The 115343-nt window shown below is 40.3% G+C and carries 107 protein-coding genes, 5 tRNA genes, 1 rRNA gene, 2 pseudogenes and 1 riboswitch; of the genes and pseudogenes, 45 read left to right on the top strand and 70 right to left on the bottom strand.

The window, feature by feature from the left end; translation table 11 throughout:
• Positions 1-161 precede the first annotated feature (161 nt).
• The 24 genes from rplA to A7P54_RS17600 all read right to left on the bottom strand — a co-directional run bounded on the left by rplA (position 162) and on the right by A7P54_RS17600 (position 18479).
• Entirely contained in the window at positions 162-857 is a 696-nt protein-coding gene (gene rplA, locus A7P54_RS17715) for a 50S ribosomal protein L1 (RefSeq protein WP_004656290.1), read from the bottom strand.
• A 3-nt stretch (positions 858-860) separates the two neighbouring features.
• The gene (gene rplK / locus A7P54_RS17710; protein ID WP_004637639.1) at positions 861-1289 is read right to left on the bottom strand and encodes a 50S ribosomal protein L11; all 429 of its coding nucleotides are present in this window, start codon (positions 1287-1289) and stop codon (positions 861-863) included.
• A gap of 112 nt (positions 1290-1401) precedes the next feature.
• The gene (gene nusG, locus A7P54_RS17705; protein ID WP_004802226.1) at positions 1402-1935 is read right to left on the bottom strand and encodes a transcription termination/antitermination protein NusG; all 534 of its coding nucleotides are present in this window, start codon (positions 1933-1935) and stop codon (positions 1402-1404) included.
• A gap of 7 nt (positions 1936-1942) precedes the next feature.
• A complete protein-coding gene (gene secE, locus A7P54_RS17700; protein ID WP_004802225.1) occupies positions 1943-2383 on the bottom strand; it encodes a preprotein translocase subunit SecE in 441 nt (146 codons plus the stop codon).
• A 76-nt stretch (positions 2384-2459) separates the two neighbouring features.
• Positions 2460-2535 (bottom strand) — tRNA-Trp (locus A7P54_RS17695).
• A gap of 56 nt (positions 2536-2591) precedes the next feature.
• Positions 2592-3782, bottom strand: coding sequence for an elongation factor Tu (tuf, locus tag A7P54_RS17690; protein ID WP_004802222.1), 1191 nt, complete (start codon positions 3780-3782; stop codon positions 2592-2594).
• 164 nt (positions 3783-3946) lie between these two features.
• A tRNA-Thr gene (locus A7P54_RS17685) sits at positions 3947-4021 on the bottom strand.
• Positions 4022-4032: 11 nt separating this feature from the next.
• Positions 4033-4108: transfer RNA gene (locus A7P54_RS17680), tRNA-Gly, on the bottom strand.
• Positions 4109-4141: 33 nt separating this feature from the next.
• Positions 4142-4225, bottom strand: a tRNA-Tyr gene (locus tag A7P54_RS17675).
• A 54-nt stretch (positions 4226-4279) separates the two neighbouring features.
• Positions 4280-4355: transfer RNA gene (locus tag A7P54_RS17670), tRNA-Thr, on the bottom strand.
• Positions 4356-4454: 99 nt separating this feature from the next.
• The gene (trpE, locus tag A7P54_RS17665) at positions 4455-5948 is read right to left on the bottom strand and encodes an anthranilate synthase component I (protein WP_171550371.1); all 1494 of its coding nucleotides are present in this window, start codon (positions 5946-5948) and stop codon (positions 4455-4457) included.
• Positions 5949-6055: 107 nt separating this feature from the next.
• Positions 6056-6721: a phosphoglycolate phosphatase gene (locus A7P54_RS17660; RefSeq protein WP_004802217.1), complete on the bottom strand. Its 666-nt coding sequence runs from the start codon at positions 6719-6721 to the stop codon at positions 6056-6058.
• A gap of 70 nt (positions 6722-6791) precedes the next feature.
• Positions 6792-7409, bottom strand: coding sequence for an FHA domain-containing protein (locus A7P54_RS17655; RefSeq protein WP_171550370.1), 618 nt, complete (start codon positions 7407-7409; stop codon positions 6792-6794).
• Between the two features lie 63 nt (positions 7410-7472).
• Entirely contained in the window at positions 7473-9746 is a 2274-nt protein-coding gene (gspD, locus tag A7P54_RS17650; RefSeq protein WP_171550369.1) for a type II secretion system secretin GspD, read from the bottom strand.
• A gap of 40 nt (positions 9747-9786) precedes the next feature.
• Positions 9787-10626, bottom strand: a complete 840-nt coding sequence (locus A7P54_RS17645; protein WP_171550368.1) for a type II secretion system protein N — start codon at positions 10624-10626, stop codon at positions 9787-9789.
• Positions 10626-11369: a type II secretion system protein N gene (gene gspN, locus A7P54_RS17640; RefSeq protein WP_005200559.1), complete on the bottom strand. Its 744-nt coding sequence runs from the start codon at positions 11367-11369 to the stop codon at positions 10626-10628. The genes A7P54_RS17645 and gspN overlap by 1 nt, the downstream gene beginning before the upstream one ends.
• 177 nt (positions 11370-11546) lie before the next feature.
• Positions 11547-11873: an H-NS histone family protein gene (locus A7P54_RS17635; protein ID WP_004802206.1), complete on the bottom strand. Its 327-nt coding sequence runs from the start codon at positions 11871-11873 to the stop codon at positions 11547-11549.
• A gap of 390 nt (positions 11874-12263) precedes the next feature.
• Complete coding sequence (locus A7P54_RS17630) at positions 12264-12701, bottom strand: thioesterase family protein (RefSeq protein WP_005314851.1); 438 nt, start codon at positions 12699-12701, stop codon at positions 12264-12266.
• An 8-nt stretch (positions 12702-12709) separates the two neighbouring features.
• On the bottom strand, positions 12710-13903 hold the full coding sequence (locus A7P54_RS17625) for a heme biosynthesis protein HemY (protein WP_171550367.1): 1194 nt from the start codon (positions 13901-13903) through the stop codon (positions 12710-12712).
• A gap of 6 nt (positions 13904-13909) precedes the next feature.
• Complete coding sequence (locus tag A7P54_RS17620) at positions 13910-14737, bottom strand: hypothetical protein (RefSeq protein WP_171550366.1); 828 nt, start codon at positions 14735-14737, stop codon at positions 13910-13912.
• On the bottom strand, positions 14734-15510 hold the full coding sequence (locus tag A7P54_RS17615) for a uroporphyrinogen-III synthase (RefSeq protein WP_171550365.1): 777 nt from the start codon (positions 15508-15510) through the stop codon (positions 14734-14736). The genes A7P54_RS17620 and A7P54_RS17615 overlap by 4 nt, the downstream gene beginning before the upstream one ends.
• Entirely contained in the window at positions 15510-16427 is a 918-nt protein-coding gene (gene hemC, locus A7P54_RS17610) for a hydroxymethylbilane synthase (RefSeq protein WP_004802195.1), read from the bottom strand. Before hemC ends, A7P54_RS17615 begins: the two co-directional genes overlap by 1 nt.
• A 111-nt stretch (positions 16428-16538) precedes the next feature.
• Complete coding sequence (locus tag A7P54_RS17605) at positions 16539-17279, bottom strand: LytTR family DNA-binding domain-containing protein (protein ID WP_004802194.1); 741 nt, start codon at positions 17277-17279, stop codon at positions 16539-16541.
• A 57-nt stretch (positions 17280-17336) separates the two neighbouring features.
• A complete protein-coding gene (locus tag A7P54_RS17600) occupies positions 17337-18479 on the bottom strand; it encodes a histidine kinase (protein WP_005314837.1) in 1143 nt (380 codons plus the stop codon).
• Between A7P54_RS17600 and argH the strand changes: the two genes are divergently transcribed.
• Together argH and A7P54_RS17590 are read left to right on the top strand one after the other, a co-directional pair.
• Positions 18470-19900 carry an argininosuccinate lyase gene (gene argH, locus A7P54_RS17595; RefSeq protein ID WP_171550364.1) on the top strand — a complete coding sequence of 477 codons (1431 nt, stop codon included), beginning with the start codon at positions 18470-18472 and terminating at the stop codon, positions 19898-19900. The two genes, A7P54_RS17600 and argH, sit on opposite strands and share 10 nt — an antisense overlap.
• Positions 19901-19949: 49 nt before the next feature.
• Complete coding sequence (locus A7P54_RS17590) at positions 19950-20222, top strand: oxidative damage protection protein (RefSeq protein ID WP_004773983.1); 273 nt, start codon at positions 19950-19952, stop codon at positions 20220-20222.
• Positions 20223-20517: 295 nt separating this feature from the next.
• Here A7P54_RS17590 and phoU read toward each other — a convergent pair whose 3' ends face one another.
• A complete protein-coding gene (phoU, locus tag A7P54_RS17585; RefSeq protein ID WP_004802187.1) occupies positions 20518-21240 on the bottom strand; it encodes a phosphate signaling complex protein PhoU in 723 nt (240 codons plus the stop codon).
• 414 nt (positions 21241-21654) lie between these two features.
• A riboswitch (TPP riboswitch) is annotated at positions 21655-21775 on the top strand.
• A gap of 89 nt (positions 21776-21864) precedes the next feature.
• Here phoU and thiC point away from each other — a divergent pair.
• The 5 genes from thiC (at position 21865) to gluQRS (ending at position 26934) form a co-directional block, all read left to right on the top strand.
• Complete coding sequence (gene thiC, locus A7P54_RS17580; RefSeq protein WP_171550363.1) at positions 21865-23760, top strand: phosphomethylpyrimidine synthase ThiC; 1896 nt, start codon at positions 21865-21867, stop codon at positions 23758-23760.
• Between the two features lie 75 nt (positions 23761-23835).
• On the top strand, positions 23836-24453 hold the full coding sequence (locus A7P54_RS17575) for an NUDIX domain-containing protein (RefSeq protein WP_171550362.1): 618 nt from the start codon (positions 23836-23838) through the stop codon (positions 24451-24453).
• Positions 24454-24475: 22 nt separating this feature from the next.
• Positions 24476-25291 carry a 3',5'-cyclic-AMP phosphodiesterase gene (cpdA, locus tag A7P54_RS17570; protein ID WP_005200572.1) on the top strand — a complete coding sequence of 272 codons (816 nt, stop codon included), beginning with the start codon at positions 24476-24478 and terminating at the stop codon, positions 25289-25291.
• A 189-nt stretch (positions 25292-25480) separates the two neighbouring features.
• A complete protein-coding gene (gene dksA, locus A7P54_RS17565; protein WP_005191824.1) occupies positions 25481-26014 on the top strand; it encodes an RNA polymerase-binding protein DksA in 534 nt (177 codons plus the stop codon).
• Between the two features lie 11 nt (positions 26015-26025).
• A complete protein-coding gene (gluQRS, locus tag A7P54_RS17560) occupies positions 26026-26934 on the top strand; it encodes a tRNA glutamyl-Q(34) synthetase GluQRS (protein ID WP_171550471.1) in 909 nt (302 codons plus the stop codon).
• A gap of 47 nt (positions 26935-26981) precedes the next feature.
• On the opposite strand, the gene ftsW is transcribed toward gluQRS, so the two are convergent.
• The 6 genes from ftsW to A7P54_RS17530 form a co-directional block, all read right to left on the bottom strand.
• Positions 26982-28175: a putative lipid II flippase FtsW gene (gene ftsW, locus A7P54_RS17555; protein WP_004802173.1), complete on the bottom strand. Its 1194-nt coding sequence runs from the start codon at positions 28173-28175 to the stop codon at positions 26982-26984.
• Between the two features lie 10 nt (positions 28176-28185).
• Complete coding sequence (murD, locus tag A7P54_RS17550; protein WP_171550361.1) at positions 28186-29544, bottom strand: UDP-N-acetylmuramoyl-L-alanine--D-glutamate ligase; 1359 nt, start codon at positions 29542-29544, stop codon at positions 28186-28188.
• A gap of 114 nt (positions 29545-29658) precedes the next feature.
• Positions 29659-29949, bottom strand: coding sequence for a hypothetical protein (locus A7P54_RS17545; protein WP_171550360.1), 291 nt, complete (start codon positions 29947-29949; stop codon positions 29659-29661).
• Positions 29950-30006: 57 nt separating this feature from the next.
• Positions 30007-30258 carry a DUF6587 family protein gene (locus tag A7P54_RS17540; protein ID WP_005200588.1) on the bottom strand — a complete coding sequence of 84 codons (252 nt, stop codon included), beginning with the start codon at positions 30256-30258 and terminating at the stop codon, positions 30007-30009.
• A 54-nt stretch (positions 30259-30312) separates the two neighbouring features.
• The gene (locus tag A7P54_RS17535; RefSeq protein WP_171550359.1) at positions 30313-32169 is read right to left on the bottom strand and encodes a ferrous iron transporter B; all 1857 of its coding nucleotides are present in this window, start codon (positions 32167-32169) and stop codon (positions 30313-30315) included.
• A complete protein-coding gene (locus A7P54_RS17530; protein ID WP_004656347.1) occupies positions 32166-32426 on the bottom strand; it encodes a FeoA family protein in 261 nt (86 codons plus the stop codon). Before A7P54_RS17530 ends, A7P54_RS17535 begins: the two co-directional genes overlap by 4 nt.
• 204 nt (positions 32427-32630) lie before the next feature.
• Here A7P54_RS17530 and xerD point away from each other — a divergent pair, with 204 nt between their 5' ends.
• The 4 genes from xerD (at position 32631) to thrC (ending at position 37411) form a co-directional block, all read left to right on the top strand.
• Complete coding sequence (xerD, locus tag A7P54_RS17525; RefSeq protein WP_171550358.1) at positions 32631-33551, top strand: site-specific tyrosine recombinase XerD; 921 nt, start codon at positions 32631-32633, stop codon at positions 33549-33551.
• A gap of 134 nt (positions 33552-33685) precedes the next feature.
• Positions 33686-34501, top strand: a complete 816-nt coding sequence (locus A7P54_RS17520) for a DsbC family protein (RefSeq protein ID WP_171550357.1) — start codon at positions 33686-33688, stop codon at positions 34499-34501.
• 410 nt (positions 34502-34911) lie between these two features.
• Positions 34912-36213: a homoserine dehydrogenase gene (locus A7P54_RS17515; RefSeq protein WP_004802159.1), complete on the top strand. Its 1302-nt coding sequence runs from the start codon at positions 34912-34914 to the stop codon at positions 36211-36213.
• Between the two features lie 58 nt (positions 36214-36271).
• A complete protein-coding gene (gene thrC, locus A7P54_RS17510) occupies positions 36272-37411 on the top strand; it encodes a threonine synthase (RefSeq protein WP_004802157.1) in 1140 nt (379 codons plus the stop codon).
• 128 nt (positions 37412-37539) lie between these two features.
• Here the strand turns inward: thrC and pbpG are convergent, their stop codons facing one another.
• Positions 37540-38604 (bottom strand): D-alanyl-D-alanine endopeptidase PBP7/8, encoded by a 1065-nt coding sequence (gene pbpG / locus A7P54_RS17505; protein ID WP_157411923.1) that lies wholly within the window; start codon positions 38602-38604, stop codon positions 37540-37542.
• A gap of 210 nt (positions 38605-38814) precedes the next feature.
• On the opposite strand from pbpG, the gene A7P54_RS17500 reads away from it, so the two are divergent.
• Genes A7P54_RS17500 through A7P54_RS17490 form a run of 3 tightly spaced genes read left to right on the top strand, consistent with a single transcriptional unit; the run spans position 38815 to position 42495 of the window.
• Positions 38815-39450, top strand: coding sequence for a response regulator (locus A7P54_RS17500; RefSeq protein ID WP_004802154.1), 636 nt, complete (start codon positions 38815-38817; stop codon positions 39448-39450).
• A 17-nt stretch (positions 39451-39467) separates the two neighbouring features.
• A complete protein-coding gene (locus tag A7P54_RS17495; protein ID WP_004802151.1) occupies positions 39468-41033 on the top strand; it encodes an ATP-binding protein in 1566 nt (521 codons plus the stop codon).
• A gap of 25 nt (positions 41034-41058) precedes the next feature.
• Positions 41059-42495, top strand: coding sequence for a sigma-54 dependent transcriptional regulator (locus A7P54_RS17490; RefSeq protein WP_004802148.1), 1437 nt, complete (start codon positions 41059-41061; stop codon positions 42493-42495).
• Positions 42496-42533: 38 nt separating this feature from the next.
• On the opposite strand, the gene A7P54_RS17485 is transcribed toward A7P54_RS17490, so the two are convergent.
• The 4 genes from A7P54_RS17485 to lptF all read right to left on the bottom strand — a co-directional run bounded on the left by A7P54_RS17485 (position 42534) and on the right by lptF (position 47548).
• A complete protein-coding gene (locus A7P54_RS17485) occupies positions 42534-43709 on the bottom strand; it encodes a S41 family peptidase (RefSeq protein ID WP_171550356.1) in 1176 nt (391 codons plus the stop codon).
• A 9-nt stretch (positions 43710-43718) separates the two neighbouring features.
• Positions 43719-45263 (bottom strand): 2,3-bisphosphoglycerate-independent phosphoglycerate mutase, encoded by a 1545-nt coding sequence (gene gpmI, locus A7P54_RS17480; RefSeq protein ID WP_171550355.1) that lies wholly within the window; start codon positions 45261-45263, stop codon positions 43719-43721.
• 114 nt (positions 45264-45377) lie between these two features.
• A complete protein-coding gene (gene lptG, locus A7P54_RS17475; protein WP_004802141.1) occupies positions 45378-46448 on the bottom strand; it encodes an LPS export ABC transporter permease LptG in 1071 nt (356 codons plus the stop codon).
• A complete protein-coding gene (gene lptF / locus A7P54_RS17470) occupies positions 46448-47548 on the bottom strand; it encodes an LPS export ABC transporter permease LptF (RefSeq protein ID WP_004802139.1) in 1101 nt (366 codons plus the stop codon). The genes lptG and lptF overlap by 1 nt, the downstream gene beginning before the upstream one ends.
• Positions 47549-47702: 154 nt before the next feature.
• Here lptF and A7P54_RS17465 point away from each other — a divergent pair, with 154 nt between their 5' ends.
• From A7P54_RS17465 to A7P54_RS17455, 3 genes are read left to right on the top strand one after another with little or no spacing between them, the layout of a single operon-like run.
• On the top strand, positions 47703-49151 hold the full coding sequence (locus A7P54_RS17465; RefSeq protein ID WP_004802137.1) for a leucyl aminopeptidase: 1449 nt from the start codon (positions 47703-47705) through the stop codon (positions 49149-49151).
• A 3-nt stretch (positions 49152-49154) separates the two neighbouring features.
• Entirely contained in the window at positions 49155-49562 is a 408-nt protein-coding gene (locus tag A7P54_RS17460) for a DNA polymerase III subunit chi (protein ID WP_005314778.1), read from the top strand.
• Between the two features lie 35 nt (positions 49563-49597).
• Entirely contained in the window at positions 49598-50224 is a 627-nt protein-coding gene (locus A7P54_RS17455) for a hypothetical protein (RefSeq protein ID WP_171550354.1), read from the top strand.
• Positions 50225-50267: 43 nt separating this feature from the next.
• On the opposite strand, the gene A7P54_RS17450 is transcribed toward A7P54_RS17455, so the two are convergent.
• The 7 genes from A7P54_RS17450 to glnK all read right to left on the bottom strand — a co-directional run bounded on the left by A7P54_RS17450 (position 50268) and on the right by glnK (position 57126).
• Positions 50268-50927, bottom strand: coding sequence for a riboflavin synthase (locus A7P54_RS17450; protein ID WP_004656373.1), 660 nt, complete (start codon positions 50925-50927; stop codon positions 50268-50270).
• Positions 50928-51082: 155 nt separating this feature from the next.
• Positions 51083-51925 carry an MIP/aquaporin family protein gene (locus tag A7P54_RS17445; protein WP_171550353.1) on the bottom strand — a complete coding sequence of 281 codons (843 nt, stop codon included), beginning with the start codon at positions 51923-51925 and terminating at the stop codon, positions 51083-51085.
• A gap of 395 nt (positions 51926-52320) precedes the next feature.
• Entirely contained in the window at positions 52321-53613 is a 1293-nt protein-coding gene (locus tag A7P54_RS17440) for a DNA adenine methylase (RefSeq protein WP_171550352.1), read from the bottom strand.
• On the bottom strand, positions 53610-54710 hold the full coding sequence (gene ribD / locus A7P54_RS17435; protein ID WP_171550351.1) for a bifunctional diaminohydroxyphosphoribosylaminopyrimidine deaminase/5-amino-6-(5-phosphoribosylamino)uracil reductase RibD: 1101 nt from the start codon (positions 54708-54710) through the stop codon (positions 53610-53612). Before ribD ends, A7P54_RS17440 begins: the two co-directional genes overlap by 4 nt.
• A gap of 12 nt (positions 54711-54722) precedes the next feature.
• Positions 54723-55187, bottom strand: coding sequence for a transcriptional regulator NrdR (gene nrdR, locus A7P54_RS17430; protein WP_004656377.1), 465 nt, complete (start codon positions 55185-55187; stop codon positions 54723-54725).
• Positions 55188-55313: 126 nt separating this feature from the next.
• Positions 55314-56720: an ammonium transporter gene (locus A7P54_RS17425; protein ID WP_005200614.1), complete on the bottom strand. Its 1407-nt coding sequence runs from the start codon at positions 56718-56720 to the stop codon at positions 55314-55316.
• A 67-nt stretch (positions 56721-56787) separates the two neighbouring features.
• Positions 56788-57126, bottom strand: coding sequence for a P-II family nitrogen regulator (gene glnK / locus A7P54_RS17420; RefSeq protein ID WP_004656379.1), 339 nt, complete (start codon positions 57124-57126; stop codon positions 56788-56790).
• A 275-nt stretch (positions 57127-57401) separates the two neighbouring features.
• Between glnK and A7P54_RS17415 the strand changes: the two genes are divergently transcribed.
• The 3 genes and pseudogenes from A7P54_RS17415 (at position 57402) to A7P54_RS17405 (ending at position 60391) form a co-directional block, all read left to right on the top strand.
• Positions 57402-57629, top strand: a complete 228-nt coding sequence (locus tag A7P54_RS17415; RefSeq protein ID WP_004802123.1) for an accessory factor UbiK family protein — start codon at positions 57402-57404, stop codon at positions 57627-57629.
• A gap of 69 nt (positions 57630-57698) precedes the next feature.
• Positions 57699-58538: pseudogene (locus A7P54_RS17410) on the top strand (magnesium chelatase domain-containing protein); the annotation flags it as partial.
• 95 nt (positions 58539-58633) lie between these two features.
• On the top strand, positions 58634-60391 hold the full coding sequence (locus A7P54_RS17405) for a hypothetical protein (RefSeq protein WP_171550349.1): 1758 nt from the start codon (positions 58634-58636) through the stop codon (positions 60389-60391).
• A gap of 93 nt (positions 60392-60484) precedes the next feature.
• Here the strand turns inward: A7P54_RS17405 and A7P54_RS17400 are convergent, their stop codons facing one another.
• Positions 60485-60964 (bottom strand): hypothetical protein, encoded by a 480-nt coding sequence (locus A7P54_RS17400; protein WP_171550348.1) that lies wholly within the window; start codon positions 60962-60964, stop codon positions 60485-60487.
• 385 nt (positions 60965-61349) lie between these two features.
• Here A7P54_RS17400 and A7P54_RS17395 point away from each other — a divergent pair, with 385 nt between their 5' ends.
• Genes A7P54_RS17395 through A7P54_RS17375 form a run of 5 tightly spaced genes read left to right on the top strand, consistent with a single transcriptional unit; the run spans position 61350 to position 67947 of the window.
• Positions 61350-62618 carry an effector-associated domain EAD1-containing protein gene (locus A7P54_RS17395; RefSeq protein ID WP_171550347.1) on the top strand — a complete coding sequence of 423 codons (1269 nt, stop codon included), beginning with the start codon at positions 61350-61352 and terminating at the stop codon, positions 62616-62618.
• 17 nt (positions 62619-62635) lie between these two features.
• On the top strand, positions 62636-63739 hold the full coding sequence (locus tag A7P54_RS17390) for a GTPase-associated system all-helical protein GASH (protein ID WP_171550346.1): 1104 nt from the start codon (positions 62636-62638) through the stop codon (positions 63737-63739).
• A gap of 8 nt (positions 63740-63747) precedes the next feature.
• The gene (locus tag A7P54_RS17385; protein ID WP_171550345.1) at positions 63748-64704 is read left to right on the top strand and encodes a hypothetical protein; all 957 of its coding nucleotides are present in this window, start codon (positions 63748-63750) and stop codon (positions 64702-64704) included.
• Positions 64697-65545 (top strand): hypothetical protein, encoded by an 849-nt coding sequence (locus tag A7P54_RS17380; protein WP_171550344.1) that lies wholly within the window; start codon positions 64697-64699, stop codon positions 65543-65545. The genes A7P54_RS17385 and A7P54_RS17380 overlap by 8 nt, the downstream gene beginning before the upstream one ends.
• Before the next feature lie 5 nt (positions 65546-65550).
• The gene (locus tag A7P54_RS17375) at positions 65551-67947 is read left to right on the top strand and encodes a hypothetical protein (RefSeq protein ID WP_171550343.1); all 2397 of its coding nucleotides are present in this window, start codon (positions 65551-65553) and stop codon (positions 67945-67947) included.
• A gap of 481 nt (positions 67948-68428) precedes the next feature.
• On the opposite strand, the gene A7P54_RS17370 is transcribed toward A7P54_RS17375, so the two are convergent.
• Entirely contained in the window at positions 68429-68674 is a 246-nt protein-coding gene (locus tag A7P54_RS17370) for a type II toxin-antitoxin system RelB/DinJ family antitoxin (protein WP_171550342.1), read from the bottom strand.
• A gap of 595 nt (positions 68675-69269) precedes the next feature.
• On the opposite strand from A7P54_RS17370, the gene A7P54_RS17365 reads away from it, so the two are divergent.
• Complete coding sequence (locus A7P54_RS17365) at positions 69270-69983, top strand: hypothetical protein (protein WP_171550341.1); 714 nt, start codon at positions 69270-69272, stop codon at positions 69981-69983.
• Here the strand turns inward: A7P54_RS17365 and A7P54_RS17360 are convergent.
• Genes A7P54_RS17360 through A7P54_RS17340 form a run of 5 tightly spaced genes read right to left on the bottom strand, consistent with a single transcriptional unit; the run spans position 69955 to position 75963 of the window.
• Complete coding sequence (locus A7P54_RS17360; protein WP_171550340.1) at positions 69955-71376, bottom strand: hypothetical protein; 1422 nt, start codon at positions 71374-71376, stop codon at positions 69955-69957. The two genes, A7P54_RS17365 and A7P54_RS17360, sit on opposite strands and share 29 nt — an antisense overlap.
• The gene (locus tag A7P54_RS17355; RefSeq protein ID WP_171550339.1) at positions 71354-72532 is read right to left on the bottom strand and encodes a TniQ family protein; all 1179 of its coding nucleotides are present in this window, start codon (positions 72530-72532) and stop codon (positions 71354-71356) included. The genes A7P54_RS17360 and A7P54_RS17355 overlap by 23 nt, the downstream gene beginning before the upstream one ends.
• A complete protein-coding gene (locus A7P54_RS17350; protein WP_171550338.1) occupies positions 72490-73383 on the bottom strand; it encodes a TniB family NTP-binding protein in 894 nt (297 codons plus the stop codon). Before A7P54_RS17350 ends, A7P54_RS17355 begins: the two co-directional genes overlap by 43 nt.
• Positions 73383-75308, bottom strand: a complete 1926-nt coding sequence (locus A7P54_RS17345) for a Mu transposase C-terminal domain-containing protein (protein WP_171550337.1) — start codon at positions 75306-75308, stop codon at positions 73383-73385. Before A7P54_RS17345 ends, A7P54_RS17350 begins: the two co-directional genes overlap by 1 nt.
• A complete protein-coding gene (locus A7P54_RS17340) occupies positions 75301-75963 on the bottom strand; it encodes a TnsA endonuclease N-terminal domain-containing protein (RefSeq protein WP_171550336.1) in 663 nt (220 codons plus the stop codon). Before A7P54_RS17340 ends, A7P54_RS17345 begins: the two co-directional genes overlap by 8 nt.
• Before the next feature lie 128 nt (positions 75964-76091).
• On the opposite strand from A7P54_RS17340, the pseudogene A7P54_RS17335 reads away from it, so the two are divergent.
• Positions 76092-76742: pseudogene (locus A7P54_RS17335) on the top strand (ATP-binding protein); the annotation flags it as partial.
• A 41-nt stretch (positions 76743-76783) separates the two neighbouring features.
• Here A7P54_RS17335 and A7P54_RS17330 read toward each other — a convergent pair.
• On the bottom strand, positions 76784-77572 hold the full coding sequence (locus A7P54_RS17330; protein WP_171550335.1) for a TorF family putative porin: 789 nt from the start codon (positions 77570-77572) through the stop codon (positions 76784-76786).
• Between the two features lie 393 nt (positions 77573-77965).
• On the opposite strand from A7P54_RS17330, the gene A7P54_RS17325 reads away from it, so the two are divergent.
• Entirely contained in the window at positions 77966-78730 is a 765-nt protein-coding gene (locus tag A7P54_RS17325; protein ID WP_171550334.1) for a TSUP family transporter, read from the top strand.
• A gap of 78 nt (positions 78731-78808) precedes the next feature.
• On the opposite strand, the gene A7P54_RS17320 is transcribed toward A7P54_RS17325, so the two are convergent.
• Positions 78809-79582, bottom strand: a complete 774-nt coding sequence (locus A7P54_RS17320; RefSeq protein ID WP_171550333.1) for a TorF family putative porin — start codon at positions 79580-79582, stop codon at positions 78809-78811.
• 740 nt (positions 79583-80322) lie between these two features.
• On the opposite strand from A7P54_RS17320, the gene A7P54_RS17315 reads away from it, so the two are divergent.
• Entirely contained in the window at positions 80323-81612 is a 1290-nt protein-coding gene (locus tag A7P54_RS17315) for an OprD family outer membrane porin (protein ID WP_171550332.1), read from the top strand.
• 99 nt (positions 81613-81711) lie between these two features.
• On the opposite strand, the gene ppa is transcribed toward A7P54_RS17315, so the two are convergent.
• Positions 81712-82239 carry an inorganic diphosphatase gene (ppa, locus tag A7P54_RS17310; RefSeq protein WP_004656389.1) on the bottom strand — a complete coding sequence of 176 codons (528 nt, stop codon included), beginning with the start codon at positions 82237-82239 and terminating at the stop codon, positions 81712-81714.
• Between the two features lie 116 nt (positions 82240-82355).
• Entirely contained in the window at positions 82356-82754 is a 399-nt protein-coding gene (locus A7P54_RS17305) for an MAPEG family protein (protein WP_004802081.1), read from the bottom strand.
• 150 nt (positions 82755-82904) lie between these two features.
• Here A7P54_RS17305 and A7P54_RS17300 point away from each other — a divergent pair, with 150 nt between their 5' ends.
• Positions 82905-83297 (top strand): hypothetical protein, encoded by a 393-nt coding sequence (locus A7P54_RS17300; RefSeq protein ID WP_171550331.1) that lies wholly within the window; start codon positions 82905-82907, stop codon positions 83295-83297.
• A gap of 49 nt (positions 83298-83346) precedes the next feature.
• Here A7P54_RS17300 and A7P54_RS17295 read toward each other — a convergent pair whose 3' ends face one another.
• The 6 genes from A7P54_RS17295 to A7P54_RS17270 form a co-directional block, all read right to left on the bottom strand.
• Positions 83347-85026: a long-chain-fatty-acid--CoA ligase gene (locus A7P54_RS17295; RefSeq protein ID WP_005191709.1), complete on the bottom strand. Its 1680-nt coding sequence runs from the start codon at positions 85024-85026 to the stop codon at positions 83347-83349.
• A 156-nt stretch (positions 85027-85182) separates the two neighbouring features.
• The gene (parC, locus tag A7P54_RS17290; RefSeq protein WP_171550330.1) at positions 85183-87402 is read right to left on the bottom strand and encodes a DNA topoisomerase IV subunit A; all 2220 of its coding nucleotides are present in this window, start codon (positions 87400-87402) and stop codon (positions 85183-85185) included.
• Between the two features lie 115 nt (positions 87403-87517).
• The gene (locus A7P54_RS17285) at positions 87518-88156 is read right to left on the bottom strand and encodes a tetratricopeptide repeat protein (RefSeq protein WP_171550329.1); all 639 of its coding nucleotides are present in this window, start codon (positions 88154-88156) and stop codon (positions 87518-87520) included.
• A gap of 100 nt (positions 88157-88256) precedes the next feature.
• Positions 88257-88901 carry a trimeric intracellular cation channel family protein gene (locus tag A7P54_RS17280; RefSeq protein ID WP_171550328.1) on the bottom strand — a complete coding sequence of 215 codons (645 nt, stop codon included), beginning with the start codon at positions 88899-88901 and terminating at the stop codon, positions 88257-88259.
• Positions 88902-88953: 52 nt separating this feature from the next.
• Positions 88954-89424, bottom strand: a complete 471-nt coding sequence (locus A7P54_RS17275; protein WP_171550327.1) for a YchJ family protein — start codon at positions 89422-89424, stop codon at positions 88954-88956.
• Between the two features lie 81 nt (positions 89425-89505).
• Entirely contained in the window at positions 89506-91089 is a 1584-nt protein-coding gene (locus A7P54_RS17270) for a TerC family protein (RefSeq protein ID WP_171550326.1), read from the bottom strand.
• A gap of 326 nt (positions 91090-91415) precedes the next feature.
• Between A7P54_RS17270 and A7P54_RS17265 the strand changes: the two genes are divergently transcribed.
• Positions 91416-92042, top strand: a complete 627-nt coding sequence (locus A7P54_RS17265) for a TIGR00730 family Rossman fold protein (protein WP_171550325.1) — start codon at positions 91416-91418, stop codon at positions 92040-92042.
• Positions 92043-92095: 53 nt separating this feature from the next.
• Here A7P54_RS17265 and A7P54_RS17260 read toward each other — a convergent pair whose 3' ends face one another.
• Entirely contained in the window at positions 92096-93883 is a 1788-nt protein-coding gene (locus A7P54_RS17260) for a choice-of-anchor I family protein (protein WP_171550324.1), read from the bottom strand.
• A 164-nt stretch (positions 93884-94047) separates the two neighbouring features.
• Between A7P54_RS17260 and mdtD the strand changes: the two genes are divergently transcribed.
• The 9 genes from mdtD to A7P54_RS17215 all read left to right on the top strand — a co-directional run bounded on the left by mdtD (position 94048) and on the right by A7P54_RS17215 (position 102942).
• The gene (gene mdtD, locus A7P54_RS17255) at positions 94048-95436 is read left to right on the top strand and encodes a multidrug transporter subunit MdtD (protein ID WP_171550323.1); all 1389 of its coding nucleotides are present in this window, start codon (positions 94048-94050) and stop codon (positions 95434-95436) included.
• Between the two features lie 49 nt (positions 95437-95485).
• The gene (locus tag A7P54_RS17250) at positions 95486-96454 is read left to right on the top strand and encodes a hypothetical protein (protein WP_171550322.1); all 969 of its coding nucleotides are present in this window, start codon (positions 95486-95488) and stop codon (positions 96452-96454) included.
• A 10-nt stretch (positions 96455-96464) separates the two neighbouring features.
• Entirely contained in the window at positions 96465-97226 is a 762-nt protein-coding gene (locus A7P54_RS17245) for a glycoside hydrolase family 25 protein (RefSeq protein WP_171550321.1), read from the top strand.
• On the top strand, positions 97216-98283 hold the full coding sequence (dinB, locus tag A7P54_RS17240) for a DNA polymerase IV (RefSeq protein ID WP_171550320.1): 1068 nt from the start codon (positions 97216-97218) through the stop codon (positions 98281-98283). The genes A7P54_RS17245 and dinB overlap by 11 nt, the downstream gene beginning before the upstream one ends.
• 299 nt (positions 98284-98582) lie before the next feature.
• Entirely contained in the window at positions 98583-99302 is a 720-nt protein-coding gene (gene creB, locus A7P54_RS17235) for a two-component system response regulator CreB (protein WP_171550319.1), read from the top strand.
• Positions 99303-99305: 3 nt separating this feature from the next.
• A complete protein-coding gene (gene creC / locus A7P54_RS17230; RefSeq protein ID WP_171550318.1) occupies positions 99306-100772 on the top strand; it encodes a two-component system sensor histidine kinase CreC in 1467 nt (488 codons plus the stop codon).
• A 75-nt stretch (positions 100773-100847) separates the two neighbouring features.
• Positions 100848-102245 (top strand): cell envelope integrity protein CreD, encoded by a 1398-nt coding sequence (creD, locus tag A7P54_RS17225; RefSeq protein ID WP_171550317.1) that lies wholly within the window; start codon positions 100848-100850, stop codon positions 102243-102245.
• A 62-nt stretch (positions 102246-102307) separates the two neighbouring features.
• Entirely contained in the window at positions 102308-102511 is a 204-nt protein-coding gene (locus A7P54_RS17220) for a hypothetical protein (protein ID WP_005314689.1), read from the top strand.
• 74 nt (positions 102512-102585) lie between these two features.
• The gene (locus A7P54_RS17215) at positions 102586-102942 is read left to right on the top strand and encodes a RidA family protein (protein WP_004802050.1); all 357 of its coding nucleotides are present in this window, start codon (positions 102586-102588) and stop codon (positions 102940-102942) included.
• Here the strand turns inward: A7P54_RS17215 and A7P54_RS17210 are convergent.
• The 6 genes from A7P54_RS17210 to A7P54_RS17185 form a co-directional block, all read right to left on the bottom strand.
• The gene (locus A7P54_RS17210; protein WP_171550316.1) at positions 102939-103481 is read right to left on the bottom strand and encodes a DUF2726 domain-containing protein; all 543 of its coding nucleotides are present in this window, start codon (positions 103479-103481) and stop codon (positions 102939-102941) included. The genes A7P54_RS17215 and A7P54_RS17210 overlap by 4 nt on opposite strands.
• Positions 103482-103784: 303 nt before the next feature.
• Positions 103785-106166, bottom strand: a complete 2382-nt coding sequence (locus A7P54_RS17205; RefSeq protein WP_171550315.1) for a YgiQ family radical SAM protein — start codon at positions 106164-106166, stop codon at positions 103785-103787.
• 204 nt (positions 106167-106370) lie between these two features.
• Positions 106371-106760: a hypothetical protein gene (locus tag A7P54_RS17200; RefSeq protein WP_171550314.1), complete on the bottom strand. Its 390-nt coding sequence runs from the start codon at positions 106758-106760 to the stop codon at positions 106371-106373.
• 63 nt (positions 106761-106823) lie between these two features.
• A complete protein-coding gene (locus A7P54_RS17195) occupies positions 106824-108038 on the bottom strand; it encodes an MFS transporter (RefSeq protein WP_171550313.1) in 1215 nt (404 codons plus the stop codon).
• Positions 108039-108116: 78 nt separating this feature from the next.
• Positions 108117-109373 (bottom strand): esterase-like activity of phytase family protein, encoded by a 1257-nt coding sequence (locus A7P54_RS17190; protein WP_171550312.1) that lies wholly within the window; start codon positions 109371-109373, stop codon positions 108117-108119.
• Between the two features lie 150 nt (positions 109374-109523).
• Positions 109524-109931, bottom strand: coding sequence for a helix-turn-helix domain-containing protein (locus tag A7P54_RS17185; protein WP_171550311.1), 408 nt, complete (start codon positions 109929-109931; stop codon positions 109524-109526).
• An 81-nt stretch (positions 109932-110012) separates the two neighbouring features.
• On the opposite strand from A7P54_RS17185, the gene A7P54_RS17180 reads away from it, so the two are divergent.
• The 5 genes from A7P54_RS17180 (at position 110013) to A7P54_RS17160 (ending at position 113064) form a co-directional block, all read left to right on the top strand.
• Entirely contained in the window at positions 110013-110504 is a 492-nt protein-coding gene (locus A7P54_RS17180) for a DUF2938 domain-containing protein (protein WP_171550310.1), read from the top strand.
• Between the two features lie 11 nt (positions 110505-110515).
• Positions 110516-111091: a flavodoxin family protein gene (locus A7P54_RS17175; RefSeq protein WP_171550309.1), complete on the top strand. Its 576-nt coding sequence runs from the start codon at positions 110516-110518 to the stop codon at positions 111089-111091.
• The gene (locus A7P54_RS17170) at positions 111088-111306 is read left to right on the top strand and encodes a DUF2798 domain-containing protein (RefSeq protein WP_171550308.1); all 219 of its coding nucleotides are present in this window, start codon (positions 111088-111090) and stop codon (positions 111304-111306) included. The genes A7P54_RS17175 and A7P54_RS17170 overlap by 4 nt, the downstream gene beginning before the upstream one ends.
• Positions 111307-111621: 315 nt before the next feature.
• Complete coding sequence (locus A7P54_RS17165; protein WP_171550307.1) at positions 111622-112185, top strand: transglycosylase SLT domain-containing protein; 564 nt, start codon at positions 111622-111624, stop codon at positions 112183-112185.
• A gap of 360 nt (positions 112186-112545) precedes the next feature.
• Positions 112546-113064 (top strand): lytic transglycosylase domain-containing protein, encoded by a 519-nt coding sequence (locus A7P54_RS17160; RefSeq protein WP_354667344.1) that lies wholly within the window; start codon positions 112546-112548, stop codon positions 113062-113064.
• Positions 113065-113120: 56 nt separating this feature from the next.
• On the opposite strand, the gene cysK is transcribed toward A7P54_RS17160, so the two are convergent.
• From cysK to rrf, 3 genes are all read right to left on the bottom strand, one after another.
• Positions 113121-114122, bottom strand: coding sequence for a cysteine synthase A (gene cysK, locus A7P54_RS17155; RefSeq protein WP_216077156.1), 1002 nt, complete (start codon positions 114120-114122; stop codon positions 113121-113123).
• A gap of 190 nt (positions 114123-114312) precedes the next feature.
• Positions 114313-114855 carry a GNAT family N-acetyltransferase gene (locus A7P54_RS17150; protein ID WP_171550306.1) on the bottom strand — a complete coding sequence of 181 codons (543 nt, stop codon included), beginning with the start codon at positions 114853-114855 and terminating at the stop codon, positions 114313-114315.
• Positions 114856-115013: 158 nt separating this feature from the next.
• Positions 115014-115128, bottom strand: a 5S ribosomal RNA gene (gene rrf, locus A7P54_RS17145).
• Between the last annotated feature and the right edge of the window lie 215 nt (positions 115129-115343).

Genomic DNA, 115343 nt, shown 5'->3' with positions numbered 1-115343 from the left:
CAAATCACACCACCGCGTCTACTCAGACTGGATGATTAAGAAAAACATTCGAAAATATTTTTCGCCTGAGGTCTTTGACGCTGATAAACATTCATTTATCAATTCAAAGTTTGCTTAGACTTCCTCAAAGAGAAAATCTAAGGCTTCAAAATTCTTACTAATTACTTAGAAACGTTGCTTACGTCAACGATCAAACCAGGACCCATAGTTGAGCTCAAAGTGATCTTTTTAACGTATACACCTTTAGAAGTTGCAGGCTTTAACTTTTTCAAGTCTGCAATTAAAGTTTCAACGTTTTGACGTACAGCTTCTTCGCTAAAGCCAAGTTGGCCGATCGCAGCGTGGATGATACCCGCTTTGTCTACACGGTAACGTGCTTGACCAGATTTAGCATTCTTAACCGCGTTAGCAACGTCAGGCGTCACAGTACCCACTTTCGGGTTTGGCATTAAGCCACGTGGACCAAGAATCGTACCCAGCTTACCAACAACGCGCATTGCATCAGGAGCAGCAATAACGACGTCGAAATCAAGGTTTCCACCTTGAATGCTTTCAGCAAGGTCATCAAAACCAACGATATCAGCACCAGCAGCTTTCGCAGCTTCAGCAGCAGCACCTTGAGCAAATACTGCAACACGTACAGTTTTACCAGTACCCGCAGGTAAAGTTGTAGCACCACGAACAACCTGATCAGATTTACGTGGATCTACACCAAGGTTTACAGCGATATCTAAAGATTCTTTGAACTTCGCAGCTGGAAGGCTGTTAAGAACTTGTACTGCTTCTTCCAAAGTGTAAACTTTGTTTGCTTCTACAGCAGCAGCAATGGCTTTTTGACGTTTAGTTAACTTTGCCATGTCTTATAGCTCCACTTCCAAGCCCATAGAACGTGCAGAACCAGCAATGGTACGCACACGAGCGTCTAAATCAGCACCAGTTAAATCTGGTTCTTTAGTAGTCGCGATTTCTTCTAACTGAGCACGAGTCAACTTACCAACTTTAGTTTTGTTAGGTACAGAAGAACCCTTTTGAATACCAGCAGCTTTCTTAAGAAGAATAGATGCAGGTGGAGTTTTCATGATGAAAGTGAACGACTTATCGTTGTACACAGTGATCACGACAGGAATTGGCAAACCCACTTCAAGTTTTTGTGTAGCAGCATTGAATTCTTTACAGAATGCCATGATGTTTACACCACGTTGACCTAAAGCAGGACCAATTGGTGGAGATGGATTCGCTTTACCAGCTGGAACTTGCAGCTTGATATAGCCGTCAATCTTCTTAGCCATTGAAAATTACCTCTGGGTACAGACGCCGTTAGGCTCCCCAAAAAATTAAACAACACCGAAGTGTTAGAACAACAATGCCCGATCAGATCGGGCGCTTCTCAACCGACGCAGATTAAATCGTTTTTTCGACTTGGCGAAACTCGAGTTCAACCTGAGTTGGTCGATTAAATACATTAATCGTCAACGTTAAACGTGACTTTTCGTATTGAACTTCCTCCACGACCCCTTTAAAGTCAGTGAACGGACCGTCAACAACGAGCAATTCTTCACCAGGTTCAAACATCGTCTTAGGACGAGGTGCTTCACCTGTATTACGCACACGAGCAAGGATCGCATCAGCTTCACGTTGTGAAATCGGCGCTGGTTTCTCTGGTGTACCACCAATAAAACCAAGAACTTTTGGACACTCTTTTACAATGTGCCAAGTATCATCATTCATTTCCATTTCGACCAATACATAGCCAGGAAAGAATTTACGCTCAGACTTACGCTTCTTACCATCCTTCATTTCCACTACTTCTTCAGTAGGGACAAGGACTTCACCAAAGCTTTCAGCAACAGTACTACGCTGAATTCGATCATTAAGCGAACGCATCACTTGTTTTTCAAAGCCTGAATAGGCATGAATAATATACCAACGTTTCATCGCGTTCTTACCCAATAATTAACTTAATAAACCAACCTAACCCGTAGTCGAAACACCATAAAACCAATGATGCAACAAGTACAACTAAGAGAACTTGCCACGATGTCGTGATCGTCTCTTGTTTTGTTGGCCAGGTCACTCGACGCAGTTCAATTCGCGCATCTTGCAATAAACGCACAAAGCCTTTGCCTTGATGGGTGGCGTATAATAAACCTAAAGCGACTACGACACAAGCCAAAATCACCCCAACACGCACCCAAATATCATTTGCTGGTGCCCAATAGGCAGGTAAATGCTGATTGACCAATGCTGAACCGACTAATAAAGCTATAGCAATCAACCACAAGACAACATCTAGCGGTGAGCCAGAACTTACAACTTCTGCAACATTATTTCTTTGAGGGATTGGCGCGTCGCTTAATGCGTCACGCGATTTATCATTCGACATTTTTTTACTCGTCGTAGAATTCGCGACTTATTATATGACAACTCAGCCAGAATTAAGCTTTTTTATTTAAAAAAAGTGGCAGGCCAGGAGGGACTCGAACCCCCAACATTCGGTTTTGGAGACCGACGCTCTACCAATTGAACTACTGACCTAACGTGCAAATCGAAAGCCGGAGCTTTCGATTTGAGTGTAACACATGGTATTGGGCTTATGCAGTTACTTTAGCAACAACACCAGCGCCTACAGTACGACCACCTTCACGAATCGCAAAACGTAGACCTGGGTCCATTGCGATCGGGTGGATTAACTCTACTGACATCTCAACGTTGTCACCAGGCATTACCATTTCTACGCCATCTTGTAATTTGATCGCGCCAGTTACGTCAGTTGTACGGAAGTAGAACTGTGGACGGTAACCGTTAAGGAATGGAGTATGACGACCACCTTCTTCTTTAGAAAGTACATATACTTCTGCATCGAATTTAGTGTGCGGCTTGATTGTACCTGGCTTAGCAAGTACTTGACCACGTTGTACGTCTTCACGCTTAGTACCACGAAGAAGAACACCACAGTTCTCGCCTGCACGACCTTCGTCAAGCAATTTACGGAACATTTCTACGCCAGTTACTGTAGTTTTAACCGTATCTTTGATACCTACGATTTCAACTTCTTCACCAACTTTTACGATACCAGCTTCTACACGACCAGTTACAACTGTACCACGGCCTGAGATAGAGAATACGTCTTCGATTGGCATCAAGAATGCTTTATCGATAGCACGTTCTGGCTCTGGGATGTAAGAGTCAAGTGCAGCAACTAAGTCGATTACAGCTTTCTCGCCATAAGGACCATCGTTACCATTTAATGCTTGAAGCGCTGAACCACGGATGATTGGAGTGTCATCACCTGGGAAGTCATAAGTAGAAAGAAGTTCACGAACTTCCATTTCTACTAATTCAAGTAATTCTTCATCATCAACAAGGTCACACTTGTTCAAGAATACGATGATGTAAGGTACACCAACCTGACGTGAAAGAAGGATGTGTTCACGAGTTTGTGGCATTGGACCATCAGTCGCAGCACATACAAGGATCGCGCCGTCCATCTGAGCAGCACCAGTAATCATGTTTTTAACATAATCGGCGTGGCCCGGGCAGTCTACGTGAGCGTAGTGACGGATTGGAGAATCGTATTCTACGTGTGAAGTATTAATTGTAATACCACGTGCTTTTTCTTCAGGAGCTGAGTCGATTTGTGAGTAATCTTTCGCTTCACCGCCGTAAGTTTTTGCACAAATAGTTGCAATCGCAGCAGTTAAAGTTGTTTTACCATGGTCAACGTGACCAATTGTACCCACGTTTACGTGTGGTTTATTACGTTCAAACTTAGCCTTAGCCATTTTGATTTTCCTCGTTTACGTCGACACCAGTTTAGAGAAAAACAACCCTGAAAAACCTTCTTTATCGACATTCGCCTAAAAAACTAGACACCTAATACTTGAAAAGCAGACTATAATAGCCTGCTTCTTTAAAAACTTGTGGAATAACCACTAAACTGTATATCTGGAGCTCTTATCGAGATTTGAACTCGAGACCTCTCCCTTACCAAGGGAGTGCTCTACCACTGAGCTATAAGAGCGACATCTTCGATGGAGCGGGAGACGAGGATCGAACTCGCGACATGCAGCTTGGAAGGCTGCCACTCTACCAACTGAGTTACTCCCGCATGTTGGTACTGACCACTTCAATCGAAGTTAGATGGTGGTGAGAGAAGGATTCGAACCTTCGAAACTTTCGTAGCAGAGTTACAGTCTGCCCCCTTTGGCCGCTCGGGAATCTCACCATATCACACTTACACAGTGCTGTTCTTTCACTTCATACTACCACACTTTTAAGATGGTGCCGGCACACGGATTCGAACTGTGGACCTACTGATTACAAGTCAGTTGCTCTACCAACTGAGCTATGCCGGCTCTTTCTTAGTGTTTCGTACGTTTCGTATCGGAACGGTGTGCAGTTTAGCAAAACTCTGAATCGATGCAAGTGCTTTTTTCAAAAAAATCGCTAAAAACTCATAAAATCAATCCGTTTGACGATAATTCAACCGCTTTGATCACTGCGCGAGCTTTTATTTGGGTTTCATTCCATTCAGATTCAGGATTTGAGTCCGCAACCAGCCCTGCTCCTGCTTGCACATAGACCTTTTTATCACGAATGACACAAGTACGAATCGCAATCGACATGTCCATTTCACCATGCCAGCCTAAATATCCAACAGCGCCGCCAAATACACCACGTTTCACAGGCTCAACTTCGTCAATGATTTCCATGGCACGAATTTTTGGCGCACCTGAAAGTGTCCCCGCTGGAAATGTTGCTTTAAACACATCCAAAGCATCTACATCATCACGGACTTCACCCTGTACATTAGAGACAATATGCATAACATGTGAATAACGTTCGATCACCATACGATCCGTGACTTGCACTTTCCCAATTTTAGAAACACGTCCCACATCATTACGACCCAGGTCAATCAACATCAGATGTTCTGCAATTTCTTTTTCATCCGCCAATAGATCTTGCTCCAAAGCAAGATCCTCTTCTTTGGTTTTACCTCGCGGGCGTGTGCCCGCCAAAGGGCGTACGGTTGCGATGCCATTTTCTAAGCGAGAAAGAATTTCCGGTGACGAACCCACAATATGGAACGGCTTTTGATCCGTTAAGGTTTGTCCTTGTACCAAGAATAAATACGGCGATGGATTTAAATGGCGTAATGCACGATACACCTGCAAGGCTTCACCATCAAAATCAGACACCATACGTTGTCCAGGCACTACCTGCATCACATCTCCAGCACGAATATATTCTTTGACCTTTTCAACCGTCTCAAGGAATTTTGCTTTGCCTGTGATCGATTCAAAATGCGGTGCAGTATGTGGTTTTGCCTGCAAGCTGACGGGTATTGCGAGTAACTGCTCAAGCTGATCCAGCTTTTGCTGAGCTTGAGCATAAGCATCAGGCTGATTCACATCGGCATGATGAATTAAAAATAGGGTATCTTTTAAATTATCAAACACAATCACGGTTTGGGAGAGCATCAACCAAAGGTCGGGTAGTGTTACAGGATCAGCAGCAGGTACGTTTTTCAGTTTTGGTTCAATATAACGTACAGCGTCATAGCCTAAATAGCCCACCAATCCTCCAGTAAAGCTTGGTAGATCAGGTAATTCAACTTGAGTCGGAACTTTAAACTGGCTTTGAAACTCACGTATATAGTCAAAGGGATCAGCACAAGCTTGCTGTTTAACCGTACCATCTGCCTGTTGAATGGTGAGTACACCTGCATTGCATGAAAAAACAGTCGACTCACCTAGGCCGATCATCGAATATCGCGCCCAGTTTTCCCCACCTTCGACAGACTCAAATAGATAAGCTTGTTTTTGTTGTTTAAAACGTGCAAAAACAGAAAGTGGCGTTTCAGTATCCGCTAAACGTTGGCGGTAAACAGGAATGGTGTTATAGCCGGCTGCTTTTAATTGTTCAAATTGTACGAATGTGGTCATGAATCTTCTCTATGGTTTTAATTTCTGTGCGTTGTTTCTTTAGTGCTATCTCAAGCCCGCCATCGAAAAACCATAACCATCTTCACCTATCTCCTTATTCAATCTGCTTAAACCAATTCCACCAAACGATCGACCACTTGTTGTGGCTGGCAGTCATAGATACTCTCTCCATGATTATAGCCATAGCTGACCACAATACAATCAATACCTGCACGTCTTGCCGCTTCAACATCATTACTTGAATCACCAATCATCAATGTCGCTGACGTTGTCGTATTCTGAGCTTGCACGCAATGCAACAATGGCAAGGGATGTGGTTTACGTTCAGCTAAACTATCACCACCAACAACCATTTTAAAATAAGGACTCAATTGCAGAATATCCAAAATGCCTTTCGCTAAATGTTCAGGCTTATTGGTGACACATGCCATGGCAATATCATGATTTTGACAATAGTCTAAAAAAGGCAGAACCCCTTCATAGACTTGAGTATTTACACAGAGTTCCTGAGCATAGACGTCAACAAATGTACTGAGGAGTTGTTCTTGCTGTTGCGCACTAACGTGTCCAAACAAATGCTCCAACACAGCCTCACACAGTTTAGCTGCACCCTTTCCGACCCAAACACGAACTTGCGCTTCAGTCACTGTCGCGAAGCCCAGTTTTTCCAAACTCAAATTCATCGCTCGATATAGATCAGCGGCGGAATCTACCAGTGTCCCATCCAGATCAAATAAAACTAAATTACGGCTTTGTAACTGAGCAACAGACATATATTTCGACCCAAGAAATGAAAAAGGCATACCAACGTGGGCATGCCTTGATTGTAAAAGCTTCGCCCGATTATTTAAAGAACAGCCAGGCAATCACCGCCAGAATGATCAATACAATAATAGAAATGAGGCCAACCGAAGCATTCTTCTGTTGCTCTTTTTCTGCAGCGACACGCGAAACAGGCTCTTCAATTGCAACAGCTTGTGGCTCTGGTACTGCCTGCACATTGATTCCTTCAGGAATCGGTGCTGGCTTTGGAATCGCCACTTGCTGCGGCATGCCATCACGCGTGATCGGTGTCTCAACTGCGCGTTCAGCAATGCTTGGCATACCCTGATCCGTAGAATTTGATGCTACAGGCTCAATCTCGATTTCTGGTAATTCAGCTTCAGATCCCGCTGGCGCAAGTACAGAGAATACAAAGCTGGCAAATTGCACGATATCGCCATCATGTAATTCGGTTTCCTGCTCAATACGCACATCGTTGATAAATGTACCATTTGACGAATTGAGATCTTGTACCCAAAGCTGCTTATCTTTTAACACTAAAGCTGCATGACGACGCGAGATATCCGCTGATTGCAACAAAATATCGGCATCTTGGTGTCGCCCCACCAACATGTCACCTTCGATACTCAGTTCTTGCCCCGTAAATTCACCTGTAATGGCTTGTAATTTCCAAGTCATAGATGCATATCCTTATAGAATTTCTTGCAATCATAGCATTGTGACATAAGCGCTTCTGTGCATCTACTGTGAAGACGCTGGTCGAATCGTCGTAGTGGTGACCGTGTTTTTACTTCGCTCTGTTTCCTTGACCGGAAGTTGTACCGTTTTCTGCTGCACTGGAGGTTCTTCAATCGCAACAGGTGTGGTCACCACAACCGTTTTTTTCGCGGGGGTCGCAGTGGGAACTTTCTGATACGAAGAATTCACGACTGGCGCTTGCGGGTTATAAATATCTGCTACATTTTCCGGCAGTTTGGCAAAGTTGCCATTTTTGTCCATTGAAAGTTGCAAACTATAGAGCTGGTTATAACGCTGTTGAGAAATACGGCGTACATCATTGGCATCGCCAACAATCGTCGGATGGATAAACACCAATAGATTACGCTTGATATTACTCCGCGCATCGGCACGGAATAAACGCCCAAGATAAGGAATACTACTCAGTCCAGGAATACCTTGACGCGACAATGACGTATTATCTGCAATCAAGCCTCCCAATACCACTGTTTGTCCATGTTCCGCAAGTACAGCGGTTTTAATGGCGCGCTTATTGGTAACCAAGTCTGTTGCTTGTCCTTTGTTGTTCTGGACATCCGAAACTTCCTGTTCAACCTCAAGGCGAACCGTACCATTGTCACCAATATGTGGAATCACTTTTAGCGTGACACCCACATCCTTACGCTCAACCGTCGTATAAGGATTGACTGTACCCGAAGTACCTGTCGATACCGAACCCGTCACAAACGGAACGTTTTGACCCACAACAATATAAGCTTCTTCGTTATCCATCGTCACAATCGATGGTGTAGACAAGAAATTAGATTTGGTATTGGTTTTCAAGGCCTGGATCAGCGCACCATAGGCTTTACGTGAGTTTTCAAAATTACCAATCCCAAGTGTGGCACCATTGCCTTTATTGGCATCTCCTGCAATCGCTGCAGCTGCGCCACTCGCCCCACCAGTGGCATAACCTGCAGCAATGGATGCCAGACTCGCGCCCACATTACTAAAGCTAATCAGACCAACACCACTGCTTAAATCACCCAAGGCCCACTGAATCCCCAGTTGATCCGCATCATCGCCTGAGACTTCAATAATTGCAGCTTCAATGAGTACTTGTTGACGGCGAATATCCAGCTGTTGAATAGCCGCTTCGACTTCGCGCATTAATTGTGGTTCAGCTTTGACCACCAATGCATTTTGCGTTGGGTCAGCAATAATACTGATACCCGCACCATTAAAGCTGGTGATACTGGAGTTTTGACTACTGTTTGAATTGCCATTTAGATTAATTGAAGGCGTCGAAAAAGAGGAAGACGACGAACCTGTTGTCGAGCTTGAGTTTTGATTGTTCGAGATCAGGTTATTAATCGAGTTAGATCGGTTATTACTATTTGACGAGGACGATGATGATGACGCAGATTGCCCTGTTACCAGACCCTGTAAAATCTCAGCCAAGTTCTTGGCACTGGCATATTTCAAGCGGAAGACTTTAAGCCCACCCAAACGATCTGCCGATGGCACATCCAGCATTTCAACCATTTGACGTAAACGCTTACGTGAGTCTGGATCGCCCTTGATCAAAATACGGTTGGTTCGATTATCAGCAATGATACGTACCCGCGAACCAATAAAATCTTTTGAAGCACCTGTTGCACTCATTGTTTCCAATAGGCCAATAATTTCTTCAGCTTGGCTCGACTGTAAGCTAATCGCTTCAATGTCATTTTGACCCGTGCCATCTAAATTACGCACGATATTTTCAAGCTGATAAATATTGGTTGCACGATCAGAAACAATTAAGGCATTGGTCCCCGCAACCGCTGCCAAATGCGCAAATTGCGGCATTAACGGACGTAGGGCCGGAATCAAGTCATTTGGATTGGTATTTTGCAGCCAAATCACTCGCGTTACAATTTGATCCCCACCCGCACGACTACGTGCATCGTAAGGAATCCCAGAGTTCTTTGCATTACTGTCAGGGACAAGTTTAACCGTATTGCCTGAAGGGAGCGCCACCACACCATTAACGTTGAGTACACCTAAAAATAGGTCATATACTTCATCTTTATTGAGAGGCTTATTGGAAATAACCGTCACATTACCGCGCACACGAGGATCAACAGCAAAGTTCTTCCCTGTAATATCTGCAACTTCATTAATAAATGCGGTTAAGTCTGCATCACGTAGATTAATCTTCCATGTTTGTGCTTGCACATTGGTACTGATTGTCGCGACCAAAGGTGCTGCGGCAAGTAATGCCCAAAGTGGACGTTGATGATTTAAAAAAGCCATAACCTGCACTTATTCCTAACTGATGTGTGACGTGTGATCACTAAAAACTTTGTTGTATGGTCATCACTTGATCACCACGTTTTATTTCTATTTTGGCATGCCCTTCACGACGTACTTGCTCTAATAATTGTACTTCGTTGAGTCCCTGCCCGACGCTTTGACCATTGATCGATAGAATACGATCACCAGAACGCAAACCCAAGGTATTTTTTAAATTCGATGGCGTCTTATCCGATATTTCATAACCATCTGTGCCACCCCCGCTCACTCCCATATTTTTCAGATATTGATCGCGATTGTCCTGCATTTGTTGAATTGCCTGACCTAAAGCGGATTGTGGTGTGTTCTGTGTCGGTGCAACAGTTTGAGGCTGAACATTATTGGCACTATTAAGTACGGGTGCAATGGGTTGATATAAACCTTTATCCAATCCCTTAAATTTAACTTCTCGGGTAGCACCATTGCCTTGTTTCAAGATCACATGATCCCAATACACTTCTGCCAGTTGATATGACGTTGATCCCACCGTTTCACCAACACGATAACGTTCAGCAGTATCATTTAATTTAATCACAGCAGAAGACAAGTAATTGGGTTGACCTAACAATACACCTTGCAATTCCAAATTAACATTATCATCTGCCGAGGTCGCTGCTGGCTCATTAAATAGCGCAAAGGAGCTAATATTAGGGACTTGAGCTTGTTGTGAGCCTAGATCAACCCGATCAAATTGCATCGGTTGTGGCGGCGCAACTACCCACCAAAATAAAGAAGCCAGTTTCCAACATAACCACAAGATGAGTAGTGCTAAAATCAGACCACTGAGCTTGTCCAGCTTTTGCCAACGCAGTTGTTGCATTTTTTGAGTGATTGCTTTCATTAGAAACCACCTTGCAGCAGTGGCTGACGCGAACTGATCACATAAGTATCTAGCCCAGCCTTACCTTGGTAAGATGGAATATTCAACAGCATCCTTTGTGTTAGCTGCACATCCAACATCAAATTTGTATCTAGGCTTAAATTTGCCATTTTCTGCTGACGTTGATCTCGGACATCAATTTTTAACTGCCCATTTTCATCTTTCAGATCAGCCACTAAAGATGGCATATTCATACGGTCCTGACGCTGACCAAAAGTATAGCTCAACGCGCCACCACCCCAATTCAATTGACCTTCTGTCGCACTAAAGCCTTTTTCCTTTTGATAATTCAATTGTACGTCTTTCAGTTGAATTGAATTTTCAGGCCACTGCCAGTTGGCAAAATATTTTAATGTTTCAGGTGAAATTTTACCCTGCAGGTCTTTGATCATCATTTTTTGACCTAAACCATAGGCAAAAATTCCATTGAACTGGGTATTACCACTATGAATATCGAGATCTGCGCCAACGCGTAGTAACAGCAAATCGAGGGGACGGGTTTTCCAATGCACCGATCCACGCAATTGACCGCGCTGCCAATCTGCTTGCCCCTGCCAGATATTGCCACTAACATTGTGTAATAATTGATTATCTTTTGAAAATTTCGCAATTAACCATGTTGCTGGAATTTGTAAAATAATAAAAATTAAAAATGCAAAAATGGCGAAAAGCCACCATCTCCATTGCTTGGTTTTTTTCTTCATTCCACCCTTACCAACATGCAAATATCATCCTTTTTGAGACAATCGCCCCCTGAATGACATTATGCATACTTTTTCAACATCGCCAATTCTCTCATATAAAAAAACCAAGCTTTTTAAGCCTGGCTTTTAATAAAGGATAAAGTCATCGTATGACAGAACGATGACTTTTAAACTTGTTTAGATTAAGAAATCTTCAAGTTTTGCGCCTTTCTCTAACTCAGCAACTAACCAGCGTGGCTGTTTACCACGACCAGTCCAAGTTTCTTCAGCATTGCTTTTATTACGGTAGCGTGGCTCTACTGCTTTACGCGTTGTTTTCTTACGCTTTTGCTCGCCCACTTCCAATAATTCTTCAACACTGAAGCCAATCGCATCTGCAATTGCAATAATTTGATTATATGCATCTTCAATTGCTTGATCTTTTTTACTCGCAATTAAAGCTTCAGCTTCAGCTTGTAAACGTTTTAAATCTTCTACAGATAACTCGCTAATATCTGGTTTCATTAGAACCACTCCGACTTAATAGGGGAAATATATCACTCAAAAAATAAAATGAATTTCAAATTCGATTCAATATTAATTTATAAATGATTAAATAATCAATATAAGATTACCCCACTTAATCATATATCAAGCACTAAATCGCATTTTATTTACAATAAACCCCAAAAAAGCAGCCGTGTTATATAAAAACATATTTTATAAAAGTGAATAGCAGACTAGTAGCAATACGATTTATATTAATTTACTCTTAATTTTATCTAAAAAATTCTAATTTTATTGGGCTTATCAAGGTTCAAATACACCAATTTTTCAGAAGCAGCGTATTTGAACCTTATTATATGAATTTACTATATAATCAAACAAAAATAGACATAATCGTCTTTATAATAATTAATGAGATATTAAAGAGTGATCCACGCTTTGCTCGAGTTGAATTATCTTTTGCCTAATCGTATCTGGGATATTTAATTTTTTTGAAGTTAGCTTATCCACACAGACCATAACCGCCTCACCAGTCGCGACCACTTGATTCTGTGTTTCACTCCATAACACATAATGCATACGAAAAGCGCTATTTCTTAACTCTTCAATCCTCGCACCAATATGTAGCACATCAGGGTAGAATACCGGGCTTAAATATTTACATTGGCTTGATGCAACGACTGTCAATATATCCTGATCAAAGATATTCAACGCCATTAAATAAGCAATGCGTGCACTCTCGATATAACGATAATACTGCACATTATTTACATGACCAAAAGCATCCATATCTCCCCAAGCAACCGTTTGCTTAAGCACAACCGGATAGACAGACAGTTCCTTCATATTTTCACTCATATCTTAAAATTAAGAAAATTCACATCATTTTCAAATATTAAATTTAACTGCCTGATTAAATCAGGATTATCACCCAAAGTTGATTTAATCCTTAAATAGCTCATTAAAATATTATCTGGATATAAAGTTAATAATTGCTCTGCTTCTGCCTGTCGTTGTGTTGCCACATAAATATGCCATTTTGCAAAGCTAAGCATCGGCACACTGGTATAACGCTGTTCAAGCTGCATAATGCGCTGCTCGACATAGGCATAATCTGGAATCTGCTTCAATAATTGTTGCTGGAACCACAGATAAAATACTTCTGGATCAAACTGATCTTGCAATAAATGCAAAGCCAGATCTTCATGCTGCAAACTCATTTCTGGCATACGTGCCAATAATTTCAACCAGAGGACTTTACTACTGTACGGACGAGTTTGAATTTCATCCTGTAAAACCAGATAACGTTGCTGTAAGGCAGCAAGATCATCCACAGAAGCCTGATCAAATCGTATAAGTAACTGCTGTAACCATAAGTCACGATGTTCTGCATCTAACAAACCGTATTGGGTTGTTTGCAAGAATAACCACGGCTCTTGTAAGGCAAGCTTCCCCCATAATGCAGTAATACGTTGCTGATAAGCTGTTTCAATCTCATTCAACCACGGAGAAAGCTGATGTTGAGCAAGAAACTCTAAATGGGTCAGCGCTTTCTGTGTTTCCTGCCGCTCAAGATAAATATCTATGCGTTGTAATTCAGCTAGCTCAAATGCCATCGGTGCAGATTTTTCCAAACTCTGCAAGGCAGTTTCATAATCACCATTCTTATAATCAAATTGCGCATCAATAATATGATTAAGCAATCCTGACTGAGTATAAACCCGCTCAATAAACACTTGCTGATCTTTTGCCGCTTCCAACAGCCAGACAATGCCAAGCTGCTCATAAGGATGCAAATCTTTAAAATGAAGGATCGTTTCTTTTTTTCGCTGCTCGCGGGCAAGATAACGTTTACCGAATAGCCAAGTTAATTGTGCCAATAAACTGATCAGAATAAATAGTCCAATGAGCCCTAAAACACCCGTTTGAAATTGCCAATCTCGCCAATAGATATAGACATAGCCATTTCCATAGCCATAACTCAATACAGAAAACAGTGCGAATAGCACCAAACTTGCAAGCACATAAATCAACAGTAAACGTTTCATAATGCCTTATCCCAACAAACCCAGTGTGGTTAATTTCGGTGTTGGTACTACAGGTAGATTTGAAATTTTCTCTAAGCGTAATTTCATTTGTTGGCTATTTTGATCTGGCAATTCAGCAAGTAATTGCATCACTTCCAGAATAGATTTTCGATATTCTGTTCGTTGCCCTTGTTTTAAGGCTTGAGAAGCGAGTAACAAACGTAATTGTGCTTCTTTCAAGCTAATATTACGATTCATCAAGTCAGGTGAGTTGCGCTGCACTTTTTCTAATTTAAACCACTGCCACCACGATGCCGTTTCATTTTTGGTCATAGACACTTTCGGATTTCGGATTTCATGTTGAATCTTTTGATCTAGTTGCTGCAACAAATTATCCAATTGCTGTTGTTGCTGTGTCTGACTCAATACATATTGTTGAATGGCTTGTTTATCCTGCTCAATCGACTTAACCAAGCTATGTTGTAACGCAGGAGATACTGCATATTGCACAACATGCTGTTGCACTTGATTGAGTTGATCCAACGCATAGATAAACTGTTGTTGATCCAATGCAAATTGAACCAATTGCATTTGCTGCTTAATCAAAATAACTGGTGCAATCCCTGTCACCGTAGTCGGGATGGAGACACTATCTGTAGGCTCTACCGAGCTGGTATTTTGCAACTGGCGTTGTACTGCAACAAATTGATCATTCAATAAAGCATAACGCTGCTCGGTTTGATCTAATTGCTGTTGTAACTGCGGTACAGTTTGAGAATATTGCGCAACATCGTAACTGAGTTTAGCTAACCACAATAAACTCAATCCTAATATTAGATAACCAATTTTTCTCATACATGTCCTTGCCAATCACTCATGCGTTGAATGATCTCTGATGCAGATAAATTTTCAAGCTGAATAATGTTAAATCCTTGAGCCGTCTGATCCCGAACCTGTCTCAGAATCTGGGCCAAACGTGAGCCTAAAACCAAATAAACCCACGCTGCTTCACATGGATGCTGACCACATAGCTGTTGCCAATAGTTCCAACTCGCTTCACTACTGATCAACACTGCAACAGACTGATTTAAACTTATTTTTTTTACAATTTCAGGAAATTTGGTAAAACTTTGTGCTGGGCATTGGCGGCGATAGAGCACAAAATTCAGAATCTCAACACCTTGTTGCTGCAATTGCTGCATCATAAACTGCCGCCCTCCCAAACCACGCCAGAATGCAATTTTCTTTAAATGCATCTGCTGTTTTAGGATGGGAAGCTCCAGCATTCCCTCTGAAGTTTCCACCTCAGGAACAACACTTGCTATTTTAAATTGGGCTAAAGCCTTTGCTGTAGCTTGCCCCACTGCGACCCATTGGATATGTTTAAGCTGATCAAGGTGTAATCCCGCTTGCTGCAAATAGCGCACCCCAATCTCAACAGCAGTCGGACTAACCACCACAATCACTTGAGTCTCAGCCAAGGCGAAGTAAAGTTGTTGCAAAGCTTCAGAAAAAGGCTCTGCAACCAATTCAAGCAAAGGTAATGCTTCAACCTGATAGCCCACCTCGCTCAATGCTTGAGTTAAAACAGAAGCACGGTCATCAGGACGTGTATTAATAAACAGCATTAATACAACGCTTTGAGCAATTCACCCGCACCTTGCGCTAGCAATCGCTGAGCGAGCTGTTCCCCCAGTTGCTCAGCATCGACTGTTGCACCAACCAATTGCTCTTTCAACAAAGTCTTGCCGTCCACACTACCAACACGCCCTTCAATGTGTAATTGATCATTGGCCAAGATTGCATAACCTGCAATCGGCACTTGGCAACCGCCTTCAAGATAGGCATTAAAGGCACGTTCTGCACGCACACAAATCGAGGTTTCTTCATGCTGTAACGGTTGGATCAATTTTAATAATTCCACATCATCCGTGCGACACTCTAAACCAAGTGCACCTTGACCCACCGCAGGCAAACTTACAACAGGGGTTAAGCAATGACGAATTCGATCCGCGAGACCTAAACGTTTTAAACCAGCACTGGCCAAGATGATTGCATCATACAAACCATCATCCAGCTTAGCTAAACGTGTCCCCACATTTCCACGTAAATCAATAATCTCTAAATCAGAGCGGAGCTGTAAAATTTGACACTTACGGCGTAGGCTCGATGTACCTACCTTCGCACCTTGTGGTAACTCATCAAAATGTGAGTATTGGTTTGAGACAAACGCATCTAAAGGATCTTCACGTTCACAGATCACGGCCAAGCTTAAACCTTCTGGTAAATGCATCGGTACATCTTTCATTGAATGTACAGCTAAATCCGCACGACCATCCAGCAATGCTGCTTCCAGCTCTTTTACGAATAAACCTTTACCACCAATTTTAGCTAACGGCGTATCTAAAATCTTGTCGCCTTGGGTGACAAACTTAACCAATTCAACCGTTAAATCCGGATAAAGCGCATTTAAACGAGAACGAATATGTTCAGCCTGCCAAAGTGCAAGAGGGCTTTGTCGAGTCGCAATTTTTAAGGTTTTCATAAATTCAAGTTAAGTATTGATCAAAGCAATTGTTCCAAACTTAACTTGATCACCTGAAATTGCAAGTAAAAATTCATAAAGTGATCAATCATTCAGCTGAAAAGCGGGGTTTTATAATTGATGCATACACTCTCTTAAACTTGGCAAGTGGCGACGGCTGACAGACAATCGTTCCTCCAACTCACGCAAACGCACCTGATATTGCCCAGCGGCCACCAACTCCAGCCCTTCGAGATAGTCGAGCGAAACTAAGGCATTACGATGAATACGGATAAAACGGTCTGCAAATTCTAATTCCAAGTCTTTCAGTGTTTCATCAATCAGCACACTGCCATTTTTATGGCGAACAGTGACATATTTCTGATCTGCTAAAAAATAATAAACATTTTCCAATGGAATCAGTTCTACCCCGCGATAGGTTTTCGCAGCAATTTGATGGCGTTGTGTTTTGGTATCGTACATATCGTCTTGTTGTTTTAAACCAGTCATTTGTGCTTGTGTAAGGTGAGTTAAATGATTAAACACCTGTTGTAAATCTTGTTGTGCAACAGGTTTAAGTAAATATCCTTGTGCTTGAAATTTGAATGCTTCCAATGCATGTTGATCATATGCCGTACAAAAAATAATCGCAGGTCTAGGATTGAGCTGATTGAGTTGTTCAGCACATTCCAAACCATTCATTCCTGGCATTTGAATATCTAATAAAACGACATCAGGTGAGTCGTTTTCAATATGATTTAACACATCCTGACCATGATGCGCCGTCGCAATGACTTCGTGCCCCATCTGGGTCACTAAACGTGACAAACGCTCTACTGCGAGAGGCTCATCATCAGCAATCAGAACTCTCATCCTCTCCTCCTTGTCACCGTTAACTTCATCCATATTTTTTATGGTTAACTTGACTTATTATTTTACTCGATAGTGGTAGCTCACCACCGTCGTATATAACGACGTTCCCCCATAAATCTGAAACTTAACCGTTTGCCCATAATAAGCTTTCAGGCGCTGCTTCACATTGTCTATCGCAATACCATTTCCCTTTCTCGATTTTATTGTATCGTGAGAATAAGGGTTAGTAATGACTATACTGACTTGATTTTGCAATATTTCAACCAATACGCTAACGGTCGAAGGTTGCAAAACTTTCTCCACCCCATGAAAAATACTATTCTCAAGCAAAGGTTGCAACGTTAATAACGGAATCGTCACTCGTTTTAATTCAATGGGTGTCGCCTGTATGTTCCATTCTACATTCAAACGGGCACCTAAACGCATCTTTTCTATACTTAAATATTGCTGACATAAGTCAATTTCCTCAGCCAAGCTCACCAACTTCAGTTCTTGAAAACTCGCTCGAAATAAACGCGACAAATTAATCAACATATTTTCAGCTTTTTCAGGGTCAATCGCAATTAAGCTCACCACACTATTCATACTATTAAATAAGAAATGAGGGTGTATCCGTGCCTGCATCGCCTGAATTCGCGCATTCAATTCACTATATTGCTGATTCATCCATTGCTCACGCATATACAAGTAACGCAAACAGAATGCGCCTAACAAAACCCCATAGCTTAAATGTAAACTGCTCCCATGAAATAAGATCTCCTCTGAAAATGAACCTGAACGTGCAGCCCAATATTGAATAATATTGATCGCACAGGTGGTCAACAGTACAATCAGTTGCAACAGTACAAAGCCCATTATCAAGGCGACTTTCTGACTAAACTTAGCAAAAAAATCCTTAAAATAATCAACTAGTGTTGCGAAAGACAAAATCACCCAATTAATAAAAACCATATATTGCAGTACACGGAAGCCCTCTAAGGCTTGCCATGAGCGTGCTTCAGCCAAAGCCAACACCATTGCCAAGACATTACTTGCAACAATTAATTCTAATAAGTATTGCCATTGCCCAATTTTCGTAAAAAAATAGGAGCCTGATGGATTCCCCTGACGAGTTTGCGATAACTTCTTACGTCGAGTTTCGGCAACTGCGTTTGGATTTGCTATACTCTTTTTTATTTTGCTGAGCCGCCATGACCACATCTTCTCAATCCTCTTCTTCAGCCAGCCCGAATCAAACCTCTGGAATGTGGGGCGGTCGCTTCTCTGAAGCAACAGATGCTTTTGTTGCAGAATTTACCGCATCTGTGCAATTTGACCAACGTTTTTATAAACAAGATATTGCAGGTTCAATTGCGCATGCCACCATGCTTGCCAAAGTAGGTGTCCTCACTGAAGCTGAACGCGATGACATTATTCAAGGTTTAAGCACCATTAAAGCTGAAATTGAAGCTGGTAACTTTGAATGGCGCATTGATTTAGAAGATGTACACATGAACATTGAGTCTCGTTTGACTCAACGTATCGGCATTACAGGAAAAAAATTACATACTGGCCGTAGCCGTAATGACCAAGTTGCAACTGACATCCGCTTATATTTGCGTGATGAAATTGACGACATCTTAGGTTTATTACTGCGCTTACAAAAAGGCTTACTGGGTTTGGCTAGTCAAAACACCAACACCATTATGCCAGGTTTCACTCACCTACAAACGGCTCAACCCGTGACCTTTGGTCATCACCTGTTAGCATGGTTTGAGATGTTAGTCCGTGATACTGAGCGTCTACAAGACTGCCGTAAACGTGTCAATCGCATGCCACTTGGTTCAGCCGCTTTGGCTGGAACAACCTATCCGATTGATCGTGCTTATACCGCAGAACTTCTTGGCTTTGAAGCAGTTTCGGAAAACTCATTAGATGCAGTTTCTGATCGTGACTTTGCCATTGAATTTAATGCAGCCGCATCTTTGATCATGATGCATTTATCACGTATGTCTGAAGAACTTATTTTATGGACTTCGGCACAATTCAAGTTCGTGAATATTCCTGATCGCTTCTGCACAGGCTCATCCATCATGCCACAGAAGAAAAACCCAGATGTGCCTGAGCTGGTTCGTGGTAAGTCAGGTCGTGTTTTTGGTGACTTAATTAGTCTATTAACCTTAATGAAAGGCCAGCCATTGGCCTATAACAAAGACAACCAAGAAGATAAAGAACCATTGTTTGATGCAATTGATACCGTGCGTGGTTCATTGATGGCATTTGCCGATATGGTTCCAGCCTTATTGCCAAATATCGAAATTATGCGTGAAGCCGCTTTACGTGGTTTCTCAACGGCAACCGATCTTGCAGACTACCTCGTCAAAAAAGGTGTTGCTTTCCGTGATGCTCATGAAATTGTTGGTAAAGCCGTAGCTTTAGGCGTTGCAGAAGAAAAAGATTTATCTGAATTGACACTGGAACAACTGCAACAGTTCTCTGATTTGATCACAGCAGATGTATTTGACAAAGCATTGACGCTAGAAGCTTCTGTGAATGCACGTGATCATATTGGTGGAACCTCTCCAAAACAAGTTGAAGCTGCGATTGCCCGTGCGCACACTCGCCTAGAACAGTTATATTAATCTCCCTATATCCCTCTTTTACAAAGAGGGACTTTCACTGGATGCCATAATGACTAGACAAGTATTTTGCCGCAAATATAAACAAGAGCTTGAAGGCTTAGACTTTGCACCATTTCCAGGTGCCAAAGGCCAAGAGTTCTTTGAAACAGTTTCAAAACAGGCATGGCAAGAATGGTTAAAACATCAAACCACGCTGATTAATGAAAAACGTTTGAATGTATTTGAACCCGATGCGAAGAAGTTCCTCGAAGAACAACGTGAGAAGTTCTTTAATAACGATGAAAGCGTAGAAAAAGCGGAAGGTTGGACTGAACAAAAATAAGTCGTTTCGTCCCATCCTGCTGTAAAAAGAGAGCTGTTTTTAGCTCTCTTTTTACATGATATTTACATAAGTAATAAAGCCTTACAGAGTATACACAGTTGTCTACATGACTCTTTCGGGTAGCGTGTTTATAGTTGTATTCAGAAGGACAAAGAGATACGTTGATATCTCACGTAACGCATGATATTTCTCTCCCAGACTTTCCCCCGAAGTCTGGGATTTTTTTTATTACGCCTCTCTCAAAATTAAAAAACCGCTCTAGTTAGAGCGGTCAGTGATTATTTTACTTTTACCATTATTTTTGATGCACTTTCTGTTCAATTTCTTCAATACTGGTATGACGTACATCGGTACCTTTCGCCATATAAATGACTTGTTCTGAAATATTACGTGCGTGATCACCGATGCGCTCTAATGAACGCAATACCCACATCACGTTAATCACACGTGAAATATGACGCGGATCTTCAATCATATAGGTCATTAAAGTACGTGTTGCCGACTGATATTCACGATCAATATCCACATCCGCCATCACCACTTTCAAAGCTTGTTCTACATCTAAACGTGCAAAAGCATCCAATGCATCATGAATCATGACACGTACTTGGTTTCCAATATGACGTGTTTCCATATAACCACGAGGAGACTCACCTTCTTCACACAGGTTTTGCGCAATGCGTGCAATTTTTGCAGCTTCATCACCAATACGCTCTAAATCGGTATTGGCTTTACTCATTGCAATCACCATACGCAAATCAATTGCTGCAGGGTGACGACGTGCGAGAATTAAGGTTAAGCCTTCATCAATATCACGTTCGAATTGGTTCACTGCATTGTCTTTAAACTGCACATCAATGGCTAAGTTCGCATCTGTGTCTAATAAAGCATGAATTGAGTTAGCAACTTGTTGCTCCACTAATCCACCCATGGTCATAAACTTGGTGTGAACATCTTGCAAGTCTTCATTAAATTGTGAAGAAATATGATGACTTAACACAGGATTGCTTGGGCTCACAGTATGCCTCCACTAGACACATGGAAAAAATGATTGGTGATTAAAACATAGAAATGATGAAACTTTTATGACAATAGCACGGATTCGGCCCCAGTTGATTGGTGTGAATTGATACAACAAAAATAAAAAAATCTGTTAGTCTAAGGGTCTGTTAGCACTTTATAGCTAGATTGCGTTGTAGGCAAAAATTTCATCAGACGAGGCATGAAATGCAGGTAATGGCCACTCCCTTACCAAGTTTCATAACGATGTATGAGGGAATTTTCGCCACAACCCTGCGGGACAGGGCGCTTTTTTGACGTTACTGTGTTATGCCTTGTTCATTTAGAATAACTAAGTTTCACAAGTCATGCCTTGTACCGCCTAAAAAAGATCCACTGTCGCAATCATATATAAAATGATAACAGACCCCAATTTAGCTTGACGGAGCGCAGTTAACAAACTGCTGAGATTATCTTAATTACGCAATTTAAAGATAAGTACCGTTGAACCTGATCAGGTTAACACCTGCGTAGGAATCAAGCCCAACAAAAACTTCGCCTGCATTTATCTCATTCACGAGGTGAATCCGCCATGGTTTTTGGTCGTGCTTGATTCGTTAATGCCATACATAAGGATCATGCCATGAACCAATTAACGAATCTTTCCCCTGCTGATATTTCTGCTCAACATGAGCAAGCTGCAAAAGATTTAACCCGAATATTACCTGCATCTCGAAAAGTCTATGTTGAAGGTTCTCGCCCTGATATCCAAGTTCCCTTCCGCGAAATTAGCTTAACCGAAACGCCGACCGGCTTAGGTGGTGAACACAATCCACCCGTCATGGTCTATGACACTTCAGGCGCATATACCGATCCAAATGTACAAATCGACCTAAACAAAGGCTTGCCTTTAGTGCGTCAAACATGGATTGAAGAACGCCAAGATACCGATGTACTTTCTGGTCTTAGCTCTGAGTTTGGTCAAGCACGTTTAAAAGATATTCGTACAGCTGAAATTCGTTTTGCCCACATTCAAAACCCACGTCGCGCACAACTAGGCAAAAATGTCACGCAAATGCATTATGCCAAGCAAGGTGTTATTACCCCTGAAATGGAATATATTGCCATTCGTGAAAACCAGCGCCAACGTGAAAATGTGGATATGCGTCAGCATCCAGGGCAAAATTTTGGTGCACAAAATTTAAGAGAGATCACCCCAGAATTTGTACGTCAGGAAATTGCCGCAGGTCGTGCCATTATTCCAGCCAATATTAATCACCCAGAATGCGAACCGATGATCATTGGTCGTAACTTTTTGGTGAAGATTAATGCCAATATTGGGAACTCTGCACTTGGTTCATCTATTGATGAAGAAGTTGCGAAGATGACGTGGGCAACCCGTTGGGGTGCCGACACTATCATGGATTTATCGACAGGTAAAAATATTCATGAAACTCGTGAATGGATTATCCGCAACTCACCTGTTCCAATCGGAACTGTACCGATCTATCAAGCACTCGAAAAAGTCGATGGTGTAGCTGAAGACCTAACCTGGGAAATCTTTAAAGACACCTTGATTGAACAAGCCGAACAAGGCGTTGACTACTTCACCATTCACGCAGGCGTATTACTGCGTTATGTACCCATGACTGCAAATCGTCTCACGGGCATAGTGTCTCGTGGCGGTTCGATTATGGCACAATGGTGCTTGGCCCATCATGAAGAAAACTTCTTGTACACGCATTTTGATGAAATCTGCGAAATCATGAAGGCCTATGATGTGTCCTTCAGTTTAGGTGATGGTCTACGTCCAGGCTGTATTCAGGATGCCAATGATGAAGCACAGTTTAGTGAACTAAAAACACTGGGTGAATTGACCCATCGTGCTTGGGAACATGATGTACAAGTCATGATCGAAGGGCCTGGTCATGTGCCAATGCATATGATTAAAGAAAATATGGATCTTCAACTCGAAGTCTGTAAAGAAGCGCCTTTCTACACCCTTGGCCCACTCACCACGGATATCGCACCGGGTTATGACCATATTACCTCGGCGATTGGTGCTGCGATGATTGGTTGGTACGGTACGGCGATGCTGTGCTATGTCACACCAAAAGAACACTTAGGTTTACCGAACAAGAAAGATGTCAAAGACGGTATTATCACCTACAAAATTGCAGCACATGCGGCTGACTTGGCCAAAGGCCATCCAGGCGCACAAGTCCGCGATAATGCCTTATCTAAAGCACGCTTTGAATTCCGTTGGGATGACCAATTCAATTTAAGCTTAGATCCAGACACAGCACGCAGCATGCATGATGAAACGCTTCCCAAAGAAGCGCATAAATCTGCACACTTCTGTTCGATGTGTGGACCAAAATTCTGTTCGATGAAAATCACCCAGAATGTGCGAGATTACGCGCAAAATCAACACAATGCCAAGCAGTCAAATGATGCCGAAACAGAAGTTGAAGCAGGTCTCAATGCGATGAAAACCGCTTATCAGGAACATGGTCAAAAATTGTACCACAAGGTGTAAATCAACTAAAAAAAGATTTTCCTGCGAATCATTCTCGGTTAGGATGAGATATGTACAATCTCATCCTGATTGAAGATGACTATTCTTGACCACGCCAGCTATTCAGCAACCGACGTTACGATAGAATCTCGAGAGCCTTTGTTTCGAGGATTCATTCAAGTTGAGAAAGTGAGTTTAAAACATCGGTTATTTCACCGAGAAGATTTTTCACCTTTAATTCAACGTGAATTGGTTCATCGTCCAGAAGCCGCTGGCGTTTTACTATATAATGACCAACAACACCGCTTTGCACTGATTGAACAATTTCGTGTCGGTGCATTGAGTGATCCAGTGTCGCCATGGCAACTCGAAGTCATCGCGGGGGTACTTGATGGAGATGAATCGCCTGAAAGCTGTATCCGCCGTGAAAGCCTAGAGGAATCTGGCTGTGAGATCACCACATTAAAACATTTATTTAGCTTCTACCCTTCTGCTGGCGCATGTTCTGAATTTTTTCATTTATATGTAGCAGAAGTTGATTTGCCAAAGGACGGGGGCATTTTTGGGATGCCAGATGAAGGGGAAAATATTCAACTTCATCTATTTGATTATTCCGCATTAGAAGCATTATTAAATAACGGGCGGTTGAGAAACGCACCTGTAATCATGGCATTGCAGTGGCTGTCTCAACATATACAACTACAACAAAGATAAAAATCTGAAGGGGCTAACGACGGTGACTTTCCAAGTCTCATCATTATCGCAACAAGATTTTGTGATGATACAGATTACTGATACACATTTATTAGAGTATCCACATTTAGAATTTGTCGGGATGCAGCCCGAACAAAGTTTTCATGCTGTAATCGACTTGATGCGCCAGCAACATCCTCATATTGACCTCATTGTGCACACCGGTGATTTGGCACAATCGCCAACACCATTGACATATAAACGCTATGTACAACATATGCAAAGCGTGGGAATCCCCTTTTTCCATACGCCGGGCAACCATGACGATGTGGCGCATTTTCCATTTCATGAAACAGATCCAACTCAGCCAACGGTGATTGAGCTGGGTCAATGGTGCATTATTTTATTAAATAGCGCACAACCAAAACGTATTGATGGAAAAATTGCTGACGCACAATTGCAGCAACTTACCCAATTACTTGCAAAACACCATGATCGTCATGTGCTGATTGCTTGTCATCATCATCCTTTTGCGATGCAATCGGCATGGATTGACCAACATAAGCTCAAAAACTCCTCAGACCTGTTGGAAACAATCCAACCATTCTCCAATGTCAAAGCCATTGTCTGTGGTCATGTGCATCAAGATTCGATCAATACATGGCAAGGTGTTGAATTTTTATCTACCCCTTCAACTTGTATCCAATTCAAACCAAGAAGCGATAAATTTGCACTCGATGAAGAGCATCCTGGTTACCGCTATATCTGCCTTAAAGCGAACGGTGAACTGGAAACTCAGGTCTATCGTTTACCGACATCGCAACGAATGAGTAGTTCTGAAGTTTTAGGATATGATTAAACTTTTGATTACAAATTACATTGTCAATTTCAGACAAAATCTGGACGGGAATGACTACCATCTTGCTCAAAAACTCTATATGATGTCGACCCTTGATGGGAAAAACCATCTCAGGTTTCTATAAAAACACTTGCATATCACCATATTTTTTGCGTATAGATAGTACGTGTAAGATGAGGAATGCCCTATATGGCGAATGACAACCAAAATCAAGTCTTGGACGAACAAACAGACGTGATCGACGATCAAAAATTGGCTGTGAAACGTACACGTAAAACCAAACCTAAAGCTTCAGAAGGTGGTACGACTGCGAGCTTATTTGGAATTGCGCCTTATCAGCCAAAGAAAAATGAAGAATATATGTCTGAAGGACAACTTGAGCATTTCCGCCAAATTTTAAATGCATGGAAAGCAGAGTTAATGTCTGAAGTTGATCGTACTTTAAATACGATGCAAGACGAATCTAGTGCACTTCCTGACGTCAATGACCGCGCGACGCAAGAAGAAGAATTTGCGATTGAATTACGCACACGTGATCGTGAACGCAAACTCATTCGCAAAATCGAACAATCGATTGAAGCGATTCAAAACGAAGACTACGGTTTCTGTGAAACTTGTGGTATCGAGATTGGCTTACGTCGTTTAGAAGCTCGCCCAACTGCGACTTTATGTATCGATTGCAAAACTTTGGCTGAAATCAAAGAAAAGCAAAATAACGGTTAATTTTGAAAACCGTGTTGAGCCATGAAGTTAAGCAAAGTAATGCTTTGCTTGATCTCCGCTCATATGTGGGTCGGTTTGCGCCATCGCCAACCGGCCCATTGCATTTTGGCTCCCTGCTCACCGCAGTTGCCAGTTATTGTGATGCCAAAGCCAATCACGGCCAATGGCTGGTTCGGATTGAAGATACCGACATCCCTCGCATTTATCCCAATAGCGAAGCACACATTCTCTCTTGCATTGATGCCTTTCAATTTGAACCCGATGCAGAAATTATTTTTCAAAAAGATCGTTTCGAGATCTATGAGCAGGTGCTTGAGCAACTCAAGCAATTCAATGCGATTTATGCCTGCCAATGTACCCGTAAAATGCTGGGTTCCAATCATATCTATGCTGGAACCTGCCTCAATCTCAATCTTGATTTTGCTGATCAGGCCATTCGCTTAAAAGTTTCCGGCCAACTGATTTGCTTTCAAGATCGATTACAAGGCCAGCAGTGTTCTAACTTACAGCATGATCTGGGTGACTTTGTCTTAAAACGTCGTGATGGCATTATCAGCTATCAATTGGCAGTGGTGGTCGATGATTATCTGCAAGGCATCACGCATGTTGTACGCGGTGCGGACTTACTCGATAACACTGCCCGACAAATCTGGTTAGGTTCTTTACTGGGTTATCCAAGTTTAAGCTATATGCATTTACCGCTTGCCATGAACGATCAAGGGCAAAAACTGTCTAAACAGAATCTAGCGCAAGCACTGGATATCACTCAAGCCCCCAAACTGTTACAGCAAGCGATCTTGGCTTTAGGCCAACCTGCGGTGGAACTGAATCAACCCCATATTATGTTGCAACAAGCAGTGCAACAATGGGATTTAAACTCGATCCCTCTCGGCATTCATTTAGCAGGAACTTTTCAATAAATCATAAAAAACCCTGAACATTGTCAGGGCTTTTAATTTAAATGTAGTTAGAAGTTCGACTCTTCTTTTACAGGATTCAACTCTTGCGTTGACGCATCAATTTTGAGAATCAAGCTAATCATCGCCGCACACATCATGAGTGACGTACCGCCATAACTAATGAAAGGTAGAGTCAAACCTTTGGTTGGCATCAAGCCCATATTCATGCCTGCATTGACCAAAATCTGCATCAGGAAGATGATACTAATCCCGTAGGCCAGATAACCTGCACGTAAGTAATTATGCTGTAAGGCACGGTGACCAATACGGATACAACACGCCAGCATAGTAAACGACAGCACCATCACGATCGACACGCCAAAGAAACCAAACTCCTCACCTAACACCGCCAACATAAAGTCGGTATGTGCTTCAGGTAGATATGAGAGCTTCTGCACACTGTGCCCTAAGCCCGTACCAAACCACTCACCACGACCAAAGGCCATCAAAGCATTGGAGAGTTGATACCCCACACCCAATGGATCTGCCCAAGGGTTAGTAAACGAAATCAAACGCTGGAAACGGAATGGTTCGAAAATAATTAATGCACTGACACCCGCAAAGATTGCACCCAGCATAATCAAGAACTGTGTTGCAGGTGCACCCGCCAAGAAGAATACACCTACCATCATTAATACGATAACGACTGTTGCACCCAAGTCAGGCTCAGCAACAATAAAACCAACGGTTAAGGCCATCACCCCACTTAAACGCAATAAACCTTTCCAGTGGGTACGGACTTCTTTGGCACGACGCACCACATAGTCTGCGGTGAAAATCGCCATCACAATTTTGGCAATCTCGGTTGGCTGCAAAGTAAAACCACCGACCTTAATCCAGCGATGTGCACCATTCACTTCAGAGCCCACAACCAACACGGCTAACAACAGCACAATGGTGATTAGCCATAAAGGAAAGGCATTTTTAAACCACAGATTTAATGATACCCGATAGGTCAGAAACGCCACCAGCGCAGCCACGACAATCGAAATACCATGACGAATCAAGAAATAAAATGGGCTTTCATGAATATATTCTGCATATGGCATCGAAGCAGATGCCACCATAACCGAACCGAAACACAGTAAAGAAATCACACAAAAAATCAGGATATTCCGCGCTGTCATTTCTGCTGGAAGCTTGGGTAAACGATTCAGCAACTGCGAAATCTTTTGCACCGTATTTTGGGCTAAATCAGCCATAGTCTTGTTCCTAGTTCTTCTTTTCGTTCAAGGCATTTACACATGCCACGAATTGATGCCCACGATCATTGTAGCTTTTAAACATATCAAAGCTTGCACAAGCTGGTGAAAGTAAAACGACATCTTCCGCTTGTGTGGCTTTTTGAGCCAGTTCGACCGCTTCTTTTAAGCTATTTGCATGCTGAATAACTGTTGTACCTTGAATCGCCTGTTCAATCACCGCAGCATCTTCACCAATGAGAATCACTGATTTCACATATTTTTGAATCGCATCACGGAGAGGCTTGAAATCCTGCCCCTTGCCTTGCCCACCTAAGATCAAGGCTAACTTCCCTTTGTTCACTTCAATTGCAGCACCAAGGCCATCAATTGCAGCTAGCGTCGCACCGACATTGGTGCCTTTAGAATCATTGTAATAGCGTACACCATCAATCGTTTCGACATACTCACAACGATGTTCCAAGCCCTTAAAATGCTTAAGCGTTTCAAACATCGAATCTGTAGGCAAACCAATCGCCTCACCCAATGCCAAACACGCCAACGCATTAGCAACGTTGTGCATGCCTTGAATGTACATCTCAGAGGTTCTCAGCAAACGCTCTCTTCCACGTGCTAACCACATGCTGCCATCGGCATCACGCAACACACCATATTGATTTAAATCAGGTGCATTCAGACCAAAACTTTGCATTGGGGTAACATCTGGAACCAATGGACGGCTTAGATTGTCATCACGGTTATAAACGACCTTTTTCACACCCTGAAAAATGCGATGTTTGGCTTTGTGATAACCCAACATATCACCATGACGATCTAGGTGATCTTCACTCATATTCAACACCACAGCAACTTCTGCATTTAAATGTGATGTGGTTTCAAGTTGAAAGCTCGATAACTCTAAAATAATCAAATCAGGTTTATCTTTTAATAAATCTAATGCAGGGCGACCTAAATTGCCACCGACAGCCACCTTTTTACCAGCATCTTGTGCCATCAAGCCGATTAATGTGGTCACGGTACTTTTTGCGTTTGATCCTGTAATTGCAATAATCGGCGCCTCAGTCGCACGGCGTAATAATTGAATATCACCAACCACTGGAATACCTTTTTCAATGGCCTGTTGAATTTCTGGAAGTTGAGGTGCAAGCCCTGGACTCAGAATAATTTCTTCTGCTTGCAATAAAAGCTCGGTATCGAGTTGACCAAAACTGGTACGAACACCTGCTGGAATCTGATCATGTCCAGGTGGGGTTGCGCGTGAATCTGTTACTGCAACTTGGTAGCCCTGTTCATGTAGAAAGTTAACTGCTGAAACACCGGAAATACCCAAGCCAGCCACAACTTTTAATCCACCACGTTGTATTAACATTTTCGCCCCATTTTTTGCAGATTACAGAATGGCAAAAATGTTAGCACTTTACTGTTTTAAATGCTTTTTCAGTTTTGGTTTTATTCAATCTTTTTTGTGTCAGTGCGTAAAAGCTTAGGCAGGTATGAAAAAGCCAATCCCCAATAAAACTAGGATCACAGCACCCAGCCAATCTACAGATTTAAATGTATAGTGCTTGAATTTAAGTTCAATCAATTCGGGTCTTAACCATAGATACGTCAAGATGGAACATGAAAATAACCATGAAACTGTTTCTTTATAAATATTTAGACCTTTAGACAAAGCAGAAAGATAAAGCAGTGTCATCAATAGCACAAAACCCAATAAAATCCATTTATGTTTTAAGCTTAACGATGTCTTCTCACTCATATCCGTATGATTCATTTTTTTCTTTTCCAAAAAAAATTGCCCATCTTAAGATGGGCAATTTTAAGATTGCGCTTAACGCCATTTCACTGTTTGAACAGGCTCTGCTTTTTTGTTCTCCGCTTCATCCGTAGAACAACCACAATTTCCGCCACAACCAGCTGCCATTTTCGGTTTTAACCATGTCGCCAAACGTTGCCAACCTAGTCGCTGACAAAGATTTGACAGACTCAGAAATGCTGAACTTGCTGTTTGAGGAAGCACCTTCTTAAACACTACAACAGCACTCCACAGCACCAATACAGCAACAATCAAGTACTCAAACATAAGCGTCTCTCCAATGATTCCCTCCCTTTTTAAAGGGAGGCGAGGTGGGATTTCTTAACCCCAAATGCGTGATGCAATTTGGTAGGTGAAGAACGACATTAAATAAGCCAAACCAAATAGATAAACCGTCATGACCGCGACATGTTTCCATGAGCCTGTTTCACGGCGTACTGTTGCTAAAGTGGCTAAACAATGTGGTGCATAGATAAACCAGACCAATAATGACAAGCCAGTTGCCAATGACCAACCCGAACCATCAGCACTGATCAGATGAGTCAAACCTTGTGCAACTGCATCATCATCTGCCCCTGATAAGGCATACACGGTACCCAAAGCAGCAACCACAACTTCACGTGCAGCCATAGCTGGAATAAGTGCAACGACAATCTGCCAGTTAAAACCTAAAGGCGCGAAAATTGGATGTAATAAATGCCCAAGCATACCCGCCAAGCTATAATCAATCGCAGGTTGTGTCGCACCTTCAGGAGCTTGTGGGAAAGTACACAAGAACCAAAGAATTACGGTCAAGGCAACAATGATTCCACCAACACGACGCAAGAAGATTTTTGCACGCTCTAGTAAACCGATTGCCACACTTCTCATATCAGGAAAACGATAGCTTGGTAATTCCATCAACAAAGCATGCTGGGTTTTGTCCTTTTGCAAAAATTTCATCACAAATGCAACACAGAGCGCACTTACAATGCCCCCCATATATAAACCGAACAGCACGAGACCTTGCAAATTAAAGATCCCCAATACCGTTTCACTTGGAATAAATGCACCAATCAACAAGGCATAAACAGGCAAGCGTGCAGAACAGGTCATTAACGGCGCAACCATGATCGTGGTAAAACGATCACGTGGATCACTAATACTGCGGGTTGCCATAATGCCCGGAATTGCACAAGCAAAACTCGATAACAACGGGATAAAAGAGCGCCCACTCAAACCCGCTTTGAACATCAATTTGTCAAGCAAAAATGCGGCACGTGGTAGATAACCCGACTCTTCCAGTACAAGAATGAAGAAGAATAGGATTAAAATTTGCGGTAAGAATGCAACCACAGTCCCCGCACCAGCAAGCACACCATCAACCAACAAGCTTTGCAGCACAGGATGACTAATTGTTTCCGTCAACCACTCTCCCAACCATGGCACTACACCATCTTCGATTGCGCCCTTAAATGGTTCTGCCCATGAAAAAACAGCTTGGAAGACGATGAACATCATGATTGCAAGGCTAAGTAGGCCAAGCACTGGATGTAGGAAAATCTTATCTAGAAAATCAGTACGCTTATCTTCCTGATCAACAAAGTTCACCACATCTTTGAAAATTACTTCAATTTTTTGATGTGGAGTGCCTGCCAGACCACTGAGCTCAGTCTGAGGAACAGAGTACTTTCCTTGATCCAATGCGTGCAATAAGTTTTCAATGCCCGAACTACGTACTGCAACCGTTTCAACCACAGGTACACCGAGACGCTCAGAAAGTTTTTGTGTATTGATCTGGATACCGCGACGACGCGCTTCATCCATCATATTCAACACCACAAGGATAGGACGACCCAACTCAATAATTTCTAACACCAAACCAAGATGTAGCTTTAAGTTGGTTGCATCCACCACACACAAGAAGGCATCTTGTTGCCCTTCTTCCACAATTTTACCTTGGCAGACATCACGGGTAATTTCTTCATCTGGGCTGGTCGCCTGTAAACTATAGGTTCCTGGCAAATCCAGAACACGCACCGCTTTCCCCGAAGGAAGCTGAAAGTGCCCGACTTTACGTTCAACCGTCACACCCGCATAGTTGGCAACTTTTTGGCGTGTACCAGTCAAATGGTTAAATAAAGATGTCTTACCACAGTTTGGATTTCCCACAAGGGCAACACGTAACGCATCACTCATGCAGGTGCTCCTTCAAGTTGAATTTCAATTTTATCCGCTTCCGCTTTTCGTAACGCAAAACGCGTAAAACCGAGCTGGATTAGAATCGGATCTCCACCAAAGATGCCTTTGGTAATCACCTGTACTTGTGTACCTGGCACAAAGCCTAAACTTTCTAAACGAACTGCAACTAAATCTGGCTGTTCTGTCTCATCGACCACGCGATTTACTTTCGTAATCATCGCTGTTTGCTTGACTTTTAATGCTGACAATCGCACCGCTTCTAACCCTTAACCCTTTTTTGCTAGTATACAAGCAAATGAGAATAATTACCAAAACCAATCTCAGTGGCATTTGCTTCTGTGACAGATCGACAACAATTCATTTTTCTTTTACAGTGCAATTCAACCAAAAATAAATCAGGGCAGTGTTCTCTCTAAAATACCCGGCCCTCTTTCACTGAGAAATATCTTCAACGCCTTATGTTAAATAAAAAGCCTCGTATTCCCGCTGCGGTTAACATCCCCGAAAATTTGAGTTTTTTACAGGGTTTCCGGGATTATCTAGTGGCTCAAACCGTGAGCCCACATACCCGTAACGCCTATTTATCCGACCTGATTCAATGTGCTGAATTACATCAAACCGCCGCATTACCGCAATGGTCTAGTGATGACATTGCGGATGTTCTTATCGCCCTCACCAAAGCAGGAAAAAGCCCTCGTTCGATTGCACGTTGTCTCTCTGCTTTAAGGCAGTTTTATAAGTTTTTAAGAGAACAAAAATTACGGGACGATAATCCTGTTGCCACCCACCATTCCCCTAAAATTGGTCGTGCCTTGCCCAAGGATTTATCTGAACAAAATGTAGAAGCATTAATCAATGCACCTGACATCAATACAGCATTAGGCCTACGTGATCGTGCCATGTTCGAAGTCCTGTACGCCTGTGGTCTACGTGTTTCAGAATTACTAAATTTACGTTTAGAACTGATCAACTTAAAACAGGGCTTTGTTCGAATCACAGGTAAGGGCAATAAAGAACGTCTCGTTCCGCTGGGTCAATTTGCCTGTGATTGGATCGAAAGATATTTGGCTGAGTCACGTCCACAGCTGTATAAAAGCAGCACGGACTATCTGTTTCTCACTCAACATGGCGGTATCATGAGTCGACAGAATTTTTGGTATGCGATTAAGCGTTATGCCCTACAAGCTAATATTCAAGCGGAATTGTCTCCCCATACCTTACGCCATGCTTTCGCAACTCATCTACTCAATCACGGCGCAGATTTACGTGTGGTGCAAATGCTACTTGGACATAGTGACCTATCTACTACGCAAATTTACACCCATGTCGCGCAACAGCGGATGCAGGAATTGCATGGTAAATACCATCCACGGGGCTAAAACCACCTTTTATCTAGGATTCAGGCAAAACTTGATGCTGTTCACAGAGCCTATGCAAGATTTAACGAAGTGATTCATTTTTTTTGTTATGCTAGGCCCCTTATACAAATGAATTCGTACAAAAAAGGTTCTATATGTTGTTTACTCGGTCTCAGCTTGTAATTGCTTGTACATTAGCATCAACATTATTAGTCAGTGCTTGCTCAAAAGAAAACTCAGCACAAAAACAAGATGCGCTCACAGCAAGTGCACCAGCGACAGGTGAAGCATCAACATTAAACGAACGCAATGCACAACAGCGTTTGGTCTCGACCTTAGAAAAAAACTTTAAAACAGCCAATATCAACGCGAAAATCCTGAACATCAAAAAAACTGAAGTTCCAAACCTTTATTGGGTGAGTCTGGAAGGGATGGGTTCAGTCTATGCCACTGCTGATGGTCAATACATTATTCAAGGTGATGTAGTGCGTTTAGGTGATAAACAACTGCACAATGTCAGCGATGCCTTACAAGCAACCGAAAATAAAAAACATTTAGCCTCACTCAAAACTGAAGACTTAATCGTTTATCCTGCGCAAGGTGGCAAAGCTAAACATGTGATTTATGTGTTTACAGATTCAAGCTGCCCTTATTGCCATAAACTGCATGAACACTTATCAGAGATTAATGCCAAAGGAATCGAAGTTCGTTACATCGCCTGGCCACGTGGCGAACAATTCATGCCAACCATGCAAGCGATTTGGTGTAGTGAAGACCGTAAGGCTGCCTTCGATCAAGCTGCCAAAGGCTTACCAGTTTCGGCTGCTGAATGTAAGAACCCTGTTCGTGACCAGTATCAACTGGGTTTAAATATGGGCGTGAACGGTACGCCTGCTATTTATAACGTCGATGGCGAATATTTAGGGGGTTATATGACGCCTGAAGAAATCGTACAACGCTTAAACAAATAAGTTCAAACTACACCACACATTCGCAAAGACTCGGGCGACAGATTAAAGATGATCGGGATAGGGTCTGTTACAACTTTATCTATGATTGCGACAGAGGAGATTTTTAGGCGATACAAGGCATGGATTGTGAAATTTAGTCACTCTAAATAATGAGCAACGGCTAAAGTTGCGCAAGATAACGCAGAAGCGCCAAAAATCTCCCTGTCCCACAGGGTTGTGGCTAAAACTCCCTCATACGTCGTTATGAAACTTGGCAAGGGAATGCCATTCCCTACGTTTCATGCCTAGTCTGAAGGATTTTCAGCCGTCAACGCAATTCATTTATAAAGTGACAACAGACCCTAGTGTCTGCGCATTTTTTTAGCTATGATCAAGCTTCATTAAAATGATTGAATATAATGGAGTGTAACGTGAAACCAGTTCGTCTGGCGATACTCGGTCTTGGTACTGTAGGTGGTGGAGCCCTTAAATTACTACAAGAAAATGCTGCGGAAATTAAACGCCGTACCGGTCGAGAAATTCAAATTACACACGTAGGCACACGCCGTCCACGTCCAGATTTACAACTCGAAGGCATTAAACAAAGCGATGACTTGATGGAGATCGTCCGTCAACCAGATGTTGATATGGTGGTCGAAGTCATGGGTGGCATTCATCCTGCTTATGAAGTCATCATGGAAGCCATTAAACATGGCAAACAGGTTGTGACTGCAAACAAAGCTTTACTGGCTGAACATGGTAATGAACTGTTTAAAGCAGCAGAAGACAATGCTGTTCAGATTGCCTATGAAGCAGCTGTTGCGGGTGGTATCCCAATCATTAAAGTGATCCGCGAAGGTCTTGCTGCGAACCATATCGAATGGCTTGCAGGCATCATTAATGGTACAGGCAACTTCATTCTGACTGAAATGCGTGAAAAAGGCCGTGCCTTTGAAGACGTTTTAAAAGAAGCGCAAGAACTTGGCTACGCTGAAGCTGACCCAACCTTTGATGTTGAAGGCATTGATGCTGCACATAAGCTCACGATTTTGGCGTCATGTGCTTTTGGTATCCCATTGCAATTTAATAAGGTCTATACCGAAGGCATCAGCAAAATCACTGCGCAAGATGTGAAATATGCAGAAGAACTTGGTTTCCGTATCAAGCACTTAGGTATCGCACGTCGCGCAGATAAAGGCATTGAGTTACGTGTACATCCAACTTTAATTCCTGCTGAAGAATTGATTGCTAACGTCAATGGCGTTAAAAATGCAGTCTTGGTACAGGCCAATGCAGTTGGTCCTACTTTGTATTACGGTGCTGGTGCAGGCGCAGGTCCAACCGCTTCTGCTGTTGTTGCTGACGTGATTGATATCGTTCGTGATATTTCATATACCGAAGACGGTGCAGGAACAATTCCTCAGCTTGCTTTTGAAGCATTGACTAACGTGCCAATCTTGAGCCGTGAAGAAATGACCACTGGTTATTACATCCGTCTCAATGCTGAAGACCAAACTGGCGTATTGGCTGATGTCACGACGATTCTCAGCCGTGCAGGCATTAGTATTGATGCCATCATGCAGCAATCACGCTTAAAAGACTTGATTCCTATTGTGATTTTAACGGATCCGATCGTTGAATCAAAAATGGATGAAGCACTAGCACAAATTCAAGCATTACCTGCAATTCGTGGCGAAATCGTAAGAATTCGTTTAGAATCGCTCGATAGTTAATCAGGTTGAGGGAAAATGACTTCCCTCACCCCGCTCTACCTCATATTGGAACACCATCATGTCGAATGCCAATCGTTATACTGGTCTTGTAGATCGTTATCGTGACCGTTTACCCGTGTCTGCAACTACACGCGCAATTTCTTTAGGTGAAGGGAATACCCCACTGATTAAACTAGAGAACATTCCACGTATTATTGGCAAAAACGTAGAAATCTATGTGAAATACGAAGGTCTGAACCCGACCGGTTCATTTAAAGACCGTGGTATGACCATGGCGGTGACCAAAGCAGTTGAAGAAGGCTCTAAAGCGATTATCTGTGCATCTACAGGCAATACTTCAGCAGCCGCAGCGGCATATGCAGCGCGTGCAGGCATCAAAGCATTCGTATTAATCCCAGAAGGCAAAATTGCCATGGGTAAAATGGCGCAGGCAATGATGTACGGCGCGATCACTATGCAAATCCGTGGTAACTTCGATGACGGCATGCGTCTGGTCAAAGAAGTTGCAGATCAAGCACCTGTAACGATTGTAAACTCAATCAACCCATACCGTCTGCAAGGTCAAAAAACTATTGCTTATGAAATCGTAGAAGCATTGGGCCGTGCTCCTGATTATCACTGCTTACCAGTCGGTAATGCAGGTAACATCACAGCACACTGGATGGGTTATACCGAAGCGGTTGCAAACCAACCTGCAGATCAGTTTGAGCAAGTGATTTACGATGCTGCAACAGATCAATTCACTGGTCCTAAACCAGAAGGCTTACCAACAATGGTCGGTTATCAAGCTTCTGGTGCTGCTCCATTCTTACGTGGTGCACCTGTAGAAAACCCAGAAACGGTTGCAACAGCAATTCGTATCGGTAATCCACAAAGCTGGAACCATGCTAAAGCAGTGGTACGTGATTCTAAAGGTTGGTTTGATGAACTGACTGATGCTGAAATTCTAGAAGCACAACGTTTGCTTTCAATGTATGAAGGTGTGTTTGTTGAACCTGCTTCAGCAGCATCTATCGGTGGTGCGATCCGTGACCTTAAAGCAGGTAAAATTGCTGAAGGTTCTGTGATTGTATGTACTGTTACAGGCAATGGCTTAAAAGATCCTGACACTGCAATCAAACAATGTGCTGATGCCGTGATGTTGTCAATTGACGCGACGATGGATCAAGTGAAAGATTCAATTCTTTCAAATATGTAAGCATACATACCGAAATAAAAAAACCAGTTGCCTGCAACTGGTTTTTTTATGGTCTGAATATAGAAATTGCTCTTTGCAGCAACCATAAAAAAACTCCCCATAAAGAGGAGTTTTTTGACTTAAGAGAACTAAACGCGTTTTGGCAAAGTGCTTAACCAGCTTAATAAATTCGTTGCATCACTATTACGTGCTTGCGAACTTGGCGCACCTAATAACACCACAACCGCTGGGCGTGAATTCACAGTGGTATGCATCACTACACAACGACCTGCTTCATTGATATAGCCTGTTTTTGACAAATTAATGTTCCAACCGCCATTACGTACCAACGCATTGGTATTATTGGATTTCAGCACACGATAACCTAAATTAAAGTCGTAGGTCGGTGTGGTAGAGAATTGACGAATCAAGCCGTATTGTGAAGCGGTACTCACCAGAATACCCAAATCACGTGCTGAAGAAACATTATGTGGATCTAAACCTGTAGATTCAGCATAACGCGTAGATGTCATACCCAATTGCCTCGCTTTTGCATTCATTGCCGCAATAAATGCAGAACGGCCACCTGGATAGGTACGTGCTAATGCAGCTGCAGCTGGATTCTCAGACTTCATTAATGCAAACAAAAGTGCTTCTGCGCGATTCATGGTATCGCCTGCGCGTAGGGTTGAACTTGAGTTCTTACCGCCTGCACCTGCAAAGTCGATTGACTCTAGCGTAATTTCTTCTGACATATTTAAACGTGCATCTGCCGTGACGACAGCCGTCATCAACTTAGTAATCGATGCAATAGGTACCGACATATTACTGTTTTTACTGTACAGTACTTCACCCGTTTGCGCGTCCATCACCAAAGCAGCGCGTGCATTGACTGAAGGCTGACTGCTATACCCAAAGGTATCGCGAATCTGTGTCGACGACTGTGGCGCCGTTGAAGATGTAATTGTTGCTGAACCGCCATTACGCAATGTCGTGGTAACAGAGGTTGAACCTTGTGGGCTAATTTCTACTGGATCATCATCTTCCATAAACTGACTTGCATCAGTTGCAGACCAATTCATCGAAGCTGAACCGCTCACACGCGAAGAAGCTGGATTGTTATTCACAACCAGTTCAGCAAAACTTGTTGAACTCCAGGCCAACAAGATAGACATGCTTAAAACATGCATGATAGATTTTTTAGAATTTTTCACGACACAATACTCAACTCAGGACGCTGCACATTTGCGCTTAATACCATTATGCCTTACATTTAAACAAATCGGGTAAAGCTTTTATAGACACAATTGTGTACAACTATTCGCTAAAAACGAAGAATAGGATTGCTAATTTTGTCGTTTCATTGCAAGCTAATTTTGCTTTATGTAACAAAAAACCAGTTTTTTTGAAAAAAGGAGGTCTTCTTGATCACTGTTCTCGTTGTTGATGATCATGAACTCGTACGCACAGGAATTTGTCGTATGTTGGAAGACCACCCCGATGTAGAGGTCATTGGGCAAGCTGAATCAGGTGAAGAAGCCATTGCGTTAGTCCGTCAGAAACACCCGCAAGTGGTGTTACTAGATGTGAATATGCCAGGTATTGGTGGGGTGGAAACTACTCGCCGCTTATTACAAAGTGCACCTGAAACCAAAGTGATTGCCGTCAGCGGTCTTGCTGAAGAACCCTATCCATCCCTGTTATTAAAAGCAGGAGCGAAAGGCTATATCACCAAAGGTGCACCGATTTCTGAAATGGTTCGTGCTATCAACAAAGTCATGCAAGGCGGAAAATACTTTAGTGCAGATATTGCTGAACAATTGGCCAGCTCCTATCTTTCAGATACACAACAATCTCCTTTTGATGCACTATCAGAACGTGAGATGCAAGTTGCCATGATGGTGGTGAATTGTATTAGTGCTCAAGAAATCGCTGACAAATTATTCGTAAGCGTCAAAACTGTAAATACCTATCGTTATCGTATTTTTGAAAAATTGAGCATTGATAGTGATGTCAAACTCACCCATCTTGCGATTCGTTATGGACTCATTAAACCTTAAAATAACAGTAAGCGCCTATGTTAGGGAAAATTGCGTCGTCAGTCTCACAAACTGTCTATCGGCTTGGGGTTTGGTATAGCGGCTATCGGCTAATCATTTCGATTAGCCTGCTGTTAATTTATTTACTGACTGCTGAACAACTTTCCAGCAACTATGTTTATCCCTTCTTATATTTTTATACCTTGATTTGCTATATCGCATTCAACATTTTTCAACTGTTTTTACTACATCTTGTCCCGATACAGACCTCAAAGCAGTTGATTTTTATCTTTCTGATTGATGTCATTTGCCTAAGCTTAATCACCTTTTCTGCAGGTGGTCCAAATCTGCAACTCAGCTTGCTTTACGTCATTATTATTTTTTCTTCTGCGATATTATTAAACGCTCACCTGTCGCTGATTATTACTTTATTTGCCGTCATTATGGTGGTTTACCAACGTTTTTTAGGTGACTTTTTTGAGGCCAATAATTTAAATCACCTCGGAAATAGCGTTTTTCTGGCGTTTTTATTTTTTGTAGTTCATGCCATTGGTCGTATTGCAGTACAGCGTTTTAAAATTCTAGAAACTTTAACTTTTCATCAATCCATTGAAATCCATCAACTACAGAATATTAACCGTTATATCTTAGAACAAATCGAAGATGGCTATTTAGTACTGGATGAAAGTAACCATATCGTATTAACCAATCCTGCAGCCAATGCGCTATTAGGTATCCATTTACCGATTTCCTTAGAAAAAACGCCACTGATCAAATTACAACCCGACTTATTTGAACTGGTTCAGTTTAGTGACTTAGAAGATGGCGAAGAATTCAGTTTTGAATCACAGCAAAGTTCATACACCATCAACGTTCGGGTTAAGCATCTAATTGTTCCTGAACAAGCCTTAGTGTTATTGATCTTAAAAGATGCACAGAAACTGACTCAGCAAGTTCAGCAATTGAAACTCGCCGCACTTGGTCAGCTGTCAGCCAGTATTGCCCATGAAATACGCAATCCTTTGGCTGCTATTGTGCAAGCCAATGAATTATTCAAAGACAGTGATACCCACCAACAAGAAATGCTGTCGCGCATGATTAGCAAACAAGCCAAGCGGATTGATAGCATCGTGCAAGACACCTTAGCAATGGCACGAAATAAACCGACAGAAGCACAAGAAATTGATCTGAGCTCCTTCTTTGAAAGTTTACTCAATGAAGATCTTGCAGATGCTAAACAACAAATTCAAATTAAACTCACAGAGCAAACCAACATCTTATTTGATGAAAAACAATTACGCCAAGTGCTGATTAATTTAATTAGAAATGCATTAAGACACAATGCAACTGATGCACCTTATATTGAAGTCGAGGTGCACGAAAAAGACGGACGAACTTGCATTGATGTCATCGATTTTGGGACGGGTGTCTCAAAACGGGATATTTCTCAACTGTTCAAACCATTTTTTAGTACCGAAATTAAAGGAACTGGTTTAGGATTGTATTTGTCTCATACTTTTTGTGAGGCAAATCATGCAAAGCTCACTTATATAGAGCGACAACAAGGAGCATGCTTCAGGATTGAATGCTCAAAAACTCATTGATTTATAGATTAGGTTTCTCGGGGAAATGGCAACAAAACAACCACTCGTCTTATTGGTAGACGACGAAGAAGATTTATGTCTTTTAATGCAGATGACGCTGGCGCGTATGGGCATCAAGACACATCTGGCCTATCGGGTCGAACAGGCAAAAAAGTTCTTTACTGAATTCCAGTACGATGCTTGCTTAACAGATTTAAATCTTCCAGATGGCAATGGTTTGGATCTGGTCAAACACGTGACACAGAACTATCCCAATACGCCTATTGCGGTACTGACTGCCTACGGCAATATGGATATTGCCATTTCAGCCTTAAAAGCAGGCGCATTTGATTTCGTCAGTAAACCTGTCAACCAGATGCATTTGGATCAATTGATTCAGAAAGCATTGAACCGTCCACAGCCTGAACAAGAGGCTGCCGAAACAGCCTTAGAGAACAAGCTGTTAATTGGACGTTCTGCACCTATTCAACAGCTCCGCATCGCCTTAAAGAAAATTGCACGTTCCCAGGCCCCAGTATTCATTACAGGTGAATCAGGAACAGGCAAAGAAGTGGTTGCGAATCTGGTCCACCGTTTAAGTAATCGCAGCGAAGGCCCTTTTATTGCGATTAACTGTGGGGCGATTCCAACTGAATTGATGGAAAGTGAACTATTCGGGCATAAAAAAGGCAGTTTTACTGGCGCGACTCAGGACAAGCAAGGCTTAATTCTGTCTGCACACGGCGGGAGTTTGTTCTTGGATGAAATTGCCGAACTACCTTTAAATATGCAGGTCAAATTGCTGCGTGCCGTACAGGAAAAGAAAATTCGTCCCGTTGGTTCAGATCAAGAGATTGATGTAGATTTCCGTGTGATTAGTGCCAGTCACCAAGATTTGGAACTGTTGGTACAGCAAGGTCGTTTCCGTCAGGATTTGTTCTTCCGTATTCATGTGATGGATATCGTACTGCCACCTTTACGTGAACGTGGACAGGATATTTTGTTATTGGCCAATCACTTTATTCAAAAGATTAGTCAAGAATGGGACCTCACTGCAAAATCGTTATCTTCACGTGCAGAGCAGTTCTTATTACAGCAATATTTCCCAGGTAATGTGCGTGAATTGCGCAATATTATTGAACGTGCGATTACGCTGAGTGACGATGACAATATTGATTTGGCACATCTCCAAACTGCACCTTTACGTAGTTCATTGGCAAACCCAGCACCTTCATTTTCCAATACGACAACTGAAGAAGTTGAAACACCGCAATATTCTGCAAGCCCAAACATGAGTTCAAAGAAGCTTCCTCCGGAAGGTTTGGAGCGCTATTTGGAGAATATTGAAAAAGAAATTCTTCTGAATGCATTGAATCTTACCCATTGGAATCGAACCTTAGCCGCGAAGAAGTTGGGAATGACCTTCCGTTCGTTACGCTACCGTTTGAAAAAATTCGGTTTAGATACGGAAGATGATGAATAATCAATATTAAAAAAAGCCCCTCAACTGAGGGGCTTTTTTTAATATCTACTTTTTAAAACCAGATCTGTGACATGCTCAAGATAATTATCTTCTTTCATCTCGGCAGACAAAGCATAGGTCTGATTTGGCTGAATGCCTTGACCTTCAATCATATTGCCATTGGGAGTGTAATAGTGTGATACCGTCATCTGCAATGCAGCGCCACTTGGTAAGGGAAATAACTTTTGTACCACACCTTTGCCATAACTATTTTCACCGACCACCCATGCACGCTTATGCTCTTTTAATGCTGCTGTAAAGACTTCAGCAGCAGAAGCAGAACGACGGTTGATTAAAATGCCTAATTTCATATTTTGAAATTCATTAGAAGGAAGTGCTTGGAATTGCTGATCACCTTCAGAACGGCTTTTAGTCGTGACAATTAAACCCTGATTTAAAAATAGATCAGCCGCTTCGACTGAGGCTGAAAGCAAGCCCCCTGGGTTATTACGTAAATCGAATACCACGGCCTTAAGTTTGGTCGAACTATATTCTTCAATCAAACGTTTAATCTCATTCGCCGTATCTTGCTGAAAAACACGTATTTTCAGCACCAATACCTGATTGTGCAATAAAACGGGTTCAATATCAGTTTCGACTTTCTTGTTTCTCACCAAAATGGTCGTACTATTATTCTCTGTTTGTATCTGGACAGTACTTCCAATCGAGCCATAGAGCAGGCCTTGTACTTGGTCTTGATTTAAGCTTTTCAGTTCTTGGTTATCCACTTTTAGGATAACTTGTCCATTGCGTAAACCGAGCTTACTCGAATCCGAACCAGACTTCAGATCCTGAATTTGCCACATTTTCGAATGTGCATCATAATTTAAATTGAAATCGACAGAAGCTAAATCGCCCTCTGTATACTGAATCAGTTGACGGTATTCTTCTGCAGATAAATAACGGGAATAACGATCTAGACCACTGACCAAGCCCTTAATCGATTGTTGGAATAAAGCATCATCCGACTTTTTATCGACATAGTTATCTTTGACGATGCCGTAAATCTGTACAAATTGTTGAATAGATTCAATCGGGACTTCAGCATTACCAGACTTGGAGTCTTCATTCGACCACCCAGAAGAATGGGTGATTGGTGCGGCTGAGAGACTGTGTCCCCAACACATCAACACACTTGCACATAACGCTCGGTAAATGTTGTTGTGTTGGGTCATTGATTCACCTTATTTTAAAGTAATTAAGTTCTTGCCTTGCATTTCAGGCGGCACAGGAATGTTCATTAAATGCAAGAGTGTTGGTGCCACATCCGCTAATACGCCATCTTCAGCAATCGTTGCTTGTGTTGGACCAACATAAATAAATGGAACCAACTCTGTGGTATGTTGGGTATGAACCTGTCCACTATCATAGTCTTGCATTTGCTCTACATTACCATGATCCGCTGTAATTAACATATGCCCTTTGTTTGCCATCACAGCATCGTAAACACGGCCTAGACAGCTATCGACGGTTTCAACGGCTTTCACCGCAGCATCAAACACACCCGTATGCCCAACCATATCACCATTGGCATAGTTCACGACTAAAAGGTCAAACTCACCAGAATTGATTGCATTGACTAACTCATCAGTTACTTCATAAGCACTCATTTCTGGTTTTAAATCGTAGGTTGCAACATTCGGCGAAGGAATGAGAATACGTTTTTCACCTTCATATTCATCTTCACGACCACCACTGAAGAAGAAAGTGACGTGTGCATACTTCTCAGTTTCAGCAATACGCAATTGGGTCTTACCCAAACTTGACAGATATTCACCAATCGAGTTTTTAAGTCCTTCTGGCATATACGCCACAGGTGCATCAATACTCGCTTGATAACGGGTCAACATGACAAACTTAGACAGGTTTGGAACGACTTTACGGGTAAATCCAGCAAAATCTTTTTCAACAAAAGCACGCGTAATCTCACGCGCACGATCGGCACGGAAGTTCATAAAAACAACACTGTCACCATCTTGCACTTTAGCAATTTCGCCAATACGTGTTGCTTTAACAAACTCATCATTTTCATTCGCAGCGTAAGCAAGCTCTAAACCTTCAACTGCTGAGTTGGCGACACGTACTGCCTCACCTTCAGTCATGAGGCGATAGGCTTGTTCAACACGATCCCAACGATTATCACGGTCCATCGCAAAGTAACGACCAATCATCGAAACGATACGACCCTGATTTGGATATTGTGCAAATAAAGCATCTAGTTTTTCTAATGACGGCTTTGCACTTCGTGGTGGAGTGTCACGTCCATCTAGGAAGGCATGTAGATATACTGTCGCACCACGTTTTAATGCCAGCTCACACATTGCCACAATATGGTCTTCATGTGAATGAACACCACCTTGAGACAACAGGCCCATCACATGCACAGCACCCTTTGCTAGTTTGGCTTTTTCTACAGCATCAACTAAAACTTCATGCTCAAAAAAAGCACCAGTGCGGATATCTTTAGTAATTCGAGTGAAATCTTGGTACAGCACACGACCTGCACCTAAATTCATATGACCGACTTCAGAGTTGCCCATTTGACCATCAGGCAAGCCGACATCTTCACCTGAACCTGAGATTAAACTATTTGGATGCTTGGCCTTCATCGCAGTGAGGTTTGGCGTTTTTGCCGCTAAAAAAGCATTATCTTCAACTGCTTCACGATGTCCTACGCCATCCATAATCACCAGAACGTGAGGAATTTTGCCAGCATTTGCATCCGTCATAATGGACTCTCTGTTTGTCATTTGATCGGTCTATTTTACCGAAATTTAATCGAATTCTCCATGACCTGACTGATGGCTTTCATCAATCCTGATCATAGAACCTCTCCATCAAGCTTAGCGTGCTCGATAGAGCAGATAGCTTCCCACCATAAAGATCAGCACCACTGGCATCAGCACAAACCATGCAGGTGAAGGTGCATACACTAAGCTTGCATAGCCCAAGAAATCTTGAAGATAGAAGAAGCCTAAACCTGTGAACAGTGAAATCACCAAACGGAAACCCATTGACTGTTGACGTAATGGCCCAAAAATGAAGGAGCAAGCAATCAACACCAAGGTAATTAAAGAAAATGGTGAGGTCACTTTCTGCCAGAAGGCCAATTCATAGGTCTTCGGAACCTGGCTATATTCATCCATATAGCGCATGAAACTAATCAATTGGCTTGGAGATAAATCTTCAGGGTCCAAGGTCACCATATGTACATATTTCGGCTGTAATGCTAAACCAAGCGATTGCTGCTCATGATCCGTTTTAATGGCATTGCCTTGCGCCAGTAAATCCACTTGATGTGATTGGGACAACTGCCATTCACCATCTTTAATAAACTGTCCTTTTTCAGCGGTCACAAAAGACTGCAAGCGATGGTCCTGATCAAAATCAATGGTTTGAATATTGCGTAACTGACCTTGTGAGTTGGCATAATCAATATAGATAAAGCGCTGCCCTTCACGTGACCAATAGCCTTTGACTTCGCCCAAAGCTGCTACACTGCGTTGTTTTTTAATACTTTGAGCTTGTTCGTTGGTATAAGGAATCACCCATTCACTCAACACAAAAGACAGTACGATCAATAACAGCGCTGAACGCATGACCCAGCCAACAATTCGCCATAAACTGATACCAACAGAACGCATTACGATCAGTTCACTATTCGAAGCAAGTGCGCCCAGTCCTAAAACAGAGCCAATCAATGCAGCAACAGGCAGGATTTCATATAAATAACGCGGCGCACCCCACATCACAAACAGAAAAGCCTGCCACGCATTATAGTTAGGTTTCAGCGAACCCAATTCACCAAGGTACGTAAATAATACTTGTAGGAAAGATAACACCAGCGTTGTTCCGAGCATGGCTAGAACCGTGGTTTTTGTCACATGTTTGGCGACTATTCGACGTGCTAACATCACAACCCCACTCGCTGCATACTTTTCTTAATTTTAGGCGCTAATTTTTGTTTACGTGCAAAAATTGCGGCTGCAATGGCATAAACCAAAATCACAGCTGGATAAGCCCAAATGTCCAACTCATCTTTACTGATTCGAGTCTTAATCGCGATCAATACCACAATTAAGCTGGCAAAAATAAAGATCGCAGGAATCAAACGATAATAACGCCCTTGACGCGGACTCACTTCAGACAATGCGACAGCAAGCATCAAACCCACAATAATGATAAATGGTCCAAAGATCCGCCATCCCAGTTCACTGCGAACCACGGAGTCATCCCGTTTCTGCCAAAGCTTGGACATTGACAATGCTTCTACATCATCACTTTCAAATTTCACATCTTTATCATTTTCTAAACGTAAGCGATAAGATTGAAATTCTGCCTGAAGATAACGTGGCTGATTAGGATAAATCTCGTAACGGCGGCCTTGAACCAAGTCCACAACATTAGCCGTATCATTAGCAACTTCAACACGAGTGGCTTCTTTCGCCAAAATCATGATGTCTGGTTTATCTTCTTGGTTGGATTTTTGATAGAAGAAAATCTCTTTTAAATTCTTACGATCTTCAGACAATGAGTCTGCATAAATCGTAAAAGGTCCTGAAGAAATAAACTCCTTGGGACGAACCAAGTCAAAGCCCGTGCGTACCGCTTGTGTGCTGGTCAGTTTTTCAAACTCACGTAAGCCCCATGGTCCCATCCAAATCATTAAACAGGTTTGCACCACCAGATAGACCAACGTCATCGGTAACAACATGCGTGCCAACTGGTTACGACTCACACCACTGCCATTTAACACCGCCATTTCATGGTCAACATAAAGACGACCAAACACCAGCATCAAGGCAATGAAGAAACCCAAAGGAAGAATCAGCGTTAAAAATTCGGGCAAACGATAGCCGATGATGCTAAATAAAATGCCTGCATCTAAACGACCTTGAGCTGCCACGCCAAAATATTTGATTAAACGACCACCCATCATAATCAGGGTTAATAAACCTATGACGACGAGAGATGTCGAAACCACTTGTTTGACGAGATAACGCCGAATAATCAAAGTAATACTTCCAAAAAGCCCAATTGAAGGTAACGCTAGTTTACCCGAATGTTAAAAATATAAAACCTATCGCTTGTTGCGGATTGCAACCTCATATCTGAAAGTGTTTAATGGACTTATCTTTATTTTTCACTCATCAGGTTCCATACAAACAATGAAATTTACCCTTCATAACGCATTCCCAACTCAGGCGTCTAGCGAATCTTTGTGGATTTTGGTTGATTCAGAACAATTACAACAGAACTTAAATACATATCAAATCAATCACCTAGAAGAAGTGCTTAACGCAACACAATTCAAAGCAGGTTTTAACGAAAGCTTAGCCTTAATTGCCAATATTTCCGCACAAGCCAATGCTCACCTGCTAGGACTCGGAAAAAGTGCCGAGTTAAAAGCCACAAAATTAGCAAAACTCGCACAAACTATTATCAAATCATCACAAAATAAATTTAAACAAATTAGTGTCGATCTTTCAGCACTCCCAACCGATTTACATTCACTGTTTGTCTTAAGCCTGACTCAAGCAGCCTATGGTTATGATGAATTTAAATCGAAAAAAAATGAATTTGTATTAGAAACAATCCATCTTGTTGCCAATCAAACCACTTTAGATGATGCACAACTGAATCTAATTCATGCAGTGCAATCAGGCCAAAACTACGCACGTGATCTCGGCAACCGTCCAGGTAATATTTGCTTCCCTGAATATTTGGCAGATCAAGCAATTGCACTTGCAGCACAATATCCAGCGCTTTTAAAAGTCACAGTGCTTGATGAGCAGCAAATGGCGGACTTGGGGATGTATGCATTCCTTGCAGTCAGCAAAGGCTCTGACCGCCCGGGTCGCATTATTACACTCGAATACAATGCCAAAGTAGATCAAGCACCTGTCGTGCTTGTCGGTAAAGGTGTGACCTTTGATACAGGTGGTATTTCATTGAAACCCGGCTTAGGCATGGATGAAATGAAATTTGATATGTGCGGCGCAGCTTCTGTTCTTGGAACCATTCAAGCACTATGCGAAGCACAATTGCCAATTCATGTGGTCGGTGCGATTGCAGCTGCTGAGAATATGCCTTCTGGCCATGCCACTCGTCCGGGTGATATTGTGACCAGCATGAGCGGTCAGACTATTGAAATCCTGAATACCGATGCAGAAGGCCGTCTGGTTCTCTGTGATACCTTAACGTATATCAAGCGCTTTAACCCTGCGCTGGTGATTGATATTGCAACGTTGACTGGTGCTTGTGTGGTTGCGCTAGGTAAAGTGGTGAGTGGCTTATTTACGCCAGATGATGAACTTGCCCAAGACCTACAACAAGCAGGTGAACAGTCACTAGACCGCGTATGGCGTATGCCAGTGATGGAAGAGTATCAAGAATTACTCGACTCTCCTTTTGCCGATATTGCCAACATTGGCGGTCCATATGGTGGCGCAATTACTGCTGCTTGTTTCCTCGAACGTTTCACCCGTGATTATCGTTGGGCACACCTCGATGTCGCAGGTACAGCGTGGTTATCGGGTGCAGCTAAAGGTGCTACAGGTCGTCCAGTGCCATTACTGATGCAGTTTTTAGCAAATCGTGTTGCAACGAAAAACTAAAACATGCCACAAATCAGCTTTTATCTATTTGAAAATAGTAAAGAACGGCAAGTCGAAAGTGCTTGCCGTTTATGCCGTAAGATTCTGAATCAGCATCCACACATCTGGTGGTATTGCGCTGATTCAGGGCAGCAAACGGAGTTAGATGAGAAACTTTGGAACTTTGATCCACTCAGTTTTATTCCACATGGCATTGATCAACCGCATAGTCCTGTGTGTATTTCAGCGGAATTACCCCCTTCGAATGATTGGATCGTGTTTAATTTTAACAATCATGCACTTGAACAAACTCAAGATTTTCGCCACATTATCGAAATTATTGAAAATAATGAAACGGCAAAACAGATCGGGCGGGAAAAATTTAAAATGTATCGTCGTTTAGGTATTGAACCGCGAACCTTTAAATTATAAATCGGCAATAAACAGCATCATTTGAGGAGTGTCTTGTGGCATTAAATGTAGGTCAGGACTTTAAAAAACGTTGGTTAAATGCACCTGAGGCTGTCCGTCAGACCTATCAGGATGATTTAGCACGTATTTGTGATCTACTGTTACCACAAACACTGACTCAGACATGGACACAACATGAGGAAAATGCGCAGCAACTTTCTCAGCAGCGCATTGATCAAGCCTATGCCGACTTAAAAGCGGACTTGATTGAACAAGCACGTATTCGTAAACAACTGGCTTTGGAAAAGGCATTGGAAGAAAAGCGTGCAGCTGAAGCCGCCTATGCAGCACAACTGCAAGCCGATGAAGCCCGTCAATTTGAACAACAGACTGAAAACCTGCTTGCCTTACGTGGTCATATTGATCAGGAAATTGCACAGCAAACTGAACGCTATCAAAATAATCCTGAACAGCCAAGTATCGATTATTCAAAGGCTCAACGTGTTGTGATCGATGATCAGCAAATTCTTTCAGAGTTAGAAAGTGTTCGTGTACGACTTGAATTAGAAGCCGAAGGTTTAATTGAGCAAGCGGTAACTGTATTCCGCGCCAAGTTACATGCCCTCGCGCAAGATGAAATTGACTATATCTTGAAAAATAGTGAATTTTCAGACGAAAAATAATAAAAAGGCCCAGTTCGAACTGGGCTTTTTTATACTTCATCTTTTATTTTAAAAAACCATTTTCAGCCAAGAATGCCATACTGATATTCGATTCAGTTTTCTGTTCCGCAGCCTTATCACCTAGCAATAAACGCTCGATATAACGTGCCAAGACATCCACTTCCAAGTTGACTTTACTGCCGACCTGCCACGTGCCGATATTGGTACGTTCTGCAGTATGTGGAATCAAATTCAAACTTAAAATATTACCGCGTAAATGGTTAATGGTTAGACTGATCCCATCGACAGTAACTGAACCTTTTTCAGCTAAATATTTAGCCAACTCAACAGGCGCTGTCACTTCAAAATACAGTGAACGTGCATCATGTCGCACTAAGGTAATTTCACCTAAACCATCCACGTGTCCACTGACAATATGCCCACCAAAACGTGTGGTTGGTAGCATCGCTTTTTCGACATTGACGGCTTGACCGACTTTCCATTGCCCTAATGTGGTACGGTTTAAACTCTCACGCGAAACATCAGCTGCATACCAGTTTTCACCCCATTCAATCACGGTCAGGCAGATCCCGTTGGTGGCAATCGAATCCCCCAAATGTACATCAGACATATCCAAATCAGTTTGAATACGCAAACGAACATCACCACCTACACTCTGTAGGCTCTCAACCTTACCTAAACTTTCAATAATGCCTGTAAACATGGGAGTTTCAACCTATCTTTATTGCAGTATGTACCACTGTAAAGAAGATACCTTAAAGCAAAGAACTAGAGATAACAAGGCATGTACAGTCCAAATACAGGCAAATAAAAAGGGCAATCCGTTGACTGCCCTTCAGATTCTTGATCTGGTCTTTATTACATTTCAGACACTGGCTTTTCAGCAATTTCTTTTTCTTTTACTACAACAGGATTGTTGACTAAAAAATGACTAAAAAACAGCTTATAACCAAGTACGCCCAAACAAGCACCCACGATTGGTGCAATAATCGGGACGATGAAATATGGAATATCGCGTCCACCGGTAAATGCAACAGGTCCCCAGCCAGAGAAATAAGCCACAATTTTCGGGCCAAAATCACGGGCAGGATTCATAGCAAAGCCAGTCAATGGGCCAAAAGATGCACCAATCACTGCAACCAATAAACCGACCAAGATCGGTGCCAAAGCACCACGCGGTAAACCATTGCTATCATCCCCAATCGCCATAATCAACCACAGCAATAACATGGTGATAAACATTTCCACCATAAAGGCCTGACCAAGCGAGAGCAGATGATGGGGATAGGTTGAGAAAATTCCCGCCAATTCTAAACTTTCAACACTGCCCCGCACCATATGATGGGTTTGCTCATAGTCCACAAATAAATTGCTATACAGACCATAAACCAGAAGTGCACCTACAGCAGCACCAGCAACTTGTGAAACGATATAGAAAGGCACTTTACGTTTTTCAAAACCAGCAAACAGTGCCAAAGCGATGGTCACTGCGGGATTAAGATGTGCCCCAGAAATGCCAGCAGATAAATACACTGCCAATGCAACAGCCAAACCCCATACAATACTAATTTCCCACAAACCTAAACTCGCTCCCGCAAGCTTAAGTGCAGCCACCACACCAATACCGAATGATAAAAAAATTGCGGTAGCAAAAAATTCAGCTACACATTGCCCCAATAAGGTGGGTTCCGAGCGACTCATAACAACCTCTCTTGGTCATCGCTGCAAATAGGCAAGACCCTAAATTAAGCTCGGCAAACTATAGTTATTTTTAGATATGGTCAATATCATTTGGTAAAAATTTGAACGATTGGTTAAAGTATTCCTAGCCTTATATTAAGTGAACATGACGATAAAATCTAAAGACAAAAAATTCTATATATTTGTTTTAAATCATTATTTCTTAATTGTAATTTTCTAAGCTCTAATTTAAATGTATGACTTCGCATGTATAAACCAACTCAAAATTGGTAGATATTTACTATAAAAACATAGGCTTATCTTACAAATCGATCACAACAATCTAATTAACCGATACTCAGCAAATATTGGATACAAAAACACCACTTTGTTGCCAAAATGGTGTCTTTTTTCTTTTACCAAAGTGCCAGTTGAGTACTGTTACCCGTGGTATCTACACCACCCAATTCAGCGAAATGGTACAACTGCCCCAAGAGCTGCCGTAATGGTGGTCCAGACTTGGCATGGGTGTCCGTGATCACAATAAACTCAAGAACGCGAGCACGTTCAGACTGGCGTTGTTTACTGACCCGATAACGTGGAACATCTTGGGTCAATAAGGTCACTTTACCGCGCTTCAAATTGGCAGTCAGTAAGTCCTTCGGCTCAATATTTCCATCAGTCGAATAACTGGTCAAAATATAACGTGCATTAATCGTTTCCAATAACTTTTCATAGGCCTCTTTGGCATATTTAGAAGAGTTATAAGGACTTGGACGTTCTTTACGCCAAGCTCGATCAATACCACTTTTAAAACCTTTGGTGTCTGGGGATGGCAAGTCAACTTGGTCCCATAAAGTCAGTGCATTTAGAACATGATAGTTACTGCTATAGGCATGCTGATTATAGGGTGGATCAAGATAGGCGACATCAACCTCAAAACTACTCATTTGATTGGCCAGATGCTGTGCATCAACACACCACATTTCAGCAGCAGGACGCTTAGCATCTCCAATCTCACAGAAACGACTTGGTGTCAGCCACAATAAAGATTCAATCCGCTCCAAGGCAGTTTGGGTACGTCCGCCCCAGCCCTGATGGAAACTTTTAAAGACACCACTGGTATTACTGACGAAACTTGCGGAATACAGTAGCGGTGCCAATAAAGCACTCATCTCTATATCATTAATTGCACCTTGTGCTTGCCACGTTGCAATCTGCTGGCGAATCGCATCAATCCGCATACCGTTACGGCGTTTGAAGAACAAACGATCACGGGCAGGATCATACACATCATCATTACGCGGACATAAATTATGCGTGACCCAGCCTTTAACTTCAGGTAAGCGATTCAGATAATCAATGGCTTTCTGATAGCCACCTAACTCTTTAAAAGCAGGTGCATCAACACAAGCTAAAATGGCATTGTTCAACGCATGACTATACGGTTCCCAGTCATTGGCAATCACGCGATAACCATTCTGGCGTGCTAACCGCGAAACAACCCCACTCCCCGCAAAGAAATCAGCAAAAATCGGTGGATTCTTTTTCTTGCTATTCAATGTACCTGTAATCTCAAGCGCTTCTAAAATAAGGTGAAGTAGCCGACGCTTATTACCAAGATAAGGCACTAACTGATGAAAAAGATATTCGTCAGTCGTACGGGCAGCATGACGACGTTTGTGATAAACCGATGGTTCTGGATTCATATCATCTCTTGGATAGGGAGCAATCTTAGGCGTATGTCTTGCCCAAGTTGGGTTACATCGACCAACTCAAAACGGAGCTGCTCTGCCATTTTGCTAAATTCAGCATTAAACATAGCCCGAGCAGATTGACCAAGTAAAGTTGGCGCAACATAACTAATCATTTCATCAACCAATCCTTGTTGTAAAAAGGCCGTTGATAAAGTCGCACCTGCCTCAACCAAAACATCATAAATTTGATGTTGTTGAGACAAAGTCTGCAATAACTGGTTTAAAGGTTGCGGTGGCAATTGTATCACGCCTAAATCAGCAAGTTCTTGACGAAATGGTGTCATCACCATCACCGTTTCTGGATTTTGTAAAATCTTTGCAGAAAGTGGTAATTGCCCTTGTCGATCTAAAACAATCCGTTTTGGTTGCATCACTGTTGTCAGATCAACGCCTTCTAAAACACGCACATTCAGTTCGCAATCATCAGCTAAAACCGTTTGAATACCAGTGATCACCGCACCCGAAATTGCCCGCCAATGTTGTACGTCTTGTCGAGCTGCTGTGCCAGTAATCCACTTTGATTCACCCGAAGCCATCGCAGTACGGCCATCCAGACTTGATGCTATCTTTAAACGTACATAAGGCAGGCCAGTGGACATGGCCTTCAAAAAACCCAAGTTAAGCGTTTTTGCACTTTCCGTACAAATCCCTGTTTCGACCTCAATACCCGCATCTTGTAAAATTTTAACGCCTTTACCTGCGACCAGTGGATTTGGATCTGAACAGGCAATGACAACTTTTTTCACCTGAGCTTTGACTAATGCTTCCGCACAAGGTGGTGTTCGACCGTAATGTGCACAAGGCTCTAAAGTGACATATGCCGTTGCATCTTTGGCATTCTCAGCTGCCTGACGTAATGCAAATACTTCCGCATGCGGCTGCCCTGCCTTTGGATGGTAACCTTCCCCAATCAGTTGACCGTCTTTGACAATCACACAACCGACATTTGGATTCGGCTTCGTCGAATATTGACCACGTCGAGCCAAGGCAATGGCTTGTTGCATCCAGTGCTGATGTTCAGATAAATGATCTTGGGTTAACTCAGACATGATCTCTCGAATTTAAGCTTCATTTTCACGTTGTTGCATTTGCTCAATTTGATGGCGAAATGCTTCTACATCTTGGAAATCTTGGTACACAGAAGCAAATCGAACATAGGCAACGTGATCCAATGCAAATAATGCCTGCATCACGATTTCACCAATGGTTCTGGATTTGACATCACGCTCGCCTAGACGACGAATCTGCGATTGAATATCACTGAGTACAGTTTCAATTTGTTCCTGAGTGACAGGACGTTTTTGTAAGGCATGCATTAAAGAACGGCGTAGTTTGGCCTCATCAAAAGGTTCATTTTTACCGTCTGATTTGATCACGCGAGGCATGACCACATCATAACTTTCAAAGGTGGTAAAACGCTCCCCACAAATGACACACTCACGACGACGACGAATCTGGCAGCCTTCGGCAGCCAAACGGGAGTCTATGACTTTACTATCAGCAGCGTTACAAAATGGACAATGCATAGTTGCGCGATTATTTACTCACTTTGCTTAAGTGTAGCAAAGTTTCTTCAATTGCAGAACTAGCACCCTAAAGCCATAAAAAAACAGCCCCATAAGGCTGTTTTTTTTAATCACATCTTGCACTGATTATTCGATACGTTCGCCATGTTGGCTAAGGTCAAGCCCCATACGCTCATCGTCAGCACTTACACGGATACCAATCACCAGATCAATTACTTTCAGGATAATGAAGGTCACAATTGCGCTATACGCGATTGTCGCTAACACACCTTCAATTTGTACCCACAATTGACCTATAAAGGTCGGTGCAAGTGCGACATTTGCCGCTTTGATGATTTCATCACTGTAGAACACACCAGTAAGAATCGCACCAACGATACCACCAACAGCATGTAAACCAAACGCATCCAGAGCATCATCCGCTTTAAGCAGGCGTTTCAGTGCAGTAATCCCCCAGAAGCACACCACACCACCAATTAAGCCCATGATTAATGCGCCACCTACACCAACGAAACCAGCAGCAGGCGTAATCACCACTAAACCAGCAACCGCACCTGATGCACCACCAAGAACTGATGCTTTACCACGAACAAGACGTTCAACAATGAGCCATGAGAATGCAGCAGCGGCAGCAGCTACTTGAGTTACAAGAATCGCCATACTTGCACGCGCACCAGCACCTAAAGCACTACCACCGTTAAAGCCGAACCAACCTACCCAAATCAAGCTTGCGCCAATCACAGTTAAAGTTAAGTTATGCGGTGCCATAGATTCACGGCCAAGGCCTGTACGTTTCCCTAACATGTATGCTGCAACCAAACCTGCAACACCTGCGTTAATATGAACAACCGTACCACCAGCAAAATCTAATGCGCCTGCTTTGAATAACCAGCCATCAGCCGCCCATACCCAGTGAGTGATTGGTGCATAAACCAAGATTACCCATACTGCGATAAAAGCCATAAATGCTGAATATTTCATACGATCAGCAATCGAACCACTGATAATCGCAACAGTGATGATCGCAAAGGTCATTTGGAAAATAACAAATAAGCTTTCAGGAATTGTTCCACTTAAGGCATCAAAAGCAACGCCATTCAACATCGCCTTGCCCAAGTCGCCCACATAAGCACCTGAACCAGAGAAAGCCAATGAGTAACCGGCAATTACCCAGATTAAGCTCACTAAGATCGCCGCAGAAAGGCTGAACATCATGGTACTGAGTACGTTTTTCTTACGCACCATACCACCATAGAACAGAGCCAAACCAGGAATAGTCATCAACAGAACCAATGCTGTTGAAACAAGAACCCAAGCTGTATCACCCGTATCCACTGTTGCTACAGCAGCAGGAGCAGCCTCTTCAGGAGCTGGAGCTTCAACGGCTACAATTTCAGTTGTTGCAGCACCCGTATCAGCAACGGCTACAGTTTGTTCAGTTACTGGTGTTGATGCAGCATCTTCTGCCCAAACCACCGCTGAACCACCTAAGAGTGCGCCAGATAGACTGAGCGCCATAAGCATTTTTTTCATTCGTGTCCCCCAACCTTATTTTGTGAGCTATTTCTCTTATTTCTAACTCAGCAAAGTTTGTGCCAATTTAGACAGCATCTGGCCCAGTTTCACCCGTACGGATACGGATTACTTGCTCTAAATTCGTGACAAAAATTTTGCCGTCACCAATTTTGCCTGTGCTTGCGACACGAGTGATTGATTCAATGACTGCGTCCACCATTTCATCACTAATTGCAATTTCAATCTTCACTTTCGGTAAGAAATCAACCACATACTCTGCACCACGATACAGTTCTGTATGACCTTTTTGACGTCCGAAACCTTTGACTTCAGTTACGGTAATCCCTTGAACACCAATCTCAGAGAGTGCTTCACGCACATCATCTAATTTAAATGGTTTTACAATTGCAGTTACAAGCTTCATGTTTGTTTTCCTTCGGCTTATTTTCACCAGTAAGGTTTTATGTTCAATTTTCATGCCAATATTTAAAGGTTGGGGGTTTTTAAATATTGGGCACAAGCTTTCTTTATAACCTATTTAGGCTTGAAGATGTAGATAGTGCATCGAAAATAAGTTTCATTTCGCTATATTGAATGAAATCAACCAGTCACTCATCCTTCTGTCCCGAAGTGTGCTAGAGGAATATAGCCAGCAGTGATACACTGAGCAGCAAATATACATAACCTATTGAGCACTTTATGATTGAGACTCTTTTACAGGCAATTTTGCAACAAGTTGACCAACCTAAAAAAGACCTAGAAAAAAACTTACGTGCGTTACTCAGTGAAAGCATCGAAAAGTTAGACCTTGTCTCTAAGCAAGAGCTTGATCGCCAACGAACTGCTCTCAATACGGCCAATCAACGCCTCACTGAGCTGCAACAGCAAATGAAAATACTTGAAGAAATCGTTCAGAATAAAAAATAAGCACCAATTCGGTGCGAATAGCACCGAAAAATGATTAAAAATAAAGCACCACAATGGAACAATAATAAGATGTCTTTTGCAAAAATTTATACGAGAGGCTTATTAGGTCTACACGCCCCACAAATTGAAGTTGAAGTTCATATCAGTTCAGGCTTGCCTTCACTCACAATTGTAGGTCTACCTGAAGCTGCAGTACGTGAAAGTAAAGATCGTGTCCGCTCAGCCATTATTAATAGCGGTTTTCAGTTTCCAACCAAGCGCTTAACCATCAATTTAGCCCCAGCAGATCTCCCTAAAGATGGTTCTAGACTTGATTTACCCATTGCTCTTGGCATCTTGATTGCTTCAGGACAATTACCAGAAAATAGCACTGAAGGCTTTGAATTTATTGGTGAACTGGCATTAGATGGACATTTACGCCCGATTTCAGGCGCATTGACCATCGCGATGGCCTGCCAACAAGCGCAGCACCGTCTGTTACTGCCTAATGGCAATTTAGAAGAGGCCAACCAACTCCCCAATTTTGAGGTATATGCGGCCAATCACCTACAGGATGTCTGTGCACATTTTTCGGGCAATTCTCAAATTACGGCTGCACCACAAAGATCAATTCATGGTTTAACCTCTTATCAACTCGACCTCGCAGATGTTAAAGGACAATTACGACCACGTCGTGCCTTAGAGATTGCAGCAGCTGGTGGGCATTCGCTCTTATTTAAAGGTCCTCCTGGTACAGGTAAAACCTTACTCGCCTCTCGCCTTCCTTCCATTTTACCGCCACTCAATGCACAGGAAAATTTAGAGGTCGCCAGTATTTATTCAGTTGCCAATGCACAACATAGCTTTGGACAACGGCCCTTTCGCGCACCACACCATACTGCATCTGCGATTGCCTTGGTCGGTGGTGGCTGTGAAATACCTAAATAGACTTCATATTCCCTAAATAAATTTCAAAATTCATGATATAAGACTTTATCTAATAATTATTTTAAGTAATTTTACTCATGAACTTTATAGATGCCTTTGGCAAGGAAAGAATTTCTTACCGCAACTCATTAAGTTTGAAAAAAATTTTTGAAGCAAACTCTGATAAACTTTTCAAAAATCATGAATACGTAGTGGTATGGTATAAAAAAATATCAAACAAAAGTAATGATGGTAAAAAGCAAGTAGAAATATTGTTTGTCAATATTTCTACAAAAAAACCATCAAATTTCCAAATTTCTATTAATATATCAATAAATTACTTACATAAAATAAAGATTGGAAGTATTTGGATTAATGGCTCCTCAAAAGAAATTTTTAAAAATGATGTATTTAATATTTCAATGACAGAAGATAATTATTCGATTACATCATTTTATGGAATTAGAAACAGTAGCTTGGTGCATCCATTCCCTGAATCTGCATACCCTATTAATGATTTATTAAATGACAAAAACAAATTAATACTAATTGATTGGAAAAATAAAATTTATATTTTACACCCTCTCACATTCTTTATTGTCCATTATGGTTACTCAATGGAAATTAAAAGAGTTCTGTTATCTTATTTATGGCAAAGCCTAGATAAAAACCACGACTCAGTCCTTAACTTATTTAATATATCAGACCCAAATAGTAGTACTTCTGATAATGTCGTCGTATTACCCAAAAAACTGACTATACGAGATGCAATTTTCTTATACCATTTAAAGAATGATTTATACACTCAAAATAGAGTAAAACATGTCACAAATAGTGCAAGGCATGCTTTAGTGAACACAAACCCACCCTATGATTTTTATCCAGTAATTAGACCATGGCATGATCAGCAAATTGATTTAGAAATAACTGGGATTAAACTTAATGAGTCAACTATATTTTGCACAGGCATCAGTGGTATATCTGAGCCAATTGGACCTGATATCACGCTGATAATGCCGCCTGTATATAAAAAAAATATCCAAGAAATTGAAATTACAACTAAAGATGCAGAAGAGATAGCGATTAAATTACGACGAAAAAAGGAATTAGAAAAAGTACTAATAGACGACTCAAAAAAAGTCAATAATTTACATGTCGCAACAATTAAAGAAAAACTAGGTATTTTAGGAAATTCACGAACCATCCATAAAAATTATGAAATTATAGAAAATGGTGTAGTTAAAAAATATAAATTAATAGAATCTGATGAACCAAAAGAATTTTCCGTCGGAGCTGGTGAAGGTGGTAATGGTAAAACAGGTCTAGCTGATTGTTTCTATGATACTAGGAATGCCATAGGTGATACCTATTCAAATGATGAAAGATTACAAAAGTTATGGGATCATGCCCAAAATCTTAAAGCAGATGAAAATGCTAAAGTTCATTGGTTCACTTTTACTAATGGTTTTAACGATAGTTTAAAGTTTAAAACAATGTCTATGTCTAGTTGCCATCTAAATGATACAACCTCTTATCCTAATGAAGTGCTGATAATCAGAGTCATAATGAACGAATATGTTTATATAGTTATAGATTTTGCACCTGAAAAAAACATAAGTACTGACAAAGAAATGTCTAAACAAGGCGTTGTTATTAAATTACAAGAAAGCATCGAATCTTTTCTCAATGTCCATAATGATACTGGTCTTTCTTCTATTTTAATTCATATAGCTACCATGAACGGAAATATTTCATTTGATTATATAGATAGCTTTAAAGGGAAAATGGTTGGTTTCAGACATCGTGATGGAAAAAATAACAACTGGATTTTAAATTCGATTGGAAGAATAAGCTAAGTTAACATGATTAAACTGCAAATAACAGCAACAAGATAAATCATTAAAATTCATATGACTAGGCTCAAATTAATATTTTAGCTAATAAAATACTCACTTTAAAATTATATATTCCGTAATTATTAGAAAAAAAACTATAATACCTAAAGCACCAACCCCTCCTGAAATAATAAAAATAGATCTAAACAGAGTCCCATAGGTAACAATTTTATTTAAGAAAAATCTTTTTTCATTACTTTTTTCTAAATTAGCTTCTTCATTACAAAAAATCCCTATATCAATTGCAGAGTTTCTTTCTAATTTTTTAAAAACTGCCTCTGACTGTTTAATTAGAAATGATGTCCGTTGATCTAACTTCCAAAAAACCATAGAAGCAATAACTGCAATGATACTAAGCAAGATTCCAACATACGCAAAATTTTTAGATGTCTGTAAAGTTACACCTATAGCTGTGGCTAATCCAGTCATAATAAAAAGATAATAATTGAACATCATTATTCTTTGGTTTGAATGCAATTCAAAATATTTCCACGCATGCTCAACAGCTTGCTCAGAAGCAATCCTATTAGTCATATTATTTATACCAGATAAAAAATATTTAATTGTCTAAAGCGATTGAAGTCATCTAGCTTGACGCAGATCATCTTTTAAAACTCTGTAAGAAGTGATGCACACTGACTAAATTAAACTTTAACATGTTCCGCTAGGAGTTTTTCTAGATAAAAGATCAAATACAACTATGATATATACTTAATCCAATTAGAGATCAACTACATTTAAAAACAAGAATTGTTAAGTGAAAAAACAAGCCCAGAAATCCCTACTATTATAGTACATTTTTTATAAAAAAAATCAAAAAGTTAATTAAATATTTTCATCTAGAAAAACTCCAAATATTGTTTTAAGAAAACAAATTTTGATATATGATTTAGAATTTAACGCAATACAACTATTAAATATGACTGATGTACTTATTATTTGTGCTTTACGAGATGAGTACAATGCCCTACTACAAACACTAGATGGTGAAACCTCTTGGAAAGAAGAAATTGTTGACGGCTGGACTATTGCTAAAACAGAAATAGAGAGTCCATCAGGAATATTGTCAATAATGGCTACTTGGCAAAACTTTATGGGACGAGAGCAAGCGATTGCTGCAACTACCTCTCTACTACAACAAGAAAAGAATATAGTAAAGTGTATTTGTATGACTGGTATTTGTGCAGGAAGACGCGGGAAGGTTCATCTTGGTGATGTTATATTCGCTGACCGACTATGGTCATACGATGCTGGAAAATCTGTTGTAATTGATGGTGTAGAGAGTTTTCAAGGCGATCAACTTCAATTTAGACCTAATCCTAAAATTTTACAAAGAATGCAAAGTTTCAGCTTTAACGAAGCAAGTTGGCTTAACTTAAGACCTGTATACTCATTAGACTATCAAGAAAAATGGTTAATATTACAATTACTTGAAGGCAGCAAGCCTATTGATAATGAAATATTTAAAACCTACTGTCCAAATTTCTCAGATGTAATCAAGCGTTTGCGAAAGCGTAACTGGATCACAGCTCAAGGATTTGAATTAACAGAAAGTGGTTTAAAAGAGGCAACTACGCTAAAAGAAGAAAATCTCTTTGGCTTACCTAATGATCCAGATTTTTCACTTCATATAGCTCCTATAGCTACAGGAAATACTGTTAAAGAAGATGAACAGATATTCGATCATTTAGCTAGTCGTGATATGCGTAAAGTCTTAGGTATAGATATGGAAGCAAGTGGATTAGCTGCATTAGGTGAAATACTAGATATTCCTATAATAATCTCTAAAGCTGTATCTGATTACGCTGATACTTTTAAGGATGATACATATAGACATTTTGCTTCTCGAGCTTCAGCTGAATGCTTGATTAAACTTTTAGTTAATTGTTCTGATTTAATTCTAGATAGAAAAGATAGTAATGAGCTTATTATTGAAGATTCCACATTATCTCATACAAGTCTAATCAATGAGTTATCAAATTTATATTATGATGTAAATAGTATAAGAAGTATTTGGGTTAGATCAGGAGGTAAACCTTCAGATATTTCAAATATCTCAAATGTTTCCGACCTCTGGTTTGAATTAATACATAAAGCGACTAATGGTGCAAATGTTACTGTTAATGATTTAATTCAAAACATTCTGACAGATTTCCCAAAAAATCAATCACTTAAAAAATATTTATAGTCTAGTGGAATTATATAATGAGTATGACTTTTTTAGAAGCTTTAAAAAAAGCAGGTTCTCTTGATAAGCAAATTACCGAAAATGATGAGCGCTTTGATAAAGCAAACGCTGCAGCTGAAGAATTTGCAGAGAAAATGGATCCAAAATTATTAATTGATGGGTGTAATGCTCTAATTAAAGAGTCTTTTTTTGAATCTAATTTAGCAATGCAATCAGCGTACTCTACTTTAGAAAACAATTGGTCAAATGTTGGCTTGGTTTATCAAGAAGATAAGCCTAATAGGCTACTTACGGCCATGGTTCTCTATGCGTGTGAGAAACTCACCAATCAAGATATTGATAATGCTAGTAAATTAGCATTAAATTTAATTGATATTTGGCCATACTTATCCATTAATAATAATCATCTAATTCTTACGAAAGAACAAGTTGATGAATGGAACAAAAAACTTAATATACAGTCATTTTCTGTTTACAAAGAAACTATAGATATTAAAACATTAAGAAACAAAACATTTAAGAATGACGGCTTTCAAAATGAAGGTGAAAACGAAGCCTCGGCTGAAAAAATTGCAAAAAATTTCACAGATACTTTTAAAGAATTAAATGAACAAATAAATTTGGTGTCTTCCTCATTAAAAAGTCCTTTTGAATATCAAAATGAGCAATTAGCAATACTATGGTGGTATGAAGCAAAATACTCGCAAAGTTTTTTTAGAAGTTACCGAGAAATCGACGTCCTACTTAGACCCTTAATAATGGCAATAGATTTATTAACTCTCATTAAAGAATATCCAGCTCCTGTTAGTTCTACTTATATCTTGGCCGAATCCGTTAACCAAACAGAAAATGCAAATTATGATAAAAAGTATCCATTAATTGATATCCTAACAAAAATTAGGGAAAGCAAAGCTGAGCTATTGGCTAAAGATATATTTAATGCTCTTGAGCTTTCTCCAAATAAGAATTGCCTCAATATTAGGGATCTTGTCGTTTCAGCATTTAAAACGGATATCGACATAGAAACTTTAAAGAATCAATGTATTGTGCAAATTGAAGAGATATCTTTACCAGATTTAGCTAAAGCTATTTATAGACAAGAGCAAGCTTACAGGTTATAGGAATCAAAATGTATAAATGTACTAATTCTGAATGTGGCCTAGAAGAAGGCATGAGTTGCGATAAAGGTCATATTTCTCTAAATGATTGTGAATTTATCACTATAACTGAAGAAGCTGATGGGCAATTAATAGATGATCCTGCTAGCTCTATTTATAAAGTTTTTTGGAATGGAACACATCTAGGATTTAAAGGTCTCCAAAAGTTATCAGATGTTCGAAAACCTTTAATTATTGGTATAATAGGTCCAGCAGAAGCTGGAAAGTCTACTATTTTACTCTCGTTATACTTACAAATTTTAAGTGGTAAAAAGCTTAGTTTTGGTGATTTTTGGGCAAGCTATACCCTTGAATCATGGGAAGCTCTAGCAAAAAACTCTAGATTTTCATCCCCATTATCTACACCAGACTTTCCTCTACGCACGCCAAGAGGAGATGCAAGAACACCTGGTTTTTTACATTTATCTTTTCGAGATGAAAACGATGTAATTCGAGATGTTATATTTATAGATGCACCAGGAGAATGGTTCAATCAATGGGCAACTAATCCTAATTTAGCCCAAGGTGCTGATTGGGTGATAACCCATTCAGACTTACTCATTATAACCTCTGATTCAGAAAAGCTTTCAAACAAAGATACTAAAATCCGTGGAGGTACTAGAAATGATATCTCCAGTATTTTTGATCGATTAAAAGACTATCCTTATGCAAAGCATATTGCTTTAATTTGGACTAAAGCTGAAGAAAACAATAATGTCCCAGCAACTATTCATGATTTGATTACACGCAATCTTAACTCGGTTAATTTCTGTCCGAGGTCTAGTCATTCTTGTTCAATAACAAAACCAGATGAAATGTTTAACATAATTAACGAATTAATTTCAAATATTTCAGTAGAACCAACTGAAATCACTGACCATATTCTTGGTAATTCTATATTTGAGTCTTTTAGAGGAAATCATGGATAAAACTAATTCTATTATGGTATTAGGAAAGCCAAATAGCGGTAAAACTGTTTATTCAGCTCAACTATATGGAAGATTAACTCGTGGAGTAGAACAACAAATTACTATACGTAACACTCCAGAAAATCTCGATATTTTTCAAGAGGCCCTAGAGAAGTTAGCTGAAGGTAATAATCCACAAAGAACAACGTCTTCTCAATTTGCAAATGTATCGCTACCTTTGCTAATTAAAAATGAAAAAGAAGTGGATCTCACTTGGTTTGATTATGCTGGTGAACAGTTAACACACATTTTTGAAACTAGATCAGTAAATGAAAAATGGGCCGAGACCCTAATCAATGCAAATGGCTGGATGGTATTTATTCGTCTGAATGATGAAACTAAATATAAACACAAAATTGAAGATTTATTAAAAAATCGAGATTTAAAAAAGAAAGATACGAAAAAAAAAGAAGAACTAGATGCTATAGATGCCAATATCTGGTGGATTGAGCTTTTTCAAATAATACTTCATGTTTGTAATTTAAAAAGAAGCCAAAGAGTTATTAAACCCAAACTTGCAATTATATTATCTTGCTATGATCAGGTATCTAATTCAACAACTACTACACCCAAAGAAATTTTTGAAAAAGAATTACCATTATTAAATCAATTCTTACATTCTAACTGGGGAAAAGATAACATTTCTATATGGGGATTATCTTCATTAGGCACGGCTTTAGATGAAAGCACACAAAATACTTTTGTAGATAATGGCCCTGAAAATCAGGGATGGATTATTGCACCAAATAATCATGAAAAAGAATCTGACCTAACCTCACCTATAGTTTGGATTTATGGTTGATAATAATGGATAAAGTGATTTGGCCACAATATTTAGAATTTGGATATACTTCTCGAGGCCATAAATTAATATCCGAAACTGATATTCAAGTTCCTATCGAGTTAGTTAGTCTAACAGATATTCCTCCCAGCCAGCCTTCAAACTGGGAATATATTCTTAATTGTAGCCCTATAGATACCTATTTTGCTATTTGGTATACAACACCAGATTTAACTCAAAAAAGAGCTGGCTCAGTAAAAAGTAAAGTCGCAATCTGGCCCATCACTCACATATTTGAACAAGAAGAGATTGATACTGTACTCAATAAATTATTAGGTAAAAATGTTATAAGTTTTTCTTTACCTGATGATGAGCGTTTGACTATTTTAAATTCACTGATAGACTCAAACTCTGTATGTTTAACAAACAATTTGGAGCAGTGGCCTAATATTATTAGTTTTTTATGGAAATCTTTATGGCCAAAGTCACGAAAAAATTTATCTCTACATTGTGTTTTTAAAGAGCAAGATACAACATCTTTGTTAAATCCAACATTATATTGTGTATTAGGAAACTATGAACTTTCTTGGACAGATAAGTTTCATAAAATTAAAAATCATGACAAACAAAATAGAAAAAATATTTCAGAGTTTTTATTAGACAAAGAAAGTGAAGGCTTTATATACTTTAAAGACTTAATTTATGATTATAGCAATTTAAATGAATTAAGAATTGTAGACAGGATAATAAATATTTACCAAGAGTACAAAAAAAATCCAAACATATCAAACTCTATTAAGCTATTAAGAGCAAGCTTATCTACAGAAAAGGATAAAAACCCACTAATTTTAAAATTAGTAAAGGAAACTACAGACTTTATAAATGCAAATATAAATAATCTAGATTGTGATCAATTGTTTTCACTCGCCAATATTCCTTTACCTCCAGAATATAACATTGACATATACAATTGGATGATCTCAAATATAAAAAATGATTTCAACATTAAAAAAATTGAAAACATCCTAAAAACAGCGAATGAAAAAAAGTCTTACAAATGGTGGAGTGAAATAGTTTTAGCTGGGTTTAGCTACAATATCAATAAAACCAATGAGTTATTAGCAGAATATTTATCACTATTATCCAATCCCGTAATTTCACAAATTATAGAAAATATTCTTATCGATAATGAATCCTTTGAAACCAAGTTATGTGATGAAACTAAATTTTCAGCAGAAAATATTACCAAAAACTTTTTAGATTTTTGCAAGAAAAATAATTGGCATCATGCACATTCATTAGCCGTAGGATATTTTTATGATGCTAAAGAATCTCTTACACATCAATTGACTTTCAATAATCCGCAGAGCTTACAAAGTTTAGTAGATAATTACCCTAATTCAAAGATAATTTACGCTATCATTGAATATAAAGATACAAGCATTTTAAAATTTGTATCAAATAGAATTTTATTAGATAAAAAGATATTAAATCATATTGACCTTGGAGATTATATTTGGCTTAAAGTATGGCTTAATTGTCTTAACATCGACAATAGAATTATTCCAACTAAAGAAACAAAAGAACATTATATTCACTATATTTTAAATAAAATCATTAGCAATGATAATCCAGAAAAAATTTTCAATAAAATAATCCAAATCATGCATATAGATGACGAAATCTCTAATATTTTTTTAAACTACGAGAATAGACCATTAATATGGTCACATATTGGAAACCCTCAAAAAAACTTAATAGTTAATTCTGTAGCTGAAAAATTATTAACTCTACTAGCAGTTAAAAATATTAGCCAACCTGAACCATTTCTTAGTCAAAAAATTATTCAACTTGCTCAACAAAAAAACTCTTTACCATTAAATACGATTATACAATTAATCCAATGGCACTCTATAAATGAGGAAATTGCAAAATATCTACTTAGTCATGGAAGTTGGCAAAGTCAATCAAATAGGATTGGTATCATTATTAGACAAAAAAGATGGAAAAGTATTGCAAAAGATATCTATTCTTCTTATAAAAATGGGAATAAACAATTTAAAGAAATTATCCCACACATAAAAACTTTACTATCAAGGCCAGAAAGACTGAGGTTGAAACTATTAGAGGCTAGAAGTTTTCCCACACGAAATACAATCGTATCCTCCTCTGAAATTAATGAAATAATTATAGAGCTTTGTGCGGAACTTTTTGCAGATAGGTTACAAACAATATGGCTTAGAGCAGGTGGAAAAGCTAGTGATCTAGTAAATAATGGTACTATTTATGATCAATGGGTTCATGCTATTAATACCGCCTCTCAAGGTAAAATTAATAAATATCCTAAAAGTATAGTTGATATTTTAGCCCATGAATTTCCACGTAATGAAGATGTAAGCAATCTTATTCAACTTCTGGGCTAGGCTTTTTACTTTGTATAAATATAATCTTAGTTTTACTGAGCCTAAATATTTATTTTATTTAAAAGCTTATTTACACTATGAATCATCAAGAAATGCATAATATCCCTTTTCGAATACTACAACATCTTGAGCTATCAGCTCAATACATGAGCTTAGGTATCAAAAACTTATAAAGTATTTAATCAGAATACGTGATTAAAAAAATATGACTAAAGTTGAATTGGCTTCGTCTTTGAAAAAAATCAATCTTATGTCTCAAAAATTGAGAATTTTGATATAATTGAACTGCATGATTGGTTGAATATTTGAAAAATATTGCTTACTCGCCCCCATTTTCAAAGGCACTAACCACTTAGTGGCATGGTAGATGATCTACGGTTGAGTTTTAAACCTAAGTTGCTCACAATCAAGGCCTGGTGTAAGACACATTGCTAGGGGTAAATCATTTCATTCATCTGTAAAGTCCTTATGACGCAAAATCTTATAGGTCATTTAGGGTGATTTCCTCAAATTGATCTTTAGGGTCATTAAGTCGTTTGAGAACAACCTCAAGTAAATCAGCATCTTCGTCAGATACAATAATTTTCTGAATAGGTAATCGTCCAGTCGTAGCAATATATTCTAAGACACTGGTAAAAAAATCATTTGGTGCAATGCCCTGTTCTTTTAGCACTGCATAAGATTTCGCTTTAAGGCTGTCATTAACTCTAAAATATACAGTTGCCATCGTAACTCTCCAAAGCCATGTAATACATACAGTAATGCAAATTGCTTTACAGAGCTATAAACTATAAGAACAGTATGTCAAATACTTGTAAGAATGGGTGTGCAACTCAATGAGAATATGCAAAATATTTCTTTAATTGGTTTTTTAGAAGAAAACTACAATCTTGATTAAAATGTATTGACCAATGAAAATTAAATATGAAAAAATGACAGGCAAAGAGTTGGAAGGCACGAACAAAACCTACTTGCTCAATGGAGTCCCAAAATGGCATTCGAAGTACAGATTAGCAGATTGGGTTCTAGAAAAGCTAAACTTTTAGAAATCTTCAATAAATTTAAGTACCTTTCATCTTCGAAAATGTAAATTAGTCAATTCTATGAGCTCCCTTTAATAGGAGATGTATTGGATGATCTTATGCAAAATCAGGCCTCTAATAATTCATGAACAGTAGTTTTGAGATTTATTTTTAAACTACAGAAGAATTTTATATTAGAACTATTGAAAGTTCTTTTAATAAAAACTCAGAATTATCAGCAATTAAGCAGCATTAACTACTGATAATTTTAATAGCATTAGTTTAATAAAGGTGTAATTTTTGTTGAATACAAATCATAAAGAAATTAAAAAAGTCTTACTTCAATCAGAGAAATATGAAACAGCGTTAAGAAAAAGGTTTAATAAAAAAAATAATCGAGCTTATTATGGAAGTGTAGCAATATGTTTTACATTGATAGGTTTTTCTTTATTTTCAATTGGAATTGGCTTCATATTTAAGAACCAATTTATGATGCTTGTTGCACTTATATTTATTATATTTGCAGAATTATCTTTATTTCTAAGTACCGCTATAGATATGTATAATTCTCGTAAAGGTATTATTTCATTTTTTAAAAACCCTTTAGAACTCCTATTACAAAATACAGAATTCAGCACAAGATCTAAAATTAAATTTTCACCCCAATTGACTGATTTTGAGCTTAAAGATTTAAAATTCACAAAAAGAGAAATAACTTTAGAGAGAGATAATTTTGATAAAAGAACTTCAATTATAACAGGAAGCATTGATAAAATTGGAATTTTCCCTACAATATTAGCAACATTTATACTCATTCTAACACAACTTAGCAATACTAATGTTCAATTTTTTTTAAATCAAAATCCAAATTTCAAGTTCTATTTCTTTGCAACAATATTTATTGTATTTATCTTTCAAATCCTTTCTTTAAAAAATTGTTTTACTATACTGAGACTAAATACAATTATTGATACATTAGACTATATCATTGAAATAAAAAAGGAAAAGGTATAATGTAACTTTCAAAATTGTAATTAACAACTAAAAAATCGCCTTCAAATTCATAATAATATTTCTTATTTTTCAATATTATATTATGAAAATATTCTGTAGCCAACAGTATCCATTTCACTTTATTTTTAGTAGATAGTTCTGAAAGTTTATTTAATTCAAACAATTCTTTTTCCAAGTATTTTTTTCTTCTTAAATTGGATTTCCTATTATCCTTAATTAAGCATTTTAGCTCCAAACTATATGACTCATTGATAAAGGAGATAAATCCTGAAATTGTATTTTTTTGACCATTTTTTATTGCCAAAAAATTATTTATCTGTTTTTGATTAATTACCTCATCATTTTTTAAATTATTTTTGAGCATAATCTCAACGGCAGGTTGTAATGCTAACCGCACTGTTCGCAAAATAATCTTTTTATTTTCTAATTTTTCTTGCAAGTATAAATAATATTTATTTAAGCAAATCGGAATATGATTATCAAATTTATTAAGTAAGTTATTAATTCTACTTAATTCTGAAACCTCTAGTTTAACTTTTTCATTAATATGAATTTTCCCTGAATTACACAACCACTTTATAACCACAAAATTTTTTCTAAGCCCGTAAGGCTTAAAGATGTTAATAAGTTTTTCATATTCAGGAATTCTCCCCCAGAAATCATCACATTTAATGAAAAAATCTAAATACTTATTTGCTCTCATACTAGCAACATTATTTTCGTAATTTAAAGCCAACCATCTATTAAAATCTAAATATTCTTCTTTTACTTTTTTAGAATTAAACAAACAAGAGCAAAGTTTTACATCATGCTCAGATTTGTTTAACCAATAACAACTCCAACAGTACTTTCCACAACTAGGTGACATAAGAACATTACATCTTATACAGTTGATTTTATTGTCTAATGCACATTTTTTGCATAGCTCTCCCATGTCAGTAGTCATTAGTTTTCTATATTTTCTACATTCTGGGCATGTTTTATATGCAGTGTGTCTGTAACAAACAATACATATAATTTTATTAGGATCTTGCTTGTCTTTTATGAATTTTCTGTTGAATTGCAAACATATATCACATTGCTTTTTTTCTTTAAAATAATTTTGATAGCAACTTTTACAAACCCGACCATAGGTTGTGTTAGAACCATCCTTTAATGCTGGTTTATCACAACGAATACATTGCTGTTTCCTCTTACATTTTTCACATATCGGGTTTTGTTCTTTTTTATGTAGCCTAGACTTTTCACTACACAGTGAGCATGTTTTTAAAGTAAACCATGTTTTATAACAATTAACACAATAACCTTCGTCATGATATCTACGATGAATTTTTGTTGGTGATTTTCCACACCAATCACATTTTTGATAATTATGAGAATTTTTTCTTTTCATAGTAGCTTAAACGTATGAACTTCTTTTTCAATGCTTGCCATTCTTTTTCTATAGTTGTCTTACTTTTTATTCTATTAGAATCGCGTTTTATAGTTCTTTTTGTTTTTGAGACTGGAAGATATTGATAAATAGGATAGAACCCTTTGGGAATTACACTATTTTTTGACCAATGGAAGCTATTTTGTGTGACTTTACATTTTATCAATATATCAACCCATTCTTCTTTTGTTACATTTATCATCAATTCTAGAACGGAGAATAGTTCAAATCTTATAACAGTTGATAAATAGTTTATGCTCAGTGGTTCAATTAAAGATAATTTTTCTTTAAATGAAATATTAAATTCCTTAAGTATTAATCCAAACATATGAGTTTGATTTTCACATCCTTTTCTGATTATATTTAAAAAAAATAATATAGTATCCAACCAATCTTTAAATTTTAAATCTTGCCCTAATAGTTGTCCTGACCCATTCATATAAACATTATGAGCTCGCAACTGAAAATTTAATGCTCGGTCATTATTAATACTATTACCTATCACTTGTTGAGTCATATCTAGATAAAGAATAGATTTACAATGATAGCAATGATCAATGTACCTGCTCATTGCATCTAAGAGCTGTGGTTGATAAACCTCTCCACATGAAGGACACTTGTTCTGTAATAAAACTTTATGAGAAGTACAAAAAATATTCCATGTAAGCCTCCAATGTATTCTTAAATATGGTTGCTTATTTACATCCATTAAACATAAAGGGCAATATTGATAACCAAGAAACCGGACTCGATTTCTCTTTGCCAAAGGAATTATCCAAGATGTATTTTTTTTATAAAAATCACTTCCACACTCTAATTGCTTATAAATTAAAGAAAAAGTATTAAATTGAATAAGATTTTCAGTGTCAATTTTTGCTAATTTAGAAATATCTAAAGTTATATTTGGATCAAAATGTTCAAAACCTTTATCTAAATCATATGTCCATAGTCTATGTTGCCTCCAATAATATTGAGTAAACGTAAGAGGTGTGCACCCTTGATTTAATGCTGCTCTGATCATCCATGAACTAATACTTTCATCTTCATAAAACTTTGTTTTGATCGGCAATTGATTTATTTTATGATTTTTCTTAAACCTTGGGTCGGCCTTAACCATGATTTATCCTTAATATTATTAAGTGTAATAAATTCTTCGCCCTGATTTATAGCATCGCTAGTGCATTCGACTAACAACCTATGGATATTGCCCAAATTACCCTCACTAATATGGTGAATTTGTGTGGCTAATTCTGAGTTTTGTAAATTTGATGCCTTCTTTAAGGGCAAAATTTTTTCAAAACTGCCTAATAATTTTTTGAAATCGTTGTTATTAGACCAAATCGGAATTTCAGCTACATCAAAACGACTAGCATGTTGCGGATCAGTATGTAAAACCCTTATAGCATCTTTGGTACCAACACCAACAATTGGAATTTGAAGCTCGTTACAGATCAATTTTATAGTATTCATTATTTGACGCTGTTGTCTTGGGGTACCAGTTAATAATGAATGTATTTCATCAATAATTAGCATTTTTACATTCAATTCACGAAATGCGTGTAAGACCTGATATCTTAAATCTACAGATGATTTTGTTGATCTATAGGGCAAACCAAAAAATTCAATCAACGTAATATATAGTTCTTTTTCATTTGCAGAAGGAGGAGCTTGAATCGTGACTATTGGTATCACAGCATCTTGATTATCATTTAGATATGTAACTCCAAATTTTTTATTAAAATGATTTATTAAAGTTGTTTTACCGTTATTCGAGTCCCCAATAATTAATAAATTAGGCATTCTCGGCCGTTTAGTTTTATTCATCAAACCTTGTAAATTATCAATAATTGTATTAGCAGTTGAATATCCTATCCAACGTGGTTCATCTAAAAATGCAAGTCTTTCTTTTTCTGAAAGAAATAAGATATGTCTAAATTTTTCATGTACATGCTGATATTCATCTAACATTATTCAATATCCTCATAATAACCAATATTTTGAGAAAATTGCTCCTCATCAATATTCAATTTCTTTCTCTCTACACTCGATTCAATTGCTTGACTTTCATATATATCTTGTGATTTTTTATGAATTTTCTTTCGTTGCTGCTGTCTACGAATTCTTTGCGTATTTGCTTCAGCATTTGAAACCAAAGATTGCATCTCATCCCAAGCTTGATAAATAAGCTGTTGATTTATAGTATTATGTTTTTCTAAGACAATTTTGGACAGTTGTTTAAACTCCCATACACTCATTTGTGGTAATACTTGGTTTGCAAATGGAACTTTAAAGTATTTTTTAATGATTGGATCATAAAACCAAATCTTACTGATATCTCGAGGATCACGTCGGAATACATATTTTTTAGCCTTACCATTATCATCTTTTGTATTAATAAATGGATTCAAACAAGTATCATAATAATCAAGTTTATCGATACAAACCCCAGTATGTTGGACTGTACGTTTCCAATAAGGCATAAAATCTAAAATAAGAGTCTGTTCGTCTGCTGGAATTGTTGGTATCCCAATCCCTTCATTCATTGAATCCCCGAATATACCGATTCTCCACTTTTGAATTGGTGCTATTTCCAAAGAAGAATGATTAGTCAAGTGATATACTTTAGAAATATGAAGTGCTATGTATTTTTCAAACTCATCAAAGGTAAAAATTGCATTTTTTTCAGAATCATACTCTATTCTTTGAGATAGATTAGAAAATGTTGTTCCTGGAATTTCATGAATTTTCTTCATGAAGCTTCCAATCAATCGTTCAATGTGTCCACCAAATTCAGGTCTAGCTAAGGGTCTAAATTCAATATTGATGCCATGAAGGGCACAAGATTTCTTTAAGTTCAAAGATTGAAAATCTGGTCCATTATCAACATGTATTTTATGAGGATATCCATAAACTGGCCATTCGATATCTGTTATTCCTAAATCATGAAGTAACTTATCTTTAGTTAAAATACTTCTACTCAAACACATCGCGACTGATGTAACTGAAGGTGCATCTAATGATACATAGAACCCAGTTATCATTCTGCTATAGACATCTATAGCTAAAGTAACCCATGGTCGACCAATAGGTTTCCTATATTTGTCATCAACTAAAATAACGTCAGCAAGTGTATGGTCAATTTGAACCACACTTAGTGGATGATCAGCGTCAGGGAAATGACCTGGTTTTGCTGTGAACTTATTTCGTGCCTTTTCTCGAAAACCTCTCCCTTTTAAATATTCTTTTTCAGGTATTTGGCTAATTCTCAAACGAATTGCATTCTTGCTTGGTTCCTTCATTTTTAGCTTATTGCAACGTCTATATACTTCTCTGATCGTAGCTTCGACTGATGGTCGTTGTTTTGTTAAAAAATAGTCCTTTATTACGTCCCTTATTAATTGATCGCTATCTCTTTCTAAGCGGACTTTTCCCGTTGACCAACCTCTTTTTTGCTCTAATAGTGAAACAATTGAGCCAGTAGTTTCAAAAGCTGCCATCCAATTTCTAATTGTTCTAGTACTTACATTGCACTCATTTGCTCTTTTTTCTAATCCCTTAGTTCCGATATAATCACCACTTAATGATATAAGTGGTTGAATAGCTTCATATTTAAATTGAGCTTTCTCCCAATCTTCATCACAAATTAAATTAGAATCAATGCTGATATTTGCCCCATCATGTTTAATTACATTTCTAAACTCATTAATTGACATCAATTTATTTTCATTAGTCTGTAAGTTTCTGAATAAACACTGATTAATATCAATTACTTCAATTAATTGATATTCCACATTATCAATTGTATTTAAATAAATACTTCCTTTATTTATCCTTATATGTGAGCGTTCAATACTAAATCCTACCGAACAATTAAGATTTTCTATATTATTCACACCACACCTCGCTCAACTCTGTAAGTTCATCCCAATAATCAAATTCCAGATGCTTGTTTGCTAATAAGTGGAAAATTAAGTTTCTACCATTTGTGCGATATAGTGACCCCTTAAAGAACCTTTCCAATAGATAACCTATGGTGGTTCCTCCCATTAATTGTACTTGTTCAATAACACACTTTTTTTCTGAATCATCAAAATATGAGTTCTTAAATTTATTAATATAATTTATATTTATCAGTGCTTTATGTCTTATTCTATTTTCATCATAAATTTTAAATCTAAAATCTTGTTCCTTACAATATTGAATAGCTGCTTTCCACTTATCAGACCAATCTCTCCAATTTTCTTTCCATTCAGAGAACGGCTTTACTTCAACTATCATAGGCTTTGTTTCATGGCTCTCATAATCCCCTCCAGTATAAAATTGAACAAAATAATCTGGAGTATATTCATATTCAACTCCATTTTTAATAAAAGGGATCGAAATGGGTTGTGCTACAAGATCAATGACATCTTTTCTGAATGTATGAAAAATTAGAAAATCTCTTTCTAATGTCGATTCAAAAGGAATATATGAGCCTTCAAAGCAAATTTGACCTGATACACTTCTTCTTGTTGGCTTTATAGTTCGTACTTGTTTGAGTTTTTGCACATTATTTCCTGTAACTTATAAAGTTTTGAAACTTATTTAAGGTAAGTTGAGAAATCTATTTAGATATTTTTGCCATAAAATTATCTTTAAATTGCCATTCTTTGAATTCTATTTGAGTATACTACAGTGGCTCACAACCCAAACCTGGTGAAATTACCTTGGCACATTTGGGTGTATTATTTCTGGATGAATTACCCGAATTTGACCGCAAAGTCCTCGAAGTCTTGCGTCAACCGCTAGAGTCCAAAGAAATTGTGATTTCTCGTGCAGCAAGGCAAATGACTTTTCCTGCAAATTTTCAATTTATTGCAGCAATGAACCCCTGCCCATGTGGTTATGCCTTTAATCAGGATAGTCGTTGCCAATGTTCTCTGGATAGTATCCAACGCTATCAAAATCGAATTTCAGGCCCGCTATTAGATCGGATTGATTTACATATTGATGTTCCACCTTTACAGGCACAAGAATTACAGGATCGTACCCCAACCGAAAACTCTGACACGGTACGACAGCGCGTCATCAATGCTTATGAAAAACAGATCCAAAGACAACATTGTTTAAATCAAGCGCTCTCTCCAAAATTATTGGAACAGCATGCCTTATTAGATGACAGCTCAATAAAAATTATTGAAATGGCACAACAGCGGCTCAACCTTTCTGCTCGTGCCTATCATCGGGTGTTAAGAGTGGCTCGAACCATTGCAGATCTAGCAGAAAGTGAATTCATCAGTAGTGGCCATATCACTGAAGCCTTGTCCTACCGCGGTCAGCAAAGCTAAAAAAGCGACCTTGAGGTCGCTTTTTTATGGATCAGACTCAATTAGAAGGCATAACCTAAAGCTAATACCACTTTATTCTTTTGTTTGGTTTCATCACGGGTATAGCCGCCAAAAATATAATCCAGACTCCACGTTGCGCCGGTATTGCCCAAAGGATGTGATAAACCCAGTGTTGCATGACGGAAAGCAAAATCCGTTTTAGTTACATCGCCAGCTTTGGCTTGATAAGCCAGATACTCGTCGTCATCACCATAATAATAGGCTGCAACTTGCGCTTTACCTGTAAATCCACCTGCAAGTTTTGGCGCATAGGTCGCTAAGAAATAAGTATCGCCTTTGTTTCCGAAGGTGACATTATTCAACAAAGTCTGCGCGGTAATGCTGAAATCTTTATAGCTCAAACCCAAGATGGTTTCATAACCTGTCGATTCCCAACCCGGATAATAGTAATAAACCGTGCCCCCGATCTGATAGCCCAAATCTTCAGTAATTTTGCCTTTATAGCCCGCGTAAAAATCGTTTTCGAAGGATTTTTTCTCTTCCTTCACATCAGTAGGTGAAGTATTAAAATCAGCATAGGCAGCTGTTAAAGTCGAAAACCAATAGCCCAAATAGAAGCCACTGTTATGGCTATAATCCAGCCCCCCTTGCACTGCGGGTGTATCACTTTCTGGCGAGTTGGTCATGCCGCGTAAATTGTAGCTCGATACTACATTCACATTTCCTGTAACAGTGCCTGGAAATGGTAGTTTTGTTTCTTCTGCTAAACTCAAAGTTGATGTAGCAGTCATCATTCCCAGTACAGCAGCCTTGCATGCAAACTTCATCATATTGATCTCCCCCTATTTTTAGATACTCAATTGATTTTTAAGCTTTAAATTGCATCACAAGCTAATTAGCAATTGCTGTGCCAAATCACAAAAATAAAAAAAAGACAAATAAAATCAAATACTAACAAAGATTAACTCAATATTTTCTAAGTTTTAAGGCAAAGTATTTCTAATCATGCAACTGAAATGAGCGACACCTATCCTTCATAGCGCATAAAAAGCACCTTTTTAGCCAAGCAAATAATTTTTATACATTCAAAACTTTAGTTCCTGAACAGCATAAAAAAACAGCAAGTTCAAAAGAAACGATGTTTAATAATGATCTAACAAGATTCGCATGCTGTTCCTTCAAAAGTGCTAACAACATAAAAAATTCTCAGACTGGCTAATATGATGATTAATGAAACCGTCCTACTGACTTTAGGGTTCTTTGCTTTCTGTGGCGGTCTGATTGATGCAGCAGTTGGCGGTGGTGGTTTAGTACAAATACCTGCCTTATTACATGCTTTGCCACAACACAGTATCGCGACCGTTTTTGGTACAAATAAGTTAGCTGTTTGGGCTGGAACTGCCTCTTCTATTTTTAAATTTGTTCATAAAATCAATTTTGTGTGGAAACTTCTGATTCCTACAATGCTTGCAGCATTTATATTTGCATTTATTGGTGCAATGACCACTGCCTATATCCCAAAACAATTGATGACGTATGTCATTTTCTTTTTACTCATCCTGATGGCTGTCTATACATTTCTGAAGAAGGATTTAGGCGCACGAAGTACTTATCTCAAATGTGGCTATAAAGAAATCTTGCTTGGAATCATTTTTGGCGGATTGATTGGCTTTTATGATGGTGTTTTTGGGCCTGGTAGCGGAAGTTTTCTGCTTTTCCTGTTTGTCAAAGTTTTCGGTTTTGATTTCCTCAATGCTTCTGCATCGGCAAAGGTTGTTAACCTTGGGACATTTAGCGCAGCACTTTTATTTTTTATACCAACAGGCCATGTCTTGTGGGAAATCGGATTAACGATCGCCATCTGTAATATTATGGGTTCTTTAGTGGGTGTTTTTTTAGCACTACGCTATGGCAGCCAATTTATCAGATTATTTTTTCTTGTCCTTTTAGTTTTTCTGATTATCAGAATGGGACTATCTATATTTTAATCAGACTTAATAAGTCTAAGTAATAAAAAAGCCAGCAACAATGCTGGCTTTTTTTATTTATTCTTCACTCAAAGAAACTTAGAACGCTTTGGTTAAAGTAAACACTGCACCAGTTTCTGTACCACGTTTATACGGTTGAGCATCTGCATCAATATTAGTACCCACCGCTGCTAACTCAGCCGTTAAACCAGATACCGATTTCACGCTATAAGTCACCCCGACTTTCCAGTCCACATAGTTATCATCTTCAGCGCCTGTGTCGCTAAAGTCATAGTTATCTACTTTGGTATAACCCACACTTGCGACACCACCGAAACCAGTATCAGCGAATGGAATGTTATAGGTTGCATTCACATACCAGCCATTCTCATCTGTACCTGCAAAATCATTGGTATAGTTCAAAGCACCTAGCAAACTATCGCCAGAAGCGAGTACATTTTTAAAACCTAACTTAGCGTATAGCTCTAACCAATTAATATCCGATGAACTTGGATAACCGTAGTACCATAAACCCACATCTAAAGTTGGCTTACTAGCAAATGGAAGTTCAGTTGCATAACCGACATATGGGTCAAGCTCTAAATGAGTTGGGTTGTCTGCACTAAAATGTACATTTGAAGCCCAAACACCCGCATATAAGCCAGATGAATGCGTTAATGCAAAGCCACCTTGTACCGCAGGATCGCCTTCAGTTTGAGTAATACCACGATAACGATAATCAGTCGTTAAAGCAGCGGTTCCAGAAAAGCTAAGGCCGTATTGAGATAATGTATTTGTTTCTTCCGCCATAGCAAAAGTCGAAGTCACTGCACAAATACTCAACGCGATTGCTTTACATGCAAATTTCATCATATTGATCTCCCCCATGATGGATATTCGACTGATTTATGTTTTAAATTGCATCGCAAAGTAATTAGCAATTGCTGTGCCAACTTTATAAAAACTAGGTTAAATCTCGATTTTGTCCCATAAAAGTGCCGAGCGTCAGTCATCTGTGCATTGGAATTGATCTTTATCAAAAAAAGATCTGTTTTTTTGAACTATTTAGAAGCGCAACTAAAATAAAGAACATTTATTGCACAAAAAAGAGGCATATCTACGTAGTAAAAAAACAACAAAGTGCTTAAAAGATAAGCATCGTGCAGAAAACGTAAGCAGTGTTCCATAAAAGTGCATCGGCAAAAAACTTAAATTCGCCTGAACATCTGTAACTTTTGGATTGATGAGTCACTGTCATTCGTCGGGATGGTATTTTTTGCAAACCGATGCGCTTATTTTTTAAACAAAGAAAAAATAACTCATTAAATAAAAAGAAAAAATAATGCAATAAATCACATATTTTTATAAAAATAAATCAAAAAATATACAGCTTATTTTACAACTAAATTAAATTATTTTACATATAAAAATCATTAGCTTAAATTGAGTTTGACTGTTTTTTAAACGAGAAACAAATCATAAAATTATATAAGTATTTTATTTAATATTAATTAAATTATTTTAATAAAAATCTATCTTTTTTATGCATAACTTATACAATTGGTCAAAATTTCGGTTCTATCCCAAATTTATTTTTTTTAATGAGGCGAGCTATGCCAAAGGCAAATAAACTTACTTTAGCGGTTTTGATTAATGCCGCGTTAATTACCTCAACATATGCAAGCGAACAAAGCGAAGCAAAAGGACTTGTTGAAGATGCCAAAGGGGATATTTTATTCCGTACTGGTTATTTAAATCGTGACAAAAAGAATGGTGTCAAAGACACAAGCTCATATGCTCAAACGGCAATGGTAAAACTTGAAACCGGTTTTACTCAAGGTTTAGTTGGCTTTGGTGCAGGTATCATTGGTGATGGCTCTTTTAAATTAGGCTCGAACAATAATGCTGGTAACGGCATGATCCCTCGCGAACGCTTAAATGGTAAAGACAATACTGGCGATACCTATGACCACTGGGCACGTGGTGGCGGTTTTGTTAAAGCACGTATCTCAAATACAACTGTGACTTACGGTACACAAATCTTAGATATCCCTGTTCTAGCAAGTAATACAGCACGTTTAGTACCTGAATACTTTGAAGGTGTTTTGGCAACAAGCCGTGAAATTGATGGCTTAGAGTTAACTGCCGGTAAATTCACTAAAGATCAGTACTCTGACCAAATCAATACTGATGGCCGCAAACTTGATCGTGCTGTGGTTTGGGGCGCAAAATACAAATTTGATGACAACTTAAATGCGGCGTACTTTGGCTTGGATAGCAAAGATAAGCTAGATCGTCATTATATCAATATGAATTATAAGCAAGCGTTAGATAAAGACAGTGGTTTGACGTATGACTTAAGTGCTTACCACACTAAATGGGATGAAAAGGCAAATACGTATTCAAGTACGACTGATGACTTGTCTAATCGCAAAAATACCATCTGGGCGCTTTCTACGACTTATAACACAGGCCCACATAGTGTGATGCTGGCTTACCAACAAAATAATGGTAATACAGGTTATGACTACGGCGAGAACGCTGATGGCGCTCAAAGTATCTATTTGCCAAACTCTTACCTGTCTGACTTCATTGGTAACCAAGAAAAGTCTGCACAGTTACAATATAACGTAGACTTCGGTGGCTATGGTGTTCCTGGTTTAAGCTGGACGACTGCATTCGTTTATGGTTGGGACATTAAAATTAAAGATGTAGCCGATACTGCACAAGAACGTGAGTTCTTTAACCAAGTGAAATACACGGTTCAATCTGGTTTTGCCAAAGATGCGAGCTTACGTTTACGTCACTCATATTACCGTGCAAGCGATGCTTACGATAAGCTTTATATCGGTGATACCAACGAATGGCGTATCTGGCTTGATATTCCTGTGAAATTATTCTAATTCGCAGTTGATCAAGCAATAAAAAAACTCCATTCAAATGAATGGAGTTTTTTTATGACCAGATTTTAAATTTTTAAAATCTGGTCGAGCATCTCAAAGTTACTTTTTAGCAGCTTCGATTGCTTTAAGTACTTCAGCTTTCGCAACGTCAGCACCTTCCCAACCACTGATTTTTACCCATTTACCAGGCTCTAAATCTTTGTAGTGAGCAAAGAAATGCTCAACTTGGCTGATCAATAACGGCGGAAGATCCGTATATTCTTGAACATCTTTATACAATGGAGATAATTTTTCGTGTGGAACAGCGATCAGTTTCGCATCGATACCACCATCATCTTCCATTTTTAATTTGCCTACTGGGCGGCAACGAATCACAGAACCAGCAGCAACAGGATGTGGAGTTACAACAAGTACGTCTAATGGGTCACCATCTTCAGACAATGTATTTGGTACATAACCGTAGTTTGCTGGGTAGAACATTGCTGTACCCATGAAACGGTCTACAAATAACGCATCTGAATCTTTATCGATTTCATATTTGATTGGCGCTGCATTTGCAGGAATTTCGATGATGACATAGATGTCATTAGGTGCGTCTTTACCCGCAGGAATATTGCTATAACTCATATCAACACTCGTTTAATATTGTGAAGTCAGATGTAAATCGGACAGATTATAACGTGAATACAATGAAAATGATGCTAGATATGCAAACAGCTGGAGAATTTTCTATCCAGCTGCGCTTAAGTCATTTTAATAGTAATCACGAACAGTAAAATTGGACAAAGCAGAGAGAAAAACCAAATAATTGAACGCAAAGTTGCCAAATTGGCTAGATAACAGATGCCATAAATCACACGGAATACGATATAAGCCCAACCCAGCGTAAGAATAAAACGTTCTGGCACGACCATATATTCTGCCATCAAAATCGCAGCAATAAACAAAGGTAAACTTTCAAAGCTATTCTGTTGCACGGCATTGGCGCGTGCGGACAAGCCAGTGGTTTTGGCTAAAAACTCACGCGGATTTTGATTATCCTTTGCTTGAAAACCACCTTTCGATTTTGCAATCAAGGTAAATACATACGGCAACAAACATGCGACTATAATCATCAATATAATGCCGCTAATACCTTGCATGCTGAGATCCATCATTTGAAGTTCTTCTGATCATGCTATCATAATCTATAATTTATTGAACTTTCATTTGTGCTTGTTCTACAAGCGTTTCTTTTACACCACGTTTTTGTGTAAAAGTTGTGTTTTTTCATACAGTTTTAAGGTCAAACTATGCAGCAGCAAGATCAAAAAGAAATGTTTGATGTTTTGGCACAGCAACGACAACATCAACTCTTGGTTGATCGTGTGTTGAAAGTTGTGCTCCCAATCATGGCATTTCTACTCAGTGTGATTTGTGCCAATCTAAATTGGCAGTCCACCTTGGGCACATTTGTCATTCTAACAGTTGCCTTTTATGCGGTTGGCATTTACCGTTTGACTCTATGGCACTGGCTAGCAGTGATTGTGCTGTATGCTATTACTGATAATTATTTTAGTTTTAATGGTATCGATCCAACCCGTTTACGTTTCCAACTGGCAACGATGGTGGTGTTTGTCGGTATTGTAGGCATAGGCCGTCCTTATATCGATCGCTGGCTCATGAAATCAAATCGTACTAAATAAATCCAAATAAAAAAAACGCCGCGATTGCGGCGTTTTTTTAGCGATGTACTTAAGCTGGTTTACGTAAGTCTTTACGTAAGATTTTACCTACGTTTGATTTCGGTAACTCTTCCATAAACTCAACATAACGTGGGCACTTATAACCTGTTAGGTTTTGTTTTGCATAAGCAATAATTTCTTCAGTCGTTAAAGAAGGATCTTTTTTCACGATGAATAACTTTGGTACTTCACCTGATTTTTCATCAGGAACACCAATCGCAGCCACTTCCAATACTTTAGGATGTTTCGCAATCACTTCTTCAATTTCACTTGGATAAACGTTGAAGCCAGAGACCAAGATCATGTCTTTTTTACGGTCAACAATCTTCACATAACCACGTGAATCCATCACACCGATATCACCAGTACGGAAGAAATTGTCAGCGGTCATCACTTTGGCAGTTTCATCTGCACGGTTCCAATAGCCTTTCATGACTTGAGGGCCGCGAATTGAAATTTCACCTTGTTCACCCAGTGCAACTTCTTTACCGTCATCATCCAAAATTGCAACTTCTGTTAATGGCAATGGAATACCAATGGTGCCACTAAATTCAGTTGTTGCAGGTGGGTTCGCCGTTGCAACAGGTGAAGTCTCAGATAAACCATAACCTTCAATAATGGTTGTACCTGTGATCTTTTTCCATGCTGCCGCAGTTGAAGGCAATACCGCCATACCACCACCCATTGCCATCTTCAAATTGCTATGGTCAAGTTGTTTGAACTCTTCATTGTTCACTAAAGCATTAAACAATGTGTTTACTGCTGGGAAGAATGATGGCTGGTATTTACGTAATTCACCAACCACTGCTGGCAAGTCACGCGGATTTGGAATTAAGATATTAGCTTGGCCTTTGTACATACCGTAAAGCGCGCATACCATGAACGCAAAGATATGATAAAGCGGCAATGCACAAACAATGCGATCACCTTTCGCGCTGTCAGAAGCACCAAACTTGCTTGAGAAAATTGCTTCACACTGAAGTAAGTTTGCAACAAGGTTACGATGCGTCAATTCAGCACCTTTAGACACACCTGTTGTACCACCCGTGTATTGGAGTACCGCAGTATCACTTAAGGTTAAGCTTGGACGCTTATAGTTGCTTGGATTGGCTTTGCTTAATGCCGCATTGAATTTGGTATGCCCAGGGATATTCCACGCTGGAATCTGCTTACGTACTTTACGTAAAACAAAGTTGACCAAGGTACCTTTTAATGTACCCAACATGTCACCTACTGAAGCCACCACAACATGCTTCACAGGTGTTTTACCAATAATGCTTTGATAAACGCTGGCAAAGTTTTCAATGATGACCAACACTTCAGCACCAGAGTCATTCAATTGATGCTCAAGCTCACGTGCTGTGTACAGTGGATTCACGTTTACAAGCACTAAACCTGCACGGAATACACCTAAAGCAACCACAGGGTATTGGAAAACGTTCGGCATCATGACCGCAACACGCGATCCTTTAGCTAAACCTAAGCTCTGTAAATAAGCAGCGAATTTACGGCTAGCGACTTCTAATTCATTAAACGTTAAAACTTTATCCATGAAGATAAAGGCATCACGTGAACCAAATTTTTGGAAATTGCGTTCAAAAATATCAACAAGTGAGGTGTTTTCAGCAGGCAGTTCAACTGTTTCTGGAATTCCTGTCTTTTGGTATTCAGCAAACCAAATCTTTTCCATAATGCCATTATCTCCGAGTGGTAATCCTTAAAAATGTAACAACGTTACGTCCATGACAAAACATTTTTTTTAACTTTTTGAATTGCCCTGTCAATCTATTCAAACAATATGAATACATTGTCATATATAACGTATTTGTATCACAGAATACTAGCCTTATCTCTGAATGAAGAGTCTATTTGCTTTTTGATATCCGCGTGGTAAAAGTTGCCCCTTTGTTGCTCTTTTTCCTAGATATTTTTGGAGATCGTCCCCTTTCAGTTTTAGATGCTGTTGTCCTGCAGCGACTTGGATTATTTCATCTAAACTCAGGGTTGTCATGGATAAAATTTGCTCTTTTTCATCAAGTTGTATCAACTTGTTACCTTTACCTTTATTCAGAACTGGAAGTTCAGCTAAATCAATAATCAATAAACGCCCTGAAGAACTGAGAATCGCGACATGGCTTGCTTGCTGAATTGGAAGCAATGGTAAAGCCGTTCCCTTATCTGCAACTGTCAAGAATGCCTTACCAGCTTTGGCATTGGTATCCAATTGCGCAGCTTGGGTTTTAAAGCCATAACCTTTAGAACTGACCGCAAGTAATTCACTATTATCGTCATCAATAAAGACTTGGATAAATGAAACCCCACTGGCTGGAGATAGTTTTGAACTGAGCGGTTCTCCTAAGCCACGCGCCGACGGTAAGCTGCTAATTGGCAAGGCATAACTACGCCCTGTTTGATCCAAGAAGTACACCCGCTGATTAGTTTTACCCACAGCATGACTTAAATACTGGTCCCCTGCTCGGAAGTTAAGATTAGCAGCATCCACTTCCGCACCTTTGGCAGCACGTACCCATCCAGCTTCTGACAACACCACGGTCACCGCTTCGGCTGGCATTAAATCTTGCTCTTTGATCTGTACCGCATCTGCACGGGCAACAATTGGTGAACGGCGATCATCACCAAATTTTTTCGCGTCTTCTTTTAATTCACTGATAATAAGATTTTTCAATGATTCTGGATTTGCCAATTGCTCACGAATAATGGCGGCCTTGGCTTCGAGTTCTTCTTGCTCACGGCGAATTTCCATTTCTTCAAGCTTGGCTAAATGGCGAAGCTTGAGTTCTAAAATTGCTTCAGCTTGAATCTCATCAATACCAAAATGCTGCATTAATACAGGTTTTGGCTGGTCTTCTTCACGAATAATCCGAATCACGGTATCAATATCTAAGTAGGCAATTAAAAGACCTGCCAAAATATGTAAACGCTTTTCAATTTTGGTTAAATGATATTGCAAACGACGGGTCACGGTTTGCTTACGAATCTCAATCCACTCTAACAAGATTCGGCGAATCGATTTTACCTGTGGACGACCATCCGCCCCAATCATGTTCAGGTTGACACGATAGCTTGATTCTAAATCCGTTGTTGCAAACAAGTGACTCATCACCGTTTCTGCATCGACACGATTAGAACGCAGCACGATCACCAAACGGGTTGGATTGCGATGATCAGACTCATCTCGAATATCGGCAACCAGTGGCAACTTCTTGGCAATCATTTGATCGGCAATTTGAGTCACAACCTTTGAGCCAGAAACCTGATAGGGCAATTCGCTAATCACGATTTCATTTTTTTCGACCGTATACACTGCTCGAACACGATAACTACCACGACCTGTGGTTTGAATTTTGAGTAATTCTTCAGGCGGAGTAATAATCTCCGCTTTGGTCGGTAAATCTGGTGCAGGAATATATTCTGCTAATTTTTCATCAGTGGTTTCAGGGTTACGAATCAGCGCAATGGTGCCTTTCACCACTTCACGTAAGTTATGTGGCGGGATATCGGTTGCCATCCCTACCGCAATACCCGTGGTACCATTCAATAAAATATTGGGAATACGTGCAGGTAAGGTGATTGGCTCTTTCATCGAACCGTCAAAGTTATCCTGCCATTCGCTAGTACCCTGCCCAAGCTCACTCAGCAATAATTCACTATAAGCCGAAAGTTTGGCTTCGGTATAACGCATGGCCGCAAATGATTTTGGGTCATCAGGTGAACCCCAGTTGCCCTGACCTTCAACCAATGGATAGCGATAGCTAAATGGCTGCGCCATCAATACCATCGCTTCATAACAGGCGGAGTCACCATGTGGATGGTATTTACCGAGTACGTCACCCACAGTACGTGCCGATTTTTTCGGTTTGCCTGTCGACTTTAAGCCCAGCTCACTCATCGCATAGACAATACGGCGCTGTACAGGCTTTAAACCATCACTGATATGGGGCAATGCACGATCCATAATCACGTACATGGCATAGTTCAAGTAAGCCTGTTCAGTGAATTCGGCTACGGAACGGTTTTCTGTTGCATGATGTGCAAGGCTGGTCATTTCAGCGAGTCATCCAAAATCATTTATTATCGTCAATGTTTTGTATGCTATGTGGATGCAGGCGTTGTGACAAGCCCTTGTTGTTGTTTAAACGTCAAATGGTGTCTTGTTAAGCTTAATGCAGCATATTCAATAGAATTTCCGATGCTGGAAACCAGCCATTTTTCTCCGCCTTTTTTAACCACTCTCTAGCGACTTCGTCATCTTTCTCAACATAAAGTTCCTTTAAATAAAAAAGACCCAAGCTAAACTGAGATGCTGCAATTGCGTGATTGGCTGCGGCAGAATAAAACTCAAAGGCTATTTTTAAATTTTTTGCAACGCCAGTGCCATTTTCATATTTATCTGCAAGATTATTAATCGCAGGCGGAAACTGCTGCTGTACGGCTTTCTCATAATATTTTAATGCAAGATCAATATCCAAATGTTCATCTTCATTCGAACCTGAATAGTAAACACCTAACAGATATAAAGCCGCAACATTACCTTGTTCAGCAAGTGCCTCAAGCTCTTCAGTATAAATCATGTCATTTTCATTATAGATGGGTTGCGCCATCCAAGTTGAAGCCCAATTATATTCAGCAACAAGTGATTGATTATAGGTAGCAGCAATCCATAACCAATTTCTACCCAACAAGAGATTTTGAACGACTCCATTACGCCCTAGACAATAATTAAGTCCTGTTTTTATTTGCTCACTTACATCTAACTCCATCACTTCAGGAGCCATTTCTTGCACAGATAAAAGATTCATTTTTAATTTAATAATCGTATAAAAGTGATCATATTTAAGATCAATAATTCTAAGTAGGCATTAAACCTGCAATAAACTAAATTGCAGGCATGCTTTCCAATCAATGCTCATCGGTTGAGGACGCAGATTCCGCATCATTTTCTTTATAAATAAATTTCGGCATTTCCAAACCAAAATAGATCGCAATCAAACGTAAGGTAAAGCCAAAAACCAAAGTAAAAATCACGGTAAGATCGTGTGGCAAACCAACTTCCAAGCACACCCAATAACAAATTACCGCCACAAAGGAAATACTGGCATAGAGCTCACGACGGAACACCAAAGGTACGTCATTACACAAAATATCGCGCAGAATACCGCCTGATACTCCCGTTAACACCCCAGCGACCGCTGACACTACGAAGCCATGTCCCATCGATAAGGCAATCTGACAACCAATGATGGTAAAACCAATTAAACCCAAGGCATCCAGTACCAAGAAGATGTTGCGCAGATGGCGCATCCACTTGGCAATAATAATAGTGACAAAGGCTGCAATACAGGTCAGCACCAAATATTCAGGATGCTTGACCCAGGTTAAAGGATAATGTCCTAACAGCACATCACGTACCGAACCACCGCCTAAGGCCGTGACACAGGCAATCAGCACCACACCAAACCAGTCCATACTACGTCGGCCCGCTGACAATGCACCAGTCATCGCTTCCGCAGTAATGGCAATAATATAAATTACGGTGAGTAACATCTGCCTACATCCCTAAATCAGGCGTAAAAGTGTGCGCTATTCTAAGACAAACTTAGATGAATTGCGCACAACATTGCTTAAATTTTTTCCCCGAGCCACAAATGCAGGGTTGTTTCATGGTGATTTGCATATCCAGAGTCGGGTCCAGGAAATACCACTGCTGTTGATGCAATACAAAATGTGAAATTTCATGATGAACATGGGCTTGCGTACCATCATGATAATGCGCCTTAAATTCAACCAACGCATGGGTTTTATCCAGCTTGGGTTGATGCTGCACTACTTCCAATTTGAGCCATTGGTTCGATTGACTCCAGTCGGCAATCGCTGCCCGATCTAAAGCACTTTGCTGCCCCAAGGCAGTCGTTTGCAAAATATAGTCAATCTGCTGCAAGGCAAAAGCACTATAACGCGAGCGCATCAATTGCTCTGCAGTTTGAGCAACTTGCTGTTTTAAGTGCAAAGGCTGACAGCACGCAGCATATTGCCCCTGCCCACACGGGCAATTTTGTGATGATGTCATTTCCGATTCTCAAATAAAAATAGCCCTGAGAAAAGCCTTGTACCACAAGGCCAAACTCAAAGGCTATTTGCTCAAACTTAATTATTTCTCGGTCGTCTTCTCTTTCGCAATAATGCGCACTTTTTCAATCTTGTGCCCATCCATTGTCACCACCTCAAAACGATATCCATCCACTTCAACCATGTCACCATTTTCAGGTAAACGACCCAGATGGAATAAGATATAGCCCGACAAAGTAGAATATTCTTCGCTTTCATCGACCAAATCTTTGCTCAATAACAAAGAAACATGACGAATATCGGTTGAACCTTCTAACAACATCGAACCATCATCTAGACTTTCTGCAGTTGCTTCCAATTCATCTTCATCAGGGAATTCACCCGCAATCGCTTCCAACATATCAATCGGTGTTGCAATCCCTTCAATCGAACCATATTCGTTCAGAACAATCGCCATTTGCAACGGTGCTTGACGTAACTGTTCCATCACCATCAGGACTTGTGCATTTTCATGTACAATCACAGGTTCGCGTAAGTGTTTACTGAAATCAATCGCACCTGTTTCAATGTATTCATTCAATACTTTATGAGTGAGAACAATCCCTTCGATATTGTCTAACTCGCCACGCGCAATGATCAAACGCGAATGGGTCATTGCCATTAAACGTTCTTTTAACTCAGCAGGATCGTCATCCAAGTCTAACCATTCCAACTCTGGACGTGGTGTCATCACCGACTTGACTGGACGCTCAGATAAACCCAATACCCCTTGAACCAAGACACTATGATATACCCCATTGTCTTCATCAAAGACTTCTTTGGCATAGGCCTGTGTCGCTAATACATCTTCCGTTTCTTTGTTCTGACTTTCATTACCATTGCCTTTACTACCCAACATACGCAGTACGGCAGAGGCGGTGCGATAACGTAAATCAGTGGTGGTGACCAATTTCTCTTGGTTACGACGCATGGTTTGGTTGACCATTTCCACCAACACCGAGAAACCAATCGCAGCGTATAAATAACCTTTTGGAATATGGAAACCGAAACCTTCGACCACCAATGAGAAACCAATCATCATCAGGAAGCCAAGACACAGGATCACCACGGTTGGATGCTTATTGACGAAATCCATCAATGGGCGTGAAGCCAGTAGCATGATACCAATCGCAATCGTTACCGCGATCATCATCACCGAAAGCTCTTTCACCATCCCCACTGCGGTGATCACACTATCAAGCGAGAAGACAGCATCAAGAACCACGATCTGTACCACTACCATCCAGAACACAGCATGCACCGGATTTTCTTCTTTATGTGCTTGTGTGCCTTCAATGCGTTCATGTAGTTCCATGGTGCCCTTAAACAATAAGAACACACCACCAAACAGCAAAATCAAATCACGTCCGGAAAAGGGATGATCAAAAATATGGAACAGCGGTGTGGTTAAAGTCACCACCCATGCGATCGAGGCAAGCAAGATCAAACGCATTAACAGGGCGAGAATTAAACCAATTTTACGCGCAGCATTACGTTGTTCTGGTGGTAATTTTTCTGCCAAAATTGCAATAAAAACAAGGTTATCAATACCTAGTACAATTTCAAGCACCACCAATGTGGCTAAGCCAACCCAAGCAGCAGGATCTGACATCCATTCCAGAATCATTGAGGTGACTCCTCTGCAAAATCAGCAATATTGTTATGAAGTTGAGATTTTAAAAGATCGGCACAAACAGCCAAAACATTTTTTTTAGGAAATAAGAACAATGCGGAGCGACAACAACCACTACTCATAGAGGTACATAAATTAATAAAAGGATTTTTAGTATAGGCAAGATTGCAGTGAAATTCATCTTTTTTTGTGTTGAGGATGTTTTCAAATTCTTTCGAGACACGACAAAAGTACATTGTATGTAAAATGTGCATAAAACTGTCACAAACCTGATTTAGCCTAGACAAGCACAGCGAAAATGATAAGGTGAAAATAAACGAATGAATAGTGTTCTGATAATGACTGAAAAGAAAACCATAAGCTCTCCCCCTATAAAAACCACTCAATCTCTTATTGCCTTATATTGCGGTTCGCGTACAGGCAACAAGCCTATTTATCGAGACAAAGCCATTGAACTTGCCCAGCATATTGCCAATCAAGGTTTTGGGATTGTCTATGGCGGTGCCAGTATTGGTCTGATGGGACAAGTGGCAGATACTGTACTAGAACATAGTGGCGAAGTAGTCGGTGTGATTCCCGAATTTATGCTGGATTATGAAATTGCCCACCATAAACTGACCGAACTCCATATCGTCAACAGCATGCATGAACGTAAGGCGCTGATGGCCGAGCGTGCCAGCGCCTTTATTGCCCTGCCTGGTGGTCTAGGAACTTTTGAAGAAATTCTGGAAATTGCCACCTGGGGACAGCTCAATCAGCATCAGAAACCCATGATTATTTATAACGTCAATCGCTTTTATGATGCATTAATTGCACAGCTTGATCATGCGGTAGAAGAAGGCTTTTTACCACCACAGCATCGCGCCAAAGTGATTATTTGTGAAACACTGGAACAGATCTCAAGTGTGATTAAAAACTTAAACACACCCAGCCATATCGAAGTCTAAAACATACCCATAAAAAAAGCGGATCAAGGAGATCCGCTTTTTTTATTGAGAACTTATTGCACATTCACTTGATATAGCGCAGTTGAACCACTGACTTCATTCCCCACCACCAATAAAGGCTTGCCGTTTGGTGAGTCTTTTGCAGCAATAAAGATCAAGCCTTCAGGTCCTAAATCACCCTGTTTTGCAGCATCGGTTTCAACAAAATTACGTGTGCTAAAATATTCAATAAATTTCGGTTTATTCGGTGTGGTGATGTCATACACCATCACCCCACTCATTCGCTCCAAACCAATAAAAGCAAAAGTTTTCTGACCAATCGTGCCGATAGCAATACCCTCAGGCTCAGGGCCTTTATTATCACTACGGTCATCAAAAGCCACTGCTTCATGGTCACTATTAAAATAGTTCGGGAACAATTCAGCAGTTTTCTTTTCAAACTCACTGCCAGAGTCCCAAACCAACTGACCTTGAGTATTCCAGATACTGAATGAACGCGCGCCATAAGCGTAGAGCTTGTCATAAGTGAGCAAGCCATTGGCATCGAGTTTGGCTGAACCATCGGCATTGGTTTGATAACCCATGTTCCATGCAATATTGAGACGCCCCAATGCTGCATCATCACGGCATGCACCCGCAGTTGTCGCAGTAGCGCCACAATATGCAAAGGTCACTGGATTGAGTTTTGCCCCTTTCACCCCTGCAGCCAGTTGCTGTAAATGTGCTGGATAATCACCATCCTTATTAAAGCCTTTACTGTTAAACAAATGCTTCATTCGGATATTTTCAACAAAGCCTTTACTGGCATCGCCCGCATAATAGGCTTTGGAATCCTTCAACCATTCACGGCTATCACCTTCATTGGCAGTGACCAGATAGGTTTGACCATTGGCTTGGTAATTGGCAATCGAGTCAGGTTGATACATCCCGACCAAGCCAGCCCATGTTTTGATATCAATCTTTTTGTCTTTATCACTAACATCCAGTTCATTGCCTATTTGCCCATGAGCTTTATAGCCCAATGGATAAATATCAGTGACTTTCTGCTGAGCAATATCAATTCGTGCAATCGCATTATTCTCCTGCAATGTCACCCAAGCAGTTTTGCTGTCTGCAGCAATGGTTATATATTCAGGTTCTAAATCCTGAGCCACACTCGCATTGGGCCCAAAAATACGCACCCCTTTGGCGATTAAATCCGCCTTTTGTGAATTCCACGCCTTAAAGTCCGCGACACTGGCTTTGGGTTGTTGAATATTGCTGATATCAATAATGCTAACTGAACCTTCAGGATCAACCGAATAGTCATCGTTTGGCTCGCCTTCATTGGCCACCAAAACAGTTTTACCATCGGGGCTAAAAGTCAACATATCGGGCAATGAACCCACAGCAACTTTGCTGATAAAACTTAAGTCCTTGGCATTAAAAAACACCACGATCCCAGCATCAGTTTTTTTCTCAGCTTGAACCGCAATCGCAACAATGCCATTTTTAACCGCAACGCTGTTCACTTCCGAATTGGCTAAATAGGTACGGGCAGAAAGTTCTGCAACATGGACGGGCTTTTCAGGTTTAGATGCATCTAAAACATCGACTAAACCCTTCTGGGCATTGACCACAAAGAGACGTTGGCTTGCAGCATCATAAGCAGGAATTTCAGCAGCACTTTTGGCGAAAACATTGGTTTCATAACGCCCTAATAAACTTAACTTAATCGTTTCAGGGGTTGTTTCCACCACTTCTGCTGGCGTGTTTGTTTTGTGATTGTCGTTGTCATCATTACACGCCACCAACCCCACCGACAGTAACGCTGTCAGTAATACTGAAATCTTAAATTTCATGATCAAATTCCATACAATTCATTCCGTATGGCTAATCTAGTGGGTTGAGATTCAAGTTCGATGACACTTTAATGTCAGTTCCATGACCACTCTTTGACAATTTTAGGCTTTATTTCACGCACAGTTGCATTAAACTAAAACTGCCTTTTTATGCATCATGGCTCATGACAACGACAACACATCAAGCGGTACAGCCTGAATTCCGAATGTTAGTGCTCTTGGTCTCGATTGGCTTTTTTATGCAAGCCTTAGACACCACCATCGTCAACACGGCAATTCCTGCCATGGCAGTACAACTCAATGAAAATCCCCTGCAAATGCATGGTGTCATTGTGGCCTATGTGCTGTCAGTTGCGGCCTGTATTCCGCTCAGTGGATGGTTGGCTGATCGTTTTGGCATTCGCAATATTTATCTGAGTTCCATGGTGATTTTCAGCTTGGCCTCGCTAGGCTGTGGCTTGTCGCAGAACCTAGAACAACTCTTATTTTTCCGCGTCATTCAAGGGGTTGGTGGTGCCTTGCTGATGCCCGTGGGCCGCTTGGCACTGTTAAAACTGATCCCACGCTCCCAATTTCTGTCTGCGATGAGTCTGATGAGCCTTGCGGGTCTGATTGGCCCGTTGATGGGACCAACTTTAGGGGGTTGGCTCGTCGAAGTGACAACTTGGCACTGGATCTTTTTAATTAATATTCCGATGGGTCTACTCGGCATGATCATGACTTTCAAAGTCATGCCAAACCAGAAAGAGCCAAGCGTCAAATCCTTCGATTTAAGTGGCTTTATCCTGTTAATGGTCGCAATGGTGGGCTTGTCTTTAGGCATTGAGAATATTGCGGCATCACAATATTCCCGTTGGATCAGCGTGGTTTTATTGATTTCAGGACTATTGGCAGCCACCGCTTATGCCTACCATGCGCATACACATCAAAATGCCCTGTTTCATGGTCGCCTATTTCGGTACAAAATCTTTTCGATCGGTGTACTGGGTAATTTCTTTGCCCGCCTCGGCAGTAATGCGATTCCCTTCATTTTACCGCTGATGCTGCAAGTCGCCTTTGGCTTTGAACCTTTCTATACCGGTTTAATGATGATTCCAATGGTGCTCGGCTCATTATTTTCCAAACCGATTATTCGCCCCTTGATTCAACGGGTTGGTTATCGTCGTTTCTTACTCACCAATACTGTTTTAGTCGGTTTATGTATCGCCAGTTTTTCTCTGATGACCGCAACAACGCCATTGTGGTTAAAAGTCCTGCACCTGTTTATCTTTGGTACGCTCAATTCACTGCAATTCGTGGGCATGAATACTCTGACTTTGAAAGACTTAGCACAACAGGATGCCAGTAGCGGCAATAGCTTCTTGTCCATGATCATGATGCTTTCCATGAGTATCGGGGTCGCCTTGGCAGGAACGTTAATTAATCTGTTTGGGCAACACTTCGCCACTGCGTCGCTGAGTACTGCCTTCCACGCCACTTTGATCACTCTCGGCTGTATTAATATCATTACCGCCTTGGTGTTTTGGCAAATCCCCAAAGAAACTACAGATTAAAGCGAAAAAGCTAGAATTCGCACCAAGAAACAGAATAAGGAAAAATAAAATGATCGTTCCACAGCATTGGGCAGAGGCCAAAACAAAAACCAAGATTGCAGGGCGACAATACACCATTAAACGCTTTGGTTGGTCAGATCAAAGCCTTGAAGCAGCACAATCACATGCCGAGCAACGTGTTGCCGAGGCAATTGAAAGGATCAAGGCTGGTGACAATATTCGAAGAATCGACCATAAAGTTCCCTACAATGGTGCCGAAGGTGTACCAATCAGAGAACAGATTATTGCTCAGCATGATGATGTCATTATCACGCGAAACTCCTACGGCGCATTATGCTTAAATACCCCAGATGTGTTATTTGCAGATATCGATTTCAAATATGCACCTCGTTTTAGACTATATCTATTGGCTTTTTTATTGTTGATATTAGTTACAAGTATTGGGGCTATCTATTTAAGCTCATGGATGGTCTTGGGAATCGGAGTGATTGTTTCCCTCATCTTGACAGGGCTGCTTGGCAAAGGACTGTTCTATTTACAAAGCAAGTTATTTGGAACACCAGAACAGCGTGCATTTGCATCAATTCAAGATTTCTCTCAACGACACCCTACATGGCATTTACGTGTTTATCTCACGCCAAAAGGTTATCGTGTCTTGGTAATGCATCAGATCTTTGAACCTAAAAGTGATGAAGCTCAATTATTATTCAACGCCATTCATGCAGATCCTAACTACGTCCGAATGTGTAAAAATCAGAATTGTTTCCGAGCCAGAATCAGCCCAAAACCTTGGCGAATTGGTGTGAATCGCTTAGCGCTAGGCGTTTGGCCAGTGAGTGAAGCGCGTTTAGCGACCCGTGAAAACTGGGTTCGAGACTATCAGAAACAAGCCGAGAGCTATGCATCATGCAAATTTGTGGCACAATTAGGCAGTCAGATGACGCACATGAAGGCGAAGCGAGTACAATCGCTACATGACCAATACTGTAAATCTGACACTCGCTTAGACATCGCATAACATAAACGATATGGCAAAAAAATCTGCAAAATTTCCATCGACACCACATTATCCGACTTATGCCAGCATCGGTTTAGCGGTCATGCTGGGTGTGGTCAGTTACTTTGGTTTGTTCTATCAGCAGAAAGCATCAGCACAGGATTACTCCATTCGCGGCTTTGATGTGTCCCATCATCAAGGTGAGATTAACTGGAAAAAAATCTCGCCGATGCAATATCAATTCGTTTATTTAAAAGCCACAGAAGGTGGCGATTTTAAAGATCGTAACTTTCAAGAAAACTGGCTCAAAGCACGTGAACGTGGCCTGCATGTCGGTGCTTATCATTTTTATCGGCTGTGTCGTGATGGGGCTATACAAGCGGAAAACTTTATTGCGACCGTTCCGAAAAAGGCCGATGCCCTGCCGCCTGTAATTGATTTGGAATATGACAGTAACTGCATCAACACCTATACCAAAGAGCAATTACTGAAAGAAATTCAGGTCATGCATGACCAACTGCAACAGCATTATGGCAAACAACCGATTTTTTATATTTCAAAAAGCTTTTACCATATTGTCCTGATGGGAAACTTTAACAACACTCCGTTATGGGTCAGAGATTATGAGGGTAAACCTGAGCTCAAAGATGGTCGACAATGGCTGTTTTGGCAGCATAGCAGTCAAGGCAAAATCGACGGCGTTCCCAAAGCCGTGGATTTAAATGTGTATGCCGAATCGCCAAAACAATGGCGGATTTTTCTGAAAGCACAAGGCATTGAAGATGCCAAATGAGTTACGCAAAATCATCCATATCGACATGGATGCCTTTTATGCCTCAGTCGAGCTCAAAGACCGCCCAGAGCTAAAAGATTTGCCTGTGGTGATTTCCTCTCATCATCCGAGAGCCGTCATTGCTGCAGCGTCTTACCCTGCCCGTGTCTTTGGACTCCGCTCTGCCATGTCGATGGGGCAAGCCAAAAAACTCTGTCCACAGGTCATCGTGATCGAACCCAATTTTGAAAAATACCGCGAAGTTTCAGCGCAAATTCATCAGATTTTCCAGCAATACACCCCCTTGATTGAGCCGCTTTCTTTAGATGAAGCCTATCTGGATGTGACTGAAAACTTAAAGAATATTGCCAGTGCTACCGAAGTCGCTGCACAGATCCGTGCTGATATTTTTGCAGTCACAGGACTGACCGCCTCTGCAGGCGTGGCTCCAAATAAGTTCTTGGCAAAAATTGCCTCGGATTGGAACAAGCCCAATGGTTTATTTGTGATTAAACCGAATCAGGTGCTACGTTTTATTCAAGATTTAGCCTTGAATAAAATTCCTGGGGTGGGCAAAGTCACCCAAGAACGCTTGCAGCAACTAAATTTACATACCTTGGGCGATCTGCAAAAAATCGACGAAAATGTGCTGATCCATCATTTTGGGAAGTACGGCAAACAGCTGTATTTATATGCGCAAGGCATTGATCACCGACCTGTCAAAGCAGAACGGGAACGTCAGCAAATCTCCAAGGAAATTACTTTTGATGATGATTACACCCTTGCTCAATGCAGCCATGCATGGCAGCCATTGACCGAGCAAGTCTGGCGCAGCCTGAATAAAAAACAATTAACCGCTCGTGGTGTGACCGTCAAACTCAAGCTTAAAAATTTTCAAGTCTTACAGCACAGTAAAAGCTTTAAGCAGGCGCTGCAATCGCAACAAGACTTGGGGCAAGTGGTACTACAACTGCTGGATGAAATGCATATTGACCCAGAATTCCAATTCCGTCTGGTCGGCGTCGGGGTATATCAATTACAGGCGCTAGAAGAAGAATCACAACTTTCTTTGTGGTAGTGCTGATTTTTTACACAAAAGCACAATCCATGCTGAAAATTATGTTTGCTTTTTATCCAGTTTTCAGTACTCTAAGCAACGCAGTAACATTATCCTTGTTATTTGCTTTGCTAAAGAAAACCTCACTTTTAGCATCTGCTCCTGTGGTTGGCGTGACGATCAAATCCGAAGATTACAGGGCACTTCAGGTCTTCTTTCGCTATCCTCTTGTTCCTATAAAAATTCTATATTCCCACTACACTCATAACTTCAGTTAAACTCAGCAGATAAAACTAGAAAATTCTGTATGTACATGCCTTATGAAGCAAAAACAAATTCTCTGTGTCGAAGATGAAGCCGCCATTGTCCTGCCGCTACGTTATGCGCTTGAGCGTGAAGGCTGGCAAGTCAGTTGGGCCAATACAGGAACACAGGCACTGCAATTACTGACGCAACAATCCTTTGATTTTATTATTTTAGATGTCGGACTCCCTGATCTGAATGGTTTCGAAGTCTGCAAACAATTACGTCAAAAAGATCAAACCCCTTTACTGTTTTTAACAGCCCGTGATGATGAAATTGACCGAGTGGTTGGTCTCGAAATTGGGGCGGATGATTATTGCAGCAAGCCCTTTAGCGCACGAGAAATTGTGGCAAGAATCAAAGCGATTTGGCGCAGAATGGAAGCGCAAGCTCAGCCTGTTACAGCCTCTGTAGCAGCGACGAAAACTGACGTTATTGTGCAATCGGCAACTTGGTCATGCAATCCACAAGCTTTACAGATTCATTATCATCAACAAGTACTACAACTGACTCGCTATGAATACCGCTTGTTATTTTTACTGATTCAGCATCCAGAACAGGTGTTTAGCCGCCAACAATTGATGGATCATATTTGGGAACATCCTGAACATAGCTTAGAACGTACCGTCGATACACATATCAAGAGTTTAAGACAGAAGCTCAAACTGATTACCCCAGATGATGACCCGATTCGTACTCATCGTGGCTTTGGCTATAGTTTGATGAAGTTGAGCTAAAGCATGTCGATCTTTGTCCGTATCTGGTTTTTCTTTAGCTTGGTGGTGGTACTGAGTCTAGGTTTTATCGCCTATACCCTGACCCAACAAGTGAAACCCAATGTACGGCAAGTGGTTGAAGATACCCTCGCCGAAAACGCCAATATCATTGCCCAACTGATTGCGGAAGATGTCTATCAACATCAGGTTGATACACCAGAATTTGATCAAAAAATTCAGGCAGCGTTATCCCGTCAACTGAATGCCACCATTTGGCAGCATCGCAAAGAACAGATTAACCAGCAACTGTACATTACCGATCCCAAAGGCATCGTGATTTATGATTCTGAAGGGCAAGCCGTAGGACAAGACTATTCCAGATGGAATGATGTCTACTTAACGCTACGCGGTAAATACGGTGCACGTTCAACGGCAACCAATCCCTATGACCGCAACAGTAGTGTCATGCATATTGCGGCACCGATTATTTACCAACAACAATTGCTCGGTGTGGTCAGTATTGGTAAACCCAATCAGTCAGTGCAACCTTATATTGAGCGCGCTGAACAGCAACTGATTTATCAAGCCTTATGGATTGCAGCACTCAGCCTACTCTTGGCCAGTATGGTGGCATATTGGCTAAGACATAGCATTGATCGGGTCCGACGCTATGCACAGGCATTGGCACCCGTGAATCAGGCACCTTTCTTTTATTCCGCCAAAGAACTCAACCAAGTGACTCAGGCACTGAGCGAAATGCGCGAAAAACTTGAAGATCGTGGCTATGTGGAGAACTATGTCAACACACTCACCCATGAACTCAAAAGCCCGCTCACCGCAATTCAAGCCAGTGCTGAATTACTCCAGGATGACTTACCACTGGCTGATCAGCAACAATTTTCCCATCATATTGTCCAGCAAAGCCAGCGGTTGCAATCCTTGATTGAACGGATGTTGTTATTAACACGACTCGAAAAAAATCAGCATGTTTTAGAGTTTCAAAACTTAGACCTAAACGAGCTCATTCAACAATGCTTTCAGCAACAACATAGTGCTTTGCAACTTAAGCAGATCCAAACACGGCTTGATCTCCCCCAACACTGCTTGATCCATGCCGATCCATTTTGGCTGAAACAAGCGCTGAATAACCTCTTAGATAACGCCAGAGACTTCTGCCCACCACAGGGGAAAATCGCCGTTCAACTTCAGCAAGATCCAACCCATCAAAGCATCACTTTGTTGTTTTTTAATGAGGGCGATGCAATTCCTGAATATGCCTTAAACCGTGTATTTGAGACTTATTTTTCATTGCCACGTCCGCATAATCAGCAACGCAGTACGGGTATTGGGCTCAGTATCGTCAAACAGATTATTCAGCAGCACCACGGTCAGATTAGTATCCAAAACGTTGAAGCAAATAATCTCGACTTCTTAGCCACACATCAATCTGGTGTGCTCTTGACCCTCACACTTCACACAAACTTCACTTAAGTTTCAAACCGAACTCATCCGAAGCGCATATCGCATATAGATACTGGTCATATCCTAATGACCATGGAATTTCATATGCGTCGCAATTTTATCAACCTTAAAATCGGAGCCATTCTGTTCCTGATTTTGATTTTTTATATTGGTTTATTTTTTATTTCGAGCTTGGTCTCAGAACGCCAAAGCTATCAACAACAAGTCATTCGCGACATTGCCAATGAGCAAATTCGTCCACAACAAATCGTTGCACCTTATTTAAAACTGCCCTACCAAGTGCAAACCACCTGCACCGATGAGCAGAAGAAGAGTTATCCCTGTACACAAACCCTATTTGTCGCTATCGGGGCTGAAACGACCGACTGGAATGCACAATTTAAGGTTTCGGACAGTACTTATAGACGTAATATTTATAAAGCGATCAGCTATCAAAACTCGATGTCAGGCAAAGGTACATTCAAGGCCATCGATAACGAAACAAAACGTGATTATCTATGGGAACAGGCTGAAATTATTTTCCCAATCCAAGATGCGCGTGGGCTGAATGCCAAACCAATCTTCAATATTGATGGCCAAGCCTATAAGTTCGACTTTTCCGAGCAAAGCCAAGGACAACGCGGTTTTGACCTGATGCATCTGACAGCGAAGCAATACCCTGAACTAGTGCAAAAGTTCCAACAGGGTTTTAAGTTTGGCCTGCAGTTCGAGCTTGAAGGGCTCAGTGAGTTCAGCTTCATTCCAACCAGTTATGAAATGACCTATCAAGCCACAGGTAACTGGGGCGATGTTAAATATGATGGGCAAAACCTACCCTTTAAAAAATCCAGTGAAAAACGCCAATTTCAGGCAGACTGGAAAAATATCGCACTGGGTAAACGTAATTTAGAAAATGTGTCATTGTGCGAAAATAGCCAGTGCTTTTATAAAATTTTAAATGCTCAAGATCCTATACCAACAGCAGCGGTAGAAACATACGATACAGGCACCCCAGCAAATATCTCTGGTATTTCCACTCAATTCCTAGAACCCGTCAATATCTATACCCAAACCGATCGTGCCATTAAATACGGTGTGATGGTGATCATCATTACCTTTGGTTGCTTCTTCCTGTTTGAAGTCTTAAAACAACTCAAAATCCATCCTGTGCAATATGCCTTGGTTGCGATGGCACAAGGTGTGTTCTTCGTGTTGTTACTTTCGATCAGTGAATATTACGCCTTTGTACTCGCCTATCTAGCGGCAGCAATCGCTTGTGTCGGTCTCATCACATGGTATTTATATTTTGTGGTCAAAGGGATTAAGCCTGCGCTGTTATTCGGGATTTTATTGGGTGTGCTCTACGGCATGATGTATCTGTTGCTGCAATCTAGTGGCAAGACTTTCTTATTTGGCTCCATCCTGTCCTTTATTCTGATTGCCTGTGTCATGTTCATCACCCGTCATGTCAATTGGTACCAATCCGAACAACCAAGCCAATAAAAATATATAAGGGCGAAGTAATGTCTTCGCCCCTTTTCACGGTATTGATAAGGAATAAAACCATGTACCAAACAACTTATTTAGCGTTAAAGCAACTTAAACAGCTATGTCCTTTACACAGCTCGATTGCAAGCTGTCTGAATCAATTACGGCAAGCCAAAATTCAGTTTTTAAATCTGGGAAATATTATTATTTGCCCACAACAACGCTGCATTTTGGTTTTCAAACATCGTAACTTAATGGAAATAGAAAGTTTTTTAGCCTGATTTATAGAAAATTACATTGCAGCTGAATGGCATCAAGTACAATCCCCACTATACTTTTCGATTTGGGAATCACTATGTCTGTGCAACGTCTTCATGTCACATCACGTTATTGCGAAGTTGCAATTTCAGGAAATCTTGTTCATTTAGCAGGTCAATTGGCTGATGATACCAGCGTTGATGTAACCGCACAGACACAGCAGACCTTAGATAATATTGATCGTTTATTGGCAGAAGCAGGTACAGATAAAACCCATATTTTATCTGTACTAATCTTTTTAAAAGACATCGAAAAAGATTATGCAGCCATGAATGCAGTATGGGATGCATGGATTGCTGAGGGACATCCCCCAGCACGTACCTGTGTCGAATCTAAACTCTACACACCTGATGTTTTGGTTGAAATGACAGTCACTGCGGTTCGCCCAGATTAATAAGATTTAAATGCGAATTCATTATATTTCATTATTCGATCTGCTTTAGGCAGCGACATTGATGCTGAGGTACCTGCCGCTGAAATAGCGGTAGGCTCAAACAAATCAGGTACTAAATCTTCTCTGAGCTCCTGTTCAGTCGGAATGCTGCTATAACGCAGTACACGATAGCCTGCCAATTCAAGTAAGCTATCTTGATAATGCTTTTGATGCAGACGGTTCACATAAGACTCGTCTGCAATCTCAATAATCGCAAGCACTTGATGCTGCTGATCTAAAATGACGAAATCTGCGACTAAACCTTGATACTTACGACGTGTGTGCGCAAATTTAGTGGTCAGTAAAGCATCAAAAGATACATGTGCCAACACGGTATGACGTGGTAATACAGCTTGTAAACGCATCAAGGTAATTTGCTCCGCAATATTTAAAATACCACGGCGTTTTAATGGACTGTCCTGACGCCTATTTTGTTGTAAGCGACGAAGTGCAAGTGCTGTGATTAACAGCAACCCAACTGTTGTTATAAAATAATACATTTCTAACTAATCCCTTTAGATTTTTTATAATCATTTGGCTTTATGCCAATTTTTTTAATCAAGAACATCGATAGCAAAGTCATTTTGCAGTGCAAACTTAAGTTTTTTAATCGTGTTTTCCTAGACGACCAAAGTCGTAATAGCCCTCTGCACTTTATTTATAATCATTCGTTTGCCAAGATTCAAGTCGTTATTGTCAGTTTATGTTTCTATGGGCGATAGTTTTACGATCAAATTGTGATCACATAATAATTTAGGCATAAAAAAGAAGGCATGAACTCTCATGCCTTCTTCAATACCCAATTAACGAGGTGCTTTGGTTTTAGACTTTGGTTTTCCTGAAAATGGTCTTTTCTCACCCGTTTCACGTGGCGGTAAACCATTATGTTGCGTCAATAGCTGCCCTTTTTGCGGACGCTGTTGTCCTGACGGTGAACGAGACTGGCCTTGACCACGTTTTGCAGAATCCCCTGCGACAGATGAATTCTTCTTACGTGCCGATTTATATTCACCTTCAGCAGTACCTTGTGGCTGATACGTTGGAATCAAATGCTGCTTTGAATTTCCGATTAAATCTACACGCCCCATCTCTTTCAAGGCTTCACGCAATAATGGCCAGTTGTTTGGATCGTGATAGCGTAAGAATGCCTTATGCAAACGACGACGCTTTTCGCCTTTCACGATATCCACGTTTTCCGTATAACGTGCCACTTTAGACAATGGATTTTTGCCTGAGTAATACATTGTGGTTGCTGTTGCCATTGGTGATGGATAGAATGTCTGTACCTGATCGGCACGGAAGCCATTTTTCTTCAACCAAATCGCCAGATTCATCATGTCGTAATCGGTGGTACCCGGATGTGCGGCAATAAAGTATGGAATTAAATACTGTTCCTTACCTGCTTCCTTACTGAAACGCTCAAACATTTGCTTAAAACGATCATAAGTCCCAATACCTGGTTTCATCATCTTGGATAATGGGCCATTTTCGGTATGCTCAGGCGCAATTTTCAGATAACCACCGACATGGTGCTGAACCAATTCTTTCACATATTCAGGGTTTAGGACTGCAAGATCATAACGTAGACCTGAACCAATCAGAATCTTCTTCACCCCTTTGATTTCACGGGCTTTACGATAAAGCTGAACCAAAGGTGCATGGTCGGTATGCAAGTTCTGACAAACGCCTGGATAAACACACGATGGTTTACGGCAATTCTTTTCAATTTCAGGGTCTTGGCAATGCAAACGGTACATGTTTGCCGTTGGTCCACCTAAGTCCGAAATAATCCCAGTGAAGTTAGGTGCAGTATCACGGATCTTTTCAATTTCACGTAAAATTGAATCTTCCGAACGGTTTTGGATAATACGACCTTCATGCTCGGTAATCGAACAGAAAGTACAACCACCAAAACAACCACGCATGATATTCACAGAGAATTTGATCATATCAAATGCTGGGAAACGCGCATTGCCATAAGCGGGATGCGGTAAGCGTGCATAAGGCAAATCAAACACATAGTCCATTTCCTCTGTGGTCAGAGGAATTGGCGGTGGATTGATCCAAACATCACGCTCACCATGACGTTGCACCAATGCACGTGCATTACCTGGGTTGGTTTCCAGATGCAAAATACGGTTGGCATGTGCATAGAGTACCTGATCCTCAGCCACTTCTTCATAAGAAGGTAAACGGATTACCGCCAATTCACGTGGTGGTAATTTATGTTTAATTGCTTTTGATGGTGCAGGTTTCAGCTGTACGATCTGCGTATCTGGATCTAGATTGTCGCCTTCACGTACGATCGGATTTGCCACAAATTCTTTTTGGAAGTTTTGATACTGCGCCAGTGAGTTGCCTTTTTCTTTTTCAACTTCACAGCCATCAATGTCTTCAGTCATGACATAGGGGTTGATAATTTGATCAACACGACCAATGGTATCAACATCGTTACTGGCGATTTCAACGAATTTTGCTTTCGATTTTTTATTATGTTTATTGATAATAAATGCAGTACCACGAACATCGGTAATCTCGTGGACTTTTTCGCCTTTGGCTAAACGATGCATCACGTCGATAATGGCACGCTCACCATTGCCATACATCAGCAAATCAGCTTTAGAATCCATCAAAATCGAACGACGGACTTTGTCTGACCAATAGTCATAATGTGCGATACGACGTAAGCTGCCTTCAATCCCACCAAGTAAGACTGGAACGTCTGGAAAAGCTTCACGGCAACGCTGACAGTAAACCGTAGCAGCACGGTCTGGGCGTTTATTCGCTTCATTATTTGGTGAATAGGCATCATCAGAGCGGATTTTACGATCAGCCGTATAACGGTTGATCATTGAATCCATGTTCCCTGCGGTCACACCCCATGCAATAGTTGGCTTGCCTAGAACGCGGAAGCTCTCTGCATTGGTCCAATCAGGTTGTGCAATGATTCCAACACGGAAGCCTTGTGCTTCAAGTACACGCCCAATCACACCTGATACAAAAGATGGATGGTCAATATAAGCATCGCCACAAACTAAAATAAAGTCACATGCATCCCAGCCGAGTAGATCCATTTCTTCTCGTGACATCGGCAAAAATGGTGCGGGTTCAAAACACGACGCCCAATATTTGTCGTAATCAAACAGCGCTTTAGGCGCAGTCTGCATGGTATAGGCAGTAGACATAGCTTGCGAATCTCGGCTAGCAGATGAAGGAGAGACATTTATCGGGGTTGGTGGTATTTTAACCCCTAAAATGAAAGCCGATCATTTTAACATGAATTTCATTCATTTTCCCTGTTTATAAAACATTCAGGAACAAGGGGATAACAAATTATTTGTATAAAGTTTAAGCAAAATATAAATATGAGCATCAAACTGAAGTTTTAACTAATAGGAAGCAGTAGTGGTTATTCCATTTGATCGAACCACCTCTTTGACCGTATAACCCGATTCTATATAACCTTGACCTTCAGAAATGGCCTGACCATTCGCCAAAGTTGCTTCTAAACGATATCCACCCTCACCCTGTACAAAGAATTGCGTTTCTATTGTCTTGTTATTTTCTAAGGGCTGGAAAAAGATCTCATGTTGCACCCCTGCTGTTTTCACATGTAGCTTCAGCTGACTAATCCTTTGCCCGCTGTGATTTGAGATTTGCATGTGGACTAAGGGCTGAAACCAATAATTAAAGCCTGCAGTTAAAGCACCAGCAAAAAAACTGATCATTAACGAAATAATGATTAGAAACACAATCCAGATCTGTTTAACCCTTGTCATTCTAATACTTTCATTTTTGATTTATTAAGGAAAACTCTAAGGTATAAATCATAAAAAGCAAAGTCAATCCGATTGCCGCATCGACAAAAATCTCAACCGCAACGCTAAAAATAGCCCAAGTGCTAAAACCACAGCCACCACGAGGTTTATCCCCATCCAACCATAATTCTCCCAGACTAATCCGCCACTACTGCCCAATAAGCTCGACCCCATGTAATAGCAGAATAAATACAGTGAAGAAGCGACTGCCCGATACTGAACCGCTTGAACCGAAACCCAACTGCTGGCTGTCGAATGTGCCGCAAAAAATGAAAAGGTAAAAATGGTGAGACCCAGTAAGATGGTCCAAAGCGCTGGAATCAAAGTAATTAATAAACCGATGATCATCATCACCAGTAAAACTGGCAATACTTTATCCCGTCCAAATTTAAAGCCCCATTGTGCTGCTTTAGGTGAGCTATAAATCCCTGCCAGATAGGCAATTGAAATCAGACCAATCCATGTTTGTGATAAATGAAACGGGGCTTCTAATAAGTGGTAGCTGATATAGTTAAAGACCGTCACCAGACAGCCCATTAGAATGAAACCTTGGGCAAATAAAATACGTAGTTTCGGGTCTTTTAGATTTTGCTCAAAGGCTGCTTTAAAACGTGAAAATCGGAATGGAAATGGTTTGAAATGCTGTGATTTGGGTAATAACAGATAGAATAAACAGGCAATCACAAAATTCAGAAAACCAATAATATAGGTTGCCGATTGCCAAGAAATAAAATCAACCAAAACGCCTGCAATCAAACGCCCCCCCATACCACCAATCGCTGTGCCTGAGATATACAGCCCCATGGCAAAACCGATATCCTGCTGTGCAATCTCCTCTCCGATATAGGTCATTGCCACAGCGGCAACCCCACTGACCGCCAGACCAATCAAAACACGGGTACTTAGAAAGATTTCCCAGATTGGAAAAGAAGCACTAATCAGTAATAAAATCGAGACCAAAAATAAGGCAAACACCATGATGGGTTTACGCCCAAAACGATCGGAAATAAAGCCAGTAAATAGCAGACCAATAGCCAGTGCAATGGTGGAAAAAGAGAGCGGAAAACTACTGTGGGTCGGAGTGACATGAAAGAATTCTGCAAAGATCGGCATCATCGGCTGTACACAGTACAACGAGGAAAATGACGCAAAACCAGCAAAGAACAATGACCATAAAATCGCAGTAAACGATTTCGAACCATATTCAATATGGGTTGGGCGCAGCACTGATTCAGACATGAGGACTCCTTATGCCCGATCAGTATACGCCTTCGACCGAAATGCGGAATGATCATTTCGGCCATTTTTATCAAATGTTTAAAATAATGCTTTAGGCAAACGGATCTGAATGATCTCATTATCATCGGCGAGTTTGGCATTGCGTCCTGATGAACCCGGGAAATTATTGTCATTCAATACTGTCAAAGTCATGCCATTTTCAATAATCACATCTTCAATGGTTTCAAATGGGAAGGCAAACAGCTTGCCTGTACCAATATCTCCCTCACGCGCTGTGCCATACAGCCCATTTGGATTGGCAATTTTCATTAAGTCGACCAAGTCTTCGCGTGCCACCACCTGCTTCGGTTCATTGAATTTAATCCGAATCAGTTTCTTATGGCCACCGAGATTATTTTGACTCACATCGCGCTCAATAATGATGCCCTCTTTGTCATTAAACAGCTGGAAGTCACCAATATTGGTGGCTTTACTATCCAGTACAAACCAATAATAAACACCCGTATAGGCTTTCTTCTGCAGATCAAATTGGGAGATCAGCAGTCTACCTGTTGAGTCATTCAGCAATGGTTTTTCCAGTAGTGGATACAGATATTTGCCATCAGGTGAAATCGCCATGCCTTCAAAACCACTACTGCGCCCCACCAATGGCTCCACATAATTGATATTGGCTTTATTCAGCTGGTTTTGCGGTGAACGTAGCTCTTGGCTCGGATTAAATGGATTGGGCAAAGCAATTGGTGCATCGAGTAACACACCATCAGCAGAGAAATGCAACAAGAATGGGCCAAATTCATCACCAATCCAATAGGTACCATCAGGTGCACGTTGCATTGATTCAGGATCAAAGTCTGCCCCTGTCAATAAACGTTCTGCCGTATTGCCATTCACAATCTCAAAAGGAATTCGCTTATTGGGATCACGTAGCTGAATGAAGCTTTGTACGGATACTTGTCCTGTACCTTTACTTTTGGTTTTAAAATCGGCTTTGATTTTATAAATGCGTAATAAAAAATCAGCGGAATTATCCTGTGTGCCAAAACCATTATCGGCCATGGCCATATAACTGCCATCCTCATTTTTTAAGGCAGCAGAAAAGCCCTGTACTGGTTGTCCCTTAAAGGGTGGATAGATGCCATTGGCCCCACTCACCGCTTTACCTGAATCTGGTCCAGCGGCATACGTTGCGACAGGAAGCTTGGCGAAAGAAATCAGCGTGGGTTCTGTGACTTTGTCTGTCGATGTATTCTGATCTTGATTATTGTCATCATTATTACAAGCCGTTAAACCCAAAGCACTACAGCAGAATAAGGCCAATAAAGTTTTCTTGTTCATGGTTTTATACATTTGGTAAAAAATTAGCCAAATTAAAACAAGTTTTTATGACGCTTTTACTGCAATAAAATGAAGTCTTTATGGCGAAAACATGACAATGTAACGCAACCTTTTGTTTTATGAATCGCGCTTACTATGGTCTATCCAATCTTAGGCAAGCTTGATCGGATGATATTCACCAGCAATCGCAGCTTTTAAAAAGTTTTGAAAGGTTGGGCATTGCATATGATTTTCTGCGGGACATACCGCAGCATGTCTCAGTCCTTGGCTGATAAAGTGCAGACGTCGGGTCATTTGTTCTAGCTGCTCTGCTTTCTGATTGAGCATGGCTCGGTCCAATTCGGGCTGACCACTCTCCCCAAACATATGCGCAATTTCATTGAGGGAAAAACCTGCCGCCCGCCCCAAAGCAATCAATGCCAATTGATCCAAGACATGCTTGCCATATTGTCGGCGTAAGCCATGACGGCCTATTGATTTGATTAAGCCTTTTTCTTCGTAAAAGCGTAAGGTTGAGGTGCTCACATTGGCCCGTTTAGCCACTTCTCCAATATCCATAAATACCCCTTGACTTCAAGTTGACTTGAACTTGCACACTATCTTTATCACGTTTTATGCAAAAAAGATCAAGGTGAAAAAATGAAAACTGCGGAACTGTTATTTCAAATCCTGTGTTTAGGTGTTGGCGCCACGCTAATCTTGGATCTGTGGCTATTGTTGTTAAAAAAACTCAATCAGCCCAGCTTAAATTTTGTTTTGCTGGGTCGTTGGATCGGTTGGATGTTTCGGGGCAAGTTCATCCATGCATCGATTGCGCAAAGCCCTGCCATTCAAAGGGAATATGCCTTGGGTTGGTTGGCACATTACAGTGTCGGCATTCTCTTTGCATTCAGCTTTGTCCTGATTGTAGGCGAAGCATGGTTATTGCAACCACAATTCATCTCTGCCTTTATTTTCGGGGTGATTACGGTGCTCATTCCTTTTTTCATCATGCAACCAGCTATGGGCGCAGGTATTGCCTCATCTAAGACAGCACAACCTTTGTACAACTGCCTACGAAGTCTGATTAACCACGCTATTTTCGGCTGCGGTTTATATCTCAGCGCTCAATTACTTTCATTATTTCTCTGAGGAATCAAACCATGAAAGCGATTGCCATTGTTTATCATAGTCGTCAGGGGCATACCCAGTTTATTGCCCAACAAATTCAACTCGGTGCCGCACAAGTTGAGCAGATTAAAATTGATTTATTCACCGCGGAGCAGTTAATGTCGCAACCCGAGCAACTCTGTCTCTATGATGGCGTGATTTGGGGTTCACCAACCTATTTGGGTGGTGTCTCAGGTTCATTCAAACAACTGATGGATGCCACAGGTTCATTATGGAAGAAGCAGGCATTTAGAGGAAAGTTAGCCGCAGGATTTACTGTTTCCTCACTACCCGCAGGCGATAAGCAATCTACCCTGATTTCACTTTTCACCTTTTCGATGCAACACGGTATGATATGGGTCGGTAATCCTATTTTACCCGAGCAACATCAAGGTGTTCCTTACACGCAAGCGGCCAATCGTCTCGGGTCATGGTCAGGCCTTATGGCACAAGCTGAACATGCCAGTGCGGCAAATGCTTTTGATTTTGGCGATATCAAAACCGCTCAGTTGTTTGGACAAAATTTTGCATTCAGCTTAAGTGCATATCAAGGAGTGATAATCAAGTGAAAGCAGCAAGTCTTTTATTTCCATTGATTTTATCCTGCATGATGTCTTTTTTAATCTCTGGCATCACCACATTAAAAGCAGTGGGTTTTATCGATCATTTCTTTGCCATGTGGATGTCAGCATGGATCGTGGCGTGGATGTTTGCCTTTCCTAGCGTATTGGTCTGCGCGCCAATTGCACAAAAGTTGGTCGGCTGGATTCTAAAGAAACGCTAATTTGCACTTTGTAAGTAAAAACCTACAGTGACTGTGGAGATTGGCGAATATACCGAATGAGATAGATTCACTAATATATTAAGCATAGAGAGACAGGATGTCTCATTCAGAATAATAACAAGCACAGGATGTGGTCGTTGACAGGAGTTAGCGGCAAGAAACCAAATATGAGAAAGCCTCGACAGGATGTCGGGGCTTTTTTATTCGGCTTAATATCTAAAACTAAACGATTTACCCCTATAGATTGCATTGACTGTCATCGACTTGCTCCCTACCATCCGCATGTTTTATTGATGACGGTCAAATTTTTCTACGATGATAATTTACAACAAATTTTCTTTTTCTCGCTTTCACATTACTTTTGCTAAATTGAGTCTCATTTTTTTAAGTACTTACTTCACTGTCGCGTGTACGACAACCAAGGCACCTACTGTAAATCATTCCCAGAAATTGTCTTCTGGTATTCAAAATGCTTTTTCAGTAGCACCCACAACAGCAAATCGGGTTGCTCCAATCATTCTGCAAACAGCTGAGCGTCACAATATTTCACCACATTTATTAGCCGCGCTGATTCGTCAAGAGTCTAGCTATAGAACCCGTGCACGATCTTCAGCAGATGCAGTGGGCTTAACCCAAGTACGCCCAAAATTTTGGCAACAGTTCTGCCCTGGTGATTTATATGATGAACACGTCAATATCAATTGTGGTGCTTATATCTTAGCGAATTACTATCAATCTACAGGCGATTGGTCAAAAGCCCTCGGCTATTACAATGTTGGCCCCACAGGTTACAGAAGAAGTCCCTATATGCGTCAGCAAGCTGAACGTTATGCCAGCTCAGTTAAACGCCATGAACAAAGTTTAAAAGAAGCCCTTTAAAACGCTATTGTAGACAAAACCTAAATCAACTGCGGTGATTGCCGAATATACCGAATGAGCTAAATTCACTAATCTATCAAGTATAGAGAGACAGGATGTCTCATTCAGAACAACAAGAAACACAGGACGTGGTCGTTGACAGGAGTTGGCGGCAAGAAACCAAATATGAGAAAGCCTCGACAGGATGTCGGGGCTTTTTTATAGCCACTCTGATTCATTCATTACCGTAAAATAACTCCTATTGACTCCCCTAAACTGAGTGCATACCATCCTTATACTTCTGTTTGGTATCGGGTTCTGGTTTTGCACATCACATCGACTTCTTCTGATCAACTTACGGCCTTTAAACCGTTTGCCACAATCATTTTAAAGATCAGCCTTGTTGTGCTAGCAATCAGTCTATCTGCATGTAGCAGTTTAAGCGGATCCTTTGCCAATCGCTCGAATCAACTTTCCTCAGGTTTGCAAAATGCGTATTCGGTTTCTCCGACTACAGCCAATCGCTTATCGCCAATGATCATTCAAAGTGCTGAGCGTTATGATCTATCCCCGACTTTACTGGCCGCGCTCATTCGCCAAGAATCGAATTACAACAGTTCAGCACGCTCGCCAACAGGGGCAATCGGTTTAACCCAGATTATTTCCAGCCATTGGCGTCAGTCTTGCCCTGGTAATCTCTATGATGAGAATGTCAATATTAACTGTGGTGCACATGTGCTCTCGACCTACTATCGATCTGCTGGCAGTTGGTCTAAAGCGGTCGCCTATTACAATGTTGGGCCAACAGGCTACGAACGTAGTTTCTGGACACGGCATAAAGCCAAGAAATATGCTCGTTCGGTCAAACGCCACGAAAAAACCCTAAAAAAAGCGCTTTAAAATCAATAAAAAACCATGCCTCAAGCATGGTTTTTTTTATGGGCTGAATCACGAAATTACGCTTCGTCAAACAAGCCCTCAAATAAGACTGAAGATAAATAACGTTCACCGCTATCCGGTAAAATCACCACAATGGTTTTGCCTGCATTTTCAGGACGTTCTGCAATTTGAGCTGCCGCGGACAATGCTGCACCACTTGAAATACCGACTAAAATCCCTTCTTCAGTTGCGCACTTTCTTGCCCACTCAATTGCATCTGCGCTATTCACTGGCAGTACTTCATCAACTAGATCCAAGTCTAAGTTCTTAGGAATAAAATTCGCACCAATCCCTTGAATTTTGTGTGGCGCAGGTGTGATGCTCTCACCACATTTAGTTTGCGTGATGATTGGTGATTCTGCAGGTTCAACTGCAACTGAATACAATGGTTTATTTTGAACTTGCTCAAAATAACGTGAAATCCCCGTAATGGTACCACCTGTACCTACACCAGCAACCAAGATATCCACTTGACCATTGGTTGCCTGCCAAATTTCAGGGCCAGTGGTGTCGGTATGAATTTGTGGATTGGCTGGATTCTCAAACTGTTGTGGTAAGAAGTACTGTTCTGGATTTTCAGTGGCCAAACGAACGGCTTCATCTACCGCGCCTTTCATACCTTTGGCTGGATCAGTCAGAACCAGATTCGCGCCTAAAGCTTTCAGTACTTTTCTACGCTCTAAACTCATACTAGCTGGCATGGTTAAGGTAATTGGATAACCTTTTGCTGCTGCGACAAATGCCAAAGCAATCCCTGTATTGCCACTGGTTGGCTCAACAATATGCATACCTGTTTTAAGTACACCACGTTTTTCCGCATCTGCAATCAACGCTGCACCAATACGACATTTCACTGAGAATGCAGGGTTACGGCTTTCCACTTTTGCCAGTACCGTTGCACCTGTTTTGATGAGGCGATTAATACGGACTAAAGGTGTGTTACCAATCGCTTCGGCATTATTTGAATATACTGCGATACCGAGGTTGGCAGGTGTTGGAAATTGCTGATCGGTCGACATGTTATTTCCTTATTAGATTTGGAATGATTCTCAATCATTATAGGCTTGTCAGCCAAGGAGGAAAGCAGAAAACGTTAAGATTTATGAAAAGTTATAAATTATCGAAGTGAAATACCAACCGATTCTTATCTTTATACAGTCTTTAAATTAAAATAATTTTTTCAATATTAATACGCTTATACAATTATTACTACCAAAGCTCACCCTCTCGCCAATCCGCGCAAATAGCATCATCAGCTGTATGATGTGATAGTAATTCTTTCAGCTTAGCGCTCAATGGATGCAACAGAATTTCATGCTCATCTGTCAGATAAGTAGAGCTATTTTGTTTGATATATAAATTCCCCAACCAAGAAATCCAGCCAAGTTTTTTATAAAATGCATCATCTTCGGGCTGGAGTGCAGCAAGTTCATAACCCAAAGTAGTTAAAGCATCGATTAAATATCTCAATAATTGTGATGCTAGCCCCTTCCCCCGCATCATTTCATCAGTCGTCACATATTCAACATAGGCAGTTTTTACACTGATATTGTCATTAACAATGAACAATCGATCCGTCCATAGAGCGTGCGATACAATCTTTTCATCCAATATACAGATTAGATGAGAAGCTGTTTGCATGAAGTCATACTGACCCCAAGGATCTTCATCAAAAGCTGTAAAACATAACTTAGCAATCTGTTGTCGCTGTAGTCTATCCAGATCTTGAGCGGCGATAATTTTAAACTGCATTAACTGATGCTCGATTCAAATTGTTTATATCTTAAGCAAGAGATGGAGGAGTATGAAGTATTTTTAGTCAAATCTAATTAAAATAAGTTGAGATATAAAGTTCTGCGCAATAAAAAACACCCCAACCTCTCTCGAGATTGGGGTGTTTCTAATTTAAAAGCTGGCGATGACTTACTCTCACATGGCAAGTGCCACACTACCATCAGCGCTAAGAGGTTTCACTTCTGAGTTCGGGAAGGGATCAGGTGGTTCACTCTTGCTATTGTCGCCAGCAAACTGTTGTGGTGCTTTCGGGTCTTATTCGTAGTGTATTCACTACATGCCTTACTTACGGTCCAAAGAGTTATTAACGGATTAGATTATTGAGTCGGTATTGTAACTAGATTTCACACTAAATCAAGTTCAATCAGTTGTTTTCACTTCTGACTGTTTGGTTTTGAATCGAATTGAGCTTTATATACAACTGCTTGGGTGTTGTATAGTCAAGC

This window comes from Acinetobacter sp. Ac_3412 (assembly GCF_013072675.1).
Classification (GTDB): Bacteria; Pseudomonadota; Gammaproteobacteria; order Pseudomonadales; family Moraxellaceae; genus Acinetobacter; species Acinetobacter higginsii.
This window is presented reverse-complemented; position numbering and strand designations above follow the sequence as displayed.

Excerpts from the sequence above, each read along its gene's own strand:
- A7P54_RS17260 (WP_171550324.1), bottom strand. The coding sequence starts at position 93,883 with ATGAAATTTAAGATTTCAGTATTACTGACAGCGTTACTGTCGGTGGGG.
- A7P54_RS17195 (WP_171550313.1), bottom strand. The coding sequence starts at position 108,038 with ATGTCTGAATCAGTGCTGCGCCCAACCCATATTGAATATGGTTCGAAA.
- A7P54_RS17215 (WP_004802050.1), top strand. The coding sequence starts at position 102,586 with ATGTCTGTGCAACGTCTTCATGTCACATCACGTTATTGCGAAGTTGCA.
- rplK (WP_004637639.1), bottom strand. The coding sequence starts at position 1,289 with ATGGCTAAGAAGATTGACGGCTATATCAAGCTGCAAGTTCCAGCTGGT.
- A7P54_RS17205 (WP_171550315.1), bottom strand. The coding sequence starts at position 106,166 with ATGTCTACTGCCTATACCATGCAGACTGCGCCTAAAGCGCTGTTTGAT.
- A7P54_RS17355 (WP_171550339.1), bottom strand. The coding sequence starts at position 72,532 with ATGGTTAAGGCCGACCCAAGGTTTAAGAAAAATCATAAAATAAATCAA.
- A7P54_RS17630 (WP_005314851.1), bottom strand. The coding sequence starts at position 12,701 with ATGAAGGAACTGTCTGTCTATCCGGTTGTGCTTAAGCAAACGGTTGCT.
- A7P54_RS17405 (WP_171550349.1), top strand. The coding sequence starts at position 58,634 with ATGAACTTTATAGATGCCTTTGGCAAGGAAAGAATTTCTTACCGCAAC.
- A7P54_RS17635 (WP_004802206.1), bottom strand. The coding sequence starts at position 11,873 with ATGAAACCAGATATTAGCGAGTTATCTGTAGAAGATTTAAAACGTTTA.
- A7P54_RS17200 (WP_171550314.1), bottom strand. The coding sequence starts at position 106,760 with ATGACAAGGGTTAAACAGATCTGGATTGTGTTTCTAATCATTATTTCG.
- A7P54_RS17350 (WP_171550338.1), bottom strand. The coding sequence starts at position 73,383 with ATGTTAGATGAATATCAGCATGTACATGAAAAATTTAGACATATCTTA.
- A7P54_RS17440 (WP_171550352.1), bottom strand. The coding sequence starts at position 53,613 with ATGAATCCAGAACCATCGGTTTATCACAAACGTCGTCATGCTGCCCGT.
- A7P54_RS17190 (WP_171550312.1), bottom strand. The coding sequence starts at position 109,373 with ATGAACAAGAAAACTTTATTGGCCTTATTCTGCTGTAGTGCTTTGGGT.
- A7P54_RS17520 (WP_171550357.1), top strand. The coding sequence starts at position 33,686 with ATGTTGTTTACTCGGTCTCAGCTTGTAATTGCTTGTACATTAGCATCA.
- ppa (WP_004656389.1), bottom strand. The coding sequence starts at position 82,239 with ATGAGTTATAGCAATATTCCTGCGGGTAAAGACGCACCTAATGACATC.
- argH (WP_171550364.1), top strand. The coding sequence starts at position 18,470 with ATGACCACATCTTCTCAATCCTCTTCTTCAGCCAGCCCGAATCAAACC.
- A7P54_RS17600 (WP_005314837.1), bottom strand. The coding sequence starts at position 18,479 with ATGTGGTCATGGCGGCTCAGCAAAATAAAAAAGAGTATAGCAAATCCA.
- A7P54_RS17330 (WP_171550335.1), bottom strand. The coding sequence starts at position 77,572 with ATGATGAAGTTTGCATGCAAGGCTGCTGTACTGGGAATGATGACTGCT.
- thiC (WP_171550363.1), top strand. The coding sequence starts at position 21,865 with ATGAACCAATTAACGAATCTTTCCCCTGCTGATATTTCTGCTCAACAT.
- gspD (WP_171550369.1), bottom strand. The coding sequence starts at position 9,746 with ATGGCTTTTTTAAATCATCAACGTCCACTTTGGGCATTACTTGCCGCA.
- ribD (WP_171550351.1), bottom strand. The coding sequence starts at position 54,710 with ATGTCTGAGTTAACCCAAGATCATTTATCTGAACATCAGCACTGGATG.
- gpmI (WP_171550355.1), bottom strand. The coding sequence starts at position 45,263 with ATGACGGATGCAAATGCTGGCAAAATTCCTCACGTTCTGGTGATTATG.
- A7P54_RS17250 (WP_171550322.1), top strand. The coding sequence starts at position 95,486 with ATGATCGTTCCACAGCATTGGGCAGAGGCCAAAACAAAAACCAAGATT.
- A7P54_RS17535 (WP_171550359.1), bottom strand. The coding sequence starts at position 32,169 with ATGAGTGATGCGTTACGTGTTGCCCTTGTGGGAAATCCAAACTGTGGT.
- A7P54_RS17390 (WP_171550346.1), top strand. The coding sequence starts at position 62,636 with ATGAGTATGACTTTTTTAGAAGCTTTAAAAAAAGCAGGTTCTCTTGAT.
- dinB (WP_171550320.1), top strand. The coding sequence starts at position 97,216 with ATGCCAAATGAGTTACGCAAAATCATCCATATCGACATGGATGCCTTT.
- A7P54_RS17375 (WP_171550343.1), top strand. The coding sequence starts at position 65,551 with ATGGATAAAGTGATTTGGCCACAATATTTAGAATTTGGATATACTTCT.
- xerD (WP_171550358.1), top strand. The coding sequence starts at position 32,631 with ATGTTAAATAAAAAGCCTCGTATTCCCGCTGCGGTTAACATCCCCGAA.
- A7P54_RS17575 (WP_171550362.1), top strand. The coding sequence starts at position 23,836 with ATGACTATTCTTGACCACGCCAGCTATTCAGCAACCGACGTTACGATA.
- A7P54_RS17460 (WP_005314778.1), top strand. The coding sequence starts at position 49,155 with ATGCCACAAATCAGCTTTTATCTATTTGAAAATAGTAAAGAACGGCAA.
- creC (WP_171550318.1), top strand. The coding sequence starts at position 99,306 with ATGTCGATCTTTGTCCGTATCTGGTTTTTCTTTAGCTTGGTGGTGGTA.
- A7P54_RS17295 (WP_005191709.1), bottom strand. The coding sequence starts at position 85,026 with ATGGAAAAGATTTGGTTTGCTGAATACCAAAAGACAGGAATTCCAGAA.
- A7P54_RS17185 (WP_171550311.1), bottom strand. The coding sequence starts at position 109,931 with ATGGATATTGGAGAAGTGGCTAAACGGGCCAATGTGAGCACCTCAACC.
- A7P54_RS17490 (WP_004802148.1), top strand. The coding sequence starts at position 41,059 with ATGGCAACAAAACAACCACTCGTCTTATTGGTAGACGACGAAGAAGAT.
- lptG (WP_004802141.1), bottom strand. The coding sequence starts at position 46,448 with ATGTTAGCACGTCGAATAGTCGCCAAACATGTGACAAAAACCACGGTT.
- A7P54_RS17380 (WP_171550344.1), top strand. The coding sequence starts at position 64,697 with ATGGATAAAACTAATTCTATTATGGTATTAGGAAAGCCAAATAGCGGT.
- A7P54_RS17395 (WP_171550347.1), top strand. The coding sequence starts at position 61,350 with ATGACTGATGTACTTATTATTTGTGCTTTACGAGATGAGTACAATGCC.
- A7P54_RS17280 (WP_171550328.1), bottom strand. The coding sequence starts at position 88,901 with ATGTTACTCACCGTAATTTATATTATTGCCATTACTGCGGAAGCGATG.
- creB (WP_171550319.1), top strand. The coding sequence starts at position 98,583 with ATGAAGCAAAAACAAATTCTCTGTGTCGAAGATGAAGCCGCCATTGTC.
- trpE (WP_171550371.1), bottom strand. The coding sequence starts at position 5,948 with ATGACCACATTCGTACAATTTGAACAATTAAAAGCAGCCGGCTATAAC.
- A7P54_RS17425 (WP_005200614.1), bottom strand. The coding sequence starts at position 56,720 with ATGAAAAAAATGCTTATGGCGCTCAGTCTATCTGGCGCACTCTTAGGT.
- A7P54_RS17415 (WP_004802123.1), top strand. The coding sequence starts at position 57,402 with ATGATTGAGACTCTTTTACAGGCAATTTTGCAACAAGTTGACCAACCT.
- A7P54_RS17400 (WP_171550348.1), bottom strand. The coding sequence starts at position 60,964 with ATGACTAATAGGATTGCTTCTGAGCAAGCTGTTGAGCATGCGTGGAAA.
- A7P54_RS17245 (WP_171550321.1), top strand. The coding sequence starts at position 96,465 with ATGGCAAAAAAATCTGCAAAATTTCCATCGACACCACATTATCCGACT.
- A7P54_RS17300 (WP_171550331.1), top strand. The coding sequence starts at position 82,905 with ATGCAGCAGCAAGATCAAAAAGAAATGTTTGATGTTTTGGCACAGCAA.
- A7P54_RS17325 (WP_171550334.1), top strand. The coding sequence starts at position 77,966 with ATGATTAATGAAACCGTCCTACTGACTTTAGGGTTCTTTGCTTTCTGT.
- rplA (WP_004656290.1), bottom strand. The coding sequence starts at position 857 with ATGGCAAAGTTAACTAAACGTCAAAAAGCCATTGCTGCTGCTGTAGAA.
- hemC (WP_004802195.1), bottom strand. The coding sequence starts at position 16,427 with ATGAAAACCTTAAAAATTGCGACTCGACAAAGCCCTCTTGCACTTTGG.
- creD (WP_171550317.1), top strand. The coding sequence starts at position 100,848 with ATGCGTCGCAATTTTATCAACCTTAAAATCGGAGCCATTCTGTTCCTG.
- A7P54_RS17615 (WP_171550365.1), bottom strand. The coding sequence starts at position 15,510 with ATGCTGTTTATTAATACACGTCCTGATGACCGTGCTTCTGTTTTAACT.
- ftsW (WP_004802173.1), bottom strand. The coding sequence starts at position 28,175 with ATGGCTGATTTAGCCCAAAATACGGTGCAAAAGATTTCGCAGTTGCTG.
- A7P54_RS17370 (WP_171550342.1), bottom strand. The coding sequence starts at position 68,674 with ATGGCAACTGTATATTTTAGAGTTAATGACAGCCTTAAAGCGAAATCT.
- A7P54_RS17445 (WP_171550353.1), bottom strand. The coding sequence starts at position 51,925 with ATGAGTCGCTCGGAACCCACCTTATTGGGGCAATGTGTAGCTGAATTT.
- A7P54_RS17385 (WP_171550345.1), top strand. The coding sequence starts at position 63,748 with ATGTATAAATGTACTAATTCTGAATGTGGCCTAGAAGAAGGCATGAGT.
- dksA (WP_005191824.1), top strand. The coding sequence starts at position 25,481 with ATGGCGAATGACAACCAAAATCAAGTCTTGGACGAACAAACAGACGTG.
- A7P54_RS17320 (WP_171550333.1), bottom strand. The coding sequence starts at position 79,582 with ATGATGAAATTTGCATGTAAAGCAATCGCGTTGAGTATTTGTGCAGTG.
- A7P54_RS17495 (WP_004802151.1), top strand. The coding sequence starts at position 39,468 with ATGTTAGGGAAAATTGCGTCGTCAGTCTCACAAACTGTCTATCGGCTT.
- nusG (WP_004802226.1), bottom strand. The coding sequence starts at position 1,935 with ATGAAACGTTGGTATATTATTCATGCCTATTCAGGCTTTGAAAAACAA.
- A7P54_RS17645 (WP_171550368.1), bottom strand. The coding sequence starts at position 10,626 with ATGAAAGCAATCACTCAAAAAATGCAACAACTGCGTTGGCAAAAGCTG.
- A7P54_RS17590 (WP_004773983.1), top strand. The coding sequence starts at position 19,950 with ATGACTAGACAAGTATTTTGCCGCAAATATAAACAAGAGCTTGAAGGC.
- A7P54_RS17150 (WP_171550306.1), bottom strand. The coding sequence starts at position 114,855 with ATGCAGTTTAAAATTATCGCCGCTCAAGATCTGGATAGACTACAGCGA.
- A7P54_RS17625 (WP_171550367.1), bottom strand. The coding sequence starts at position 13,903 with ATGAAACGTTTACTGTTGATTTATGTGCTTGCAAGTTTGGTGCTATTC.
- cysK (WP_216077156.1), bottom strand. The coding sequence starts at position 114,122 with ATGTCGACCGATCAGCAATTTCCAACACCTGCCAACCTCGGTATCGCA.
- A7P54_RS17620 (WP_171550366.1), bottom strand. The coding sequence starts at position 14,737 with ATGAGAAAAATTGGTTATCTAATATTAGGATTGAGTTTATTGTGGTTA.
- A7P54_RS17305 (WP_004802081.1), bottom strand. The coding sequence starts at position 82,754 with ATGCAAGGTATTAGCGGCATTATATTGATGATTATAGTCGCATGTTTG.
- glnK (WP_004656379.1), bottom strand. The coding sequence starts at position 57,126 with ATGAAGCTTGTAACTGCAATTGTAAAACCATTTAAATTAGATGATGTG.
- nrdR (WP_004656377.1), bottom strand. The coding sequence starts at position 55,187 with ATGCATTGTCCATTTTGTAACGCTGCTGATAGTAAAGTCATAGACTCC.
- A7P54_RS17540 (WP_005200588.1), bottom strand. The coding sequence starts at position 30,258 with ATGTTTGAGTACTTGATTGTTGCTGTATTGGTGCTGTGGAGTGCTGTT.
- A7P54_RS17180 (WP_171550310.1), top strand. The coding sequence starts at position 110,013 with ATGAAAACTGCGGAACTGTTATTTCAAATCCTGTGTTTAGGTGTTGGC.
- A7P54_RS17275 (WP_171550327.1), bottom strand. The coding sequence starts at position 89,424 with ATGACATCATCACAAAATTGCCCGTGTGGGCAGGGGCAATATGCTGCG.
- A7P54_RS17210 (WP_171550316.1), bottom strand. The coding sequence starts at position 103,481 with ATGTATTATTTTATAACAACAGTTGGGTTGCTGTTAATCACAGCACTT.
- mdtD (WP_171550323.1), top strand. The coding sequence starts at position 94,048 with ATGACAACGACAACACATCAAGCGGTACAGCCTGAATTCCGAATGTTA.
- A7P54_RS17270 (WP_171550326.1), bottom strand. The coding sequence starts at position 91,089 with ATGATTCTGGAATGGATGTCAGATCCTGCTGCTTGGGTTGGCTTAGCC.
- A7P54_RS17485 (WP_171550356.1), bottom strand. The coding sequence starts at position 43,709 with ATGACCCAACACAACAACATTTACCGAGCGTTATGTGCAAGTGTGTTG.
- A7P54_RS17265 (WP_171550325.1), top strand. The coding sequence starts at position 91,416 with ATGAATAGTGTTCTGATAATGACTGAAAAGAAAACCATAAGCTCTCCC.
- thrC (WP_004802157.1), top strand. The coding sequence starts at position 36,272 with ATGTCGAATGCCAATCGTTATACTGGTCTTGTAGATCGTTATCGTGAC.
- A7P54_RS17165 (WP_171550307.1), top strand. The coding sequence starts at position 111,622 with ATGATAATTTACAACAAATTTTCTTTTTCTCGCTTTCACATTACTTTT.
- A7P54_RS17545 (WP_171550360.1), bottom strand. The coding sequence starts at position 29,949 with ATGAATCATACGGATATGAGTGAGAAGACATCGTTAAGCTTAAAACAT.
- parC (WP_171550330.1), bottom strand. The coding sequence starts at position 87,402 with ATGACCAGCCTTGCACATCATGCAACAGAAAACCGTTCCGTAGCCGAA.
- secE (WP_004802225.1), bottom strand. The coding sequence starts at position 2,383 with ATGTCGAATGATAAATCGCGTGACGCATTAAGCGACGCGCCAATCCCT.
- murD (WP_171550361.1), bottom strand. The coding sequence starts at position 29,544 with ATGTTAATACAACGTGGTGGATTAAAAGTTGTGGCTGGCTTGGGTATT.
- A7P54_RS17360 (WP_171550340.1), bottom strand. The coding sequence starts at position 71,376 with ATGAAAAGAAAAAATTCTCATAATTATCAAAAATGTGATTGGTGTGGA.
- A7P54_RS17655 (WP_171550370.1), bottom strand. The coding sequence starts at position 7,409 with ATGACTTGGAAATTACAAGCCATTACAGGTGAATTTACGGGGCAAGAA.
- A7P54_RS17315 (WP_171550332.1), top strand. The coding sequence starts at position 80,323 with ATGCCAAAGGCAAATAAACTTACTTTAGCGGTTTTGATTAATGCCGCG.
- A7P54_RS17605 (WP_004802194.1), bottom strand. The coding sequence starts at position 17,279 with ATGAGAGTTCTGATTGCTGATGATGAGCCTCTCGCAGTAGAGCGTTTG.
- A7P54_RS17285 (WP_171550329.1), bottom strand. The coding sequence starts at position 88,156 with ATGAATCTTTTATCTGTGCAAGAAATGGCTCCTGAAGTGATGGAGTTA.
- gspN (WP_005200559.1), bottom strand. The coding sequence starts at position 11,369 with ATGAAGAAAAAAACCAAGCAATGGAGATGGTGGCTTTTCGCCATTTTT.
- A7P54_RS17660 (WP_004802217.1), bottom strand. The coding sequence starts at position 6,721 with ATGTCTGTTGCTCAGTTACAAAGCCGTAATTTAGTTTTATTTGATCTG.
- A7P54_RS17465 (WP_004802137.1), top strand. The coding sequence starts at position 47,703 with ATGAAATTTACCCTTCATAACGCATTCCCAACTCAGGCGTCTAGCGAA.
- tuf (WP_004802222.1), bottom strand. The coding sequence starts at position 3,782 with ATGGCTAAGGCTAAGTTTGAACGTAATAAACCACACGTAAACGTGGGT.
- A7P54_RS17450 (WP_004656373.1), bottom strand. The coding sequence starts at position 50,927 with ATGTTTACAGGCATTATTGAAAGTTTAGGTAAGGTTGAGAGCCTACAG.
- A7P54_RS17220 (WP_005314689.1), top strand. The coding sequence starts at position 102,308 with ATGTACCAAACAACTTATTTAGCGTTAAAGCAACTTAAACAGCTATGT.
- A7P54_RS17175 (WP_171550309.1), top strand. The coding sequence starts at position 110,516 with ATGAAAGCGATTGCCATTGTTTATCATAGTCGTCAGGGGCATACCCAG.